The 110,305-nt window shown below is 64.0% G+C and carries 112 protein-coding genes and 1 pseudogene; 50 read left to right on the top strand and 63 right to left on the bottom strand.

What is annotated here, in order from left to right:
* The first annotated feature begins 97 nt into the window (after window positions 1-97).
* Both NYR54_RS13055 and NYR54_RS13050 read left to right on the top strand, forming a co-directional pair.
* Window positions 98-1,033 carry a bifunctional helix-turn-helix transcriptional regulator/GNAT family N-acetyltransferase gene (locus NYR54_RS13055; RefSeq protein ID WP_261516113.1) on the top strand — a complete coding sequence of 312 codons (936 nt, stop codon included), beginning with the start codon at window positions 98-100 and terminating at the stop codon, window positions 1,031-1,033.
* A 168-nt stretch (window positions 1,034-1,201) separates the two neighbouring features.
* Window positions 1,202-3,214, top strand: coding sequence for an elongation factor G (locus NYR54_RS13050; RefSeq protein WP_261516112.1), 2,013 nt, complete (start codon window positions 1,202-1,204; stop codon window positions 3,212-3,214).
* A gap of 392 nt (window positions 3,215-3,606) precedes the next feature.
* Here the strand turns inward: NYR54_RS13050 and NYR54_RS13045 are convergent, their stop codons facing one another.
* Together NYR54_RS13045 and trxB are read right to left on the bottom strand one after the other, a co-directional pair.
* The gene (locus NYR54_RS13045) at window positions 3,607-4,497 is read right to left on the bottom strand and encodes a LysR family transcriptional regulator (RefSeq protein ID WP_261516111.1); all 891 of its coding nucleotides are present in this window, start codon (window positions 4,495-4,497) and stop codon (window positions 3,607-3,609) included.
* A 41-nt stretch (window positions 4,498-4,538) separates the two neighbouring features.
* Window positions 4,539-5,513: a thioredoxin-disulfide reductase gene (trxB, locus tag NYR54_RS13040; RefSeq protein ID WP_261516110.1), complete on the bottom strand. Its 975-nt coding sequence runs from the start codon at window positions 5,511-5,513 to the stop codon at window positions 4,539-4,541.
* Between the two features lie 238 nt (window positions 5,514-5,751).
* Between trxB and NYR54_RS13035 the strand changes: the two genes are divergently transcribed.
* Window positions 5,752-6,225 (top strand): Lrp/AsnC family transcriptional regulator, encoded by a 474-nt coding sequence (locus tag NYR54_RS13035; protein ID WP_261516109.1) that lies wholly within the window; start codon window positions 5,752-5,754, stop codon window positions 6,223-6,225.
* Between the two features lie 19 nt (window positions 6,226-6,244).
* Here NYR54_RS13035 and NYR54_RS13030 read toward each other — a convergent pair whose 3' ends face one another.
* The 3 genes from NYR54_RS13030 to greA are packed head-to-tail and all read right to left on the bottom strand — an operon-like array spanning window position 6,245 to window position 8,746.
* On the bottom strand, window positions 6,245-7,195 hold the full coding sequence (locus NYR54_RS13030) for a glycosyltransferase (RefSeq protein ID WP_261516108.1): 951 nt from the start codon (window positions 7,193-7,195) through the stop codon (window positions 6,245-6,247).
* Entirely contained in the window at window positions 7,164-8,231 is a 1,068-nt protein-coding gene (locus NYR54_RS13025) for a glycosyltransferase family 4 protein (RefSeq protein WP_261516187.1), read from the bottom strand. Before NYR54_RS13025 ends, NYR54_RS13030 begins: the two co-directional genes overlap by 32 nt.
* Before the next feature lie 41 nt (window positions 8,232-8,272).
* Window positions 8,273-8,746 (bottom strand): transcription elongation factor GreA, encoded by a 474-nt coding sequence (greA, locus tag NYR54_RS13020; RefSeq protein WP_261516106.1) that lies wholly within the window; start codon window positions 8,744-8,746, stop codon window positions 8,273-8,275.
* A gap of 290 nt (window positions 8,747-9,036) precedes the next feature.
* On the opposite strand from greA, the gene NYR54_RS13015 reads away from it, so the two are divergent.
* The 3 genes from NYR54_RS13015 to NYR54_RS13005 all read left to right on the top strand — a co-directional run bounded on the left by NYR54_RS13015 (window position 9,037) and on the right by NYR54_RS13005 (window position 12,447).
* On the top strand, window positions 9,037-10,161 hold the full coding sequence (locus NYR54_RS13015; RefSeq protein WP_261516105.1) for a PQQ-dependent sugar dehydrogenase: 1,125 nt from the start codon (window positions 9,037-9,039) through the stop codon (window positions 10,159-10,161).
* 113 nt (window positions 10,162-10,274) lie between these two features.
* Entirely contained in the window at window positions 10,275-11,069 is a 795-nt protein-coding gene (locus NYR54_RS13010; RefSeq protein ID WP_261516104.1) for an extensin-like domain-containing protein, read from the top strand.
* A gap of 73 nt (window positions 11,070-11,142) precedes the next feature.
* On the top strand, window positions 11,143-12,447 hold the full coding sequence (locus NYR54_RS13005) for a hemolysin family protein (protein WP_261516103.1): 1,305 nt from the start codon (window positions 11,143-11,145) through the stop codon (window positions 12,445-12,447).
* Between the two features lie 155 nt (window positions 12,448-12,602).
* Here the strand turns inward: NYR54_RS13005 and NYR54_RS13000 are convergent, their stop codons facing one another.
* Window positions 12,603-13,208, bottom strand: a complete 606-nt coding sequence (locus NYR54_RS13000; RefSeq protein ID WP_261516102.1) for an NADPH-dependent FMN reductase — start codon at window positions 13,206-13,208, stop codon at window positions 12,603-12,605.
* A gap of 97 nt (window positions 13,209-13,305) precedes the next feature.
* Between NYR54_RS13000 and NYR54_RS12995 the strand changes: the two genes are divergently transcribed.
* Window positions 13,306-13,698 carry a winged helix-turn-helix transcriptional regulator gene (locus tag NYR54_RS12995; RefSeq protein ID WP_261516101.1) on the top strand — a complete coding sequence of 131 codons (393 nt, stop codon included), beginning with the start codon at window positions 13,306-13,308 and terminating at the stop codon, window positions 13,696-13,698.
* A gap of 27 nt (window positions 13,699-13,725) precedes the next feature.
* Here the strand turns inward: NYR54_RS12995 and NYR54_RS12990 are convergent, their stop codons facing one another.
* The 4 genes from NYR54_RS12990 to NYR54_RS12975 form a co-directional block, all read right to left on the bottom strand.
* Entirely contained in the window at window positions 13,726-14,118 is a 393-nt protein-coding gene (locus NYR54_RS12990) for an acyl-CoA thioesterase (protein ID WP_261516100.1), read from the bottom strand.
* A 94-nt stretch (window positions 14,119-14,212) separates the two neighbouring features.
* Window positions 14,213-15,097, bottom strand: coding sequence for an NAD-dependent epimerase/dehydratase family protein (locus NYR54_RS12985; RefSeq protein ID WP_261516099.1), 885 nt, complete (start codon window positions 15,095-15,097; stop codon window positions 14,213-14,215).
* Window positions 15,094-15,903 (bottom strand): glycosyltransferase, encoded by an 810-nt coding sequence (locus NYR54_RS12980; RefSeq protein ID WP_261516098.1) that lies wholly within the window; start codon window positions 15,901-15,903, stop codon window positions 15,094-15,096. Before NYR54_RS12980 ends, NYR54_RS12985 begins: the two co-directional genes overlap by 4 nt.
* A 3-nt stretch (window positions 15,904-15,906) precedes the next feature.
* Complete coding sequence (locus NYR54_RS12975; RefSeq protein ID WP_261516096.1) at window positions 15,907-17,127, bottom strand: NAD-dependent epimerase/dehydratase family protein; 1,221 nt, start codon at window positions 17,125-17,127, stop codon at window positions 15,907-15,909.
* 342 nt (window positions 17,128-17,469) lie between these two features.
* Between NYR54_RS12975 and NYR54_RS12970 the strand changes: the two genes are divergently transcribed.
* Entirely contained in the window at window positions 17,470-17,685 is a 216-nt protein-coding gene (locus NYR54_RS12970; RefSeq protein WP_261516095.1) for a hypothetical protein, read from the top strand.
* 191 nt (window positions 17,686-17,876) lie between these two features.
* Window positions 17,877-18,182 (top strand): ATP-dependent Clp protease adapter ClpS, encoded by a 306-nt coding sequence (gene clpS, locus NYR54_RS12965; protein ID WP_261516094.1) that lies wholly within the window; start codon window positions 17,877-17,879, stop codon window positions 18,180-18,182.
* Window positions 18,183-19,060: 878 nt separating this feature from the next.
* On the opposite strand, the gene uvrB is transcribed toward clpS, so the two are convergent.
* The 3 genes from uvrB to NYR54_RS12950 all read right to left on the bottom strand — a co-directional run bounded on the left by uvrB (window position 19,061) and on the right by NYR54_RS12950 (window position 23,310).
* Window positions 19,061-21,934 (bottom strand): excinuclease ABC subunit UvrB, encoded by a 2,874-nt coding sequence (uvrB, locus tag NYR54_RS12960; protein ID WP_279327529.1) that lies wholly within the window; start codon window positions 21,932-21,934, stop codon window positions 19,061-19,063.
* Between the two features lie 126 nt (window positions 21,935-22,060).
* Complete coding sequence (locus tag NYR54_RS12955; protein WP_261516093.1) at window positions 22,061-22,780, bottom strand: response regulator; 720 nt, start codon at window positions 22,778-22,780, stop codon at window positions 22,061-22,063.
* Window positions 22,777-23,310 (bottom strand): MarR family winged helix-turn-helix transcriptional regulator, encoded by a 534-nt coding sequence (locus tag NYR54_RS12950; protein ID WP_261516092.1) that lies wholly within the window; start codon window positions 23,308-23,310, stop codon window positions 22,777-22,779. Before NYR54_RS12950 ends, NYR54_RS12955 begins: the two co-directional genes overlap by 4 nt.
* A 236-nt stretch (window positions 23,311-23,546) precedes the next feature.
* On the opposite strand from NYR54_RS12950, the gene NYR54_RS12945 reads away from it, so the two are divergent.
* The 3 genes from NYR54_RS12945 (at window position 23,547) to NYR54_RS12935 (ending at window position 25,618) form a co-directional block, all read left to right on the top strand.
* Window positions 23,547-24,440 (top strand): branched-chain amino acid aminotransferase, encoded by an 894-nt coding sequence (locus tag NYR54_RS12945; protein WP_261516090.1) that lies wholly within the window; start codon window positions 23,547-23,549, stop codon window positions 24,438-24,440.
* A gap of 118 nt (window positions 24,441-24,558) precedes the next feature.
* Window positions 24,559-24,831 (top strand): hypothetical protein, encoded by a 273-nt coding sequence (locus NYR54_RS12940; protein WP_261516089.1) that lies wholly within the window; start codon window positions 24,559-24,561, stop codon window positions 24,829-24,831.
* Between the two features lie 145 nt (window positions 24,832-24,976).
* Window positions 24,977-25,618: an MBL fold metallo-hydrolase gene (locus tag NYR54_RS12935; protein WP_261516088.1), complete on the top strand. Its 642-nt coding sequence runs from the start codon at window positions 24,977-24,979 to the stop codon at window positions 25,616-25,618.
* A gap of 172 nt (window positions 25,619-25,790) precedes the next feature.
* Here the strand turns inward: NYR54_RS12935 and NYR54_RS12930 are convergent, their stop codons facing one another.
* The 6 genes from NYR54_RS12930 to NYR54_RS12905 form a co-directional block, all read right to left on the bottom strand.
* Complete coding sequence (locus NYR54_RS12930) at window positions 25,791-26,192, bottom strand: BA14K family protein (protein ID WP_261516087.1); 402 nt, start codon at window positions 26,190-26,192, stop codon at window positions 25,791-25,793.
* Between the two features lie 299 nt (window positions 26,193-26,491).
* Entirely contained in the window at window positions 26,492-26,704 is a 213-nt protein-coding gene (locus NYR54_RS12925; RefSeq protein WP_261516085.1) for a cold-shock protein, read from the bottom strand.
* 360 nt (window positions 26,705-27,064) lie between these two features.
* Entirely contained in the window at window positions 27,065-27,277 is a 213-nt protein-coding gene (locus NYR54_RS12920) for a cold-shock protein (protein WP_261516084.1), read from the bottom strand.
* 301 nt (window positions 27,278-27,578) lie between these two features.
* The gene (locus NYR54_RS12915; RefSeq protein WP_261516083.1) at window positions 27,579-27,899 is read right to left on the bottom strand and encodes a DUF982 domain-containing protein; all 321 of its coding nucleotides are present in this window, start codon (window positions 27,897-27,899) and stop codon (window positions 27,579-27,581) included.
* Between the two features lie 69 nt (window positions 27,900-27,968).
* Entirely contained in the window at window positions 27,969-28,334 is a 366-nt protein-coding gene (locus NYR54_RS12910; protein ID WP_261516082.1) for an SPW repeat protein, read from the bottom strand.
* Window positions 28,335-28,418: 84 nt separating this feature from the next.
* On the bottom strand, window positions 28,419-28,886 hold the full coding sequence (locus NYR54_RS12905) for an Hsp20 family protein (RefSeq protein ID WP_261516081.1): 468 nt from the start codon (window positions 28,884-28,886) through the stop codon (window positions 28,419-28,421).
* 326 nt (window positions 28,887-29,212) lie between these two features.
* Here NYR54_RS12905 and NYR54_RS12900 point away from each other — a divergent pair, with 326 nt between their 5' ends.
* Complete coding sequence (locus NYR54_RS12900) at window positions 29,213-30,583, top strand: ATP-binding protein (RefSeq protein WP_261516185.1); 1,371 nt, start codon at window positions 29,213-29,215, stop codon at window positions 30,581-30,583.
* Between the two features lie 75 nt (window positions 30,584-30,658).
* Here NYR54_RS12900 and NYR54_RS12895 read toward each other — a convergent pair whose 3' ends face one another.
* The 3 genes from NYR54_RS12895 to NYR54_RS12885 all read right to left on the bottom strand — a co-directional run bounded on the left by NYR54_RS12895 (window position 30,659) and on the right by NYR54_RS12885 (window position 32,158).
* A complete protein-coding gene (locus NYR54_RS12895; RefSeq protein WP_261516079.1) occupies window positions 30,659-31,009 on the bottom strand; it encodes a tRNA-binding protein in 351 nt (116 codons plus the stop codon).
* Between the two features lie 8 nt (window positions 31,010-31,017).
* Entirely contained in the window at window positions 31,018-31,518 is a 501-nt protein-coding gene (locus NYR54_RS12890; RefSeq protein ID WP_261516078.1) for a type III secretion system chaperone family protein, read from the bottom strand.
* A 337-nt stretch (window positions 31,519-31,855) separates the two neighbouring features.
* Window positions 31,856-32,158, bottom strand: a complete 303-nt coding sequence (locus NYR54_RS12885) for an accessory factor UbiK family protein (RefSeq protein WP_261516076.1) — start codon at window positions 32,156-32,158, stop codon at window positions 31,856-31,858.
* Window positions 32,159-32,318: 160 nt separating this feature from the next.
* On the opposite strand from NYR54_RS12885, the gene lgt reads away from it, so the two are divergent.
* The 11 genes from lgt (at window position 32,319) to NYR54_RS12830 (ending at window position 41,664) form a co-directional block, all read left to right on the top strand.
* Window positions 32,319-33,149 (top strand): prolipoprotein diacylglyceryl transferase, encoded by an 831-nt coding sequence (gene lgt / locus NYR54_RS12880; RefSeq protein ID WP_423738613.1) that lies wholly within the window; start codon window positions 32,319-32,321, stop codon window positions 33,147-33,149.
* Window positions 33,146-34,234 carry a class I SAM-dependent methyltransferase gene (locus tag NYR54_RS12875; protein ID WP_261516074.1) on the top strand — a complete coding sequence of 363 codons (1,089 nt, stop codon included), beginning with the start codon at window positions 33,146-33,148 and terminating at the stop codon, window positions 34,232-34,234. Before lgt ends, NYR54_RS12875 begins: the two co-directional genes overlap by 4 nt.
* A 56-nt stretch (window positions 34,235-34,290) precedes the next feature.
* Window positions 34,291-35,085, top strand: a complete 795-nt coding sequence (gene pgeF / locus NYR54_RS12870; RefSeq protein ID WP_261516073.1) for a peptidoglycan editing factor PgeF — start codon at window positions 34,291-34,293, stop codon at window positions 35,083-35,085.
* Window positions 35,085-36,236 (top strand): M24 family metallopeptidase, encoded by a 1,152-nt coding sequence (locus NYR54_RS12865; RefSeq protein WP_261516072.1) that lies wholly within the window; start codon window positions 35,085-35,087, stop codon window positions 36,234-36,236. The genes pgeF and NYR54_RS12865 overlap by 1 nt, the downstream gene beginning before the upstream one ends.
* A 52-nt stretch (window positions 36,237-36,288) precedes the next feature.
* Window positions 36,289-36,822, top strand: coding sequence for a hypothetical protein (locus tag NYR54_RS12860; protein WP_261516071.1), 534 nt, complete (start codon window positions 36,289-36,291; stop codon window positions 36,820-36,822).
* Window positions 36,823-36,956: 134 nt separating this feature from the next.
* Window positions 36,957-37,889: a ribose-phosphate pyrophosphokinase gene (locus tag NYR54_RS12855; protein WP_261516069.1), complete on the top strand. Its 933-nt coding sequence runs from the start codon at window positions 36,957-36,959 to the stop codon at window positions 37,887-37,889.
* 237 nt (window positions 37,890-38,126) lie between these two features.
* Entirely contained in the window at window positions 38,127-38,771 is a 645-nt protein-coding gene (locus tag NYR54_RS12850) for a 50S ribosomal protein L25/general stress protein Ctc (protein WP_261516067.1), read from the top strand.
* 24 nt (window positions 38,772-38,795) lie between these two features.
* Window positions 38,796-39,509, top strand: a complete 714-nt coding sequence (pth, locus tag NYR54_RS12845) for an aminoacyl-tRNA hydrolase (protein ID WP_261516065.1) — start codon at window positions 38,796-38,798, stop codon at window positions 39,507-39,509.
* A gap of 110 nt (window positions 39,510-39,619) precedes the next feature.
* A complete protein-coding gene (gene ychF / locus NYR54_RS12840) occupies window positions 39,620-40,723 on the top strand; it encodes a redox-regulated ATPase YchF (RefSeq protein WP_261516064.1) in 1,104 nt (367 codons plus the stop codon).
* A gap of 12 nt (window positions 40,724-40,735) precedes the next feature.
* Window positions 40,736-41,200 (top strand): MaoC family dehydratase, encoded by a 465-nt coding sequence (locus NYR54_RS12835; RefSeq protein ID WP_261516057.1) that lies wholly within the window; start codon window positions 40,736-40,738, stop codon window positions 41,198-41,200.
* Window positions 41,197-41,664, top strand: coding sequence for a MaoC family dehydratase (locus tag NYR54_RS12830; RefSeq protein WP_261516056.1), 468 nt, complete (start codon window positions 41,197-41,199; stop codon window positions 41,662-41,664). The genes NYR54_RS12835 and NYR54_RS12830 overlap by 4 nt, the downstream gene beginning before the upstream one ends.
* Window positions 41,665-41,668: 4 nt before the next feature.
* On the opposite strand, the gene NYR54_RS12825 is transcribed toward NYR54_RS12830, so the two are convergent.
* The 8 genes from NYR54_RS12825 to NYR54_RS12790 form a co-directional block, all read right to left on the bottom strand.
* A complete protein-coding gene (locus NYR54_RS12825; RefSeq protein ID WP_261516055.1) occupies window positions 41,669-42,214 on the bottom strand; it encodes an adenine phosphoribosyltransferase in 546 nt (181 codons plus the stop codon).
* A 91-nt stretch (window positions 42,215-42,305) separates the two neighbouring features.
* Window positions 42,306-43,148, bottom strand: a complete 843-nt coding sequence (locus NYR54_RS12820) for a cytochrome c1 (protein ID WP_261516054.1) — start codon at window positions 43,146-43,148, stop codon at window positions 42,306-42,308.
* 24 nt (window positions 43,149-43,172) lie between these two features.
* Window positions 43,173-44,453, bottom strand: a complete 1,281-nt coding sequence (locus NYR54_RS12815) for a cytochrome b (protein WP_261516053.1) — start codon at window positions 44,451-44,453, stop codon at window positions 43,173-43,175.
* 17 nt (window positions 44,454-44,470) lie between these two features.
* A complete protein-coding gene (petA, locus tag NYR54_RS12810) occupies window positions 44,471-45,019 on the bottom strand; it encodes a ubiquinol-cytochrome c reductase iron-sulfur subunit (protein ID WP_261516184.1) in 549 nt (182 codons plus the stop codon).
* A 203-nt stretch (window positions 45,020-45,222) separates the two neighbouring features.
* A complete protein-coding gene (locus tag NYR54_RS12805) occupies window positions 45,223-45,531 on the bottom strand; it encodes a DUF6665 family protein (RefSeq protein ID WP_261516052.1) in 309 nt (102 codons plus the stop codon).
* Between the two features lie 124 nt (window positions 45,532-45,655).
* Window positions 45,656-46,075 carry a YciI family protein gene (locus tag NYR54_RS12800; protein WP_261516051.1) on the bottom strand — a complete coding sequence of 140 codons (420 nt, stop codon included), beginning with the start codon at window positions 46,073-46,075 and terminating at the stop codon, window positions 45,656-45,658.
* 177 nt (window positions 46,076-46,252) lie between these two features.
* On the bottom strand, window positions 46,253-46,804 hold the full coding sequence (locus NYR54_RS12795; protein ID WP_261516050.1) for a dihydrofolate reductase family protein: 552 nt from the start codon (window positions 46,802-46,804) through the stop codon (window positions 46,253-46,255).
* A gap of 87 nt (window positions 46,805-46,891) precedes the next feature.
* Window positions 46,892-47,422, bottom strand: a complete 531-nt coding sequence (locus NYR54_RS12790; RefSeq protein WP_261516049.1) for a dihydrofolate reductase family protein — start codon at window positions 47,420-47,422, stop codon at window positions 46,892-46,894.
* Between the two features lie 134 nt (window positions 47,423-47,556).
* On the opposite strand from NYR54_RS12790, the gene NYR54_RS12785 reads away from it, so the two are divergent.
* On the top strand, window positions 47,557-48,096 hold the full coding sequence (locus NYR54_RS12785) for a winged helix-turn-helix transcriptional regulator (protein WP_423738612.1): 540 nt from the start codon (window positions 47,557-47,559) through the stop codon (window positions 48,094-48,096).
* A gap of 25 nt (window positions 48,097-48,121) precedes the next feature.
* Here the strand turns inward: NYR54_RS12785 and NYR54_RS12780 are convergent, their stop codons facing one another.
* Complete coding sequence (locus NYR54_RS12780) at window positions 48,122-48,715, bottom strand: glutathione binding-like protein (RefSeq protein ID WP_261516047.1); 594 nt, start codon at window positions 48,713-48,715, stop codon at window positions 48,122-48,124.
* Between the two features lie 505 nt (window positions 48,716-49,220).
* On the opposite strand from NYR54_RS12780, the gene leuA reads away from it, so the two are divergent.
* Window positions 49,221-50,888, top strand: a complete 1,668-nt coding sequence (gene leuA, locus NYR54_RS12775; RefSeq protein WP_261516183.1) for a 2-isopropylmalate synthase — start codon at window positions 49,221-49,223, stop codon at window positions 50,886-50,888.
* Between the two features lie 150 nt (window positions 50,889-51,038).
* Complete coding sequence (locus NYR54_RS12770) at window positions 51,039-51,665, top strand: hypothetical protein (RefSeq protein ID WP_261516046.1); 627 nt, start codon at window positions 51,039-51,041, stop codon at window positions 51,663-51,665.
* A gap of 31 nt (window positions 51,666-51,696) precedes the next feature.
* On the opposite strand, the gene NYR54_RS12765 is transcribed toward NYR54_RS12770, so the two are convergent.
* Complete coding sequence (locus tag NYR54_RS12765; protein ID WP_261516045.1) at window positions 51,697-52,620, bottom strand: metallophosphoesterase family protein; 924 nt, start codon at window positions 52,618-52,620, stop codon at window positions 51,697-51,699.
* A gap of 53 nt (window positions 52,621-52,673) precedes the next feature.
* Here NYR54_RS12765 and NYR54_RS12760 point away from each other — a divergent pair, with 53 nt between their 5' ends.
* Complete coding sequence (locus NYR54_RS12760; protein WP_261516044.1) at window positions 52,674-53,174, top strand: NUDIX domain-containing protein; 501 nt, start codon at window positions 52,674-52,676, stop codon at window positions 53,172-53,174.
* 5 nt (window positions 53,175-53,179) lie between these two features.
* Here NYR54_RS12760 and NYR54_RS12755 read toward each other — a convergent pair whose 3' ends face one another.
* Window positions 53,180-54,172, bottom strand: coding sequence for a glutathione S-transferase family protein (locus NYR54_RS12755; RefSeq protein ID WP_261516043.1), 993 nt, complete (start codon window positions 54,170-54,172; stop codon window positions 53,180-53,182).
* 279 nt (window positions 54,173-54,451) lie between these two features.
* Here NYR54_RS12755 and NYR54_RS12750 point away from each other — a divergent pair, with 279 nt between their 5' ends.
* Window positions 54,452-55,009: a GNAT family N-acetyltransferase gene (locus NYR54_RS12750; protein WP_261516042.1), complete on the top strand. Its 558-nt coding sequence runs from the start codon at window positions 54,452-54,454 to the stop codon at window positions 55,007-55,009.
* A 66-nt stretch (window positions 55,010-55,075) separates the two neighbouring features.
* Here the strand turns inward: NYR54_RS12750 and NYR54_RS12745 are convergent, their stop codons facing one another.
* The 4 genes from NYR54_RS12745 to NYR54_RS12730 are packed head-to-tail and all read right to left on the bottom strand — an operon-like array spanning window position 55,076 to window position 61,919.
* Window positions 55,076-57,148: a hypothetical protein gene (locus NYR54_RS12745; protein ID WP_261516041.1), complete on the bottom strand. Its 2,073-nt coding sequence runs from the start codon at window positions 57,146-57,148 to the stop codon at window positions 55,076-55,078.
* Window position 57,149: 1 nt separating this feature from the next.
* Window positions 57,150-59,975 carry a DUF4159 domain-containing protein gene (locus tag NYR54_RS12740; RefSeq protein WP_261516039.1) on the bottom strand — a complete coding sequence of 942 codons (2,826 nt, stop codon included), beginning with the start codon at window positions 59,973-59,975 and terminating at the stop codon, window positions 57,150-57,152.
* Entirely contained in the window at window positions 59,972-60,877 is a 906-nt protein-coding gene (locus tag NYR54_RS12735) for a DUF58 domain-containing protein (protein ID WP_261516038.1), read from the bottom strand. Before NYR54_RS12735 ends, NYR54_RS12740 begins: the two co-directional genes overlap by 4 nt.
* A 19-nt stretch (window positions 60,878-60,896) precedes the next feature.
* Window positions 60,897-61,919, bottom strand: a complete 1,023-nt coding sequence (locus NYR54_RS12730; RefSeq protein ID WP_261516037.1) for an AAA family ATPase — start codon at window positions 61,917-61,919, stop codon at window positions 60,897-60,899.
* A 151-nt stretch (window positions 61,920-62,070) separates the two neighbouring features.
* On the opposite strand from NYR54_RS12730, the gene NYR54_RS12725 reads away from it, so the two are divergent.
* Genes NYR54_RS12725 through NYR54_RS12715 form a run of 3 tightly spaced genes read left to right on the top strand, consistent with a single transcriptional unit; the run spans window position 62,071 to window position 64,618 of the window.
* Window positions 62,071-62,709, top strand: a complete 639-nt coding sequence (locus NYR54_RS12725; RefSeq protein ID WP_261516182.1) for a DUF1285 domain-containing protein — start codon at window positions 62,071-62,073, stop codon at window positions 62,707-62,709.
* Entirely contained in the window at window positions 62,706-63,347 is a 642-nt protein-coding gene (locus NYR54_RS12720; protein WP_261516036.1) for a CoA pyrophosphatase, read from the top strand. Before NYR54_RS12725 ends, NYR54_RS12720 begins: the two co-directional genes overlap by 4 nt.
* Complete coding sequence (locus NYR54_RS12715) at window positions 63,344-64,618, top strand: CCA tRNA nucleotidyltransferase (protein ID WP_261516035.1); 1,275 nt, start codon at window positions 63,344-63,346, stop codon at window positions 64,616-64,618. The genes NYR54_RS12720 and NYR54_RS12715 overlap by 4 nt, the downstream gene beginning before the upstream one ends.
* Before the next feature lie 58 nt (window positions 64,619-64,676).
* Here the strand turns inward: NYR54_RS12715 and NYR54_RS12710 are convergent, their stop codons facing one another.
* The 4 genes from NYR54_RS12710 to NYR54_RS12695 all read right to left on the bottom strand — a co-directional run bounded on the left by NYR54_RS12710 (window position 64,677) and on the right by NYR54_RS12695 (window position 69,958).
* A complete protein-coding gene (locus NYR54_RS12710; RefSeq protein ID WP_261516181.1) occupies window positions 64,677-64,862 on the bottom strand; it encodes a DUF1059 domain-containing protein in 186 nt (61 codons plus the stop codon).
* Between the two features lie 82 nt (window positions 64,863-64,944).
* Window positions 64,945-65,844, bottom strand: a complete 900-nt coding sequence (locus NYR54_RS12705) for a LysR substrate-binding domain-containing protein (protein WP_261516034.1) — start codon at window positions 65,842-65,844, stop codon at window positions 64,945-64,947.
* 371 nt (window positions 65,845-66,215) lie between these two features.
* Window positions 66,216-68,111: an ABC transporter ATP-binding protein gene (locus NYR54_RS12700; protein WP_261516033.1), complete on the bottom strand. Its 1,896-nt coding sequence runs from the start codon at window positions 68,109-68,111 to the stop codon at window positions 66,216-66,218.
* On the bottom strand, window positions 68,108-69,958 hold the full coding sequence (locus tag NYR54_RS12695) for an ABC transporter ATP-binding protein (protein WP_261516032.1): 1,851 nt from the start codon (window positions 69,956-69,958) through the stop codon (window positions 68,108-68,110). The genes NYR54_RS12700 and NYR54_RS12695 overlap by 4 nt, the downstream gene beginning before the upstream one ends.
* A gap of 572 nt (window positions 69,959-70,530) precedes the next feature.
* Between NYR54_RS12695 and NYR54_RS12690 the strand changes: the two genes are divergently transcribed.
* The gene (locus tag NYR54_RS12690; RefSeq protein WP_261516031.1) at window positions 70,531-70,992 is read left to right on the top strand and encodes a tRNA (cytidine(34)-2'-O)-methyltransferase; all 462 of its coding nucleotides are present in this window, start codon (window positions 70,531-70,533) and stop codon (window positions 70,990-70,992) included.
* Window positions 70,993-71,123: 131 nt separating this feature from the next.
* On the opposite strand, the gene NYR54_RS12685 is transcribed toward NYR54_RS12690, so the two are convergent.
* On the bottom strand, window positions 71,124-71,384 hold the full coding sequence (locus tag NYR54_RS12685; protein ID WP_261516030.1) for a hypothetical protein: 261 nt from the start codon (window positions 71,382-71,384) through the stop codon (window positions 71,124-71,126).
* 122 nt (window positions 71,385-71,506) lie between these two features.
* Here NYR54_RS12685 and hemF point away from each other — a divergent pair, with 122 nt between their 5' ends.
* Window positions 71,507-72,421, top strand: a complete 915-nt coding sequence (gene hemF, locus NYR54_RS12680) for an oxygen-dependent coproporphyrinogen oxidase (RefSeq protein WP_261516029.1) — start codon at window positions 71,507-71,509, stop codon at window positions 72,419-72,421.
* A gap of 213 nt (window positions 72,422-72,634) precedes the next feature.
* Here the strand turns inward: hemF and NYR54_RS19415 are convergent.
* From NYR54_RS19415 to NYR54_RS12655, 4 genes and pseudogenes are all read right to left on the bottom strand, one after another.
* Window positions 72,635-72,769: pseudogene (locus tag NYR54_RS19415) on the bottom strand (SDR family NAD(P)-dependent oxidoreductase); the annotation flags it as partial.
* Between the two features lie 186 nt (window positions 72,770-72,955).
* Window positions 72,956-73,876, bottom strand: coding sequence for a cation diffusion facilitator family transporter (locus NYR54_RS12665; RefSeq protein ID WP_261516027.1), 921 nt, complete (start codon window positions 73,874-73,876; stop codon window positions 72,956-72,958).
* A 108-nt stretch (window positions 73,877-73,984) separates the two neighbouring features.
* Entirely contained in the window at window positions 73,985-76,174 is a 2,190-nt protein-coding gene (locus NYR54_RS12660; protein ID WP_261516026.1) for an anthranilate synthase, read from the bottom strand.
* A gap of 200 nt (window positions 76,175-76,374) precedes the next feature.
* A complete protein-coding gene (locus NYR54_RS12655) occupies window positions 76,375-77,088 on the bottom strand; it encodes a phosphatase PAP2 family protein (RefSeq protein WP_261516025.1) in 714 nt (237 codons plus the stop codon).
* Between the two features lie 180 nt (window positions 77,089-77,268).
* On the opposite strand from NYR54_RS12655, the gene NYR54_RS12650 reads away from it, so the two are divergent.
* Window positions 77,269-78,399 (top strand): site-2 protease family protein, encoded by a 1,131-nt coding sequence (locus tag NYR54_RS12650; RefSeq protein ID WP_261516024.1) that lies wholly within the window; start codon window positions 77,269-77,271, stop codon window positions 78,397-78,399.
* A gap of 239 nt (window positions 78,400-78,638) precedes the next feature.
* Window positions 78,639-79,049, top strand: a complete 411-nt coding sequence (gene rnk / locus NYR54_RS12645; protein ID WP_261516023.1) for a nucleoside diphosphate kinase regulator — start codon at window positions 78,639-78,641, stop codon at window positions 79,047-79,049.
* Between the two features lie 102 nt (window positions 79,050-79,151).
* Here rnk and NYR54_RS12640 read toward each other — a convergent pair whose 3' ends face one another.
* From NYR54_RS12640 to NYR54_RS12630, 3 genes are all read right to left on the bottom strand, one after another.
* Window positions 79,152-80,831, bottom strand: a complete 1,680-nt coding sequence (locus tag NYR54_RS12640) for a formate--tetrahydrofolate ligase (RefSeq protein WP_261516022.1) — start codon at window positions 80,829-80,831, stop codon at window positions 79,152-79,154.
* A 218-nt stretch (window positions 80,832-81,049) separates the two neighbouring features.
* Window positions 81,050-81,460: an AAA family ATPase gene (locus NYR54_RS12635; protein ID WP_341484305.1), complete on the bottom strand. Its 411-nt coding sequence runs from the start codon at window positions 81,458-81,460 to the stop codon at window positions 81,050-81,052.
* Between the two features lie 180 nt (window positions 81,461-81,640).
* Entirely contained in the window at window positions 81,641-82,765 is a 1,125-nt protein-coding gene (locus NYR54_RS12630) for a DUF2333 family protein (protein ID WP_261516021.1), read from the bottom strand.
* 267 nt (window positions 82,766-83,032) lie between these two features.
* Between NYR54_RS12630 and NYR54_RS12625 the strand changes: the two genes are divergently transcribed.
* The 3 genes from NYR54_RS12625 (at window position 83,033) to choV (ending at window position 86,186) form a co-directional block, all read left to right on the top strand.
* Window positions 83,033-83,998: a choline ABC transporter substrate-binding protein gene (locus tag NYR54_RS12625; RefSeq protein ID WP_261516020.1), complete on the top strand. Its 966-nt coding sequence runs from the start codon at window positions 83,033-83,035 to the stop codon at window positions 83,996-83,998.
* A gap of 152 nt (window positions 83,999-84,150) precedes the next feature.
* Window positions 84,151-85,005: a choline ABC transporter permease subunit gene (choW, locus tag NYR54_RS12620; RefSeq protein ID WP_261516019.1), complete on the top strand. Its 855-nt coding sequence runs from the start codon at window positions 84,151-84,153 to the stop codon at window positions 85,003-85,005.
* Window positions 85,002-86,186, top strand: a complete 1,185-nt coding sequence (gene choV, locus NYR54_RS12615; protein WP_261516018.1) for a choline ABC transporter ATP-binding protein — start codon at window positions 85,002-85,004, stop codon at window positions 86,184-86,186. The genes choW and choV overlap by 4 nt, the downstream gene beginning before the upstream one ends.
* On the opposite strand, the gene NYR54_RS12610 is transcribed toward choV, so the two are convergent.
* Window positions 86,164-86,391 (bottom strand): AAA family ATPase, encoded by a 228-nt coding sequence (locus NYR54_RS12610; protein ID WP_423738611.1) that lies wholly within the window; start codon window positions 86,389-86,391, stop codon window positions 86,164-86,166. The two genes, choV and NYR54_RS12610, sit on opposite strands and share 23 nt — an antisense overlap.
* A gap of 56 nt (window positions 86,392-86,447) precedes the next feature.
* Between NYR54_RS12610 and NYR54_RS12605 the strand changes: the two genes are divergently transcribed.
* The gene (locus NYR54_RS12605; protein ID WP_261516017.1) at window positions 86,448-87,197 is read left to right on the top strand and encodes a HugZ family pyridoxamine 5'-phosphate oxidase; all 750 of its coding nucleotides are present in this window, start codon (window positions 86,448-86,450) and stop codon (window positions 87,195-87,197) included.
* A 4-nt stretch (window positions 87,198-87,201) separates the two neighbouring features.
* Window positions 87,202-88,014, top strand: a complete 813-nt coding sequence (locus NYR54_RS12600; protein WP_261516016.1) for a TrmH family RNA methyltransferase — start codon at window positions 87,202-87,204, stop codon at window positions 88,012-88,014.
* Window positions 88,015-88,038: 24 nt separating this feature from the next.
* On the opposite strand, the gene NYR54_RS12595 is transcribed toward NYR54_RS12600, so the two are convergent.
* The gene (locus NYR54_RS12595; protein WP_261516015.1) at window positions 88,039-89,265 is read right to left on the bottom strand and encodes a coiled-coil domain-containing protein; all 1,227 of its coding nucleotides are present in this window, start codon (window positions 89,263-89,265) and stop codon (window positions 88,039-88,041) included.
* Window positions 89,266-89,363: 98 nt separating this feature from the next.
* On the bottom strand, window positions 89,364-89,951 hold the full coding sequence (locus tag NYR54_RS12590; RefSeq protein ID WP_261516179.1) for a DUF1134 domain-containing protein: 588 nt from the start codon (window positions 89,949-89,951) through the stop codon (window positions 89,364-89,366).
* A 319-nt stretch (window positions 89,952-90,270) separates the two neighbouring features.
* On the opposite strand from NYR54_RS12590, the gene chpT reads away from it, so the two are divergent.
* Entirely contained in the window at window positions 90,271-90,909 is a 639-nt protein-coding gene (chpT, locus tag NYR54_RS12585) for a histidine phosphotransferase ChpT (protein WP_261516014.1), read from the top strand.
* Between the two features lie 87 nt (window positions 90,910-90,996).
* Window positions 90,997-91,371 carry a response regulator gene (locus NYR54_RS12580; RefSeq protein WP_261516013.1) on the top strand — a complete coding sequence of 125 codons (375 nt, stop codon included), beginning with the start codon at window positions 90,997-90,999 and terminating at the stop codon, window positions 91,369-91,371.
* Between the two features lie 51 nt (window positions 91,372-91,422).
* Here the strand turns inward: NYR54_RS12580 and ctrA are convergent, their stop codons facing one another.
* Window positions 91,423-92,118, bottom strand: coding sequence for a response regulator transcription factor CtrA (gene ctrA, locus NYR54_RS12575; protein WP_261516012.1), 696 nt, complete (start codon window positions 92,116-92,118; stop codon window positions 91,423-91,425).
* Window positions 92,119-92,546: 428 nt separating this feature from the next.
* Between ctrA and NYR54_RS12570 the strand changes: the two genes are divergently transcribed.
* Window positions 92,547-92,915 carry a flagellar export protein FliJ gene (locus NYR54_RS12570; RefSeq protein ID WP_261516011.1) on the top strand — a complete coding sequence of 123 codons (369 nt, stop codon included), beginning with the start codon at window positions 92,547-92,549 and terminating at the stop codon, window positions 92,913-92,915.
* Window positions 92,916-93,044: 129 nt separating this feature from the next.
* On the opposite strand, the gene nagA is transcribed toward NYR54_RS12570, so the two are convergent.
* Together nagA and NYR54_RS12560 are read right to left on the bottom strand one after the other, a co-directional pair.
* On the bottom strand, window positions 93,045-94,190 hold the full coding sequence (gene nagA / locus NYR54_RS12565) for an N-acetylglucosamine-6-phosphate deacetylase (RefSeq protein WP_261516009.1): 1,146 nt from the start codon (window positions 94,188-94,190) through the stop codon (window positions 93,045-93,047).
* Window positions 94,187-95,212 carry an SIS domain-containing protein gene (locus NYR54_RS12560; RefSeq protein WP_261516008.1) on the bottom strand — a complete coding sequence of 342 codons (1,026 nt, stop codon included), beginning with the start codon at window positions 95,210-95,212 and terminating at the stop codon, window positions 94,187-94,189. Before NYR54_RS12560 ends, nagA begins: the two co-directional genes overlap by 4 nt.
* A 139-nt stretch (window positions 95,213-95,351) precedes the next feature.
* On the opposite strand from NYR54_RS12560, the gene NYR54_RS12555 reads away from it, so the two are divergent.
* The 6 genes from NYR54_RS12555 to NYR54_RS12530 all read left to right on the top strand — a co-directional run bounded on the left by NYR54_RS12555 (window position 95,352) and on the right by NYR54_RS12530 (window position 100,877).
* On the top strand, window positions 95,352-96,632 hold the full coding sequence (locus NYR54_RS12555; RefSeq protein WP_261516007.1) for an extracellular solute-binding protein: 1,281 nt from the start codon (window positions 95,352-95,354) through the stop codon (window positions 96,630-96,632).
* Window positions 96,633-96,696: 64 nt separating this feature from the next.
* Window positions 96,697-97,587 carry a carbohydrate ABC transporter permease gene (locus NYR54_RS12550; protein ID WP_261516006.1) on the top strand — a complete coding sequence of 297 codons (891 nt, stop codon included), beginning with the start codon at window positions 96,697-96,699 and terminating at the stop codon, window positions 97,585-97,587.
* 1 nt (window position 97,588) lies between these two features.
* Entirely contained in the window at window positions 97,589-98,449 is an 861-nt protein-coding gene (locus NYR54_RS12545) for a carbohydrate ABC transporter permease (RefSeq protein ID WP_261516005.1), read from the top strand.
* The gene (locus NYR54_RS12540) at window positions 98,446-99,315 is read left to right on the top strand and encodes an ROK family protein (protein WP_261516004.1); all 870 of its coding nucleotides are present in this window, start codon (window positions 98,446-98,448) and stop codon (window positions 99,313-99,315) included. The genes NYR54_RS12545 and NYR54_RS12540 overlap by 4 nt, the downstream gene beginning before the upstream one ends.
* On the top strand, window positions 99,312-100,052 hold the full coding sequence (locus NYR54_RS12535; RefSeq protein WP_261516003.1) for a GntR family transcriptional regulator: 741 nt from the start codon (window positions 99,312-99,314) through the stop codon (window positions 100,050-100,052). Before NYR54_RS12540 ends, NYR54_RS12535 begins: the two co-directional genes overlap by 4 nt.
* Window positions 100,053-100,085: 33 nt before the next feature.
* Window positions 100,086-100,877 (top strand): sugar isomerase domain-containing protein, encoded by a 792-nt coding sequence (locus NYR54_RS12530; protein WP_261516002.1) that lies wholly within the window; start codon window positions 100,086-100,088, stop codon window positions 100,875-100,877.
* A gap of 9 nt (window positions 100,878-100,886) precedes the next feature.
* Here the strand turns inward: NYR54_RS12530 and NYR54_RS12525 are convergent, their stop codons facing one another.
* The 8 genes from NYR54_RS12525 to NYR54_RS12490 all read right to left on the bottom strand — a co-directional run bounded on the left by NYR54_RS12525 (window position 100,887) and on the right by NYR54_RS12490 (window position 110,068).
* Entirely contained in the window at window positions 100,887-102,467 is a 1,581-nt protein-coding gene (locus tag NYR54_RS12525) for an FGGY-family carbohydrate kinase (protein ID WP_261516001.1), read from the bottom strand.
* On the bottom strand, window positions 102,467-103,150 hold the full coding sequence (locus NYR54_RS12520) for an HAD family hydrolase (protein WP_261516000.1): 684 nt from the start codon (window positions 103,148-103,150) through the stop codon (window positions 102,467-102,469). Before NYR54_RS12520 ends, NYR54_RS12525 begins: the two co-directional genes overlap by 1 nt.
* Window positions 103,137-104,657, bottom strand: coding sequence for a mannitol dehydrogenase family protein (locus tag NYR54_RS12515; protein WP_261515999.1), 1,521 nt, complete (start codon window positions 104,655-104,657; stop codon window positions 103,137-103,139). Before NYR54_RS12515 ends, NYR54_RS12520 begins: the two co-directional genes overlap by 14 nt.
* An 87-nt stretch (window positions 104,658-104,744) precedes the next feature.
* A complete protein-coding gene (locus tag NYR54_RS12510) occupies window positions 104,745-105,743 on the bottom strand; it encodes an ABC transporter ATP-binding protein (RefSeq protein WP_261515998.1) in 999 nt (332 codons plus the stop codon).
* A gap of 12 nt (window positions 105,744-105,755) precedes the next feature.
* Window positions 105,756-106,586: a carbohydrate ABC transporter permease gene (locus NYR54_RS12505; protein ID WP_261515997.1), complete on the bottom strand. Its 831-nt coding sequence runs from the start codon at window positions 106,584-106,586 to the stop codon at window positions 105,756-105,758.
* 11 nt (window positions 106,587-106,597) lie between these two features.
* Window positions 106,598-107,470 carry a carbohydrate ABC transporter permease gene (locus NYR54_RS12500; RefSeq protein ID WP_261515995.1) on the bottom strand — a complete coding sequence of 291 codons (873 nt, stop codon included), beginning with the start codon at window positions 107,468-107,470 and terminating at the stop codon, window positions 106,598-106,600.
* Window positions 107,471-107,549: 79 nt separating this feature from the next.
* Window positions 107,550-108,866, bottom strand: a complete 1,317-nt coding sequence (locus NYR54_RS12495; RefSeq protein ID WP_261515994.1) for an ABC transporter substrate-binding protein — start codon at window positions 108,864-108,866, stop codon at window positions 107,550-107,552.
* Between the two features lie 257 nt (window positions 108,867-109,123).
* Window positions 109,124-110,068, bottom strand: coding sequence for a sugar-binding transcriptional regulator (locus tag NYR54_RS12490; protein WP_261515993.1), 945 nt, complete (start codon window positions 110,066-110,068; stop codon window positions 109,124-109,126).
* Window positions 110,069-110,305: the final 237 nt, after the last annotated feature.

Raw genomic sequence — 110,305 nt, 5'->3', positions numbered from 1 at the left:
GAACCAGCCGCTCCGGCGTCGCCGGGGCGGCTTGGTTTTTGCTCTATTAATTGACTTAAGCAAGTATATAGTTGATATTGGCAACAGGAGAATTGCCATGAACCTCATTCAATCACCATCGGAACAGCAGATCGACGCTGTAAGGCGTTTCAACCGCTTTTACACTCGTCAGATCGGCGTGCTGGAAGACGGATTGTACAGGAGCGAATTTTCCCTGACGGAAGCGCGCGTACTCTTCGAGCTGGCGCACAGGGATGGGCTGACGGCCAGCGCACTCGCCGGCGACCTCGGCCTGGATGAGGGCTATCTGAGCCGCATGCTGAAGAAGTTCGAGCGGCGCGGCCTCATCGAACGCCGGCCAGCGGCCGACGACGGACGGCGCTTCCATCTTGGACTGACCGAGGCCGGACGCCGGGCGTTCGAGCCCCTCAACCGGGCCGCCCGCGACCTCGTGGCCGATCTGCTTGCCCGCCTTTCGCCCGACGAGCGGGAGAAGCTGACGGCGGCGATGGGCACCATTCAGCGGCTGCTCGGCCCGGCACCGGATACGGGGCCGGCCTATATCCTCCGTCCGCTGCGGGCCGGCGATCTGGGCTGGATCGTGCACCGGCAGGGGCTCATCTACCATCATGAATATGGCTGGGACGAAACCTACGAGGCGCTGGCAGCACAAATCCTGAGCGATTTCGTGCGGCAATTCGATCCCCGCCGCGAAGCCTCCTGGATCGCGGAGCGCGATGGCGAGGTGGTGGGGTCTGTCTTTCTCGTCCGGGAATCCGACACCGTAGCGAAGCTCCGGCTGCTCTATGTGGAGCCTGCCGCACGGGGACTCGGCATCGGACGGCGGCTTGTCGACGAGTGCATCGGCTTCGCGCGGGCGAAGGGCTACAAGGCGATCACGCTCTGGACCAATGACATTCTCGTCTCCGCACGCCGCATCTACCAGGCCGCCGGATTCAAGCTCGTGAAGGAGGAACCGCACCACTCCTTCGGGAAGGACCTCGTAGGTCAGACCTGGATGCTGGATCTCTAGCCAGCCACCCTCATCACAATCTCGCCCTTCCCCCCTTGCCCGCAAGCGCAAGGCGTGTGACCATGCTCCCTGATGGCGGAATGCTCGGAGGAGAGGCATACGCCTGCGCGACGGCCGTGGGGGCCGGCCGCCGCTCATGGGGTGGAGACATGAGAGGAGGTCGGCATCATGGGCAATCGAGCCGGGGAGAGACACAAAGGACCGAAATGCATAGCCATTCTCGGTCCCCTGGCAAGCGGCAAGACCACGCTCTTTGAAGCGATACTGGCGCGCACGGGCGCCATTGCACGACAGACAAGCCATGGCAACAGCGCAGGCGAGCATGCCATGAGCGTGGAGGCGAGCTTCGCCACGACGCGCTTCATGGATGAAAGCATCACCTTCGTGGACTGCCCCGGGTCGATTGAATTCGCGCATGAGGCCGAACCGATCCTCGCCGCGGCCGATGCGGCGGTGGTGGTGGTCGATGCGGAGGACAGCAAGCTGCCGATGCTGCAGCTCGTCCTGCGTCGGCTGGAGCAGCTGAAGCTGCCGAGGATGGTCTTCCTCAACAAGATCGACAAGAGCACGGCGGGCGTGCGCGACATGCTGAAAACGCTGCAGCCCGCGAGCGCGACACCGCTGCTGTTACGTCAGATCCCCCTGCGGAAGGACGGCATCGTGATCGGCTCCATCGATCTTGCGCTGGAGCGCGCCTACATCTACCGCGAACATGCCGAAAGCGAGATTGCGCCCATTCCCGACGACGAGAAGGCGCGGGAACTCGAGGCGCGCTTTTCCATGCTCGAAACGTTGGCCGACCATGACGATGCGCTCATGGAGCAGGTTCTGGAGGAGATCGAGCCTCCGCGCGACGCCGTCTTTGACGATCTTGCCGCGGACGTGCGCGACGGGGCCGTGATTCCGGTTCTGATCGGCTCGGCAGAGAAGGGCAATGGCGTTCTGCGCCTGTTGAAGGCGGTGCGCCACGATGTGCCGGGCGTTGCCCGGACGCGAGATCGCCTGGGCCTGAAGGAGGCCGACGGTACCGCGCTTCAGGTCATGAAGACGGTGCATACGGGCCATGGCGGAAAGATTTCCATCGCGCGCGTCCTGTCAGGCTCGATCGCCGACGGCGCGGAACTACCGGAGGCGGGACGCGTCTCGGGCCTCTATAGAATGGTGGGCCGCGAGCAGAGCAAGATCGCGTCGGCGGAAGAAGGCGAGACGGTGGCGCTCGGCAAGCTCGACAAGGCGGAGACCGGCGGCACGCTCACCACGGGCAAGACGGCGGCGCCCCGGCTTGTCACGCTTTCCGCGCCGCCGCCGGTTTTCTCCATTGTCATCAGCCCGCGTGACCGCAAGGACGAGGTGAAACTCTCGGCGGCACTGCAGAAGCTTCTGCAGGAGGATCCATCGCTCGTTCTGGAACAGAACCGTGATTCGAACGAGACCGTTCTCGGTGGCCAGGGCGAGATGCATCTACGGATTGCGCGGGAGCGGCTGGAAGGGAAGTACCAGATTGCAGTCGAGACACGCCCGCCGTCGGTCCCCTACCGCGAGACGATCCGCAAGGCCGTCACCCAGCGCGGGCGCCACAAGAAGCAGTCGGGCGGCCACGGCCAGTTCGGCGATGTCCTGCTAGAAATTAAGCCGCTTCCGCGCGGCAGCGGCTTCGAGTTCACCGAGTCGATCACCGGCGGGGTGGTGCCGAAGCAATACATCCCCTCGGTCGAAACCGGTGTCCGGGATGCGCTTCAGCAGGGGCCTCTGGGTTTCCCCGTCGTGGATATCGCGGTGAACCTCGCGGACGGCTCCTATCACACGGTGGATTCGTCCGACATGGCCTTCCAGCTCGCCGCGCGGCTCGCCATGAAGGAAGGGCTTGCAGCTGCAAGCCCCGTGCTGCTCGAGCCGATCCTCAAGGTGGAGGTGGATACGCCGTCCGACGCCACCGCGAAGATCACGGCGATCCTGTCGCAAAGGCGCGGGCAGATTCTGGGCTTCGAAACACGTACCGACCAACCGGGGTGGGATATTGTGGAAGCCCTGCTTCCCGAAGCGGAGATGGACAATCTCATCATCGAGTTGCGCTCGGCAACGGCCGGCGTGGCCACCTACCGTGCACGCTTCGACCATATGGCCGAACTCACCGGCCGACTCGCCGACGATGCATTGAGCAGCAGGGGCAAAGCGGCCTGAACTAACGATCTTCCGGATACGCCTCGCCCGGGCGGCAAGGCCGACTCTCCGCCCTCAGACAGATGGTCTGCGCTCATGCATACCGAAGATGCACAATTTAAGAACGGCCCGCAAAGCATTGTGAACGACAAGCCAAACACGGAAAGGCGCTTCGACAGAAACGCCGGGATCTGATTTGGAAGCCACAAAAAAAAGAGCCGGATCGGGAAGATCCGGCCCAGTTATGGAAGTGCCATTAAGGCGAAACCTCCAGAGGGGAACACTCGCCGGGGGCTAATGGGAGGAGAACGCGCCCCGGGAGTGACCTCGATATGGGCATGGACTGCCTAAATAACAACCATGGTAATTTGCAACACAGCCATGCATATTTGCATGGCTCGCGCATTTGCAGTTCAGTAGGACCAGCTTCGCGACTTCGAGATGAGAAAATCGCGGAAAACCTGCAACTTGGCCTGGTTCTTCATCGCGTCAGGATAGCAGAAATAGGTGTCGAATGAGGGCACCGCCGTCTCCGGCATGAGCTGCACGAGGCCGCTGTCGTCCCCGACAAAATAGTCGGGCAGCATGGCGATGCCCGCCCCGCGCTGCACAGCGATCTTGATGGCCAGGATATTGTTGATCTGCAGCGCGGCAGCGCGCTTTGTGCCGTCGGCGCAGCCCGCCGTTTCCAGCCAGTTCATATCGCTCAGATGCGCCGGCACCGCCTCGCCGAAGGTGACAATCCGGTGCCGGTCGAGATCGGCGATGGACGTGGGCTTGCCGTGCCGGTTGATATAGGCGGGCGAGGCATAAAGGTGGAAATGGACGGTGAACAGCTTGCGCTGGATGAGGTCGGGCTGCTGTGGCTGGCGCATGCGGATGGCACAGTCGGCCTGACGCATGGTCAGATCCAGCTCCTCATTGTCGAGGATGAGCTGAAGCTGGATGTCCGGGTAGAGATCGCCGAATTCGGGCAGGCGCTCCGTCAGCCACCCGGTCCCTAGCCCGACGGTGGTGGACACCCGTAGCAGGCCCGACGGGCGATCCTTGGTCTCGGCCAGCCGCACCTTCACGCTTTCGAGTTTCATCAGCACCTCGTGCGCGGTGCGGTAAAGCATCTCGCCCTGTTCGGTGAGCACCAGGCCGCGTGCATGCCGGTGGAACAGCGGTACGCCAATCTCCTGTTCCAGCGCGCTCACCTGGCGCGAGATCGCCGATTGCGAAAGGTGCAGGGTGTCGGCCGCATGCGTGAATGATCCCGCCGCCGCAGCAGCGTGAAATACACGTAGCTTGTCCCAATCCAACGCCTGTTCCCCCTTATGTTATGGGCGCCGCGATCGATCTCCTATTCCGCCGCCTCCCGGTGCGTCTCCAGTTCGGCCAGATATTTTTCCGCTTCAAGTGCCGCCATACAGCCGAGGCCGGCCGCAGTCACCGCTTGACGGTAGACGTCGTCGGTGACGTCACCTGCCGCAAACACGCCCGGCACATCCGTACGCGTGGAGTGAGGCTCGGTCCACAGATATCCGTTCGGCTTCTGCTTCAGTTTGCCCTCAAACAGCTCCACCGCCGGCGCGTGACCGATGGCAATGAACACGCCGTCCACCGGAAGCTCGCTGACCTCGCCGGTGAGGACATTCTGCACGCGGACCCCCGTGACGGACGGCGGTGCGGGCGGGCGGGCAGGCTCACCCAGCACCTCGTCCACCACCGTGTTCCACATCATCTCCACATTAGCCTTGGCAAAAAGCCGCTCCTGCAGGATGCGTTCAGCACGCAGTTCGCCGCGCCGGTGAATGAGCGTCACCTTTCGCGCGAGATTGGACAGATAAAGCGCCTCCTCCACCGCCGTGTTGCCGCCGCCGACCACCGCGACATCCTTGCCGCGATAGAAGAAGCCGTCGCAGGTGGCGCACGCCGATACGCCAAAGCCCATGAAGGCCTGCTCCGACGGCAGGCCGAGCCACTTGGCCTTGGCGCCTGTCGCTATGATGAGTGCATCGCAGGTGTAAACAGTGCCGGAATCGCCCGTAAGCCTGAACGGCCGCGACTTGATGTCCGCCTCCACGATTAGGTCGGAGACGATCTCTGCGCCCACATTCTCCGCCTGCAGCCGCATCTGCTCCATCAGCCACGGCCCCTGCACCGGTTCGGCGAAGCCCGGATAGTTCTCCACCTCCGTGGTGATCATGAGCTGCCCGCCCTGCTCCAGACCCGCCACCAGCAGCGGCCTGAGCATGGCGCGCGCCGCATAGATGGCGGCGGTGTATCCGGCCGGTCCCGATCCGATGATGAGCACGGGCGCGTGGCGGCTGGTCATGGCTCGACGATCCTTTCAAACAGATGACAGGCCGCCGTGCGGACCGGCAGCCGGGCCTTGATCTAAGTATTGCATCCCGTGATTTGCAAGGCGAGGAAAGGTTTTCCAACAGTTTGCCGGCGCGCGGCGCCGCTGGCCCGGCGGCGGACTTGGCGCAGCCTGATACTTGCCTTAACTTCACCGCGCATGCATGACCGGATTCGTGCGACTCACGCGCGAGGGGGCAAAAGGATACCGCATGCCGCTTAAGGCCGATCTCGACGCCATTGACTGGAAAATCCTCCGCGAACTCCAGGCCAACGGGCGGATCACCAATGTGGAGCTTTCGCGGCGCGTCGGCATCTCGGCGCCGCCCTGCCTGCGCCGGGTCAAGCGCCTGGAGGAAACCGGCGTCATCAAGGGCTACCGCGCCTTGCTCAACAGCCCGATGCTGGGTTTCGACGTGGTGGCGTTCTGCCTGGTGGGGCTGCACCACCAGTCGGAAGCCGAGCTCAAGAGCTTCGCCGAGCGGGCGCGCAACTGGCCGATCGTGCGCCGGGCCTGGATGGTCTCGGGCGATTCGGATTTCCTCCTGCACTGCGTGGCCACCGATCTCGCCACATTCCAGACTTTCGTCATCGAGGAACTGACCTCGACGCCGAATGTGGACACGGTGCGCACGGCGCTCACGATCAGGCAGGTAAAGGACGAGGGGCTGGTGGCGATCGGGTGAGATCCGCCCCGTCAGCGACCTAACTCGGTTCTACAGAGATCGCCTCCAGGAGATTGCGGATTCGAGGCCCAAAGCCTCTGGAATTTTCCAGAAATTTTCTCCGCGCGGCCTCTCCCATCCGCCGACAATACGTTTGATCCCATGTGAGGACGTCGGTGATTGCCTTTTCCAGAGCAGCCTTGTTTACGAAGAAATTCACTCCCAAATGCCGCTGTTCATTTCGCACGGCAGGAACGAGCAGCCCGGTCTCCCGATCGATGTGCTCGTTCATAGGCGGTCCGTCCGTAGTTATCGTCACGGCTGCGCAGGACATCGCTTCCAGAATGTAGTGTCCCCAACCTTCCGAGCGCGATGGACACAGGTGGATGCCGCATTCGTTCTGCAGACACTTGAGTTCCTCATCCGGAATATAGCCCGAAAAAAGGCGGACATTGCGGGGAACGGATTTCGGAGCATTCTTGGTCTTCTGCACGAGGACAAGCTCCGGCCATTCGGGATGACGGATCCACAAATCGAGGATGTCTTCCGTACCCTTGAGCGTGCTGCCGCCAGCCAGATGAAAAAACCGCCGCCAGCTTTTCTCCACTTCTGGCATATGGCGGTCCGGGGAGGCAAAGCCGCAATATTCCGTTGGGACTCCCAGCGCCGAGAAGATTTCCTCCGCATGGCGGGTCTTGGTCCATACGCGATCCGCCTTGCGGAGAAGCTTCAGGTGTCTGCGAGGAAAACGCTCCTGATTGGGTACCAATATGTTTTCAGGCGCGGCCGACAGCCAGGCAGGAAATATGCGTTCAAGATGGAAGACGATATCCGCCTGTCTGCGCTTAAGAAGCCTGTCCAGAATCCCGCGGTCCCGCACGCGGGCCGTCGTTACCTTCAGCCCTGCTGCCTCGAGCGCAGCCTTCAGGATCAGGGAATCTCGGGTCAGGCCGTAAGCGTTATCTCGCGCTACAATGAGCGCCTGACCCATCGTCATGTCTCCATAGACTCTCGTAAACCTCCTCAAGCGCCGCCGCCTCCCGCTCAAGCGGAAAATTCGCCTCGGCATGCTTGCGCCCTGCTCTGCCCTGGCGCTCCGCCATGGCGGGATCCGCCATATAGGCCTCGATCGCGGCCGTGAGAGCTGCGCCGTCGCCTGCGGGGACGACCGCTCCTACTGCGGACGTGATCATCTCCGCATAGGCGCCAGCGTCGCTTGCCACCACCGGTGTTCCCGAGGCCATCGCCTCCAGAGGGGTGAGGCCAAAGCCCTCGTTGCGCGAAGGCGCCACATAAAGCGAGATGCGCCGATACCACGGCCGCACGTCCCTTACCTCGCCGAGGAAGCGGATGCGGTCGGCCAGCCCCGCCTCGCGGACGCGGCGCTCAAGCCCGTCGGCAAAGGCGCTGTGCTCGGCCGTCACGCGGCCCAGCACCACCGCCGTCCAGTCCGGATGACGCGGCAAGAGCTCGATCATGGCATCGACGAAGAGGTCCGTCCCCTTCTGATGGCGTATACGGCCGAAACAGCCGATGCCATAGCGGCCCGGCAGGCCGGTGGCCGCCCAATCGTCCTCACCGTCGTGCGGCGGATGAAAACGCTCCGTGTCCACGCCGTGCATCACCACGCGGTGCGGCACCTCGAGGAAGGAGCCGGAACGCGCGCTGGTGGCCACCACCGCATCCATGCGGCGGATGAGCCAGCGCGTGAATGGCTTGTGGCGGCGCTGTGCCGCAGAAGTGAAAACAAGCTTCAGGGGGGCGCGCAGGACGTGCTTCAGAACCACGCCCGCCAGCATCTCCACATTGCGGCGCGCATGCCAGATGCGCACCGGGCTGCCCTCCGGCCGGCGCAGCAGCGCCGGCACCTGCCACCAGCACATTCGCGGCAAATCTGGCGGCAGGCCCGGCCCGAGCGTTACGATGGGAATCTGCCGTGCCTGGACAGGCACGAGCTGAATGATCGTGCTCGTGACACCGGAAAGCCGGCGCTTGAAGTTCGGCGCGATCACCTTCACCCGGCGCATGTCGGGCGGCGGGTGCAAGCCGGCCGGCATCAGCGGGCTGCTCAGCCGTACTGGACCTTCAGCACCTCATAGCCGCGGGCACCGCCCGGCGCGTTCACCTCCACCGTGTCGCCCACGGCCTTGCCGATCAGCGCCCGTGCGATCGGTGAGGAGATGGAAATGCGGCCGGACTTCACGTCCGCTTCCTGATCGCCCACGATCTGGTAGGTCTTCTCCTCTTCCGTGTCCTCATCGATCAGAACGACGGTGGCTCCGAACTTCACCGTGTCGCCCGAGAGCTTGCTCACGTCGATCACTTCGGCGCGCGCGATGAGGTCTTCCAACTCGCTTATACGGCCCTCATTAAGGCTCTGCGCCTCCTTGGCCGCATGGTATTCGGCATTTTCCGACAAGTCCCCGTGCGCGCGTGCCTCGGCGATCGCATCTATGATGCGCGGACGCTCCTCCTGCTGACGCCAGCGCAGCTCTTCCTTCAGCGCATTGTAACCGGCCAGGGTCATCGGGACCTTGTTCATCTGAGACACCTTCCTGACTCGACGTGCCGCCGCGGCCTTGCCGGCGCACGTGCGGCACAAAAAGAAAACGGTCCGGCAGCCGGGGCCACGGAACCGCTTCGTTCGATTTCCAGCCAAATATAGCAAGCATTACGGCATTTTCACGCGAAATCTTCGCGGGCGGGATTCACCCACGAGAAAATTCGCTCTCGCGAACGTGACCGGGTGCCGCACGGACTGCGGCTTGGCTCCGGGCGGCGCTGGCATATGCTTAAAGGGAGACGGGTATCCCGCTAAAGGGGGAAGAGACCATGAATCGAGCCGTTCTGGCCGGGCTTCTTGCAGCAGCTGCCGCTACGCCGGCGGGCGCCCAGCTTTTCCCAGCCGAAGGCATGACCCTCCGCGCCGAAATCCTTGCCGACGGACTGGAGCATCCCTGGGGAATCGACTTCCTGCCCGACGGCGCGGCCCTCATCACCGAGCGGCCGGGACGCCTGCGCATTTTCGAGAAAGGCGCGCTGTCGGAGCCGGTCGCGGGCGTGCCCGAAGTGGCGGTTATGGGCCAAGGCGGACTGCTCGACGTTCTCGCCTCCAGCGACTTCGCAACCTCCGGCACGATCTTCCTCACCTTCTCCGAAGCGGGACCGGGCGGCGCTGGAACGGCGGTCGCGAGCGCGCAGCTCGTGCGCGAGGACGGCTCAGCACGGCTTGAGGATTTCACGACGCTCTTTTCGCTGGAGCCCAAGACGGAGGTCGGGCACCATTTCGGCTCGCGCATCGTCGAGGCGCCGGACGGCACGCTCTTCTTCTCCATCGGCGACCGCGGCGAGATGGACCGCGCCCAGGACATCGCGGACCCCGCGGGCTCCGTACTGAGGATCAACCGCGACGGCAGCATCCCGCAGGACAATCCCTTCGTGGGACGGGAGGATGCAGCGCCCGAAATCTGGTCGATCGGCCACCGTAACATCCAGGGTGCGGTGTTCGACCCGCTGACCAAGGCGCTCTGGACGGTGGAGCATGGCGCGCGTGGCGGCGACGAGGTGAACAGGCCCGAGGCGGGAAAGAACTACGGCTGGCCGGTTATCGCCTATGGCCGGCACTATTCCGGCATGCAGATCGGGCGCGGCACGCAGGCGCCCGGCTACGAGCAGCCGCTCTATTACTGGGACCCCTCGATCGCCCCCTCCGGCATGACTGTCTATGAAGGCAGCATGTTCCCCGAATGGCAGGGCGACCTGCTCGTCGCCGCTCTCAAATTCGAGCTTCTTGCGCGGCTTGAACGCGACAGCTCGGGCGAGATACTCCGGGAGGACCGGCTGTTCGAGGGAGTGTTCGGGCGGCTGCGCGACGTGGAGGTGGCGCCCGATGGCGCCGTCTGGCTGCTCACCGACGCGCCCGACGGCAAGATCATCCGCGTCTCGCGGGCCAAGTAGCCGTGGCGGACGCTCTCATTCCCGCCACAAGTCTGAACGCGGCTGCTGAGCATTCATTTACCCTCACACGCTAACTCTGCTGCGGATCGGGAATCCGAAGTGGGGTTGCAAGCGTGTTCGAGTACGAGTGGCTGCGCCGGCGAACTTTTCGCCTGCCCAGATTCGCGGGCGGTGTTCTGGCGCTCGGCGCGCTCGCGGCCCTTTATGCCTGTTCGGCCGAATCGGTGCTTCGCCCGGATGTGGATGTCGGCGTGCAGACCGGAGCGGTGCAGGGCGCCGGATTGCAGAACATCGTGCCCGCCGCCCCGATAGCGATGAGCTATCCCCGGCTCCTGCCGGAGACGAGCCCGTCAACCTTCATGCCCGCCGAAGAGATCGCCTGCCGGCGCGAGCTTCAGCGGCTCGGCGTCTCCTACCGCGACCTGGCTCCGATCGATGACGGCGGCGAGTGCCGCATCGACCATCCCGTGGAGGTGAGCGGGTTTTCGGGCGGCATCAAGCTTTCTCCGCCCGCCACGCTGACCTGCGCCATGGCCGTCGCCGTCGCCCGCTGGACGAAGAACGAACTCGCGCCCGCCGCACGCATGCGCTACCTCTCCGGCGTGAACACGATCCGGCAGGGGTCCAGCTATTCCTGCCGCCGCATCCGCGGCACAAGCGTGGCTTCGGAGCACTCCAAAGGTAACGCGCTCGACATCATGAGCATCAAACTGGACAACGGCCGGGAGATCGACGTGCGCCGTCCGGGCTTTTTCGCCTTTCGCCAGAGGGGCCTGCTCAACACGGTGCGCGCGGAAGGCTGCGACTATTTCACGACAGTCCTGGGTCCCGGCTACGACGCCGACCACAAGGACCATTTCCACTTCGACATCAAGAACCGCAGAAACGGCTACCGCGCCTGCCGGTAGCCGCGCACGCGCCTGCGCTTTATGGTGAAGTGCCGGCGGCGCTTGCCGCCCGCGCACACCGACAGGATACCCAATGCTCGTTCTCGAGATCATCATCCTATTGCTGCTCATCCTCTTCAACGGCTTCATGGCCATGTCGGAGCTTGCGGTCGTCTCCGCCCGCCCGGCCCGGCTGAAGGCGCTGCGCGACAAGGGATCCCGGAAGGCAGGGCGCGCCCTGGAGCTCTGGGCCGATCCCGGCCGCTTCCTTTCCACGGTGCAGATCGGAATCACGCTGGTGGGCGTCCTTTCAGGTGCCTTCTCGGGCGCAACGCTCGGCGTGCGCCTTTCCGCCTGGCTCGCAGGGCTTGGCGTGCCCTCCGGGGTGGCGGACCCGCTGGGCGTCGGGATCGTGGTCGCCCTGATCACCTATGTCTCGCTGGTGGTAGGCGAGCTCGTTCCCAAGCAGCTTGCGCTCAGGAATGCCGAGGCGATCGCTGTCGGTGTCGCCCCGTTCATGATCGCGCTTTCGCGTATAGCCCTGCCTCTCGTGTGGCTGCTGGACATCTCCGGACGCGGCCTGCTCCTCCTGTTCGGTCAAAGCTCGGAGCGCGCTCCGCGCGTGACGGACGAGGAAATCCGCACGCTGATCGCGGAAGCCGAACGGACGGGCACGATCGAGACAGCCGAACGCCGCATGATCGCTGGCGTGATGCGTCTCGCCGACCGCAAGGCTCGCGCGCTCATGACCCCGCGCCGTGAAGTGGACTGGCTCGACCTGACGGCGGATACGGCGGAGATCAAGAAGGCCCTGCAGGAGAGCGTCCACACGAGACTGCCTGCGGGTGAAGGCTCGCTGGACCAGCTTATCGGCGTCATCAACACGCGCGAACTGCTCAATGCGCAGATCGCGGGCAAGCCGATCAACCTGCAGGATTACGTGCAGCAGGCGCCGATCGTGCACGATTTCACCGACGCGCTCGATGTCGTCAAGGTGCTGCGCGAGGCGCAGGTTCCGGTAGCTCTCGTGCATGACGAATACGGGGCCTTCGAGGGCATCATCACGCCGGCCGACATCCTCGAGGCAATCGCGGGCGTGTTCCGCTCCGACCTGGAGGAAGGGGAAATCGACGTGGTTCGGCGCGAGGACGGCTCGTGGCTGCTGCCCGGGCTGATGCCGGCTGACGAAATGGCGGAACTTCTGGGGCTGCGCCTGCCGGAAAAGCGCAACTACACGACGCTTGCGGGTTTTCTCCTGTCCTATACGCAGGAGCTGCCGAGAACGGGCGCCATTGTGGAAGCCATGGGCTGGCGCTTCGAGATTGTCGATCTGGACGGCCGCAGGATCGACCGCGTCCTGGCCCGTAGGGTCGGAGCGCCGGACGCGCAAGAGGCGTGACCCCCCGCGTGTCCGGCCGGTTCATGTGGCACCAGGTTTTTTGCTGGTAGAGAGCGGGCGGCCTTATGTTCAGGAGCTCGGGCAACACCACGGTTCGTAAGGCCGTCTGGCTGCGCTTCTGGAAAGCGGCCTCAGACGCTGCGGGAAAATCCCCCTCAGGCCGCCTTCTGTTGGGCGTCCGCAGTGTTGTCGCGCGCGGCCTTCAGCGCCTTTACCCACCAGGTGAACTGATCGAGCATGGCGTTTGCGCCCTGGTTCAGATGCTCGATTTCATCGAGCTTTTTCTCACCGCCTTTAACGGCCAGAAAGTCGGGCAGCAGAATATGAACCGCGGTCCGGATGGGCGCCATCTGCAACTCCACCGCATGGAGACGCAACTGCTCGACGGCGCGCGAGGCCCCTACCCCGCCATAGCCGACAAAGGCGATGGGTTTGTTGTTCCACTCGTTGTATGCATAGTCGAGTGCGTTCTTCAGCACCGCTGTCGGGCCGCGATTGTACTCGGCCACCGTCACGATATAGCCGTCGAGCGAGCTGACCTTCTCCTGCCAGGCCAGAACATGCCGGTTGGGCTGCTCCGGGCGATAGGCGGGTGACGTCGCATCCTCGAAAAACGGCATCGGGTAATCCCTGAGATCGACCAACTCTACCTCGAACTCCGGGCGCTTGCCGGCGAGGTCGTAAATCCACTTGGCTGGCGTATCCGCAAAACGGCCCGGCCGGGTGGAACCGATGATGATGCCGATCTTCAATTTCGCCATTTGTCGCGTCCTTCCGTACGTCGTATAGTCTGGTAGTGCAGATTGGTAACCGGCGCTATATTGGATACCGTACGGAACTGCACAAGGAGGCACTTTTTTGAAACCGAGTCACCTGAACAGCACCGCCGGGGCCTCCCACGATCACGAGGCCTGCCGGCCGATTCACGAGATCCTCAATCTCGTCGGCGACAAGTGGTCGGTGCAGGTGGTGCGTCTTCTGGGCCAGGGGACGATGCGCTTCAACGAGCTGCGGCATGCGATCGAGGGCATCTCGCAGAAGATGCTGACGACGACATTGCGCAATCTCGAGCGCAACGGCTTTGTCACGCGCACCGTCTACCCGACCATACCGCCCAAGGTGGAATACACGCTCACCGATCTCGGCAGCGAGCTTCTGGTGCCGGTGACGGCGCTTGCCAAATGGGTCGACGCGAACCGCGACCGCATCGATGAGGCGCGTGCCCGCTTCGACGCGCAAAATGCCGGATGAGGGCGGCGAGAGCCGCCAATCTCCTAGTTAGCTCTCAGGCGGCACCGGTGTCGGCCTGCCGGTTGCATCCAGAGCGACCATCACGAAATCGGCGCTGGTGACCATCTCCATCTCATGGGAGAGATAGCGTTGCGCCCATGCTTCCACCTTCAGCGTGATGGATGTGCGCCCGACCTTTTCGATCCGCGTGTAGACGCAGAGCGTGTCGCCGATCTTCACCGGCTTCTCGAAAGACATCTCCTTGACGGCGGCGGTCACGACACGGCCGCGTGCCCTCTCGGCTGCGCGCAGGCCGCTCGCCAGGTCCATCTGCGCCATGACCCAGCCGCCGAAAATATCGCCCGCGGCATTGGCATCGCACGGCATCGCCTGGGTGCGAAGGGTCAGATCACCCTGCGGAACAGTCTGGCTTTCGGACATGGCAACCTCATGAGACGCTTTAATTTACAACAGCTTGGAGCCGCATGCGGAATCAATCTGGGAACGCGTTGATTCAAATTCTCAAGATGACCGGTCACTTTCTCAAGAGCATGGATATGGTCTCTTGAAGCAGTTTCTCGCTGCCCGGCCTCCAGCCAAGCGCCCTCAGCCGCTCCGTGCGCATGGGATTGACCGAGAGGCGGTCGGCTGCCGGCGGCAGCGGGTTTGCGGCGCCGTACGCCCTTCGAACCATGTCGAGCAGATCGCGCCGGTCAACGATAAGATCGGAGACATTGAGAATCGGCCCTATGGGCCCGGCGGTCTCCAGCACCAGCCGTACTGCCGAAGCCACGTCGCATCCGTGCACCTCGGTGCCCACGCGCGGCTCGATGCTGCGGCCGGCGAGATAGTCCGCGAAAAGGCCCGCCCATTTGTGCTTGCGGCCCAGACCTGCCGGTCCGTACACGCCGGTCACGCGCAGACTGATGCCCTCGAAGCCCTGGCCGGTGAGGCCGCTAAGCGCGCGTTCGGCAGCGAGCTTGACCTCGCCATAAAGCGTGTCCGGCCGCGGTTCGTCGGCCTCGTCCAGCCATTCGCCGCGTGAACGCGGACCATAGACGGCGCGGCTCGAAAGGAAGACGGCGCGGCGAACACCGGCGGCCTTCGCAGCCTCGAAGAGGGCGACGCTGCCGTCCAGATTGCGGCGACGGAAATTTTCCGGATCGTCCCCCTCCCCACCGCGATATTTTCCCGGAACGTGATCGAAAGCGGCGTGGACGAGATAATCGGCCTCCACCGGCGGGACGGAGCGCGAAGCAAGCGAGAACGGCACGAAGCGCACGGGGCGCGAAAAGAAACCGTCCGTCGGCGGGCTGCGGCCGATGACGGCCACCTCGTGGCCCGCCGCAAGCAACTCCTCCACAATGAAGCGGCCGACATAGCCCGTGCCTCCGGTGACGAGGCTGCGCGGCGCACTCATGGTACAGACGGGTTCTCAAGCATGTCGGGATCGGGAATACCCTCTCCCGAATGGTACGCGCGCCAGAGGGCGATCAGCGGCGCAAGCTGGCCCGCCTTTGGATGTCCGGTCTCCCACGGTTTTTCATACTGGTAGTGGATCACCGACACCGACTTCCAGTCCCAGAGTGCCGGCAGGTTGAACCAGACATATTGCAGGAGGTTGAAGAAGACCGGCAGGCCGTGCCAGTTGGGGAAGAAGCTTTGCAGGAAGGTCTGGTCCGTTCGCGGCCAGAAGGCATCCGGCCTGTCGAGCGCGGCCAGCATCGCCTCAAAGGTCTTTTCGGAAGGGCGGGCGACGAATACGCCCGAATTCAGCCGGTGAAAATCGGTGAGGCTTTCATAGACGTTCGGAGCGGCCGAAAACTCCGGATAGGAGAACAGCCGGTCGATGTTGCGGATGACGATCGCATCGGCATCGATGAAGACCACACGCTCATATTGCGTGAGCTGCCAGAGGCGCAGCTTGACGAAATTGTCGAGCGGCGTGTGAAAGGCAGGCTTGTTGCCCTTGGTGAAAGGGGCCTGCGCGTGAAGCCGCGCGCGCTGGTGCCGCTCGTTGAAGGCTGGCGACGTGGGCAGAAGCTCGGCCGGAACGAGCTGCGCGCCAAGGGCGGCAAGCGGCACGAGCTGCGAGGCTGCGACGCCGCCGGTGTGCATCACCACGATGTCAGCGGCCGTACCCGTCATCTTCAGAGAGCGCACCAGCGCCAGCGCTCCCTTGGCATAGTCGGCATTCGTGACCAGCGTCACATAGGCGTGGCGCAAGGCTCACCCCACGCTTTTCAACCGCTTGCCCTCCGGGTCGCGCTCGATCATAGGCGCGATGTCCTTGGTCCAGGCGGAGACGGACGGGATGCGGCTGCGATCCACGCGGTAGGCGAATTTGCGCGCCACATCGACCACTTCGGCCAGAAGCCCCTCCTCCAGCGTGGTGGGGTTGAGGCCGAGGGCGAGGAACTGCTCGTTCCGCACCACCAGATCGTTCTCGGGCGCCTCCTTGCGCGGGTTCGGCAGATAGGCGATCCGCGCCCCGGTCATGCGCGCCACCAGCTCGGCCAGATCGCGCACCCGGTGCGTCTCCGTCATCTGGTTGTAGATCTTCACACGTTCGCCGCGCTTGGGCGGGTTTTCCAGCGCCAGTTCGATGCAGCGCACCGAATCCCGGATGTGGATGAAGGCGCGCGTCTGGCCGCCCGTGCCGTGAACGGTGAGCGGGTAGCCGATCGCCGCCTGTATGAGGAAGCGGTTCAGAACCGTGCCGTAGTCGCCGTCATAGTCGAAGCGGTTGATGAGCTGCGGATGCAGCATCGTCTCGGGCGTGTGCGTGCCCCAGACGATGCCCTGGTGCAGATCGGTGATCCTCAAGCCGTCGTTCTTGGCATAGAACTGGAACAGGAGCTGATCGAGGCACTTGGTCATATGATAGATCGAGCCCGGATTGGCCGGGTAGAGGATCTCCTGCCTGACGGTGCCGCCTTCCAGCGTCTCCACCTCCACGGGCAGATAGCCCTCCGGGATGGCAGCGCCGACGGTGGAATAGCCGTAGACGCCCATGGTGCCCAGATGCACCAGATGCGCGTCGAGATCGATCTCCACCATCGCATTGAGCAGATTGTGCGTGGCGTTGACGTTGTTGTTGACCGTGTAGTTCTTGTGACGGTCGCTCTTCATGGAATAGGGCGCTGCCCGCTGCTCGGCGAAATGGATGATGGCGTCCGGCCGGTGCTCGGCAAGCCAGGCTTTCAGGATCTCGTAGTCGCGGGCGAGGTCGATCAGGTGAAAGCGGATGCGCCGCCCCGTCTCCTGATGCCAGATGCGGGTCCGCTCCTGAATTGAATCCATCGGAGTCAAAGATTGAACGCCGAGCTCCGTGTCGATCCACCGGCGCGACAGGTTGTCGATAATGTGGACCTCGTGGCCCCGGGCGGAAAGATGCAGGGATGTCGGCCAGCCGACAAAACCGTCACCGCCTAGAACAGCAATCTTCATCGAATCGACCCCTCATCGCGAACGGAAGGTACCGTTTATCCGGCAATTGTGACCATCATTCTATGCTTGCGGAAGACATAAAGAAAAGCGTGCCGGAAAGAGCGGCGATCACAAAAGAAAAGGCGCGCCGCCGTGCCCCACCCAGCATATTCCCGGGGATGTCAGGACTTTAGGCTTGACAGAAGCTGAAACACGTCTCTCGCGAATCAAAAAAGGACTTCATAAGTCGGCGACAATCGTGCATTATTCCAGCTTCACGGAAGGGAGGCGGCGCGGACCGAGGAGCGCCGGCTTGTGCCGGACGATGGGCCGGGGCGCGCCAGAAATGCTAAGGAGGCGGAGATGCTTCCGTCCGGACTTGCCGATGCGGGCGTCTATGACGCGAAGGATATGGCAGCCATTCGCAGCGCAGTGGAGGCTGTCTGCGCAGAGCTCGGGATCGATCGCGAGGACAGCGAGGGCCGCGAGCGCATCGCCATGCATGTGATGCGCTCCTGGGCGCTGGGGCGGCGCACGCCGCTGGGGCTCGTTCAGGCCGGGCTCGACGGCGCAGCCTAGATATTCTGTCTTTCGCGGAAACGCAGAGGGATAGAGGTTGTTGTCCCGCACAATTGCGGACGGGAAACCGGTATCCGCCTATCCCGGAATTGCGCCGGGACGCTGCGGCCCCTCGCCTGAAGCCCTGAAGATCTGGTATGTCCGCTCGCTGAGCGGGGAAGGCGCCTGCCTGCCCGCAGCATGAGGCGGCGATGAGCGACACCAGTACCAGACCGCGCACCAGAACGAAACCCAAGACCGAGCGGCCGAAGCTGCACAAGGTCATCCTCGTCAATGACGACTACACGCCGCGCGAATTCGTGGTGCGCGTGCTGAAGGCGGAATTCCGCATGAGCGAGGACCAGGCCTACCGCGTGATGATCACGGCGCACCGGCGCGGGACCTGCGTGGTGGCGGTCTATCCGCGCGACGTGGCCGAGACCAAGGCCACCCGCGCCACGGACGCCGGGCGCAGGGCTGGCTTCCCGCTGCTTTTTACCACCGAGCCGGAAGAATAGGGCGCCCGCTGAATCCGAGCGATTTACAGCCGCGCGGCATCCCCGCCACCGCCCGGTTTTTTCCAAACCGGCTGGCTTCTGATCAGGTGGAAAGCGGGGCCGTGGTCCGGCCTCTCTATTCATTTAATGTGGCGCGTTCCACGCGCCCCGCCGGAGCTTTGTCCGCCGTCGGCCGATCACTCGGGCCATGCTTCCTCTCGGCTGCACCCGATGAGGGGATGGTCTTTGCCGGGCCGAAGAAAAGCCCTAGCGGCTTTTCCGCGGTTTCCGCAGCGCAGCCTCTGACCCTGCGCCCGGCACCGCGGGCCTGTCGCGGACGCTTCGAACCCCCAAGTACCGGATCCCCGGAGGAGCGAGTCTCCGCCGCCCTCCCGAATATCCGATGCGCATCCGGTTCCCGCGAGGGCGATGGCAGGCATAATTGGCGCTCGGAAAGGCGGGGATTAACGGAGCTGAAGGTGGGAATCTGTCTACGAAATCGGGGTGCTTGTGACCCCATGAGTTCTAGAACCCATTCAGTGACCATTCGGTACACTTCGGGAGGTGTCCGAATTGTACTCCTCGCGGTTTGGAATGATAAGGAAGCGGTCTTGCAAGGGATATTCATCTACGCGCATGTTTTCTTTCTGCTGTCGTCGTCGGCTAGTTGTGTTAAATTTGTGCCAACAGCGTCGCTCAAGCCGAAAGAATGCCTTCTCGCTCGCGGCCGGAGGCTAACGAAGGAGCTTGCATCCTAAGCGCTTAAAGCAAGAAATTAAAAGCACAGTTGAGATTCCCCTCCGCAATTTCTAACACTTAGCTTTCTAACTTAGCTTCGGTAAGGTGTTGAGCCTATTTCCTCCCCGCTCCTTCAGCAAGCCTTAGGGAGAGATAGGCCCCTACTGCCCCGGCCGTCCCGTTTTCTTCGGCCGGCGTGTGCGGCGGCGTTCGTCCACCGGGTCCTCGTAGGAGCCGGCACCGGGTTTGTAGCGCTTCAGGATCGCGTCGTCGGGCGGTGCCGCGGGCGGTGTCTTGCCCAGAGGCTTTTCCGTGCGGCGGACGGTCATCTCGTCCAGCGAGTTCTTGCGGAAGAGGCTGCCGCGCGCCGGAACCGCGTGGGCGCCGGAGGTGCCCATCTCGTCCAGGTCCGGCTTGCGGAATAGAGATTGCCCGGAGGCGGCTTGCCCCTTCGCACCCCCCTCTGCCCTGCCGGGCATCTCCTTCTCGAGGGGAGAGACCGGACGGCCGACCGAACCGCGCCCACGACGCCCCTCCCCCTGAGCCTGTCGAAGGGTGCCCTTGCGCGCGGCCTCGCGGCGCTTCTCCTGCGTGTTCTCCACGCCCGCATCGCGGGAGAGCGGGTCGTCCATGATGGCAAGCTCGGTCTCGCGCAGGCGCTTGATCTCGTCGCGCAGCCGTGCGGCCTCCTCGAAGTCGAGATCGGCGGCGGCGTCGCGCATGGCCTTTTCGAGATATTCGAGATGGGCCTGGAGATTGTTGCCGACGAGGTTGTTGAGGTCGTCGCCCTTGGCGCCAACGATGTCGGCGCGCACATGGTCACGCTCGTAGACCGAGCCCAGGATGTCGCCGATGTTCTTCTTGACCGACTCCGGCGTGATGCCGTTGGCCTTGTTGTATTCGAGCTGCTTCTCGCGGCGGCGGTTGGTCTCGGCGATCGCCCGCTCCATGGAGCCGGTGATCGTGTCGGCATAGAGGATGACGCGGCCGTCCACATTGCGCGCGGCGCGGCCGATGGTCTGGATGAGCGAGGTCTCGGAGCGCAGGAACCCTTCCTTGTCCGCGTCGAGGATGGCGACCAGGCCGCATTCGGGAATGTCGAGGCCCTCGCGCAGGAGGTTGATGCCTACCAGGCAGTCGAAGGCACCGAGGCGGAGGTCGCGGATGATCTCGATGCGCTCCAGCGTGTCGATGTCGGAGTGCATGTAGCGCACGCGCACGCCCTGCTCGTGCAGATATTCGGTGAGATCCTCCGCCATACGCTTGGTGAGCACGGTGACGAGCGTGCGGTAGCCGGCACGCGTGGTCTCGCGGATCTCGCCCAGCACGTCGTCCACCTGGGTCTTGGCCGGGCGGACATCGACGGGGGGGTCGATGAGGCCGGTGGGGCGGATGACCTGCTCCGCGAAGACGCCGCCCGCCTGCTCCATCTCCCAGGCGCCGGGGGTGGCGGAGACGCAGATCGTCTGCGGGCGCATCGCGTCCCACTCCTCGAAGCGCAGCGGCCGGTTATCCATGCAGCTTGGCAGGCGGAAACCGTATTCGGCGAGCGTCGCCTTGCGGCGGAAGTCGCCCCGGTACATGGCGCCGATCTGCGGGATCGTCTGGTGGCTCTCGTCCACGAAGACGATGGCGTTGTCGGGCACGTATTCGAACAGCGTGGGCGGCGGCTCGCCGGGAGCGCGGCCGGTGAGGTAGCGCGAATAGTTCTCGATGCCAGCGCAGGAGCCGGTCGCCTCCAGCATTTCTAGGTCAAAGCGGGTGCGCTGCTCCAGACGCTGCGCCTCGAGCAGGCGGCCGGCGCGGGTCAACTCGTCCAGCCGGTACTTCAGTTCCTCCTTGATGGCCTTGATGGCCTGGTTGAGCGTGGGGCGCGGCGTGACATAGTGCGAATTGGCGTAGATCTTGACCGACTTCAGGTCGTCCGTCTTCTTGCCGGTGAGCGGGTCGAACTCGGTGATGGCCTCGATCTCGTCGCCGAAGAGCGAGATGCGCCAGGCCCGGTCCTCAAGGTGCGCCGGGAAGATCTCGATCGTGTCGCCACGCACCCGGAAGGAGCCGCGGGCAAAGTCCGCGTCGCGGCGCTTGTACTGCTGCTCCACGAGGTCGGCGAGCAACTGGCGCTGGTCGAGCCGGTCGCCAACCTGCATCTGGAAGGTCATGGCGGTGTAGGTCTCGACCGAGCCGATACCGTAGATGCAGGAGACGGAGGCGACGATGATCACGTCGTCACGTTCAAGCAGCGCCCGCGTGGCGGCGTGGCGCATGCGGTCGATCTGCTCGTTGATCGAGGATTCCTTCTCGATATAGGTGTCCGAGCGCGGGACGTAGGCCTCCGGCTGGTAGTAGTCGTAATAGGAGACGAAATACTCGACCGCGTTATTTGGGAAGAAGGACTTGAACTCGCCGTAAAGCTGCGCGGCGAGCGTCTTGTTGTGTGCGAGGATGAGCGCGGGGCGCTGCGTCTCCTCGATCACCTTGGCCATGGTGAAGGTCTTGCCCGAGCCCGTAACGCCCAGCAGAACCTGCGTCCGGTCCCCCCGCTCGATGCCTTCGACCAGATCGCGGATGGCCGTGGGCTGGTCGCCCGAAGGCTGATAATCCGTGACCATCTTGAAGGGGATGCCGCCCTCGGTCTTCTCCGGGCGCGGCGGGCGGTGCGGCACCCAGTTGGATTTCAAGTTCGGATCGCCCCCCTCGATGAGCTTCGTAAGGGCCGCGACCGTGGCCGTCACACCGCCGGGGGCAATCTCCTCCGCCTCCTCCAGCGTGACGTCGAGCCCGGCGACGGGCATGAGACCTGCGGCCGCGCGCTCGCGCGCGGAGGCCGCGCCGCCCATGGAGGTGCCGCGCGCGGTCCTGCCCGGGGCGGCGGTGCGCTCGGGGATCTTCTTCTTCGGCTTCACGGCCTTCTCCACTTCCCGCGTGATCTGCTCCGCCCATTCGGACACGGAGCCGGTCAGGGGCGTGCCCGACAACGGGGGCTGCGGCTGCTCGGCAAAACCGCGGTTCGTCTTTCTGGAGGAATTGGCCATGAGCCGAATATGGAGAATTGCGCGCGCTATTGGAAGGGGCGCGACGGTTGAGCGCGCGGCCGGATGCAGGCTCCTGACAGCGCGCTGTCAGGAATGGACGGCAGTTCCGAGCCGGATGCCCCCGGCCTACTCCACACTCAGCCGGTAGCCGATGCCTCGCACGGTCTGCAGCCAGACGGGGTTCGACGGATCGCGCTCAATCTTGCGCCGCAGACGGTTGATCTGGACGTCGATGGTGCGCTCGCCCACTTCCGATTCGTTGCTGACCAGCTCGTGGCGCGGGATGGTTTCGCCGGCACGTTCGGCGAAGATGGCCATGATCTCGCGCTCTCGGTCCGTGAGCTTCATTACCTGGCCGGCTTTTTTCAGCTCGCGCCGCGTGATTTGGAACGTGTAGGGGCCGAAGACCACCTGCTCCAGCTTCGGCGTGGCGGGCTGGCCGCCCCGGCGCAGGATGTTGTTGACGCGCAGCACCAGCTCGCGTGGATCGAAGGGTTTCGGCAGATAGTCGTCGGCGCCGGCCTCGAGCCCAGTGACCCGGCTTTCCGTTTCCGACAGCGCAGTGAGCATCAAGATAGGCACCTCACGCTGCTCGCGCAGGCTCTTGGTCAGCGCCACGCCGTCCTCGCCCGGCATCATGATGTCGAGCACGATCAGGTCGAAATCAAGCCCCGCCAGCTTGCGCCGCGCCTCGGCGGCATTGCCCGCGACGCTGACACGAAAGCCTTCCTCGGTGAGGAAACGCCTGAGCAATGTGCGAATGCGCGTGTCATCGTCAACGACGAGCAGATGCGGCGCGTCGTCATCCGGCGCGCGGCGGCCGTTGATTGCGTCCTGGCGAATCATTCCCTCGCCTCTCCCTCGATCCGAGCCCCTTCCCTTGCGGGCGCGCGATCAACCTGCGCCCGCAGCTCGGGGTTCACCATCGCTCTCAAGAAGCGCTCGATAACGGCGCGATCCTTCACGCCGGCCTCCTCAAGTGCCGCACGGATGCGGCGGGACTGTGGCAGCGCCAGAGCGAGCGCAAGCGCGTGCCCCTTCTTCGTCACATACAGCTCGCGCTGGCGACGGTCGCGCGGCCCCTGCACCTGCACGATATATCCCGTATCGATGAGCTGCTTCAACACCCTGGCGAGACTCTGCTTCGTTATCCGCAGCACGTCCAGAAGCTCGGCCACCCGCAATCCCGGCCGGCGGTTGACGAAGTGGATCACCCGGTGATGCGCACGCCCGAACCCATATTGCGAAAGGATGGCGTCGGGATCGGAGGTGAAATCCCGATAGGCGAAGAACAGCAGCTCGATGAGCGTGAACTCGATCTCATCGGCTTTCACAGCCGTTCCGGGCTCCTCGCTCTGTGTGGTGGACGTGTTCATGAACTCTCGCTTCCGTTCCGATAATTATGTCAGCCATGTTGACATAATTGGGTTCGCCTGATAATTTTCGACAAGCTTTTTCGCGTTATAGCGAATAAAAGACGTGTTGAGGCCGTTTTTCCGGAATTTCCCTTTAAAGCGGGTTTGCGTCGACCCGTCCGGTTCCGGCATAATCGGTGTTTGCCCAGGATTGCCGGCTTCCGGCCGGCCCCCAGATCCCTCAGGAGAGGCTTAAAATGGCATCTGTTCCCTTCGATCAGCTTGACGGCTTTATCTGGTTCAACGGCGAATTCGTCAAATGGGCCGATGCCAAGATTCACGTACTCACCCACGGTCTGCATTACGCGAGCGCCGTGTTCGAAGGGGAACGCGCCTATGGGGGCGAGATCTTCAAGCTGACGGAGCATACCGAACGGCTGCATGAATCGGCACGCATTCTGGGTTTCCGCATCCCCTACAGCGTGGCGGAGATCGACGACGCCTGCCGGCAGCTTCTTGCCAAGCAGGGGCTCAAGGACGCCTATGTGCGCCCGATCGCCTGGCGCGGCAGCGAGATGATGGGCGTTTCGGCCCAGAAGAACCGGATTAACGTCGCCATCGCCATCTGGGAGTGGCCGAGCTATTTCGATCCGGAGCAGCGGCTGAAGGGCATTCGGCTCGACATCGCCGAGTATCGCAGGCCCGACCCGCGCACCGCCCCGTCGAAGTCCAAAGCCGCCGGCCTTTACATGATCTGCACGATTTCCAAGCATGCCGCCGAGGCCAAGGGCTATTCCGACGCGCTGATGCTCGACTGGCGCGGACAGGTGGCCGAGGCGACAGGCGCCAACATCTTCTTCGTGAAGGACGGTGTGCTGCACACGCCCAAGCCCGACTGCTTCCTGGATGGAATCACCCGACGCACAGTGATTGATCTTGCTCGCCGTCGCGGCATCGAAGTGGTCGAGCGGGCCATCATGCCCGAGGAGCTCGAAGGCTTCGAACAGTGCTTCCTGACGGGTACGGCGGCGGAGGTCACGCCGGTGTCCGAGATCGGCCCCTACAACTTCCAAGTGGGTGAAATCGCTCGACTTTTGATGGAAGACTACGCCGAGGAAGTGCAGCCGCGCCAGCGGATGGCGGCCGAGTAGCAGGCGCCCAAGCCGCCCCTGCTTCCACCTCACAGGACCCGCCTCGTTTGACTTTAGTCGAATTCGGGGTTTCATGGTTATGCCGGCTGAGGGAGCCGGTGTTCGAGGAGGGAAGCACATGGAAGCGCTTGTTCCCATTATCGTGCAGGCTATAGCGGGGATCGTCGGCGGCGAGGCGGTCGGCGCAGCCTTCAAGAAAGCAGCCATGGGGCACCTGCCCATGATCATCAGCGGCATCGTTGGTGGCGTGGGCGGCGGCGCGCTGCTTTCGAGCATGGGCGACGGCGGCGCGCTTGGCGGCATTCTCGGTGACATCGTCGGCGGTGGCGTCGGCGGCGCCGTGCTGACGGCCGTGGTTGGCGCAGTAATGAGTTCCATGAAGAAAGCCTGAGGGCGTTTCGACACAGGCTTTGGAACGGGCGGCACATGCCGCCCGTTCGCTTTCAGAACCCTGTGGCGCCAAGCGGAAACGGATCAAATATCCGCCGCCTTTATGTCCCCGCCACTTGACGAGATGCGTCAACGAAACACATGCAATGACCATGCTCAAAGCCGCGATCATTCCCGTCACCCCCTTCCAGCAGAACTGCACGATCCTGTTTGACGATGGGGAAAAGCGTGGCGTGGTGATAGATCCGGGCGGGGAAGTCGAGCGTATCCGGGCCGCGATCGAGAAGGCGGGAATAAAGGCCGAAGCGATCTGGTTGACACACGGCCATATCGACCATGCCGGCGGAGCCATGGACCTCAAGGACGCGCTCGGCGTCGAAATCCTGGGGCCGCATGAGGGCGACCGCGAAATGCTGCTTCACCTGACGGATCAGGCCCAGATGTTCGGCCTGGCGGACACGGTGCGCAATGTCGTGCCGGACCGCTTCTTAAACGAAGGCGATGTGGTCTCCTTCGCCGGCCATGAATTCGAGGTTCTGCACTGCCCGGGGCACGCGCCGGGGCATGTCGTCTTCTATAATGCGAACGCGAAATTCGCCTATGTGGGCGACGTGCTTTTCAACGGTTCGATCGGCCGGACGGATCTGCCGGGCGGCGACCATGGCGCGCTCATCCGTTCCATAAAGGACAAGCTTCTTCCGCTAGGCGACGATGTCGGCTTTCTGTGCGGCCACGGGCCGGGAGGCAGATTCGGCGACGAACGCCGCAACAATCCATTTCTGATCTGACGTCTCGAAATCGTTCGAAAGGTCCGCGGCGTGCCGGAGCGCGCAGTCACGCGGGTTTATCTCGGGTTCTGCCCGGCCCTATAGAGGATAGCTGCTCTGTACCCGCAATGGGCACGGCCGCGGTCTGCGGGATCGCAGGTGCGCTCTCCCGCAGCCGCTCAGCCGTTGCTTTCTACCTGATCTCGCAGAAATGGCGATGGCCGTCATAGCCGAGATACGTGCCGGACCGCGGATCAAAGCTGCGATAGCGGATGCTGCAGGCCCGGTACCACTCGGGGGACCATGGCTCGGCCCGGTAATAGGTCACGGGGCCGCTATAGGCCGGGGCCGGCCCGTAATACCGGTAACGCGGAGCCGGCGGATCGATATAGACTCGGCCGCTCGGCTGCGAGAGGATTCCGCCGACGATGGCGCCGAACGCAAGGCCCGCAAGACCCGCGGCGAGCTCACCGCCCCTGTCGTGATGGCGGTGATGATGGCGGTGCCAGCGGTGGTCCGCCTGCGCTGGAATTGCCGAAAGCGTGGTTGCCGCCACCGCCAGGCCAAGCACGGCTGTTTTGAATATGCGTCTCATCTCGGTTCTCCAATACGTCGCGCGGCTCACCCGTCCTAGATTGCGCCGGATGTTACCGCGGCGTAGCTGAACGGTAACTGAACGGTAAACGCGGCAATATGGGGGCGTGGTTCCGAGAGATCGTGACGCATCTGTCTAAGGCCCTTTCCGTGTTTCCGGGAAAGAGTATAACTTATTGTTTATTTTACGTAATTCCGGACGAAAACCGGTATCCACTTTCCTGGCATTGCCCAAATGCAAAACGCCGGCCTGGCGGCCGGCGTTGGAAATCGCGCCAAACGAGGCGGCCGGCTGCGGAATCAACCGAGCGTGAGGTTGACCGCCTTCGGTCCCTTGCCGCGCTTGTCCGGCTCGGTGTCGAAGGTCACCTTCTGCCCGTCCTCGAGCCCCGGCAGGCCGGAGGCCTGCACCGCCGAGATGTGGACGAAGACGTCCTTATCGCCGACGTCCGGCGTAATGAAGCCGAATCCCTTGGCGTGGTTGAAGAACTTGACGGTACCAGTCTGGGGCATGGAGCGAATCCTTTTCTCCCGTTACTTCCAATCAAGCGGGCCGACTTCAGCAAACCCGCGGGGTGTCCTGGTCATTACTGGGGGAGAAGAAACAGTCAGCTCACGCGCGACCCTGTCGGATTTCTGCGGCGTGGTATCCCGGGAGCCTTTCTCAGTGTCGTATGCCGGGGCATGCTATTCCAGTCTCCGGGCCGGCAAATGCCCGAACGGGTCAAGTGTCCCTCATTTTGCCGAATCCGGCAAGCGAAACTTTTGTGTCAGCTTTTTAGACGGCGCACATACGCGCACAGAGGCATGTGAAAAAGGCGCAAGATTTCTCTCGCGCCTTCCATAAAAATCGTACGTCGAACGCGCCCGGATTCAGGCGGACGCGAGATTGACAGCCTTGGGACCCTTGCCCATGCGGTCGGGCTCGACGTCGAAGGAAACCTTCTGCCCGTCAACGAGCGAGCGCATGCCGGAAGCCTCTACCGCGGAGATGTGCACGAAGACGTCCTTCGCGCCATCGTCCGGCGTGATGAAGCCGAAGCCTTTGGTTGCGTTGAAAAATTTTACGGTGCCTGTCTGGGCCATGGGGAAGCTCCTTTCCCGTTGGAGTAACGGCGTCCACGCGACATGCGTGGCTTCGCCACCGCCAAGAAGTTACGAAGTCGGGGAAAGGGTCGTCCAAAAACGCTTCCAGTCTCCGGGTCTGCAACCACCCGAGCGTCTTGGCACCTTCTCACGGGATCGTGGTGAAAGCAAGGCGGAACTTCCAAGCGGCGGAACATGCTCCTGCCTTGCCGATCTCTACCGCCGGCACCCGCCCGAAAATCGACGGCGGACCGTGCCGGCAACAAATGCAATGAAAATAAGGTATTGTTCCGACGTGGCGTCATCCGCCGCGCTGGGCGGATGCGGACATGCTCGGCGCCAGAGCCGCCCTCGCATTTGCTGCGATCACGGCATCGGGGGCGGGCGTGAGAATGCCGCTGCGCTTGGCGAAACGGACGAAGGCGTCCCGCGCGGCAGCGGCATCCACCTCGCCTCGAAGGGCGGCACGGCAGGCCCGCATAGCTGCCTGGCACGCCGGATCACGCGAGCCCTGCGGCCACTCTGCAAGTACCGCATAGGCGTCCTCCACACTCTCCACATCCGCGGGATAGCCAAGCCCTATCGTGATCGAAACCGGTTCCTCGAAGAGGTTGCGCTCCATACTTTCCTCCAGACGCAAACGATCACACCCGGCCGCGCGGCGGCCGGGCTGACTGACTCTGACGGCCGATCAGGCTGTGGAGGGCCGCTTGCTCACATACCAAAGATCCAGCCCCGCCAGGACGGCCACGATCAGGCCGGCGATCATGTGGACCCACATCGCCGCGCTGACGGCGGCAAAGCCCAGAATCCAGGGGGACAGGACCGCCCAGATGCCAAGCACGAGGTTGGCCCACTCTTCCCAGGCAGCGAAGGCGAACAGCGCGCCAGCGGCAATCAGCGCGATGAGCGCGCCGACCACCCAAGCATTCCAGGCGGCGGCCTGCTCGGCCGAAAAGCCAAGCACCCAGGGCGAGAGCACCAGCGCTAGGCCGATCACAACGTTCACGATGTCGAGGGCTTTCTCCTCTATCTTGCGCTCAATCGTGTTAGCCATCGATGATCACTCCTTCCCTTGCTCACCGAAAATGGAAACAGACGGCCCGCACGGGGTGCGGGCCAGCATTCTGCCTCGCGGCACTCAGGCAGCCTTTTTCTGCTGCTCGATCGCGCGCGGAGCCGGCGCCTCGGTCTGGATGTCGATCCGGCGCGGCTTCAGCGCCTCCGGCACCTCGCGGCGCAGATCGATCACCAGCATGCCGTTCTCGAGCCGAGCACCCAGGACCTTCACATGGTCAGCAAGCTCGAAGCGGCTGGAGAAAGAACGGGTTGCGATGCCGCGGTGCAGATATTCGACACCCTCATCGTCCTGCCTCTTGTCGCCTTTGACGACAAGCAGGTGTTCTTCCTGCGTCACCTCAAGCTCCTCCGGCGTGAAGCCGGGAACAGCCATGGTGATGCGGTAATCATCCTCGCCTGTCTTGGCGATATCGTAGGAAGGCCCGTCGTCGACGGCCTGCAACCCTGTAGCGTTCTCAAGAAGATTGAAGATCCGGTCAAAGCCGATGCTCGACCGGTAGAAGGGGGAAAGGTCGATACTCGTTCTCATAGCCACATCCTCCATTCGAGCAACATGGATACGAGAGACGCCTGGAGCCGAACTCCTTCGGCGTTCGGCCGGTCCCTTCAGGCAACCGGCCGCCAAAGATATGGGAACGGGCGCAATTCGTTTCAAGAAGATCACCGTCCGCAGCCTGAAGGACCAAAGCAGGGCCAACGGGCCTCGATGCGTGCCTTTGCATCAACACCTTATAGGGCGGCATCGGGCCGCTGTGGCGGAATGGTTCAATCTGGCCATGATTGGCTCTACACTGGCGCCGGAAAATGGAAGGAACCATGGCGGGATACGAGCAATACCGGGCCGAAGGGAGCGTGATGCTGGCGCGCATCGTGCGTGCGGGCCGGCTGGCACGCGCGGCCTGGCGCCGGTTCTGGCGCTCGATCTCGTACTACATGCCCAAGGGACTCTACGCGCGCTCGCTGATCATCGTGATCGCGCCCATGATCCTGCTTCAGTCCGTCATCGCCTTCGTTTTCATGGAGCGCCACTGGCAGACGGTGACGCAACGCCTGTCCCAGGCCGTCACCCGCGACATCGCGGCGATCATCGATGTGATCGAAACCTATCCGCAGGATTCGGATTACGCGCAGATCATCCGTATCGCGCAGGAGCGCCTGGCGCTTCAGATCAGCATCGACCCGCCGGAGCCGCTGCCCCCGCCGGGGCCGAAACCTTTCTTCTCGCTTCTCGACCGGACGCTCTCGGAAGAAATCACGCGCCAGATCAACCGCCCCTTCTGGCTGGATACGGTGGGCAACTCGAACATTATCGAAATCCGCGTCCAGCTCGACGGCAAAGTGCTGCGCGTCTTCGCGCGCCGCAGCCAGGCCTACGCCTCCAACACGCATATCTTCCTTCTGTGGATGGTGGGCACCTCGCTGGTGCTGCTTACGATCGCGATCGCCTTCCTACGCAACCAGATACGGCCGATCCTGCAGCTTGCCGAGGCTGCCGAGAGCTTCGGCAAGGGGCGCCCGACCGACGACTTCCAGCCGCGCGGCGCCGAGGAGGTGCGCCGGGCGGGCACGGCATTCCTGCAGATGCGCGAGCGCATCGAGCGGCAGATCGAGCAGCGCACAGCCATGCTGACGGGGGTGAGCCACGACCTGCGGACGATCCTCACCCGCTTCAAGCTTCAGCTTGCCGTGGCGCGCAGCCGTGCCGACATAGCGGCGCTCGACCAGGATATCGAGGAAATGCGCACGATGCTGGAGGGCTATCTCGACTTTGCCCGGGGGGAAGCGTCCGAGGAGGCCGGCAAATTCGATCTCTCCGCATTTCTGAGCAAGACGGAGGAGGAAGCGCGTCTACGCGGGCGCGCCTTTTCCTCAACGCTTTCGGGCGCGAACGAGGTGCTGGTGCGCCCCAATGCTTTCGCACGCCTTCTCGATAACGTGATCGGCAACGCCTTCCGCTACGCCTCGACCGTTTCCCTCAACGCCAGACATGGCGGGGGCATGCTCACCATCACCATAGACGACGACGGCCCCGGCATTCCGGAGGAAAAGCGCGAGGAAGTGTTCAAGCCGTTCGTGCGGCTCGACACGGCGCGGAACCAGGACGAGAGCGGCACGGGGCTGGGCCTTTCCATCGCCCGCGACATCGCACGAAGCCATGGCGGCGACATCGCGCTGCAGGACAGCCCCATGGGCGGATTGCGTGTGCTGATCCGCGTGCCCGCATGATGGAGGCGCGGCTGTAGCGGATGCGGGAAGCCGCCGCCATACTGCGGCGGTTCATCCCTGACGGTGAGCGCCGCGTCAGTGCAGCCTGCTGCCGTTCGGTACGGGCTTGTCCACCGTGGCGAGCACCACCGCGCCCTGCTCGTCCGCAAAACCGAGCGTGAGCACTTCCGACATGAACTTGCCAATCTGGCGCGGCGGAAAGTTGGTGACGGCCATCACCTGACGGCCGACAAGCGCCTCGGGCGTGTAGTGGACTGTGATCTGGGCCGAGGACTTCTTGATGCCGATCTCCGGTCCGAAATCGATCTTCAGCTTGATCGCGGGCTTGCGCGCCTCCGGATAGGGCTCGGCCTCCACGACGGTGCCGATCCGAATTTCGACCTTCTCGAAATCGGCATAGGTGATCTGAGGCGGCCGGTCGCTCATTCGCAGCCTCAAGCCCTGCCGAATGTCTCGAACAGAACGCTGTTGAGCGCGTCCTGGGCGGTGGCCCCGGACCAGATCACGTATTGGAAGGCCTGATAGTAGCACTCGCAGGCCTCCAGTGCGCTGTTGAGCATGACCTCGACCTGCTGCCCCGTGGGCTCCAGCCCGCCGGCAAGCACCAGCGACTGGCGGAACATGATCACGCCCTCCCGCTCCCAAAGGTCGAAATGGCCGAACAGCATCTGCTCGTTGATGAGCGAGACAAGGCGCATCACCTCCGTCGCGCGCTGCTCGGGCACCTTCAGATCGAAGGCGCAAGCGACGTGCAGCGCCTCGAACTCCTCCATCCAGGAGAATGAGACGTGATAGTCCGTCCAGGTACCGGCGACCGAGATGGCGATTTCGTCATCGCCATTGCGCTCGAAACTCCAGTCGTTGGAGTGAGCGACATGCTCGATCACATCCACCGGATGAGCGCCACGCGTCACGTCGAATTGAAGGAGGCTCATAAATCCCTTTCCCGTTCCCTTAGCGGCAGACAAAGCACCGCCGTTGGCACATGCGGTTCCAAGCACGCGACCCGAATACGTTTGACACTCAAGTGGAGCGAGGAAGTACAGGTGAATGACGGGCCCGCCCCTACCCGGCCGATGATCCGCTACGAATCATTAAGCAATTTCAGTCTATTGATAGCAGGACGGCTGACCAGCCCTTTTTTAGGGGATGAGGCTGGACCATGTGGATAGCCGCTTGCGCGCTCACCCAGCCAAGCGGCGTAACTGACTCACATGCCAGCGTTTTTTCTGCCCGGGTACCGGCAGAAACACACGGAAAAATTTTATTGAATTATTTCCTTGAGCGCCCGCCAGCGGGCTTCTCGGCCGTCCCTGCGGCCTCACGGGCGGCAAGCCTGGCCTCAAGGGCCTCGATTCGCCTCGCCAGTTCGACGTTCTCCTCGCGCGCCTTGATGGCCATTTCGCGCACGGCTTCGAAGTCCTCCCGCTGGACGAGGTCCATGGAATGAAGCAGGCGTTCCGTCTGCGAGCGGAAGAGATTCTCGAACTCGCGCCGCACACCCTGCGCAGCGCCGGCTGCATCCGTTACCATCCTGGCGAATTCGTCGAGGATCCGGTTCGTCCCGTCGGTCATGGCGATGCCTCCTGATGAGCTTATGGAGGTAAGGCGCTGGGGCGGTGAATGCAAGCGGCTCCTTGCGCTTCGCGGGCTTGACCTTGCCGCAATCGTCTCGCATAGCTCCGCGCGGACGCAAAAGGAGGCGCGCTTGACGGATTATCTTCTCCTCCTGCCCATGTCCGCCCTGCCGTTCCCGAACATCGATCCGGTCATCTTTGAGATCGGCCCTGTTGCCGTTCACTGGTACGGGCTCGGCTATGTGGTGGGCATCCTGTTTGCATGGTGGTACGCCAAGCGGCTCGTCACCACCCCTCACCTGTGGGCGAACGATACCCCGCCCATGAAGCCGCAGGATCTGGACGACTTCGTGGTCTGGGCGGCGGCGGGCGTGGTTCTGGGCGGCAGGGCCGGCTATGTGCTGTTCTACGACCTGCCGCGCTATATTGAGAACCCACTAGACATCATCGCCGTCTGGCAGGGCGGCATGTCCTTCCACGGCGGCATGCTGGGCACCATCCTCGCGATGGTTCTGTTCGCGCGTTCGCGCGGCATCAATCCCTGGAGCCTGCTCGATACGGTTGCCGCCGGCACGCCGGTAGGGCTCGGCCTCGTGAGGCTTGCCAATTTCATAAATTCCGAGCTGTGGGGGCGGCCGACCGACATGCCGTGGGGCGTGATCTTCCCCGATGGCGGGCCACTGCCGCGCCATCCGAGCCAGATCTATGAAGCGGCACTCGAAGGCCTTGTGCTTTTTTGCGTGCTTCGCCTGCTGACGCATCGGCGGCTGAGCCTGAAAACGCCGCGATTCGTCGGCGGCGCCTTCGTCTGCGGCTACGGGCTCTCGCGCATTTTCGTCGAGTTCTTCCGCATGCCCGATGCGCATATCGGCTATCTCATGGGCGGATGGCTGACCATGGGCATGGTGCTCTCCCTGCCGATGGTGGCGGCCGGATTGTGGGCGATGCTGACGGCGCGCAAACCTGCGCCGGCAGGCCAGGAGACATGAGCAAGCTTGCGCAAAAGATAAGCTGCCTCATCGAAGCCACAGGTCCGATGAGCGTGGCCGATTACATGGCGCTCTGCCTCTTCGATCCGGAGCATGGCTACTACACGACGCGCGATCCCTTCGGCGCCGAGGGCGACTTCACGACCGCGCCGGAGATAAGCCAGATGTTCGGCGAGCTGGTTGCGGTATGGCTCTACGCGGCCTGGCAGGCCTGCGGCGCCCCAAGGCCAGCCATCGTTGCCGAGATCGGCCCGGGCCGCGGCACGATGATGAAGGACATGCTGCGCACCTTCGCCAAGCTCGACCCGGACTTTGCCGCCGGCAACCGCTTCGCACTCATCGAGGCAAGCCCGCGGCTTGCCGCCGTTCAGAAACAGACGCTTGCGGCATCGCCCGCTCCGCTGGAATGGCACAGCCACGTGGACGCGCTGCCCGAAGGCCCGCTCTTCATCGCCGGCAACGAGCTTTTCGATGCGGTGCCGGTGAGGCAGTACGTCAAGACGCAGGCGGGCTGGCGCGAGCGGGTCGTGGGACTCGCCGAAGACGGAACCCTCACCCTGATGGCCGGTCCCGGCGCGCCGGATCCTGTGCTCCTGCCGCCTGAGGCCAGAGCGGCGCCGCAGGGCGCGATCCTGGAGATTGCGCCCGCCCGCGAAGCGCTAATGGAGACGATCAGCGAGAGGCTGGCGAAACAGGGTGGAGCCGGGCTTTTCATCGACTACGGCTACGAGGGGCCGGCACTTGGCGACACGCTGCAGGCCGTGCGCGGTCATGCCTATGCGGAGGTGCTGGCCGACCCCGGCGAGGCGGACCTTACCGCCCATGTGGATTTTGCGGCTCTGGCAAGGATCGCGCGCGGCCACGGGCTTTCCGTGCATCTGATGCCGCAGGGGGAATTCCTCCTTGGACTCGGGCTTCTTGAACGCGCCGGACGGCTGGGCGCGGGCAGGAGTGCCGAAGAGCAGGAGCGCATTCGCGATGAGGTGGAGCGGCTTGCCGGACCGGAGCAGATGGGCACGCTGTTCAAGGTTCTGGCGGTGCTGCCGGACAACGTGACGGTGCCGCCGTTCGACGCGCCGCATTGACACACACCTTCCCCTGCCTCACGATCCGCGGCCGACCAACAGACCGGAAGATGCGTATGCTGGACATGACGAGACCGGAACCTGTCCGGTCGCCGCTGCTCGAAACCGCGCGGGCCAACGGCATCAGGCACGGTTTCTTCACCCGGGCCGGTGGCGTGTCCGAAGGTATTTTCCGCGGCCTGAATGTGGGGCTGGGCTCTAGCGATTCGGCGGAGGCCGTCGCCGAAAACCGCCGCCGCGCTGCAGCCTGGATGAATGTGGCGACCGATCGGCTGATAACCCTACACCAATGCCATTCGGCCGACGTGGTGATCGTGGAAGCGCCGTTCCCCGGCACGCGCCCGCGTGCCGACGCCATGGTGACGCGCCTGCCTGGCCTGGCGCTTGGCGTGCTGACGGCGGACTGCGGCCCCGTGCTCTTTGCCGATGCCGAGGCGCGCGTGATCGGGGCAGCGCATGCAGGCTGGAGGGGTGCGTTTTCAGGCGTGCTTGAAAACACGATCGCCGCCATGGAGCGTCTGGGCGCCGCGCGCGAACGGATCGTCGCGGTGCTCGGCCCATCCATCAGCGGGGAGAACTACGAAGTGGGTCCGGAATTCGTCGAGCGGTTCACCGCGACCGATAGGGAGAACGCCCGCTACTTCAGACCGTCGGCAAGGCCGGATCATGCGATGTTCGACCTTCCCGCCTATACGCTCGACAGGCTCGCCCGGGCAGGGGTGCGGGCTGCGTCCACAGGCCACTGCACCTATGCGGATACGGAAAACTTCTATTCCTATCGCCGCGCAACGCACCGTGGAGAGCCCGATTACGGGCGGCAGATTTCGGCGATCTCACTGGAGGAATTCTGATGGCCCTTCACTTCGACCGAGCCGAGTTCGACGCCCGCAGGGACCGTCTCGTCATCGAAATGTCGGAGCGCAAGCTGGACGCGCTGCTCCTGTTCGCGCAGGAAAGCATGTACTGGCTGACCGGCTACGATACCTTCGGCTTCTGCTTCTTCCAGTGCCTGGTGGTGAAGGCGGACGGCTCGATGGTGCTTCTAACGCGATCGGCCGACCTGCGCCAGGCGCGCCACACCTCGATCATTGAAGACATCGTGGTGTGGAACGACCGCCATGGCGCCAATCCGGCGGCCGATCTGCGCAATCTCCTGAACGATCTCGACCTGCTCGGCTGCCGCATCGGCGTGGAATATGACACGCACGGCCTAACTGCCAAAAACGGCATGCTGCTGGACGAACAGCTCAAGACCTTCGGGAAAACCGAAGATGCCTCCGATCTCGTGGCGCGGTTGAGGCTGCTCAAGAGCCCGGCCGAGATCGAGAAGGTGAGACGCGCGGCAAGCCTCGCCGACGACGCACTGGATGCCGCCCTGCCACTCATCAAACAGGGTGGAGACGAGGCGGCCATACTGGCGGCCATGCAGGGCGCGGTGCTTGCGGGCGGAGGCGATTATCCGGCCAACGAATTCATTATCGGCTCGGGCCCGGATGCGCTCTTGTGCCGGTACAAGGCCGGAAGGCGGAAGCTCTCCAAGAATGACCAGCTCACGCTCGAATGGGCGGGCGTCTATCATCACTACCACGCGGCGATGATGCGCACGGTGCTGACGGGAAAGGTCTCCCGGCGGCATCAGGAGCTGTACGAAGCCGCGCGGGATGCGCTGATGGCCGTGGAAAAGGCCATGGTGCCGGGCAACACCTTCGGCGACGTCTTCGACGCACATGCCCGCGTCATGGAAGCGCGCGGGCTGACGAGGCACCGGCTGAACGCCTGCGGCTATTCGCTCGGCGCGCGTTTCTCTCCTTCGTGGATGGACCAGCCCATGTTCTATTCCGGAAACCCGGAAGCGATCGCACCGCATATGACGCTGTTCGCCCACATGATCATCATGGATTCGGACTCCGGTTCGGCCATGACGCTCGGCCGCACCTATCTGACCACCGAGTCGGCGCCCGAGCCGCTTTCTCGCCACGAACTCGATTTGATCATAAGATAGGCGAACCTTAAGGTTTGCGGGGTTTCCTTCGGGTCAACGCGGGGAATAGGGCATGAAGCGCTTGAAAACGGCGGCATTGCTTCTCATGGCAGCGGCAGTTTCCGGGTGCGCTGGCGTGGATTCGGCCGGCCTTTCGCCCCGGGATGGCGCGAACGCGCAGAGCACCGCGACCGCGCAAAACAGGACGCGCGGTACGGCAACCGCTGCCCTGCCCTCCGTCACCTCCGCGCGCGTGCAGTTCGCGCCGGTGATCGGCGCGCCGACGGAAGCGGTGCAGCCGCTGTCCGCCCGGCTTTCCTCAAGCGCCGGCGAGCGGGGCCTGACGATCACGCGCGAGGCCGAAGGCGCAACCCTTCTGGTGAAGGGTTATTTCTCGACCATCTCCGAAAACGGCTACACCAGCGTCATCTATGTCTGGGACGTGCTCGACCCGGCGGGCAACCGTCTGCACCGGATTCAGGGGCAGATGGAGGAGAGCAGCCGAGCCGGAGAAGGCTGGTCCGCAGTCACACCCGCCACGATGGAGGCCATCGCCGAACGGACGATCGACGCACTGGTGACATGGCTTTCCGCCAGCCCGGCCTGAAGGTCATTTAACAGCCCGAAAGGTGACTTCAGGTTGAGGATGAAGGGCAATTTTCTTTCGGGCAACGCTTGCAATAGCGGTCAGGACCGCTAAAAGCCCGGGTGTCAAGTCGGGCCTTCCGCCGAGGACAGTTCATGAAGCTCTTTGCGGGCAACTCAAACCGGGTATTGGCCGATGCCGTTGCCCGATACCTAAACCTCTCCCTTGGAAAGGCACTGGTGCGCCGCTTCGCGGACCAGGAAATCTTCGTCGAGATCCAGGAGAACGTGCGCGGCGAGGACGTGTTCGTTCTGCAGTCGACTTCATATCCGGCGAACGATCACCTGATGGAACTACTCATCATGATCGACGCCTTCCGCCGTTCATCTGCCCGGCGGATCACGGCGGTGCTGCCCTATTTCGGCTATGCGCGGCAGGACAGGCGAACCGCAGGGCGCACCCCCATCTCGGCCAAGCTGGTGGCGAATCTGATTACGCGGGCGGGGGCTGACCGGGTGCTGACGCTCGACCTGCATGCCGCGCAGATCCAAGGCTTTTTCGACATCCCCACGGACAACCTCTTCGCCGCGCCCGTGATGGCGCGCGACGTGAAGGCGCATTACAAGCTCGAAAACGTGATGGTCGTCTCGCCCGATGTGGGCGGCGTGGCGCGCGCACGCTCGCTTGCCAAGCGCATCGATGCGCCGCTCGCCATTATCGACAAGCGGCGCGACCGGCCGGGGGAATCGGAGGTGATGAACATCATCGGCGATGTGCGCGGCCGCGACTGCCTCATTGTCGATGACATAGTGGACTCGGGCGGAACGCTGTGCAACGCGGCCGAGGCTCTGCTTGAAGGCGGCGCAACGAGCGTGACCGCCTATATCACCCATGGAGTGCTTTCCGGCGGGGCGGCGGCCCGCATAGCGGGTTCGAAGCTCAAGGAGCTGGTGATCACCGATTCGATCCAGCCCACCTCGGCCGTGGAAGCGGCCCGAAACATCCGCGTGATCACGATTGCCGACCTGATCGGCGAAGCGATCTCGCGCACCGCATCCGAGGAATCGGTCTCCAGCCTGTTCAATTAGCCGGCGGCGTGCCGAACATGTCCCTCCCGCGAAGCGGATCGCATGGGCGCGATTCGCCGCGGGATCGCGCCTTGCGCCCTACCCTCCCATCCGCTATAGACCGCGCGTCCGCGCAGACACCCTTGGAGGCAACGCGGACGGAAGCCGGCCGCAGGCGTAAAACGCCGCTGGCGGCTTTCTCGTTTCGGGCGGCCCGCGCCTTCCGAAACAGCTCCGAAAACGTGAAAGGATAAGCCCATGAGCCATGAGGCCTATGAACTGAAGGCCGAGGCGCGCGAACGGGTCGGCAAGGGGGCCGCCCGGGCTCTTCGGCGCAACGGCAAGGTTCCCGCCGTCATCTACGGCGAAAAGCAGCCCCCTCTTTCGATCGCGCTTCCCTACAAGGACGTCTTTCAACGCATTCACGCCGGTGGCTTCATGACCACACTGGCGAACATCGATGTGGATGGCAAGAAGCTGCAGGTGCTGCCGCGCGAGTATCAGCTTGATCCGGTGCGCGGTTTCCTGATGCATGTGGACTTCCTGCGCGTCGGCAGGGATACCGTCGTGACGGTGATGGTGCCCGCGCACTTCATCAACGAGGACAAGGCGCCCGGCATTCGGCGCGGAGGCGTCCTGAACGTGGTGCGCCACGAGATCGAGTTCACCTGCCCGGCCAACGCCATTCCGGACGCCATCGAAGTGGATCTCGAGGGCCTAGACATCGGCGATTCGGTGCATATCTCGGCCGTGAAGCTGCCGGAAGGCGTGACGCCCACGATCACCGATCGCGACTTCACCATTGCCACTATCGCCGCCCCTGCTGGCCTGAAGCTCGAGCAAGAGGAGGCCGAGTCTGGCGAGGGCGCCGAAGGCGGGGCTGCAGGCGAGAGCCAGGAATAAACTCATACCGTGGGGCCCTGTCCCATGCTTATCATCGCAGGGCTTGGCAATCCCGGCCGGCAATATGCCGGCCACCGCCACAATGTCGGCTTCATGGCGGCGGATGCGATCGCCCGCCGCCATTCCTTTTCGCCCTGGACGAAGAAATTCAACGCCCTCGTCTGCGAGGGCCGGCTCGGGGCCGAGAAGGTGCTTCTCATGAAGCCCCAGACCTATATGAACCTTTCCGGCCAGGCGGTCGGCGAGGCGATGCGTTTCTATAAGCTCGAGCCCGAAAACCTGATCGTGCTCTATGACGAGCTCGACCTTGCGCCCGGCAAGCTGCGCGTCAAGAAAGGGGGTGGCGCTGGCGGGCACAACGGGATCAAGTCGATCGACGCGCATTGCGGCAAGGACTACCGCCGAGTGCGCATCGGCATCGGGCATCCGGGCGACAAGGGGCGGGTCAATGCCCACGTTCTATCGGACTTCGCCAAGGCCGACCATGAATGGCTCGAACCGATGCTCGACGCGGTGGCAGAACATATCGCCCTTCTGGCGGAAGGCGACGATTCCGGCTTCATGAACAAGGTGAGCCTTGCTATAAAAGCCCGCGAGAACAAATCGGAATCGCCGGAGGGAAAGGCGGGACCCAAGGGGCAGAGCCATATCCCTCAGGCAAGGCCGAAGGTACCGGCGAAAATGCCGGAAGGCGGCCCCATGGCCGCCATGCTGAAGAAGCTTCTCGGCCGGCAGTGAGCTTCCCGCGCGCGCCTTACGCTTCATACCCGGACGAGGGCTTGACGATCCTCGGCACCTTCGCCCATAGCCCTGCAAGCATTTTCTGACCGCCTACAGGACGAGAATTCATGGGTTTCAAATGCGGCATCGTCGGACTGCCTAATGTCGGCAAATCGACGCTCTTCAATGCCCTGACGCGGACGGCCGCCGCACAGGCGGCAAACTATCCCTTCTGTACCATCGAGCCGAACACGGGCGAGGTGGCGGTGCCGGACGCGCGGCTCACGAAAATCGCGGAAATCGCAGGATCGAAGGAAATCGTGCCGACGCGCATTTCCTTCGTGGACATCGCCGGGCTGGTGCGCGGTGCGTCCAAGGGCGAAGGGCTCGGCAACCAGTTCCTCGCCAACATCCGCGAGGTGGACGCAATCGTCCATGTGCTGCGCTGCTTCGAGGACGACGACATCACCCATGTGGAGGGCCGGGTGGACCCGGTGGCGGACGCCGCCACGGTGGACACCGAGCTGATGCTGGCCGACCTTGAAAGCCTCGAGCGGCGCATCGTGCAGATGCGCAAGCGCGCCACGGGCAAGGACAAGGAAGCGATGGCCGTGCTTCCCGTGATGGAGCGGGCGCTGGCACTGCTTCAGGAAGGAAAGCCGGTGCGGCTCATGGTTCCGGAACTTGACGAGGAAGGCAGGCGCATCCTGCGCTCACTCAACCTGCTGACCTCGAAGCCGGTGCTCTATGTCTGCAATGTCGCTGAAGAGGATGCGGCCAGCGGCAATGAGCATACGGCCGCCGTGGAAAAGATGGCCGCCGAACAGGGTGCGAAAACCGTCGTGATCTCCGCAGCGATCGAGGCGGAGGTAGCCCAGCTTCCCGACGAGGAGGCGCGGGAATATCTGGAAGCCATGGGGCTGGAAGAACCCGGGCTCAACCGGCTGATCCATGCCGGATATGCCCTGCTCGACCTCATCACCTTCTTCACCGCCGGGCCGAAAGAGGCGCGCGCCTGGACCGTGAAGAGAGGCGCGAAGGCGCCGCAGGCGGCGGGTGAAATCCATACGGATTTCGAGCGCGGCTTCATCCGCGCCCAGACTATCGCCTATGATGACTATGTGCGCCTGGGCGGCGAGACGGCCGCGCGCGAGGCGGGCAAGGCGCGCGACGAGGGCAAGGACTATGTCGTGCAGGACGGCGATGTGATGCTGTTCAAGTTCAATGTCTGACGGCAGGAGGCGATGACCGCGCGCAAACTGGCCTTCGAGGAACTGCAGGAGGGACGGGTCTTCCACCTGCCCGAAACGCGCGTGACCGCGGAGGAGATCGCCGCCTTCTCCAGCCAATTCGACCCTGAACCCTCGCACCCTGACGAGGAAGCGGAACCTGGAAACGCGCTGAGCGCCGCCGGCTCCGGCTGGCATGCAGGCGCCCTTTTCATGCGCATGTTCTGCGAAGCGATCCTGCTCGACTCGACTTCGCAAGGCTCGCCGGGGATTACCGAGATGCGGTGGAATGCGCCGGTGCGGGCGGGAGACACGCTTTCGGGGCACATAACCGTGCTTTCGCGCCGTATCCTGAAATCGCGGCCGGGGCTTGGCCTCGTGATCTTCCGCCACGTGGTGAAGAACCAGCGCGGCGAGACCGTCATGGAATGCGACAATCCCGTCTTCTTCGGCCTGCGCCACCCGAGAGATGACGCATGAGCCTCGATGCCTTTCTCAAGCTGAGCGAGACGGTGACCCTCGGCCGTCACACCTTCACGGCGGAGGAAATCAAGCGCTTTGCGGCGAAATACGACCCGCAGCCCTTCCATCTCGACGAGGAAGCCGCGAGGCAAAGCATATTCGGCGGGCTGTGCGCGTCCGGCTGGCAGAGCTGCGCCATGTGGATGCGCTACAATCTTCAGAGCATTAGGCAGTCTCTGGAAGACTGGGACGGCCCGGGCTCGCGGCCGGAATTCGGCCCACCCACCGGCTTCTCCAATCTCAAATGGCTGAAGCCCGTCTATGCAGGCGACACCATCACCTTCACGCGCACCAATCTTTCCCTTGAGCCCATCGCCTCCCGCCCGGGCTGGCGGCTCCTTTCCTCAAAGGCGGAAGCCTTCAACGACAAAGGCGAACGGGTGCTGGAGTTCGAGGGCCGCGTGCCGGTGAAGGCCGAGTAGCCCTTTACTCGCCTTCGAAGGCGATCAGCGTGCGCACCTCCACGCCCAGCGCCTCCAGCCGCGCCCGGCCGCCGAGGTCCGGCAGATCGATGACGAAGCAGGCGGCCACGATTTCGGCGCCCATCTGGCGCAGGAGCCGCACCGCTGCTTCCGCCGTCCCGCCGGTGGCGATCAAATCATCCACCAAGATGACCTTCTCGCCAGCGGAGACCGCATCGACGTGCATCTCCATCTCGTCGAGGCCGTATTCGAGGCTGTAGGCGACACGCACCGTCTCGTGCGGTAGCTTGCCTTTCTTGCGAATGGGGATGAAGCCGGCGGAGAGCTGGTGCGCCACGGCCCCGCCGAGAATGAAGCCCCGCGCCTCGATGCCGGCGATCTTGTCGATCTTGGAGCCGGCATATGGATGGACAAGCTCGTCCACCGCGCGTCGGAAGGCGCGCGCATTGCCAAGCAACGTCGTGATATCGCGAAAGAGTATCCCCGGCCTCGGATAGTCCGGGATCGTGCGTATGGCAGCGAGAAGCGCTTCTTCGAGTGCGGATGTCATCAAAAATGCCCCCGCCCTTTTTGCCCGTTATCAACGCCAATGAAAAGGGCGCCTGCGAGGCGCCCTTACAGAAATCCCGGCTGAATTGCGCCTAGTGCACCTCGGCCCAGACCTTGCGCTTGGTGAGGTAGACGAGCGCACCGAACAGGACCAGGAAGATCATCACGGTGAACCCGGTCTGCTTGCGGGCTTCAAGATGAGGTTCCGCAGCCCACATCAGGAACGCCGCCACGTCGCGCGCATACTGATCGACCGTCTCGGGCGTCCCGTCCTCATAGCTGACCAGGCCGTCGGACAGCGGCGGGGCCATCGCGAGCGAGGGGGCGTTCAAGAAATAGGGGTTGTAATAGGTGCCCTCGGGGATCTCCACGCCTTCCGGCGGATCCTCATAGCCGGTCAGCAGGGAGTAGATGTAATCCACCCCGCCTTCCGCATATTGCGTGAAGATATCGACGATAAAGGTCGGGAAGCCCCGATGTGCGCCGCGCGCCTTGGCGATGAGCGAGAAGTCCGGCGGAACCGCACCGTTGTTGGAAGCGGCCGCCTGCTCGGGATTGGCGAAGGGCGAGGGGAAGTGATCGGACGGCGTGGCGGGCCGGGTGAACATGTCGCCATTGTCGTCCGGACCGTCCTCAACCTCGTATTCGGCCGCGATCGCCCTCACCTGCTCCTCGGTGTAGCCGAGGCCTTCGAGCGTGCGGAATGCCACCATGTTCATCGAATGGCAGGACGAGCAAACCTCGCGGTAGATCTTGAAGCCGCGCTGAAGCTGCGCCTTGTCGTAGGTGCCGAAGGGTCCGCTGAAAGACCACTCCTGCTCCACAGGCTTCCTGATCGGATAGTGGGCGGTCTCCCCTTCCTCCTGGGCCGCCGCGGAAGCGGCGAAGGCGAGCCCAAGGCCGAGCGCGGCGAGGCCACGGAAAAACATTTTCATCGGCATAGTCCCTTTGCGCATCGCTCAGCTTTCGACGGTCCGGACCTCGGCCGCCGTCCCCTTCTTCTCGAGTACCGCCTCGGTGATCGAGTTCGGCAGCCGCCGAGGCGTCTCGAAGAAGCCGAGCAGCGGCATGATGATCAGGAAGAAGGCGAAGTAGTAGGCCGTCGCCGCCTGCGCCATGGCGACATAGATTCCCTCGGCAGGATTGGAACCCAGCCAGCCCAGGAAGATGGCATCGGCCACGAAGAGCCAGAAGAACACCTTGTACCAGGGCCGGTAGACTGCCGAGCGCACTTTCGAGGTGTCCAGCCACGGCACGACGAACAGCACCGCGATCGAACCGAACATGGCCAGCACGCCGCCCAGCTTCGAGTCGATCGGGCCGATGTTGAAGGTGATGGCGCGCAGGATCGCGTAGAAGGGCAGGAAGTACCATTCAGGCACGATGTGTGGCGGCGTCTGAAGCGGGTTGGCCTCGGTGTAGTTGTCCGGATGGCCCAGATAGTTCGGGATGTAGAAGATGAAGTAGGCGAAGACCAAGAGGAAGACGACCATCGCGAACGCGTCCTTGACAGTCGCGTAGGGCGTGAAGGCCACGGTGTCGGTCTTGTGCTTCACCTCGATGCCCGTGGGGTTTGTCTGGCCCGTCACGTGCAGAGCCCAGATGTGCAGCACGACGACGCCCGCAATCATGAAGGGCAGCAGATAGTGCAGCGAGAAGAAGCGATTGAGCGTGGGGTTGTCCACCGCGAAGCCGCCCAGAAGAAGCTGCTGGATCCAGTCTCCCACCAGCGGGATCGCGGTGAAGAAGCCCGTGATCACCGTGGCACCCCAGAAGCTCATCTGTCCCCAGGGAAGCACGTAGCCCATGAAGGCTGTGGCCATCATGAGGAGGTAGATGATGCAGCCGAGGATCCACAGAAGCTCGCGCGGGGCCTTGTAGGAGCCGTAGTAAAGGCCGCGGAAGATGTGGACATAGACCGCGATGAAGAAGAACGAGGCGCCGTTGGCGTGCATGTAGCGCAACAGCCAGCCGGAGTTGACGTCGCGCATGATCTTTTCCACCGAGGCGAAGGCGATCTCGGTGTTGGCCGCATAGTGCATGGCCAGCACCACGCCGGTCAGGATCTGCACCGCCAGCATCAGGGTGAGGATGCCGCCGAAGGTGTAGGCGTAATTCAGGTTGCGCGGCACCGGGTAGGCGACAAAGGAGTCATAGATGAGCCGCGGCAGCGGCAGGCGCGCATCCATCCAGCGCCCGAGGCCGGTTTTTGGCGTATAGGTCGAGTGTCCACCGCTCATGGAAAGTCTGCTCCTGCCTAGCCGATCTGGATGACCGTGTCGGAGATGAATTCAAATGTCGGAATGGCCATGTTCTCCGGCGCGGGTCCTTTGCGAATGCGGCCGGCCGTGTCGTAGTGCGAGCCATGGCAGGGGCAGAACCATCCGCCGAAATCACCCTGCTGGCCGAGCGGCACGCAGCCCAGATGGGTGCAGATGCCGATCATGACGAGCCAGTTCTCCCTGCCCTCGCCCGCGGAGCGCGAGAGGTCGGTGGCGGGCGCGTCCGCATTCAGATTCGCGTTGCGGGCCACAGGGTCCTTAAGCTCGGACAGCGGCACTTGACGGGCGGCCTCGATCTCCGCCTCCGTGCGGTTGCGGATGAAGACAGGCTGGCCGCGCCACTTCACCGTGAGCGACATGCCCGGTTCAACGCCCGATACATCAACCTGAATGGAAGCCAGTGCGCGGGTGGACGCATCCGGACGCATCTGGTCGATGAAGGGCCAGAGGGCAGCAGCAGCGCCGACGGCTCCGGCAGCGCCGGTAGCCACATAGAGGAAGTCACGGCGGGTGTGTTCCGGCATCTGGGTCGAATCGATATCGCTCACGGGGCTCTCGGTCCTTTCACCTCATGCCTTCCGGAAGAAGCTGTGCATCGATTCCGCCCGCCCGACTCGCCGTGCGGGCCGGTACTTCCCCCGGCAATCGGCGATGGTTTCTATGCGCCACGGTCGCACTTGTCCAGACGCCCCGGTGGCACAGGGCAGATTGTCGCGGGGAATGAGCCTCAGCGCGCGCCGAGGCGGGCAAGCACCGCGCGCGGAATGGCGAGGCTGCGCACGACGTCGTCGTGACGCTTGAAGCCGCACAGCTCGCGCTGGATGAAATAGGCGTAGACGGCATCCGCCGCCTCACGAACAAGCCGCGCGCGTTCTTCTTCCGCACCCTGATGGGCCGAAAGCCGCCCGAGGCATTCCTCAGCGCGACGGCCCGCGTTGCCCAGGGCGACCGCCATTTCCTCCGCCAGCTCGTGGTCGAGCACAGCTATGCCGGTGCGCGGAAGGTGCGAGCCCGAGGAGCCCGGAGGACGCAGCATAAGGTTCTCCATCGCGAGTCACAGGCCTCGCTGGCGAGGCCGCTCTTCATATGGTGCATGCTGCCGCGTCCCCCATCAAGAGCGGCGATGGTGCACCGCTCTCGGGCCGTGGGGCAGAAGACCGTTAAGCCTTCTGCCCGTGCTGCATATCCACAAATTCCTCGGCAATTTTGCGGACCTCGCCGGAGAACTCATCCATCTCCATGATCTTTCGGATCTCGATGGTCTCGTTCGGCCCGCCCGGGCACTTCTTGGCCCATTCGATCGCCTCTTCGCGCGAGGCGACGTCGATGATCCAGAAGCCGCCAACCACTTCCTTGACCTCGGCAAACGGGCCGTCGGTGACCACCGGCTCACCGGAGGCGAAGGAGACACGGGCGCCCATGGAGGGCGGATGCAGACCCTCGGCAGCGACCAGCACGCCGGCCTTCTGCAGGGCTTCGTTGTATTTCATCATGGCGGAAACCGCCTCGATATCCTCCGGCATGGTCCCCGGGGGAGCCTTTTCATAGCCGGCGGGGATCATCAGCATCATGTAGCGCATGGGAATCTCCTATCTGACGAGACTTGGCCTGAAGGCGCCGGAATTTTTCTTACCCCGTTCCGGCACCTTCCGGGCTACCCCAAGGACGAAGGAGGAGGGCGCCATCCGACAGTGGCAGAATCAAGCCGGACAGGAGCGTCGCGTCCGGTCACGCTTCCGTGGCATCACGGCAAAAGGCTATCCATTCATGCGGTAGGTGAGAACCACGCCGCCCGTCTTGAGCGGGCGAGTGCTTTCGAGGCGCATCCTCAGCTCACTCTCCCGCGGCTTGAACAGCGGGCTGCCACCGCCCAGCACCACCGGCGCGAGACAGATGCGGTATTCATCGACGAGCCCGGCGGTAAGCAGCGAATCGAGCAGATTGGCGCTGCCGAATACGAAAATGTCCTTGCCGTCCTCGGCCTTCAGCGCCCTGACCGCTTCGACGGCCTCACCCTTGAGAAGCCGGGTGTTGTTCCACGTCGCCTCATCGAGCGTGCGGGTCGCCACCGCCTTGTCGATCGAATTCATCATGTCGGCGATGTCACCGGTCGCCTTGGTCCAGTAATCGGCCATGCCCTCATAGGTGCGCCGGCCGAAAAGCAACGTGCCGGCCTCCCTGCCCTGTTCCAGGGAGAAGTCGTGCAACTCGTCTCCCCAGACAGTCTCGTGAAAGTCGAGGGCCCACAGGGTCTTGCCCTCGAAATAGCCGTCGAGGGTCATCAGGTTCCAGGCAACCAAACGTCTCATCTTTGTCTTTCCTTCTGACAAGTCTGCGTTGTTCCTTCTCCGGTCAGCCGGAGCTGCCGGTGAATTCGGACGATCCGGAGGGGCCGGTCAGGCAGGCACGTAGGTCAGCCTGACAATGTCCTCGCCGATCAGGTCGCGCGCTTCGAGGCGCAGCTTCGGGCGCGCTCCGTCGAAGAAGGGCTGGCCGCCGCCGAGCACGACGGGGTGGAAGTAGAGGCGGTATTCGTCGATCAGGCCGAGGTTCGCGAGGCTTCCTGCGAGCCTGGCCCCGGCGATGGCGATTTCGCCTGAATGCTGGTCCTTGAGGTCCCGTATCGCCGCCTCGACATCTTCGCCGATGAGGGTGGCGTTCGGGCCGACCGACTGCAGCGTGCGCGAAGCGACCCATTTCGGCTGGCGCCGCCATGCTTCGGCGAACTCGCGCTCATCCTCCGTCCATTCGGGACGCTCCTCGTCCCAATAACTCATGATCTCGTACATGCGGCGGCCATACACGGAGCCGGCAATGCTGCGCTCATAGTCGATCCAGTGACGGAAAAGCTGCGGCCCCGGTGCGAAGTGCTCGTGATCGATATAGCCGTCCAGCGACAGGTTCATTGCGAAGACAAGCTTGGCCATTGCGCTCTCCTCATGCGGTTCCCGGCGCGATCGTTCGATTCTCTCGGGGGTGTCAGCCGCCTCAATGTGATTGCATTTTGCAACTGGTTGCACGGTAGATGAACTGATCTTATTTTGCAACCGGTTTCTGGAGAATGGGATTGGCGGGAAAATTGGAGAACGCGGAGGCTCACCGCTCGGGCTGCCCGATCAACCTCACCCTTGAGGTGCTGGGAGACAAATGGTCCCTCATCGTGGTGCGCGACATGATGTTCGGGAACCGGCGGCATTTTCGCGAACTGCTTTCGCTGAACGAGGAAGGCATCGCGTCCAATATCCTCGCAGACCGCCTGCGCCGCCTGGTGGCCGAAGGCGTCATCTCGAAAAGGGACGATCCGAGCCACAAGCAGAAGGCGATCTACAGCCTGACGGAAAAGGGCATCGAGCTTCTGCCCGTCTTTGCGATGATCGGCGCCTGGGGCCGCAAATGGCTGCCGGTGACCGAGGCGCTGTCCATCCGCGCGCAGCTCTTGGAGGAAGGCGGGCCGCCGCTCTGGGAGGAGTTCATGGAAGAGCTGCGCGAGGAGCATCTCGGCATCCCGCCCGCAAAACCGAAAACCGGCCCCGGTGTGCGCGAAAGGTTGCAGGCGGCTTTTGAAGAGGTGATGGCGCGGAGCACCGCCGCCACTTCATAGGCAGCGGCGCATAAGCCGGGATGATTCAGGCGGCCTTGGCGAGCCCTTCTTCCTCAAGGACCGCCTTGACCGCGGGCCGCGCTTCCATCCGCTCGTAATAGGCCTCCAGCGGCGCCGGAAATTCGACACCGAGGCGCTTCGCCCAGCGAAGCATGACGTAAAGATAGGCGTCGGCGGTGCTGAATTCGGAGCCGAGCAGATAATCGCTCTTCAGCCCATCGGCGAGGAATTTCAGACGTCTTGTGATCTGTGCCTTAAGCGCGGCCTTGTCCTCCTCGTTCTGTGCAAACATCAGCCGGCCAAAGGGCTTGTGCACTTCGGTACTGATGAAGGCGAGCATTTCAATGAGGCGCGTGCGCGCCATCGTGTCCTGCGGCTTCAGATGCGGCGCCTGCTCGGCAATCCAGGAGAGGATGGCCACGTTTTCCGTAAGAAGCGTGCCGTCTTTGAAAACCAGTGCCGGCACGTAGCCCTTGGGATTCACCCGGTTGAAATCCTCGCCGGCTTCCGTCGTCTTCGCGCGCAAGTCCACCCGGACGGTCTCGAAGTCGAGGCCGGCTTCACGCAGCGCGATGTGGTCGGCAAGACTGCAGGCACCAGGCGAAAAATACAGCTTCATTCACTTCGCTCCTTTCGGCTGCATTTCACTGGAATAGATCGGGCGGCAGGCTGTCCGGCTTCCCGGTCAGCCGTCCCCTTCCTCGCGGGGAGCATCTGGGAAGGAGAAAATTTGGATGCAAGATCAAGCTGGTCCTGTCGAGTATCCGGATGCCGGACACAGTATGCATCGATAACGGCTTGCAACACGCCCACCTCTTCGCTATCAAGCCGCCATGATCACGAGAGCACGCTGCGTCGGCTATGCTTCCACCGCCCGCCCCTGCGCGGCGGCGCACGCGCTTGCTTCCGGCCTCCTTCTTCTCGGCCTTATCGGCGATCGCCGGGTCCGTTGAAGGAGCACCCGGCGATCGATGTCGCCGCGAGCACCGGCCCGCTCCTTCCCGCACCGATCTAAGAGAATTCTTGACAGGCAGACGGTTGCTTCGCCGCAGCCGGAAGCCGCCCGGGAGTGACATATGGACAACGAAAGTCAAGCCGCACAGCAGCGCACGGGTGCCAAGGGCATGCCGGCAGCCTCGCGCAAATACCAGCCCTATCCGCAGGTCGATCTACCGGACCGCACCTGGCCGTCAAAACGCATCGAAAAAGCCCCGATCTGGTGTTCGGTGGACCTGCGCGACGGCAACCAGGCCCTCATCGACCCGATGGGGCAGGAGCGGAAGGCGCGCATGCTCGCCCTTCTGCTCGACATGGGCTTCAAGGAAATCGAAATCGGCTTTCCCTCCGCATCCCAGACGGATTTCGACTTCACCCGTTGGGCGATCGAACAGGGCAATGTGCCCGACGACGTTTCGCTTCAGGTGCTGGTACAGTGCCGGCCGGAGCTGATCGAGCGCACTTTCGAGGCGCTGGAGGGTGCGAAGCGGCCCATCGTGCACTTCTACAACTCCACCAGCGAGCTGCAGCGCCGCGTCGTCTTCGGCAAGGACGTGGCAGGCATCAAGCAGATCGCGACCGACGCCGCCAAGATGATCACCGACATGGCGGCCAAGGCCGGCGGTGGCTACCGCTTTCAGTATTCGCCGGAAAGCTTCACCGGCACGGAACTGGAAGTGGCGCTCGAAATCTGCAACGCGGTGATCGAGATCGTTGACCCGACGCCCGAGAACAAGCTCATCATCAACCTGCCCTCCACGGTGGAAATGTCCACGCCCAACATCTATGCCGACCAGATCGAATGGATGTGCCGGAACCTCGACCGCCGGGAGAGCCTCATAGTCTCGCTCCATCCTCACAACGATCGCGGCACGGCCATCGCCGCCACCGAGCTCGGCCTCATGGCGGGCGCGGACCGCGTGGAAGGCACGCTGTTCGGCAATGGCGAGCGGACGGGCAATGTGGACGTCGTCACGCTGGCGCTCAACATGTACACCCAGGGCGTCGACCCGATGCTGGACTGCTCCGACATCAACCGCATCAAGGATGTCTACGAGTATTCCAACGAGCTGCGCATTCCGGAGCGCCACCCTTATGTGGGCGAACTCGTCTACACGGCCTTTTCCGGCTCCCACCAGGACGCCATCAACAAGGGCATGAAGGCCTATCGCCAGTCAAACAAGGAGCTGTGGGAGGTGCCCTATCTGCCTATCGACCCGCAGGACGTGGGGCGCACCTATGAGGCGATCATCCGCATCAACTCGCAGTCCGGCAAGGGCGGAATCGCCTACATCATGCAGGCCGACTATGGCCTGAACCTGCCGCGCAACCTGCAGATCGAGTTCCGCGAGGATATCCAGGCAATTGCCGATGCGGAAGGCCGGGAACTGCCCTCAAAAAAAATCCATGAGCGCTTCCAGGAACTCTATGTGGAGCAGCCGGAAGCGCGCCTGAAATTCGTCGATCATCAGACCGTCCCCGATCCGGAAGTCAAAGGCCGGCGCATCGTGGAGGCCACCATCCTAGATAACGGCCGGGAGATCGTGATCCGCGGCAAGGGTACGGGCCCCATCGACGGATTTGTCGATGCCCTGTCCAAGCATATCGGCGTCGAGATGTCGGTGTTCGACTATTCCGAACACTCGCTGCGCCGCGGCACCGATGCGGCGGCCGTCGCCTATGTGGAGATGGAGCATCCGGGCGGCAGGCTGTTCGGCGTGGGCATCAACACCAACATCGTCACCGCCTCGCTCGAAGCGGTGGTCTCGGCCACCAATCGGATCCTGAGGCAGTAAACGCGCCGGAAAGACCAGGCTGAAGGCAGGCAGGCAATTCTGCCTGCTTCGCTTTTCCCGGGTTTCCCGCCTTTCCCCTTCACTCACAGGATGATTTTCCTTCCGCGACGTGTTAACGATACGTTAGCTACAGTCTCTGGAGGACCGCCCATGAGCGAAGCCGGTCAGAGCGCGGCGAGCGTGGGCAATGTACGCCGGCTCGCCGACGTCGTACGGGAAGTGAAGACGGCCGCCGCCGACCGCGAGGACGTGGTTGTGGAAATGCGCGAGGCCAGCCGCACGCGTCTGGAACTTCTCGCACAGGAGCTTCAGCCCGTCTTTGCCGAGGTGCCGGAAGACGATCCCATCTTCGATTTTGCGGTCTCCTCGGGCCAGCAGCCGCGCCTCTGGATCGATGCCGTGGCGCATGTGACGCTGGGGCACGACCGGCGCACCTACCGTTTTCTGCGGGACACCCGGCTTGGCCGGGTGGTGCTTGCCGAATCCACCGAAATCAAGCCCATCGCCGATCAGGTCACCCGCTACATCGCGGAGCGGCTAGTGGAGCGCCAGCGCATGGTGGAGGGCGAGGTGGTGGCGCTGCCCCGCGGGCCGAAGGCGCATTCGGAGGACGGGCAGGAAAAGGCCGCGCCAGCGGAGGGGCGCCCCAGCGTGTGGAAGGCCTTCCTCGGAGCGATCGTCTTGGTGCTGGCGGGCGGTGTCGTCGGCGTGGCGAGCGTTCTTTTCTTCCTGTCCGACCGCTTTCCGGAACTGCAGCGGCTGCTGGAGCTTCAGTAGACCTTGCCCGGTTCCGTCCGCATGAGTCCCCTCATGCGGGGGTGCGATCGGTCGAGACCAGCCATTGTGTGGAGAGTTCGACCACCGGCCCGCCCGGTTCGGCGGGCCCTCGCCTCTTGAGCTGCACCTGCCAAGCGCCGGGCGAACCCACGATCTCCAGCAGATTGTAGTGCGCGGGCGTCTTTCCGCCGTCATGGGACTGACCGGCCGCAGCCACGCCGACCACAGGCACAGTCGCGCCGCCATAACCCTCGATGCGATGCACGGTCGCCAGATGCGTATGCCCGTGCAGCACCAGCTCGGCACCGTGCCGCCGCACCATATCCTGGAAACGCCCGATGCCGAGGAGGCGCTTGTGGGTTCCCGTGGCGCCGCGGACAGGCGGATGGTGGATGAGAATGATGCGGAAAAGGCCGCGCTTGCCCGTCTCTTCCAGAAGTTCGGCCGTCTTCCTTTCCTGCATTCTGGTGAAATAGCCGCTGGCGAGGAAGGGGGCGGTGGCACGCGCCGAGGACACACCGATGAGCGCCACCGGTCCGCGCAGTCTCAGATAGGGGAAATGATGGCGCGTGGCGGGGCTGGCTGTGTCGTCGCCCGTCATATAGGCGCCCCAGGCGGCGCATATCTTTTCGATCGCGCCAGGCACGTAGGCATCGTGATTGCCCGGCACCACGGAAATATCGGAGGGCTTTCCGAGGCCTTCCAGCCACAGGCGCGCCATCTCGATCTCCTTATCTAGGGCGAGATTCACCAGGTCGCCGGTGAGCGCGATATGATCGGGCGCGGCCCTGAGCAGGTCATCGCTCAGCTGGTCGATGATGCCGTTGTCGAGGCTCACCCGCCGGTGGCGGTGCCAGTTGATGAAACCGGTGATCCGCTTCGACAGAAGGTCACGATAGGTTATGTCGGGGAGCGGCCCCAAATGGATGTCGGAGAAATGCGCCAGCCGAAACATGATCCGTCTGTAGTGCAGGTGCGCCTGCCTTTCCAGCCCTCGGACTACCGCTCATGAGCGGGGACGAGCATATCATGCCTGCCGCAGCGAACCGGCCTACACGCCTCAGGGTGCGGCTTTTCCACCTTTACCACCTGCTGCGGCGCCCCATGACGCTGGGCGTGCGCGGGGTTGTCTTCGATGCCGAACGCCGCGCGGTGCTGCTCGTTCGCCACACCTATGTGGACGGGTGGCACCTCCCCGGCGGGGGCGTGGAGCCGGGCGAGACGATGGAAACTTCACTTTCCCGCGAGCTGGCCGAGGAAGGCAACATCCAGCTCACCGGCGCGCCGGAGCTGCGGTCCATTCACCTCAATCGCCAAGCAAGCCGGCGCGATCACGTCGCCGTCTATCTGGTGACGCGCTTCCGCCAGGATGGACAGCGCCAGCCGGACAGGGAGATCGCCGAATCGCACTTCTTCATGCTTGCCGACCTGCCGAAAGGAATAACGGCGGGCACGCGGCGGCGGCTCGCCGAAATATTCGAGGGCGCGCCCGTCAGCACGGAGTGGTAGCGTGGCTACATCTCCGCTTTCGCCAGCAGGTCGCGATTGTGCGGCGCCATATAGTCGATCTCGGGGCCGAGCGGAACGATCCGGGTCGGGTTGATGGTGGCGTGGCTGCCATAATAATGGGCCTTGATGTGATGCAGGTTCACTGTCTCGGCCACGCCCTTCACCTGGTAAAGCTCGCGCAGATAGTTTGACAGGTTCGGATAGTCGGCAATGCGGCGCAGATTGCACTTGAAATGGCCCACATAGACCGGATCGAACCGCACCAACGTGGTGAAAAGGCGCCAGTCGGCTTCCGTCAGGCGGCCGCCGGCGAGATATCGCTGACGACCCAGCCGCTTCTCCAGCTCGTCCAGCGTGTCGAACAGAGCCCGGAAGGCCTCCTCGTAGGCTTCCTGCGTGGTTGCGAAGCCCGCGCGATAGACGCCGTTGTTGACATTCTCATAGACGAGCTCGTTGATCGCATCGATTTCGGCGCGCAGTTCGGCAGGATAGAAATCGACTGACGCGTCGCCCCACTCGTCGAACGCCTCGTTGAACATGCGAATGATCTCGGAGGATTCGTTGTTGACGATCGTCTCCGTCTTCTTGTCCCAGAGAACAGGAACCGTCACCCGCCCCGAATAATGGGGATCGGCCTTGGTGTAGATCTGGTGGAGATAGTCGAAGCCGTAGAGGCCGTCTCCCGTAGCGCCGTCCTCCTTCAGGAAGGTCCAGCCGCTCTCGCCCATAAAATGGTGCACCACCGAGACCGAGATGACGTCCTCCAGCCTTTTGAGCTTGCGGAAGATAAGCGTGCGGTGGGCCCAGGGACAGGCGTAGGAGACGTAAAGGTGATAGCGCCCGGGTTCGGCCTTGAAGCCGCGCTCGCGCCCTTCGGCGGGGCGGCCGTCCTTCGTCACGAAATCCCTGAACTGCGACCTGGACCGCTCAAAGCGCCCGCCTGTCCGGGAGGTGTCATACCATTCGTCATGCCATTTGCCGTCAACAAGCAGGCCCATCGTGATACTCCTTCTGTTGCAGACACATCTAGGACGGGGCGGATCCATTCCCAAGGGCGCGAACCTGAACGCATCGTCAACAATTCCGGTTCGGGCTCAATTCGCATCAAACTGGTGGACGGCGGGCGCATTTGGTGCTAGCGGGGCGCGACTGCGGAGCAACGACGCGATGATGCTTTTCCGGGTGGAGCGACGACGAAAGGGCTGACGCGCCAGTGGCGCGGCTATCGCGGCGACATGCCGCCTTCCTGTCCTTTTCAGACCACCGGACCGTTTGCCATGCTTCTTTCCGACGTCGTATTCCAGCCGGAGGACCCGGCGCACGACCCTGAAATCGAGGAGATCAACGCCGAGGCGTTCGGGCCAGCCCGCTTCACCCGCGCAGCACATTGCATTCGCGAGGGCGGCCCGCACGAGCGCGCGCTTTCCTTCGTGGCGCTGCACAGGAGCAAGGTGGTGGCGTCCGTGCGACTGACGCGGATCATAGCAGGTGAAGGCCGCGGCCTCCTGCTCGGTCCCCTCGCCGTCCGCCCGGACTACAAGAACCGGGGCATCGGGAAAAACCTGGTTCGAATTTCGGTGGAGGCCGCGCGCGAAGCGGGATGGGGCGTGGTGCTTCTGGTGGGCGACGAGCCTTATTACGGACCGCTTGGCTTCAAGCAGGTGCCGCCGGGGCAACTGCTGATGCCGCGCCCAGTCAACCCCAAAAGGCTGCTCGCCTGCGAGCTGACCGAGGGGGCGCTTTCGGCTCTGCAAGGCATGGTGATGCACGCAGCCGCCGCGGAACGCATCGACGAAGCCCCTGCCCTGACAGCTGCGCCGGAGAAGATTTCCTGAGCCGGTTAGGTTAAGAGGCGCGCGGCGTTTAATTCAAACGGCCCGAACGGAAGACCGCATGGATGTCTACCGTCCTTCGCGGTACCACATCGAGCCGAGGGCGAGCAGAAGCAGGCCCAGCCCCAGGAAACCAGCGAAGAGGGGCACGCGGCGCACGGACTTCAGCACGCTGTCATTGGTGGTGCGGAGCCCGATCCAATCGCGGCCGGCCGCGGACGAGGCGTTCGGTCGCACCGACACGATGTTGGGCAGGTTCGGCCCGCCCAGGCGTGACGCCAGCCGGCGCACGCTGCCGCCGCTTTCCTCCGCAACGGGCCGCAGCTTCTCTTCGGTCGAAACCGTGTCCGCGAATTCGGGCGCGTTGACCGGCCCCACATGGGCAAGCGCCGAAAGGTCGCCATTTTCGACCTGGTAGAGCCCGATCTCATCGACCTGAAGCGTTCCGTGGAAAAGACCGGGATCCTCAGCCTCCAGCTGCACTTCGCGGGTCTGGCCGGACGGCGAGGTGACGAGGGCGGGAGCGGCCTCATCCGCCATGGTCTGGCGGACGATCTCAAGCGTCATGCCGCGACCCTGAGCCGTCAGCCGCTCTTCCTCCAGTTCCGGCTCCTTCATGAGCCAATGAGCGATGCGGCGGTAGAGCGGCACATAAGGGCCGCCGCCCTCGAAGCCGCGCGCCCAGAGCCAGCCCTGGTCGGACAAGAACATGCCGACACGACCTTCGCCCTCGCGTGCCAGAAGCAGCAGCGGCATGCCGTTGGGCCCCTCCATGACCACTTGGCCCTCCGGACGGTCGATGCCAATGGCGCGGAACCAGCGGCTCCAGTCCGGCGGGTCGGATGCCGAGCCGTCCAGAGCCCGCGTAACGGGGTGGCGCTTGCCCGTCTCGCTCAGGCGGGGATAGAAGCCCGCCTCCACCACCTGCCCGTTAGGAAGAGCAGGCAGGGCCGCGATCAGCGGCGTGCGCGCGATCGACTGCTCGCCCGCGAATTCCGGACCGGCGGCGATCAGCAGCGCGCCGCCGTTCTCCACATATTCGGCGATGTAGTCGTAGTAGAGGATCGGCAGCACATCCCGGTGCTGATAGCGGTCGAAGATGATCAGGTCGAAATCATTGATCTTCTCCACGAACAGCTCGCGCGTCGGGAAGGCGATCAGCGACAGTTCGTTGATGGGCGTGCCGTCCTGCTTTTCCGGCGGGCGCAGGATGGTGAAGTGGACGAGGTCAACCGCCGCGTCGGATTTCAGCAGGTTGCGCCAGGTGCGCTCCCCCGAATGCGGTTCGCCCGAGACCAGCAGCACGCGAAGGTTTTCGCGTATTCCGTCAATCAGGGCGACGGCGCGGTTGTTCGTCTGCGTCAGTTCCCCCTCCTCCGTCGGGATTCTGAGCTCGACAATATTCCTGCCGGCATTGGGAACGGTTATTTCGACCGGCATTTCGCGGCCGATCGTGGCACGCTCCATGGCGGCCAGCTCGCCGTTGACGAAAACCTCCACATCGATCGGACCGCTTTCCTCCTCCGTGGAAAGAACGCGATAGGTAAGCTCCACGGGTGAGTCCACAATGGCGAAGCGCGGCGCGCGCTCGAAACGGATGCGCCGGTCGCGCTCGCCTTCCTCGCCGGTGATAAGGGCGTGCAACGGACCGGCAAACCCGCTGGCATCGGCCGGCGTATCGTGCACCTGCCCGTCGGTGATCATGATGGCGCCGCCCACGCGCGAGGGCGGCACGTCGCGCAACGCAGCCTCGAGCGCGCCAAAGAGGCGCGTCTCGGTGCGTTCGTCGGCGGCGCCGTCTCGGCCCGCCTCGACCACCCGTACCTCGAATTCATCCAGGCGGGAAAGCTGCTGCACTAGCGCCTCCGCCGCCTCCCGCGTCTCCGCCGCGCGCTCGCCGATATCCTGGCTCTGGCTTTCATCGACGACGACGGCGACGACGCTCTTGAGCGGCTCGCGCTGCTCATCGAGGAGGACCGGATTGAAAAGCGCCAGCGCAAGGACGGCAAGGGCGGCGAGCCGGAGCAGAGCCCCGCGCCGCCCCAGAAACAGGCTGACAGCCATCAGCAGGGCGAGCGGAACAAGGAGCGCCGCCAGGACAGGCCAGGAAAAGAGCGGCTCGAAGCTCAGCGACCAGGTCATCCTACTGCCCAAGTCTTTCGAGAATGGCCGGCACGTGCACCTGGTCCGACTTGTAGTTGCCGGTCAGCATGTACATCATGATGTTGACGCCCGCGCGGTAGGCATAGACCCGCTGCATCGGATCGGACGGAACGGTGGGAAGCAGCGGCTCCCCGCTGTTGTCGATCGCCCAGGCTCCGGCCAGATCGTTGCCTGTGATCATGATCGGTGTGACGCCGTCACCGGTCCGCACCGGCCTGTCGGCCCGGCTTTCGGCCGTGATCGAGGCCTCGACCCACAGAGGCGCGCCCCGGTAGCGGCCGGGAAACTCATCGAGGATGTAAAAGGCCTTGGTGAGCACATGGTCCTCCGGCACCGGTTCCAGCGGGGGCACGTTGAGCCCGGAGAGGATGTCGCGCAGGCGCTGCGTCTCGGGGCTTACCGCCCCCTGGGCGCCGAAGCCGGCGGAGTACTGGTCCCGCGTGTCGAAGAGCACCGTGCCGCCCTGCTGCATATAGGCGTCGATGCGGGCAATCGCCTGCTCGGAGGGCATCGGCGCGCCGGCGTCGATGGGCCAGTAGATCAGGGGATAGAAGGAAAGCTCGTCGGTGGCGATGTCGACACCGGCCGGCTCGCCGGGCTCCAGCGCCGTCTTTTCCGCCAGAAACTGCGACAGGCCGCGGATACCGGCGCGGCTGACGGCATCGAGGGAGGAGACGCCGGTAATCACATAGGCTATCCGCGTAACCGAGGTCGCTGCGATCGCCTCGGCATCGCCGGGCTGCGGCTCATCCGACTGCGCAAGCGCCCGGTCCGGCACCATAAGGGGCAGCAGCAAAACGGCGGCGAGAACAGAAGCCGCAGTTGCCGCCCGCCGGAGCCGGCGCCGCCGCAGCTGCCCGCCGAGCCACAGGACGGCCAGAGTGTCGAGGGCAAGAAGAGCGAGCGCGGCAAGTATCAGCGGACCCTTGAGCGGGCGCGATTCATCAAAGGCGTAGGCCGCCTCGGCCACCGGCACCGGAATTTCTGGGCGCGCAAGCGGCGCCAATTCCACGTCAGGCTCCAGAAGATTGTGCGCCACCACGCCCTCCTCCGAGCCGTAATACCCGGGCGGGTTTGCAAGCGTCACCGGCGCGTCGTCCGAGGGGGTGAGCGGCTCCGCCTCCGGCCCCGGCGGCACCAGCGTTCCGGTGGCGGAAATCATACGATAAGGCGCAAGCCGCTGGGCCGAATCCTGCGCTTCCGCGGCGAGATTGCCCTGGTTTCGCGAAAGCTGCACGATGCGCCGCAGCATTTCCACGAAAGTGCCGGAGATCGGCAGGGTGGACCATGTCGCCTCCGGAGTGACGTGGAACAGGATCACCCTGCCCTCGCCGCGCGGCGCGCCTGTGACGAGGGGGGTTCCGTCCGCGAGACTGGCCCAGGTCCGCTCCACGATGTCTGCGGAAGGCTCCGCCAGCACCTGTCGGCTGACGGTCACCTCGCGCGGAGGCGAAAGATCAGAGAAGGGGCCGTTCGGGGGAAAATCCGTCACCGGCTGCGGTTCGGACCAGGAGAGCGCACCGCCCAGCGAGCGCTCGCCGCCGCGCAGGCGGACGGGCATCAGCTCCTCGTCATGCTCCGCAGCCGCCATGCGCGGCCCGGCAAAGCGAATAAGCGTTCCGCCCGCGTGCATCCATTCCACAAGGGAATCGCGAACGGAGTCGGGCAGCGTGCCGACATCCGCCATGACGATCGCCGCGGGCTTCTGCTCCAGAAGTTCCGGAATGGCTTCCGTCAGCTCCGGATGCGAGGGTTCGACAAGGTCGGCATAGGGACCCAGCGCGCGCCGGATATAGTAGAGCGGCGAGAGAAGCGGCTGCGCCCCGTCCGCCTCGGACTGGGCTATCAATCCAACACGCCGCCGGCGCGCATTCTCATCGAGCAGCCTCAGGGCGCCGGCATGGCTTTCACCGTCGATGCCGATGGAGGCGAAGTCGTTGCGCAGCTCGAAGGGCACCTGCATCCGTCCGGTGGCGCGCGCTTCGCCCGGCCCGAAGCTGATCACCGTTTCGGCAATGCGCCGCCCCTGCTCGTCGGATGCGTAGGCGACTACCTGGCGCGGTGCGTTCTGCCCCTCAGGGCGGACGGCGGTAACGGTGAAACGCTCGGGCTCGTTCGCGCTGTCGGCCAGCGCCACGAAGGAGAGAGAGTCCGGCTCGATCCACAAGACTTCGGAGAGGTTCTGGCCGAGAAGTTCGGCAAAGGCGGCCTCGTCGCCGGGCGCGGCAAGCCCGTCCGTCAAAATCGCCAGCGAGGCACCGGGCAACTCGACGAGCGCATCTGCGACGCGAGCATAGATCGCGGGCCGGTCGGTCGGCACAGGGCGCGGCTCGGCCGCGTTCAGCCGCTGAAGCGCACTATCGGCATCGAACGGTCCGATCTCCTGCGCCGGCCGCTCGGCGGTCAGGGCCAGGATGACCGGCTGGCCGTTTTCACGGGCGTCTTCGATGAGCCGTTCCGCGGTCGCCACGCGGCGGTCCCAGTCGGGCGCGCTCGACCATCCGTTGTCGAGAACGATGGCGAGCCCTTCGCCGGAGACCGCTACCCTCTCGCGCGGATTGACGACGGGATCGGCCAGCGCAAGGATGACGAGTGCGGCAAGCACCAGCCTCAAGAGGGTCAGCCACCAGGGGCTCTTGTGCGGTGTTTCCTCGCGCCGGACGATGCGCGCCAGGATCGCAAGCGGCGGGAAGGTTTCCTGCTGCGGCCGGGGCGGCGTGAGCCTCAGAAGCCACCAGATTACCGGCAGGGCGATCAGACCCCAAAGCACCATCGGTGCGCCGAAGGAGAGCGGAAGAAAGTTCATCGGCCCGTATCCAGCTCCGCCGTCATCGCGGTGTGCACGCGGATCAGCGCTTCGGAAGCAAGCCGGTCGGTATGATTGACCGTGTAGCTCCAGCCGAGTTTCTTGCACCAGCGGGCAAGCGTCTCCCGCCGGGCGAGATAGAGCCGGCGATAGTCCTCGCCGAAGGTCTCCGCGCGGCCGGCCGTCAGCCGTTCCCCGGTTTCGGGGTCGTGGAATTCGGTGCGGCCCGAATAGGGGAAGGTCTCCTCGGCCGGGTCCGCCACCTCGATCAGATGAGCGCGCGCCCCGATGCGCACCAATCGGTCGAGCCAGGCCATGGTTTCCTCCGGCTCGTCCAGGAAGTCGCTTGCAATCACGACGTCCGAAAAGCGGCGCACTGGCGCAAGGTCCGGACGCGCGGGCACCTTTTCGGCATGGGCGACATACTGGGCCAACCGCTCGGCCCCGTTGCGGGCGGCAAAGGGATCGGAAAGGCCGGGCCAGGCGATGCGCTCGCCGCTGCGCGAAAGCAGTTCGGCCAGAGCGAGAACGAGCACCAGCGCACGCGATTCCTTCGACACCTCCGCCAAGGAGGAGCGGAAGAGCATGGAGGGCGACCGGTCGGCCCATAGCCAAACCGTGTGCGCGGCCTCCCATTCCCGATCACGTACGTAGATATGATCGTCGCGCGCGGAGCGCCGCCAGTCGATGCGGGCGACGGCCTCGCCTTCCACATAGGGCCGAAACTGCCAGAAATTCTCGCCGATGCCGCGCCTGCGGCGGCCATGCCACCCGGCGATAACATTGTTGACGACGCGGCGCGCCTCCACCAAGAGGTCGGGCACAAAGGAGGCGCGCGTGCGCGCGCGGACCAATGCGTCCTGCACTTCTACGGGAGCGGTGGCCTCACCTATGCGCGCCATAGGCCTCGCTTTCGCACGATCATTCCAGCGCCTCGACCAGCCGGGCAATCACGCCGCGCACACTCATCCCCTCCGCGCGTGCGGCGAAGGTGAGCGCCATGCGGTGCTGCAGAACCGGCTCCGCAAGCGCGCGTACATCATCCACCGACGGGGCCAGCCTGCCGTCGTAAAGCGCCCGCGCCCTGGCGCACAGGGTGAGCGCCTGGCTAGCCCGTGGCCCCGGCCCCCAGCCCACGTGCCGGTCGGTATCGGCATGGCCGAAACCAGGACGGGCCGAGCGGACAAGCTTCAGGATCGCCTCGACCACGCTTTCGGGAACGGGCATGCGCCGGATCAGCATCTGGATCTCCTTCAGCCGCTCCGCCGCAAGCACGTTTGCCGGGCGCGCTTCCTCCACGCCCGTGGTTTCCAGAAGAATGCGCCGCTCCGCGTCCAGTTCGGGGTAGGAGACGTCGATCTGCATCAGGAAGCGGTCGAGCTGCGCTTCTGGCAGCGGATAGGTGCCTTCCTGCTCGAGCGGGTTTTGCGTGGCGAGCACATGGAAAGGCGACGGTAGGTCGTAGCGCTTGCCCGCGACGGTGACATGATATTCCTGCATGGACTGCAGAAGCGCCGACTGCGTGCGCGGGCTTGCCCGGTTGATCTCGTCGGCCATCAGAAGCTGGGCGAAAATCGGACCCGGGATAAAGCGGAAGGAGCGGCGTCCCTTCTCGTCCTGCTCCATGACCTCCGAGCCCAGGATGTCGGATGGCATGAGGTCCGGCGTGAACTGGATACGCCCGGTGTCGAGGCCGAGGACGATGCCGAGCGTTTCCACGAGCTTGGTCTTGGCAAGCCCTGGCACGCCGACCAGCAGCGCATGCCCGCCGGCGAGAAGGGCGACCAGGGCGCGCTCGACCACGGCCTCCTGACCGAAGATCACGCGCCCCACACCTTCGCGCACGCGCGCGATGTCGGCCAGGGCAGCTTCGGCCGCGGCCACCATCTCCTTCTCGTCGAGGCGCCGGGCGCCGGTGTCATGTTCCCTGGCGATAATGCTCATGCGGCTTGTCCCTTGCGCTTTGCCGAAGCGGCTGCCGTTGCGATACAGGAATCGCTAAGTTCTACCTGATTATCGCTATGTCTCACCTGATTGGAAAATTAGATGAGATCATAAGGCTGACAAGCCGAACAACAGTGACTATTTCGTGACCATGGGCCGACAGGAGGCAGGGATTCAGGAAGGAACGGACACGCTTTTGCGAGCTGGCGATGCCGCCGGGCTTTCCGCCCTGATCGCCAGGGCTGCGCGCGCCGGCAAGGGAGCGCCGCCCGTGGAGCGCTGGAATCCGCCCTTCTGCGGCGACATCGACATGGAGATCAAGGCCGACGGCACCTGGTTCTACCAGGGCACACCGATCATCCGCCAGGCTCTCGTCGAGCTGTTTTCCTCGGTGCTGCGCAAGGACGAGGACGGCCGGACCTATCTCGTCACACCGGTGGAAAAAGCGGGCATTCGCGTCGAGGACGCGCCCTTCATCGCGGTCGAGATGGCCGTGACGGGTCAGGGCGAGGAGCAGGTCATCACCTTCCGCACCAATGTCGGCGACGTGGTGGAGGCAGGCCCCGATCACCCGATCCGCTTTACGGAGGAGGAAAAGACGGCCGGAACGAAGCCTTACGTGCTCGTGCGCGGGCGGCTGGAGGCGCTCCTGGCGCGGCCGGTCACCTATGAGCTGATGAATCTCGGCGAGGAGGTGGAACTGGAGGGCCGGCGCATGTTTGCCGTGCGTTCACGCGGGGCGGTTTTCCCAATTATGCCGGTGGACGTGCTGGAGGCCGCCACGCGATGACCACCGAGGCCGCAACCGGATCGCTCTTTTCCGCCGCGGAGTTCCGCCGTCGCGCCGCCGCGCAGAACCCGCACTTCGCGCCGGACGATTACGGCGACCACAGGCTGAACCCGGACCTGAAGGACCTCATCCTGCAGGCGCGCCTGCGCGATGCCGCCGTGCTTGTGCCTGTGGTGGACCGCGGCGACAAGGCCACTGTCATACTGACCCAGCGCACGACGAGCCTGCGCAGCCATTCCGGCCAGATCGCGTTTCCGGGCGGGCGCATCGACCCGACGGACCTCTCGCCCGAGCATGCGGCCCTGCGCGAGGCGGAAGAGGAGATTGGTCTTGACCGCTCGCTGGTCGAGGTGGTGGGGCGTATGCCCGACTATGTGACCGGGAGTGGCTATCGCATCCGGCCGGTGCTTTCCGTCGTCCGGCCCGACTTCTTGCCGGTGCTCAATGCCGACGAAGTGGAGGACATCTTCGAAGTGCCGCTTTCCTTCCTTATGGATCCGGCCAACCACATACGGGAAAGCCGCATCTGGAAGGAGCGGGAACGATTCTACTATACAATGCCTTATGGCGAGCGCTTCATTTGGGGCATTACCGCCGGAATTCTCCACATGCTCTATGAAAGGCTGTATGCCCGATGACCGATGCTTCGCCCGAGGAAGCCAGCATCGCCGCCGCACCCTGGCTTCGTGAAGGCGGGTTGCAGAAGCTTCTCGCGGCCCTCAACGAAGACGGCGAGGAGGCGCGCATCGCCGGAGGCGCGGTGCGCAACGCGCTTCTGGGCCAGGCGGTGTCGGATATCGACATCGCCACGACGACATTACCGGACGAAACCATAAGGCGGGCGCAGGGGGCGGGGTTCAAGGCCGTTCCCACCGGCTACGAGCATGGAACCATCACGGTGGTAGCGAAAGGCAAGGCCTATGAGGTGACGACGCTAAGGGCCGATGTGGAAACCTTCGGCCGCCGCGCCCGGGTTGTCTTCGGCCGCGACTGGAAGGCGGACGCCGAGCGGCGCGACTTCACCATCAACGCGCTTTACGCGGAAGCGGACGGGCGCGTCATCGATCTCGTGGGCGGACTGCCCGATCTGCAGTCGCGCACGCTGCGCTTCATCGGCGTTGCGGAAGAGCGGATTCGGGAGGACTATCTGCGCATCCTGCGCTTCTTCCGCTTCTTCGCCTGGTACGGTTGCGGGCGGCCGGACGCGGAAGGGCTGAAGGCCTGCGCCCGGCTCAAGGACGGACTCGCCAACCTTTCGGCCGAGCGCGTGTGGAACGAACTGAAAAAGCTCTTCAGCGCGCCCGATCCCTCCCGCGCGCTGCTGTGGATGCGGCAGACGGGCGTTCTGGCGGCGGTGCTGCCGGAAGGGGACAAATGGGGCATCGACGCCATTCACGGGCTGGTCCGGGCCGAACGGGATCTCGGCTGGGAGGTGGACCCGCTGCTCAGGCTCGCGGCCATTCTGCCGCCGGACGCGGAGCGCGCGGCGGCGCTTGCACGGCGGCTTCGCTTCTCACGAGCCGAAGCCGAGGCGTTGACGGGCTGGGCGGAGGCGCCTGCGCCCTCCCCCGCGCTCGAGGAGGCCGAGTTTGAAAGGCTGCTTTACCGGGCGGGAGGCGACGGAATCGAGCGGCGCCTCAAGCTCGCTCTGGCCGCCGCGCGCGCTCAGGCCGCCCAGAACGATGACGCGCTCATGGCGGCGGCCGGCTATCAGCGGCTGCTCGACATCCTGGGCCGATGGCAACGGCCCGTCTTCCCCTTGCGCGGCAAAGACCTGCTTGCCCATGGCTTGGCGCCCGGCGAAGCCATGGGTGCCACGCTCAACCGGCTGGAAGAGGCCTGGATCGCATCCGGCTTCAAGCTTGGACGCGAGGAACTTTTGAACATACTTGACGAAGAGCGGCGTTAATCTGGCACCGCTGCACGACGCCCCGGCGCTCCTCCTCGCCATCTTGGGCGGGCGCCGGTCAGGCGGCGTCCCTTGCCTCCACAATGCGCGAACGGATCGCCTCTATCATGCTTTCGCGGATGATGGTCTCGCCATGGGCCTGGCGCATATGCTCAACCGCCCTGCGGATCACCTCCGCCTCCTCCTCGGCGCGCGTATGCCAGTCGCACCCGGGAACGAGCGAACCGCAATGAAATTCTTTCATCATCCGTTCCTCCTCTCTTTCGCAGCAGGTTTACCATAGCACGGATATGTGGAGCCATGTCGTGCCAAGACAAGGCGGGCGCTCACGATTTGTACTTCGCGGCAGTGGCGGCGATCTCCTGCCTCAACCAGTCCTTGAAGTCCCTCACCCGCTTGGGTTCCGGGCGGTTTTGCGACGTCACCAGCCAATAACTGTCTCCGGTGCGCGCGATCTCCTCGAACGGTCGCACGAGGAGACCGGTGGAAAGGGCATAGTCCGCAAGAAACGGCCAGGCGAGCAGCACGCCCTGCCCGGCGATCGCCGCATCGAGCGCCAGCGCGGCATCGGTGAAACTGTCACCGGCAGGCAGGTCCTTCTCGCTGAGCCCGAAAGGAGAAAGCCATACGTCCCAGCTTATTGTGGAGTTGGCGTCTCGGACGATGGGTGCCGACAGAAGATCGCGCGGCGTCCTGAGCCGTCCGGCGAGCGCCGGCGTGCAGACGGGAAAGACCTCTAGAGGCAGTACGAACTCCGCCTTGACCCCCGACCACCCACCCTCGCCGACGCGGATCGCAAGATCGATGTCGGACGTGTCCGGGTTGACGAGGCCGACCGAGGCGTCGAGCCTCAGGCGCAACTCGGGATGCCGCGCGGAGAATTGGGCGAGCCGCGGCACCAGCCACTTGGCCGCGAAGACCGGTGCGACGGAAATGGTAAGCAGCGTGTCGGCGTGCCGGCGCGACAGGGCGACGGCCTGTTCCAATCTGGAAAAGCCTTCGTACAGCAAGCCGGCAATCTCCCGCCCAAAGGCGGTGGGCGCCAGCCCACGGGACGTGCGCTCGAAAAGGCTGCGACCAAGCTGCTGCTCACAGCGGATGATGTGCTGGCTCACCGCTCCGGGAGTGACGCCGAGCTCATCAGCCGCCGCCGAAAGCGACCCGAGTCGCAGTACCGCTTCGACCGCGCGAAGAGCATTGAGATGGACACGGTTGAGACTCTGCATATAGTTTTTCTAAAACAATCGCCATTCATTCTCCATTGTAAAAACCAGGGATTGGCTGAGAATTCTTCGGGTCGAACGCTCGGAGGATGCTCACCATGATACACATTTTCTTGCGTACCTTGAGATATATGCGCGGACTCGCGGGCACGCGGCGGGCCTCTGAGGATCATGCCGAGGAAGAGAAAAGATGGCGTTGCGATCCGCTCTCCCATCCTGCCTTGCGGCACATGAACGAGCGGCAGCTGGCGGATTTGCCTATCGGTCCGGCACGGGGGGGATGCCGGTGACAGTGGGGTTGACTTGCAGGCGAAAGGACGGCAGCAGCCATAATTGTCCGCTGCAAGCAGCGTGAAGGGTAGGCCGACAGCCGCCTATTCCGCCGCGAGCCTTTTCTCCAGAAAGCCGCCGGACTGGCGTTTCCACAGATCGGCGTAAAGGCCGCCGCGGCGCGTCAGCTCCTCATGCGTACCTTCCTCGACGATGCGGCCGCGGTCGAGCACGATCACGCGATCAAGCGCAGCGATGGTGGAGAGGCGATGGGCGATGGCTATCACCGTCTTGCCTTCCATCATCTTGGCAAGGTTCTCCTGAATCGCCGCCTCGATCTCCGAATCCAGCGAAGAGGTCGCTTCGTCCAGGATGAGGATGGGCGCGTCCTTCAGCATCATGCGGGCGATCGCGATGCGCTGGCGCTGGCCGCCCGAGAGCTTGACCCCGCGCTCGCCCACATGCGCATCGTAGCCCGTGCGGCCTTTCGGGTCCCTCACCTCAAGGATGAAATCATGCGCGGAGGCACGCTTGGCCGCGGCGATGATCTCCTCCTCGCTCGCACCGGGCTTTCCGTAGGCGATGTTGTCGCGGATGGAGCGGTGCATCAGCATCGGCTCCTGGCTGACGACGCCGAACTGGGCGCGCAGCGACGCCTGGGTCACCTCGCGAATGTCGTGCCCGTCGAAGAGGATGCGGCCCTCCTCCACATCGAACAGCCGGAGCATGAGATTGACGATCGTGGTCTTGCCCGCACCGGAGGGGCCGACAAGCGCCACCCGTTCGCCCGGCCTGATGTGCAGGCTGAGATTTTCGATGATGCCGCCTTCACGGCCGTAGTGGAACGAGACGTTCTCGAATCGGATGTCGCCCCTGCCCTTCTCCAGCACGCGCGCGTCCGGCGCGTCCCGAATGGCCGGCCTGCGCGAGATCACGCCCGTGGCGTCCTGTACGGTGGCATAGGCCCGTATCAGACCGTTGACGGAGAACATGATGTATCCGGACGACTGGTTGAGGCGGAAGACGAGCCCCAACGCGGCGGCGATCTCGCCGGTTGTGGCGGTTCCGTTCATCCAGCTCATCACAGCGAGGGTGCCGACGGCCGTCATCATGATGCCGTTCAGAATGAAGACCGTGGCGCGCACGCGGGTGATGGCGCGCGCGAGATTGCGCACCGCTGCGAGCAGCCGGGCCATGCCCTCGCGCACATAGGCGTGCTCGCGCTTGCCGCTGTCGTAAAGCTTCACGGCCATGATGTTGGTGAAGGCGTCCACCATGCGGCCGTTGAGGATCGAGCGTTCGTCCGCGCGGCGCCGACCCGCCTCGCGTAGCGGCGGCAGAAGATAGCGCGCAGCCACCACAAACGCGGCGAACCAGAGGGCGAGCACCAGCCCGAGCAGCGGATCGAGCGCGGTGAGGATCGTGCCCGTAAGCAGCAGGAAGGTGAGAAAGCTCCACATCGTCTGGAGCGCCGAGACGATGAAATCGCCCGTCGCCTCGCCTCCCTGCATGATCTTGGTGGCTATGCGGCCGGCAAAATCGTTCTGATAGAACTCGTAGGGCTGGTCCATCACGCGGCGGAAGGACTGCCACCGCACGCGCTGATAAAAGGATGGAGCGATGACCTGCTCCTCAAGCACCGTATTGGCGAGCATAACCGCCGCCCGCGCGAAGAGCACGAGGAAGGCAAGGCCCGCGAGCATCGGCCAGTGATCCTCAAGGAGGGTGGCGGGGGTGGATGCATCGAGAATGTCGATCAGTTTGCCCAGCCCCCAATAGAGCCCGGCATCCACCAGGCCGGCCAGACCGCCGATGACGAGCAGAAGGATGAAGGGTCCTTTCGCCTGCCGCGCGAAGAAGAGGATGAACCTGAAGGCCTCCGTCGGCAGCACCTCCCGCTCGGTGTCGCCGAAGGGGTCGATGACGCCTTCGGCACGCCGCCACAGGCGCTCGCCGATGCTCAGCCTGATGTCATCCCCCTCTTTGACCGCATTCTTCACTCGGCAGCCTCCGCTGTATGCTCCACGTCCAGGAAGCCGCCCGACTGGCGCTGCCAGAGCTGCGCATAAAGCCCGCCTCTGGCGATGAGCTCGTCGTGAGTGCCTTCCTCGACGATGCGGCCCTGATCCATCACCACCAGCCGGTCCATGGCGGCGATGGTCGACAGGCGGTGGGCGATGGCGATCACTGTCTTGCCCTCCATGAGGCGGTACAGGTTCTCCTGAATGGCCGCTTCCACTTCCGAATCGAGCGCCGAAGTCGCCTCGTCGAGGATCAGGATCGGCGCGTCCTTCAGCATGACACGGGCGATCGCGATACGCTGCCTCTGGCCACCGGACAGCTTCACGCCGCGTTCGCCCACATGCGCGTCGAGGCCTCTGCGTCCCTTTATGTCGTGCAGGTCCTTGATGAAGTCCAGAGCCTCGGCGCGCCGAGCCGCCTCGATCACCATATCGTCGGTCGCATCCGGCCGCCCGTAAAGGATGTTGTCACGGACGGAGCGGTGAAGGAGCGAGGTGTCCTGCGTGACCATGCCGATCTGGGCGCGCAGGCTGTCCTGCTGCACGTCGGCGATGTCAGTGCCGTCGATGAGGATGCGCCCGCCCTCGAGGTCGTAGAAGCGCAGAAGCAGGTTGACGAGCGTGGACTTGCCCGCACCCGAGCGGCCGACGAGTCCCACCTTCTCGCCGGGCTTGATCACGAGCGAAAGATCCTCGATCACACCGCCCTTCTTACCGTAGTGGAAGCGGATGCGGTCGAAGACGATCTCGCCCTTCGTAACGGTGAGTTCCCTGGCATTGGGCTTGTCCTCGACAAGCCGCGGCAGGGAGATGGAGCCGATGCCGTCCTGAACGGTGCCGATGTTCTCGAACAGCATCGTCATCTCCCACATGATCCACTGCGACATGCCCCACAGCCTTAGCACCAGGCCGAGCACCACGGCGACGGCGCCGACACTGACGGCCTCGCCGAGCCACAGCCATATGGAGACGGCGCCCACCGTGAACAGGCAGAGCGAATTGAGCAGGTAGAGCATGCCGTTCAGGCCCGTGATCAGCCGCATCTGCCGGTAGACGGTGCCAAGGAAGCCGACCATGCTCTCCCGCGCGAATGCGCTCTCGCGGCGGGCATGGGAGAAAAGCTTCACCGTCTGGATGTTGGTATAGCTGTCGACCACGCGGCCGGTCATGACGGAGCGCGCATCCGCCTGCTCCTGCGAAACGCGCCCGAGACGCGGAATGAAGTAGCGCAGAAGGCAGATGTAGCCCACCAGCCATGCGATGAGGGGCGCGGCCAGGCGCATATCCGCCGAGCTTGCGATCACCAGCACGCCGATGAAATAGACGATGACATAGTTCAGGACGTCTACGAGCTTCAGCACGACCTCCCGCACGGCAAGCGCGGTCTGCATCAGCTTGGTGGCGATGCGGCCGGCGAACTCGTCCTGATAGAAGCTCATCGACTGCTTGAGCAGGTAGCGGTGGACCTGCCAGCGGATGCGCATGGGATAGTTGCCCATGAGCACCTGGTCCATCACCAGCGAATGGAAGAGCACCGCGCCCGGCAGAAGCACCAGGATGACGAAGGCCATGCCGGCAAGCCGCCAGCCCTCCTCCTGAAGGAAGGTCGCGCGGTCCTTGTCGGCCAGCCAATCGACGATGTTGCCGAGGAAGGAGAACAGCCACACCTCGAGCACGGCCACCACCGCCGCGGAGCATGCGGCGACAGCGATATACGGCCATGCGCCGCGCGTGAAATGGAGGCAGAACGCCACCAGCGTTTTCGGCGGCTCCACGGGCTCCTCCGCCGGAAACGGCGGCAGTCTTCTTTCAAACCAGCTAAACATCATCAGTCCTCAAGAATCCGATTCAGCGATGTCCCTTGTGCGGCGCCGCTGGGCGCCCGGGCGCGGTTCTTCATGCGGAGAGCCAGCGGCTCCGCGCCCGGCGGCCTCGTGCCGGCCGCATCTTTCCGAAGTAAATCTCCCGGATGACCCGGTTGCGGTCTTGCGCCAAGCGCGGCGGCGAAAGCTTGCCGCATGGCCGTGGCAGCCTTGTCAGCCGGCAGCCGAAGCGCGGTTTTGGCAGAAACGCCTGTAACGGAGGCGACGCGCCCCTTTGGGAACCTGGCAGACATCGAGCGAATCCTCGCAGAATTCCGGAAAATGGTTCCGGCGGATTCGCTCGGCTCGTCGTTTACTGGGAAAAGAGAGGCTTCGGAACGAAAACCGCCGTCATGCCATGAGCCCGGCCGCAAGCCAGGGCCGCACAATGGAAACGAACACTGGATTATCCATGTCGCTCTCCGGCGGTTACAGTTGAAGACGCGCGCGTTATATCCATATTGGCCTCGTCTGACCAGAGGCTTTGTCCGCGTTTCCGATGGCGCCGTTTCCGTAACGTCACAGTAAGAGGCAGGATGAGAAAGCACCGGCTCCGCATCGCGCTTTACCAACCCGACATCCCGGGCAATACGGGCGCGATCCTGCGGCTGGCCGCCTGTCTCGGCGTAGACGTCGATCTCATCGAGCCGGCCGGCTTCGACCTGTCCGACAGGGCGCTGAAACGGGCGGGCATGGACTATATCGAACGGGCCGCGCTGCACCGCCACGCGTCTTGGGAGGATTTCGAGCGCTGGCGACGCGAGGAGGAGCGCCGGGTCATCCTGTTCACGACGGCCGCTTCCGTGCCCTACACGGCCTTCAACTTCCGCGAGGGCGACATCCTGCTTTTCGGCCGCGAGTCGGCCGGCGTGCCGGAACACGTGCACAATGCCGCCGACTACCGGCTTGTGATCCCCATGCGGGAGGAGGCACGCAGCCTCAACGTCTCGCTGACGGCCGCCATGGCCTGCGGCGAAGCGCTGCGGCAGCTGGGCTGAGACGGTGGAGGAAAAACCATCCGTGCCGAGGATCATGGCGCACCCTTCTGTTGGAAGGCAAGCGGCTACATCCTCAAGCTAAGTTGAGGTCAAGAGGGAAACGGCGCTGTTGGCTCAATAGGCGGCAGCGGTCAGTCCGCGCTGGGCAGGCGGCGCATGGTGAACTCGATGACATCGCCGGGGCGTTCGGCCCAGCTTTCGATCTCGGTCCAGTAGGCCTGCTTGGGCCAGCGCTCCAGCCATTCGCGCGCCTTGGCGCGGGCCTGTTCGCGCGGCAGCGAGAAGGTTTCGCGCACAAAACCGTCGCGCGGCAGGCGCTCGCCGTCTCTGGCGCGCCTTTTCTCCAGGCTGCGCTTCAGCGCTTCCAGTGGTGGTTTGGCGGGCACACGCACAAAAGAACTCCTTGACCCGACAGACAAGGAGATTAGGGATCGCGGGGGAAAATTGCGAGTCCTATGTCCTTAAGCAAAGTTTGGCGCACTCGCCACAACCGGAGTTCAAACTGCAGGAAGTCATGGAGCGACCCGACATACCGGCCGGCCTGCCGGAGGATATCGAGGCGAAGAAGGAAAAGGCGCGAATCTGGTTCGAAACGCTGCGCGACCGCATCTGCGCCGCCTTCGAACAGCTCGAGGATGAACTTTCCGGGCCGCTTTCAGACCGCCAGCCCGGCCGTTTCGAGCGAACGCCCTGGCAGCGCGAGGGGGGCGCGGGCGGCGGGGGCGTGATGTCGATTATGCACGGCCGCGTTTTCGAGAAGGTGGGCGTGCATACGTCCACCGTGTTCGGTGAGTTCTCGCCGGATTTCCGCAAACAGATTCCGGGCGGGGAGGAAGACCCGCGTTTCTGGGCTTCCGGCATCTCATTGATCGCCCATCCGCAGAACCCGAACGTCCCCGCCGTCCACATGAACACGCGCATGGTGGTGACGACGCGGCAGTGGTTTGGTGGCGGCGCGGACCTGACGCCGGTGCTTGACCGGCGTCGCACCCAGGATGATGCGGACACTATCGCCTTCCACAAGGCGATGCGCTTCGTGTGCGAAAAGCATGCTGCGGTGGCCGATTACGAGAAATTCAAACGCTGGTGCGACGAATATTTCTTCCTGCCGCACCGCGGAGAGCCGCGCGGCATCGGCGGCATCTTCTATGACTGGCTAAAGAGCCCCGAGGAGAAGGGCGGCTGGGACGCGGATTTCGCGTTCACGCAGGACGTCGGACGCGGCTTCCTGGTGGTCTACCAGCATCTCGTACGGAAGAACTTCAACACGAACTGGACGGAGGCGGACCGCGAGGAGCAGCTCGTGCGGCGCGGCCGCTACGTGGAGTTCAACCTGCTCTACGATCGGGGCACGGTGTTCGGGCTGAAGACCGGAGGCAACGTCGCCTCCATCCTTTCCAGCCTGCCTCCGGTGGTGAAGTGGCCGTGAGCGGCTTGGCGGGCAGCGGGATAATGGTCCTCTCAAAGCGCGTGACCGCCAGCGACCTGTATGACTTGCACCGTAATCCACGATGAGGCGTCGCTCAACAGAAACAACACGGCATCGGCTATGTCCTCCGGGCCCTCCAAGCCGGCGTATATGTTCGGCAACCTCAGCGGCCGCCTCCTCACCAAGAACAGTATGTGCCGCTCCGGACGGTTTGGCGGAAGCATGAAGATAATGGACGGCAACGTTGGCACCCTGCTCGGCGAGTGCCATCGCAATCGCCCGGCCGATACCTGAATTTGCGCCAGTGACGAGATAGCTTCTGCCGGTCAGGCCGAAATGAAGTTTCATGACATGCTTTCAGGTAAATACACCGCAAAGAACCGCCGGGCTTTTGCGCCGGGTGGCCCGGTTCCAAAACGCTCTCAGCGTCGATCAAATGCCGGACTGGTCAGCCATGTTCACTCCAGAACAGCCGAAACCTTGTAGCCTCGTGCTCTTAGGGTTTCAACCGGTGGCACCTTCGCAACCGGATCTCTAAACAGGACGTCCAACCCCGTTTCCGTTCTTCGCGGCTCCGTTTTTGGCCTTGTGCGCGGGTTCCACGTGAATGGTCACGCGCGCGCCGGGAATCTCCTTCGCCAGCGCATGCTCGATACGGTCGCAGATCCTGTGCGAGTGCTCGACCGTCATCTGCGACGGCAGCACCAGATGGAACTCTATGAAGCGGACGCGGCCCGCCTCCCGGGTCTTCAGGTCGTGAAACTCCAGCGCTTCTTCGCTGTTGGTGGCGATGACGCGCTCGATTTCCGCCAGGTCCACGGGATCGACGGCGGCATCCATCAGCCCCTGCACGGAAGAACGCACCAGATGCCAGCCGTGCCAGAGGACGCTGAGGGCGACCAGCATCGCCAGAAGCGGATCGAGCCATAGCCAGCCGGTGGCCAGCGCAAGCAAAAGCCCCGCGATCACGCCGGCGGAGGTAACCACATCGCTCCATAGGTGCCGCCCGTCCGCAACCAGAGCAGGCGAGCGCGCCCGGCGGCCCTCGCGGATCAGCACGGCGGCCCAGGCGCCGTTGGCAACGGCGGCGAGCGCGGTGACGGCTAACCCCGGGCCGGGAGCGGATATGGCGCGCGGGACGAGAAATGCCAGCGCGGCCTCATGCAGGATCAGAAGCGCGGCCACGACGATCAGCACGCCTTCAAGGACCGCGGAGAAATATTCCGCCTTGTGGTGACCAAAGGGGTGGCCCGCATCAGCAGGCTTGGCCGAAAGCCGGATGGCGTACCAGGCGATGCCCGAGGCGACGATGTTGACGATGGATTCCATCGCATCCGAGAACAGCGCCACCGAGCCCGTTAGCCACCAGGCGATGAATTTCAGCGCGAGGATGGCCACGCCGACAATGATGGACCAGAAGGACAGGCGCCGGACGCGGGCAGTGGTAGAAGGCATGAGTTTCGAGCCTACCCGGCTTTACTATCAGTTAAGTTCAGGCCGACTGAAGACGCGCCGACCCTCCCCCGGCCCACGCGCCGGGGGCAATGTTGCCGCAAGTGGCCGTCACGCCGCCTTCACCCTGGCTTTGCGCGGCAGATGCGCCACCACGTTCTCGATCATGCGCATGCCGGCATTCTGGCCCAGCGTCATGATGGACTCGGGGTGGAACTGCACGGCGGCGATCGGCTCGCTTTCGTGCTCGATCGCCATGATCACCCCGTCATCGGTCTCGGCAGTGACGGTGAAGGATGCAGGCAGGCTCGCCGGGTCGGCGAAGATCGAATGGTAGCGCCCGACGGTCACCTCGCGCGGCAGGCCGGCAAAGACTAGGCTGTTGCCGGAGATGCGGATGCGGGAGGGTTTGCCGTGCATGGGCTCGCGCAGATGGCGCAGCTCGCCACCATAGGCGACCACCAGCGCCTGCAGCCCGAGGCACACGCCGAAGATGGGCAGATCGCGCGCTCTCGACTTACGGATGGTGGCCGTGCAGTTGAAGTCATCCGGCGTGCCGGGCCCGGGAGAAAGCACCACAAGGTCCGGGTTGACGCGGTCAAAGATCTGGTCGGCGACGGGAGCGCGCACGGTCGTCACATGCGCGCCCGTCTGGCGGAAATAGTTCGCCAGCGTGTGCACGAAAGAATCCTCGTGGTCCACCAGCAGGATGCGGGTCCCCTCGCCCACTCTCGCCGCGGCCCTTACCTCGTCCGCCATATCCGTCTTCCCTGCTTCGCGAATGGCCGCCAGCATCGCGGAGGCCTTCAGCTCCGTTTCGGCTTCCTCTTCCTCGCCATTGGAGTCAAAGAGAAGGGTAGCACCGGCGCGCACCTCCGCAATGCCATCCTTGATGCGGATGGTGCGGAGCGTGAGGCCGGTGTTCATGTCGCCGTTGAAATGCACCATGCCCACAGCGCCGCCATACCAGGCGCGGGGGCTTTTTTCATTCTCCTCGATGAAGCGCATGGCCCAGAGCTTCGGCGCGCCTGTGACCGTGACCGCCCAAGCGTGGGACAGGAAGGCGTCGAAGGCGTCCATACCTTCGCGCAAGCGGCCCTCGATGTGATCCACGGTGTGGATGAGGCGCGAATACATCTCGATCTGCCGGCGACCGATGACGCGCACGGAGCCCGGCTCGCACACGCGGCTCTTGTCGTTCCGGTCCACGTCGGAGCACATGGTGAGCTCCGATTCATCTTTCTTGGAGTTGAGCAGCTTCAGGATCTGCTCTGAATCCGAGATGGCGTCGTCGCCGCGCTTGATGGTGCCAGAGATGGGGCAGGTCTCGACCCGCCGTCCCGAGACGCGCACGAACATCTCCGGCGAGGCGCCGATCAGATATTCCTGGCTGCCGAGATTGATGAAGAAGGAATAGGGAGAGGGATTGATCCGCTTCAGCCGGCGGCAGATTTCCGACGGTCGGCTCTGGCAGCGCTCGAAGAACATCTGTCCGGGCACCACCTCGAACAGGTCGCCGCGCCGGAAGCTTTCCTTCGCTTTCTCGACCAGCCTTGCATATTCGCCAGGCTCATGGTCGCTGCGCGGCGGAACCTGCGTGCCGGGCGTGAAGGGTTCCACACGGCCTTCGCGGGGGAGATCGGCGGTGGAAAAGCCAGGGCCGGCATAGTCGTAGCGGTCGTGCCAGGCCTTTGCGGCGTAATGATCGACGACGAGTATCTCGTCCGGTAGGTAAAGCACGAGATCGCGCTGGCTCTGCGGCCTTTCCAGCCTCAGCTTCACCGGATCGAACTGGAAGGCGAGATCATAGCCGAACGCGCCGTAAAGGCCGAGATTGCTGTCCTCCTGTGTATGAAAGAGATGCGTGACGGCCCTGAGCACCGTGAAGACCGAAGGCACGCGCGAACGCTCTTCCTCGGTGGCGATCTCCGTGGGTTCCGCCACCTGAAGCTCCAGAAGGCGCGCGGCACGGCCGGTGATGGTGACCTCGGCAAGGGGCTCAATCGCCGCCGCGATCGCCGGCAGCATCACCTCCCCGCGCTTGTTGAGCGCCTCGATCCGCATGGCGCGGCCGCGCGCGGAAATGGCGACGGGAGGATCGACGATGGCCGTGTCCCAGCGCGTGTAGCGGCCGGGATATTCGTAGTTGGAGGAGAAAACGGCGCCACGGCGCCCGTCCAAGGCATCGATATAGGCGTCGATGGCACCCTGATACGCCGTCTCGCTGCGGGTGCGGGTTATTGCGATTCCACCCGCCGTGACGAAGCGTTCGGCTCCGCTTTCCAGGACTTCCACGCTCATGCTGTGCTCCCTCTCAAGGCGCCGCCGGGAAGCCCGCACAAAAATGGCCGCCCGGCTGTCACCTGCGGCCATTCATCAAGTTTCAAGCGCAAACGCTCCGACTGGCCGCTGTCAGCGGGCCCACCACCAAAGCTTTGCGACAAGAACCGTTCTCATGCCGCCTCCATACCGCCGATCGGGCGGAAGCGCAACCGCATTCGTCACGGTCCGCTCGCCCTTGAGCGCCAGAACTGAAGTGCGGCCACGGCAAGCCAGGTAACGCAGGCCCAGGCGATGCCGAGCGCCCAGCCGGCTGCGACGTCGCTCGGCCAGTGGACCCCGAGATAGACTCGGCTAAGGCCGACGAGAACGGCGATGAAAAGGGCCACGCAGACCACATAGATGCGCACCCTGAGGTCATCAAAGAAGCGGACGACAAGCGCCGCAAGCGTGAGATAGGCGACCGTGGTGATCATGGCGTGGCCGCTCGGGAAACTGGCCGTGTGAACGGTATCCAGATGGTCGACCAGATCGGGCCGCGGGCGCGCGTAATACTGCTTGAACCCATGCGACACCAGCGCCCCGAGCGCGACCGAAAGGACCGCATAGAGCGCAGGCCCGTAGCGGCGCGTGACGACAAGCAGACCCGTCAGCACGCCAAGCGCCAGAATGATAAGCGCGTAGCCGCCGAGCGCCGTGATCTCCAGCGCCGTCTCCTGCAGCCAGGGCGGCCCCAGCGGACGGGAGGGATCGGCCGGATCGCGCAGAAGGAGAAAAAGCTGACTGTCGAGCGCCCGGATCTCTCCCTCGGCAACCTCATCGGCAATGGCCAGGAAAGCGCTGACGCCCAGCGCCAGGATGGCCAGGATGGCGGCCGGCCCCACGGCGCGGCGGCGCGTTTTCATGCCTTCCACCAGCCCCGTCAAGCCTTTCACTACCGGTCGGTCCTTCAATGGCATTTCGACGTCACTTACCTGCAGAAGCTTGAAAATGGAACCGGCGCGACAAATGTCTCTCATAGAATACGCCGCCCTTCATTGCACGGGCCCGCGCCGCAGCAATGAACCGGCAAAGCGTTCGCGTCTTTTTTGATCCGATGGGGAGCAGGTTTTGCCATGACGTGGTCATTCAGTATCGGGAAATTCGCCGGGACCGTGGTGCGCATCCATGTGACCTTTTTCCTGCTGCTTATCTGGATCTGGTTCATGCACTACCGCATCGGCGGCGCGGCGGCGGCGTGGGAAGGCGTCGCCTTCATCCTGGCCATCTTCGCCTGCGTGGTGCTGCACGAGTTCGGCCATGCGCTGGCCGCGCGCCGCTACGGCATCAAGACGCCGGACATCACGCTGCTGCCGATCGGCGGCCTTGCGCGGTTGGAGCGGATGCCGGAAGAGCCCGGTCAGGAATTCGTCATCGCCGTGGCGGGGCCGATGGTCAATGTGGTAATCGCGGCGATCATCTTCATCGGGCTGGGCGGCTGGGCCGGCATCGAGGAGATGATGCAGGTGGAGAATCCGCGCGCCGACTTTCTGGTGCGCCTTGCCGGCGTGAACGTGTTTCTGGTTCTGTTCAACATGATCCCCGCTTTCCCGATGGACGGCGGGCGCGTGCTGCGGGCGCTGCTGGCCACCCGGCTGAGCTGGGCAAGGGCGACCCAGATCGCGGCCAATATCGGCCAGGGCCTCGCCTTCCTGTTCGGGTTTCTCGGCCTGTTCTACAATCCGCTGCTGATCTTCATCGCCATTTTCGTCTATCTGGCGGCGGCAGCGGAGGCGCAGACCGCGCAAATCCGCGACATATCCAACAGCCTGCTGACCGGCGACGTGATGGTGACAGAGTTCGCCGCGCTCGACCGGTCCTCCACGATCGCGGAAGCCATAGACCGGCTGCTGGCCACGACGCAGAGCGAGTTTCCGGTGCTTGATCCCTACGGGCGTCTCGAAGGGCTTCTGACACGCAACGACATGATCGTGGCGCTGAAGGAGACCGGACCGAACGCGCCGGTGGTGGGCGCGATGCGCACGGACATTCCCGTGATTCACCGGCGCCAGAGCCTGATAGAGGGTTTCCGGCTGATGCAGGAAAAGGCCGTACCGGCGGTGGCGGTAGTGGACAGCGACGGGCGGCTCGTCGGCCTGCTCACCCATGAGACGATCGGGGAGATGATGATGGTGCGCGCGGCCATGCCGGACGCCTTCCGCATCCGCCGCCCGGGAGGGCGGATGCCTTTCGTGCACCGTTCTTGACATCGGCGGCAACCTGCACCACTTTTCTACCATGGTACGGCAGGAGAACCCCACCACGCGTCCGCTGCGGATGTGTCCAGCCACGGGACACTGACCCCGGGGTTCGGTGCCGTGCGCCTCCGGACCACGGGGCGCTCATCAGGCCGCTACAGTTCAGTTCGCGGCTTTCCCAGGCGCAAATCCCAAATTCTCAGAAACAACGAAAACCGGCGTTGGCCGGATACAACGGGACTGAAGCCATGCAGAAGAAGACAGGACGCAAGCCTGCGATCACACTATCCCAAACCGATCACGACCGGCTGCTTGGACTGGCGGAAGCGATGGAGGAGCGTGACCCGGTCTTTGCGGAAACGATGATTGCCGAGCTCGAACGGGCGCGCGTCGTGGAAGACGCCGCGCTGCCGAAGACAGTGGCACGCATGGGATCGACCGTCACCTATACGACCGAAGACGGAACGTCCCACACCGTCACCCTCGTCTTCCCGGCCGAGGCCGACATCACCCAAGGAAAGGTTTCGGTGACGACGCCGGTGGGCACGGCGCTGATCGGCCTTTCGGCTGGCCAGTCGATCGACTGGACCGCGCGCGACGGACGTACGCACCGGCTGACCGTGACGGAAATCCGCGATCCCGCGAACGGCGCGGAATAGGCGCGTTCAGGAACGTTCTCAGATCTGCAGTCGTGCTGAAACGGGGCCGAAGATTTGACGGCCCCTTTTTTGAATCCATTTGTGAAGAGGCTGAATCTCCTCTTAAGAAAGCCCCTCTATGTATCCCTGTTCATTGAGGAAGATTGATTGGGCCGCCGGCACCCGCGGCAGGCCCGGCATGGTCATGATCTCGCCGCAGATGGCCACCACGAAGCCCGCCCCGGCGGAAAGGCGAACCTCCCTTACCGGCACGGCGTGATCGACCGGCGCGCCACGCAGGTTCGGGTCGGTTGAGAACGAATACTGCGTCTTGGCCATGCAGACGGGCAGATGGCCGTAACCCTGCTCCTCCCACTGCTTGAGCTGAGCGCGGACCGACTTGTCCGCAATGGCGCCTGAGCCCCGGTAGATGCGCTTGACGATGGTGTCGATCTTCTCGAACAGCGGCATGTCATCGCGATAAAGAGGCGCGAATTGCGAGGCGCGGCTTTCGGCGAGCTCCACCACCTTGTGCGCCAGTTCTTCGGTACCGGCCGAACCCAGCGCCCAGTGACGGCAGACCACGGCTTCCTCGCCCTGGGCGGCCACATAGCGCTTCACCGCCTCGATCTCGGCGGGCGTGTCGGTGTGGAAGTGGTTGATGGCGACGATGGCCGGCACGCCGAACTGCTTCACGTTCTCAATGTGGCGGCCGAGATTGGCGCAGCCCGCTTCCAGCGCGGCGACATTCTCGATGCCGAGGTCCTCCTTCTTCACGCCACCATTCATCTTCAGTGCGCGCACGGTTGCCACGATGACCGCGGCGGCGGGCTTGAGCCCCGCCTTGCGGCACTTGATGTCGAAGAACTTTTCCGCGCCGAGATCGGCGCCGAAACCGGCTTCCGTGACCACATAGTCCGCGAGCTTGAGCGCGGTGGTCGTCGCCATGACCGAGTTGCAGCCGTGGGCGATGTTGGCGAAGGGCCCGCCATGCACGAAGGCGGGGTTGTTCTCCAGCGTCTGCACGAGGTTGGGCTGAAGCGCATCCTTGAGAAGAACCGCCATGGCCCCGTCGGCCTTGAGATCGCGGGCGAAGACCGGGCTCTTGTCGCGGCGGTAGCCGATGATGATGTCGCCCAGGCGTTTTTGCAGGTCGCGCAGATCGGTGGCCAGGCACAGGATCGCCATCACCTCCGAGGCAACCGTGATGTCGAATCCGGCCTCGCGCGGGAAGCCGTTGGCCACGCCGCCGAGCGAAGTGACGATCTGGCGCAGCGCCCGGTCGTTCATGTCCATGACGCGCCGCCAGGTGATACGGCGGGTATCGATGCCCAGCTCGTTGCCCCAATAGATGTGATTGTCGATGAGGGCCGAAAGCAGGTTGTGGGCCGACGTGATGGCGTGGAAATCGCCGGTGAAATGCAGGTTGATGTCTTCCATGGGAACGACCTGCGCGTAGCCGCCGCCGGCGGCACCGCCCTTCATCCCGAAGCAGGGACCGAGCGAGGCTTCGCGGATGCAAACGATGGCCTTCTTGCCGATGCGATTGAGCCCGTCGCCCAAGCCCACCGTGGTGGTGGTCTTGCCCTCACCGGCCGGCGTCGGATTGATGGCGGTGACGAGGATCAGCTTGCCGTCCGGCCTCTTCCGCGCCTCGGCGATGAATTCCGCCGAGACCTTCGCCTTGTCATGACCGTAAGGAAGCAGATGCTCCGGTGGAATACCGATCTTTGCGCCGATCTCCTGGATCGGCTTCTTTTTTGCCGCACGCGCAATTTCGATATCGGACTTCACTTCGGCCATAATCTCCTCCGGCTCCGGAAAAGGGGTGCCCTTAACGAACCCCCGCCGCACAAGAAGCATCCGCCCGTGCGGCTCCGCTGTTTCGAATCTGCCGCCTAATGCACCAATTGCGACAGCGCCACGCCAATATGTCCGCCTGCGCCGTGCGCAGCAATGGGCTTGGCTCTGAGATCAGGGTCGCACGCGGCTGGCCGATCATTATCATCCGAGCGACAGTTTCAGCGGGACGGCCACGCCCATCGCGGCCGCGGATGGTCATCGAGGACGACCGTTTCCCCGAGCTCCTTGGCGAGGGTGAAGGATATCGCATCCCGATCTGCCGCCAACGCCTCGGCCAGCGCCTGCGAATGGGTGATCACGATCAGCTGCGATTGTTCCGCCGCGCGTCCGATCAGCCGCCCGAGCGGCGCGATCAGAGACGGATGCAGGCTCGTCTCGGGCTCGTTCAGCACCAGAAGCGACGGCGGTCGCGGCGAAAGAAGCGCCGCCACCAGCAGCAGGTAGCGCAGCGTGCCGTCGGAAAACTCCGCCGCCGTCAGCGGCCTGAGCAGCCCCGGCTTGCCGCATCTGCACCTCGAAAAACCCGCTGTCGCTGATGCCGATGACGACGCTGCTGCCCGGAAAGGCATCCTCGATCGTCGCGAGAAGGCGGATGACCTTGTATAGGCTCGACTTGCCGCTGCCATTCGCGCCGGACACGACGTTCAGCCGGTCGAGCGGCAGCACGAGATCGCGCAGCGAGCGATGGCCGGAAACGGCGAGCGTCAAAAGCATTCGCGCCTCTCTGATACCCGCCGGCGCCCGACGGTCTACCGGTCGAGCACCTGCCTGAGCTCCACCAGATTCGACCGCGCACGCAGGATGTAGAAACCCATGGTGGCCAGATGCGTCGGCATGATCCAGCCATCCTCGCGGCCGTTGGAGACGATCGCCGGTGTGATGTCAAGGGCAGCGCGGAACTGTTCCTCCGTCGCATCCCACAGCGAGCCCAGCGACCGCTGTGTGACGACCTCGGAAAAGTCCGCGCGCGCGGCATGCAGCAGGCCATAATAGCCATAGAGCTGGCCATAGGCGAACCAGAAGCGGTCATCGGCGCGAGTATCGAACCAGCCGCCGTTGAAGTTCTCGGACCGCTCACGCAGGATTGCTGAAGTGGATCCCAGATCGCTGGCGATGCGGCCGAGGAACTGGATCAGGTTGTCGGCCCGCGCGTCGAACACGGCTTCGCAGCGCTCCAGCCGGTCGTTGAAGGCACGCAGCGAGGTGATCGCCGTTCGGTAGAAGCTGGGTGTAGGCGTCTTGGGGCCGAAAGGCGAAAGGCCGAAATACCAGGCATCCTCGGAGAACTGGATGCTTTCGCGCGCCTTCTGAAGGTCGCGGTCGATCTGGGACGTGCCGCGGACGCGACCGAGCGCATCGACCAGTTCCACCGCCGTGCGGCGCACGGCCTGATTAACGCCGCGCTGGAAGGAGGCCTTGTTGTCGAAGAAGGGCGTATCGTCCCAGGACAGGCCGAAAAAGCCGAGCTTGTAGAGCAGCATGGACGAGATCCATGCGTTCTGGTTGACGTTGAAGTCCGTCAGGTCGGCGGCCACGTCGGCAATGGCCGAGCGGTTGCACACAGGCGCGCCCGCGCCCTGCCCGGTTGCGGCCATCTGGCTGCCTGCCGAGACGTCGCGGCCCTCTACGCGGTAGGCCTGCACGTAGTCCGGATTGAAACCTGTCCAGAGCTGGGTCTGCCAAAAGAAATAGGCATAGAGCCCGAGAACGAGAAGAATGATCCCCCCGACGACGCAGCGCGCGATCCAGCCGCGGCGCATCAGCCAACGGCCGAGCGCTGCGAACGGCCAGGCCAGCCAAACGGCGAGCCAGCCGATACCCCGTCCGATCGTCCCGAATATGCGGGTGAAGACATCGACAATGGAATTGAGCACCTTGCGCTTCCCTCAGCGGAACGACCGGCGCGCAGCCCTGCGCCTGCAATGACATAGGTTACCGGCGGGATGGGCACAACTGTTGCTGTGAGCGGGGCAAGTTTCGAGGCGCGGGAAGCATCGCCTGTGGAAGAGCCGACGCAATCAGCCGCACCCGCCTTCGCTTTCCGCTTGCGGAGACCCTCGATTGGTGCTTGCCTTTGAAAAAGGCTTTGAACCGGATAAGAAAGACCTGACAGCAGGCACGAGAACAACAGGGGAGAATGCATGAACAAGGGAGCACGCACGCCGCTCATCAGAAGCATCGGCGCTGGTGCCAGCCTGGCCGCGATGCTTGCCGCAAGTGCGGCGGTGGCTGCCGAGCCCGAATCCTGCCGCTCGGTAACCTTTTCGGATGTCGGCTGGACCGACATCACCGCCACGACCGCGACCGCGACGGTCCTGCTGGAAGGGCTCGGCTACAGCCCCGAGGTGCAGGTGCTTTCGGTGCCGGTCACCTACGCCTCGCTCAAGAACAAGGATATCGACATCTTTCTCGGCAACTGGATGCCGACCATGGAGGCCGATATCGCACCGTACCGCGAGAACGGCTCGGTGGAGACCATCGTCACCAATCTGGAGGGCGCGAAATACACGCTCGCCGTGCCGCAATACACCTATGACGCCGGGCTGCAGAGCTTTCAGGACATTGCGAAGTTCCGCGACGAGCTGGGCGGCAAGATCTATGGTATCGAGCCCGGAAACGACGGCAACCGGCTGATTCTCGACATGATCGAGAACGACATGTTCGGCCTGGGGGATTTCGAGCTCGTGGAAAGCTCCGAAGCGGGTATGCTCTCCCAGGTGCGCCGCGCGGTGCAGGGCGAGCAGCATATCGTTTTCCTCGGCTGGGAGCCGCACCCCATGAACGCCAATATCGACATGGCGTACCTTTCGGGCGGCGATGAGGTTTTCGGCCCGAATTACGGCGGCGCGACCGTTCACACAAATGTGTGGGCGGGCTTCACCGAGGAATGCGGCAATCTCGGCCAGTTCCTGAAGAATCTCGTCTTCTCCCTCGAAATGGAGAACGAGATCATGGGCGCCATTCTGGATGAGGGGCAGGACCCGCAGGCCGCGGCAACCGCCTGGATCAAGGAGAACCCCGAAGTGCTTGAAGGCTGGCTCGCGAACGTCACCACCTTCGACGGTGAGGACGGGCTGGCGGCCGTGAAAGCGCATCTGGGGCTTTAGACCGAGTCCACAAAGTGCGGCGCGGTATTCCGGCATGTCTGCTGCGGCGTTCCCTCTCCGCCCGGTTCCGGCCAGGCAAAGAGTTTCCCTAGCCGGGTTCCCGGAAAGCAGCTTTCCCAAGCTTTGAACCTCCACTTTCAAGCATCGACCTCATGGACTTTCTCACCGAATGGATCGCCGCCCGGAAAATCCCCATAGGTCAGTGGGGCCGCGCATTCTTTGATTTTCTGACCACGGATTTCGCGCTTTTCTTCAACACTTTGGCGGACAGCCTTGCCGCGGCTCTCGACGGCATGGTGGATCTCCTGCTCTGGCTGCCGCCGACCATCGTCATCCTCGCGCTGGCGGCGCTCGCCTACGCGCTCCAGCGATCCTGGAAGCTGGCGGTGCTTGTCGTTGTGGGATTGGCCTTCATCGTCAATCAGGGCCTGTGGCGGGAGACGATCGAGACTCTGGTGCTGGTGGTGGCATCAACGGCGGTATCCATGGCCATCGGCGTGCCGGTCGGCATATGGGCGGCGCATAACGCGCGGGTCTATCAGGTGCTGCGGCCGGTTCTCGACCTGATGCAGACTCTGCCGACCTTCGTCTATCTGATTCCGGTGCTTATCCTTTTCGGGCTCGGGGCGGCGCCCGGAATGATCGTCACCGTTATCTTCGCCTCGCCCGCGCCCATAAGGCTGACCTATCTGGGCGTCACCTCCGTGCCGAAGCCCATGCTGGAGGCGGGCCTGGCCTTCGGGGCCACTAAGTTTCAGCTCCTGCGGAAGGTGGAACTGCCAGCCGCCCTGCCCTCCATCATGGCGGGGCTCACCCAGTGCATCATGCTTTCGCTATCCATGGTGGTGATCGCGGCTTTGATCGGTGCCGATGGCCTCGGCAAGCCCGTGGTTCGCGCGCTCAATACGGTGAACATCCCGCTTGGGCTCGAAGCGGGGCTTGCAATCGTCGTGCTTGCCATCATTCTCGACCGCATGGCCCGTATCGGCCGGGAGCAGGATCGATGAAGCCGGCGATCGAGTTCAGGAACGTCGATATCATCTTCGGCTCCGCCAAGGAGACGGCCGAGGCGCTCAAGATGGTGGATGCGGGCGCGAGCCGGGCCGAAATCCTTGAGCGCACGGGTGCGGTGATCGGCTGTGCGGGCGCAAACCTCACCGTGGAGAAGGGCGAAATCTCCGTCCTGATGGGACTTTCAGGCTCGGGCAAATCGACGCTGCTGCGCGCGGTCAACCGGCTCAATCGCGTGGCGCGCGGAGACGTCATCGTGCGCGACGGCGATTGGGAGGCGAGCGTCGTCAACTGCTCCGACAGCGAATTGCGGAAGATCCGCCGCGAGTGCGTGGCCATGGTCTTTCAGCAATTCGCGCTCCTGCCCTGGCGCACGGTGGCGGAGAATGTCGGATTCGGGCTCGAGCTTGCAGGCGTGCCGCCGAAGGAGCGGCATGAGCGCGTGATGACGCAGCTCCAGCTCGTGCATCTGCAGGACTGGGTGGACAAATACGCCCATGAGCTTTCCGGCGGCATGCAGCAGCGGGTGGGTCTTGCCCGCGCCTTCGCCACCGAAGCGCCCATCCTGCTCATGGACGAGCCGTTCTCGGCCCTCGATCCGCTCATCCGCACCAAGCTGCAGGACGAGCTTCTGGAGCTTCAGGCACGCCTCAAGAAGACCATCCTTTTTGTCAGCCACGACCTCGAGGAGGCGCTGAAGATCGGCAACCGCATCTCCATCATGGAGGGCGGGCGGATCGTGCAGACCGGGGCGCCGGAAGACATCGTTCTGAAGCCTGAAAACGACTATGTGCGGGACTTCATCGCCAATGTGAATCCCATGTCGGTTCTGACGGCGTGGAACGTGATGCGGGATGCGCGCGACCTGGAGCCGGCAGGCGAAGGCTGGCTGTGGCTCGACCGCAGGCGCACCACCCGGTTCAAGTTCGACGAGAACATGCTGGTGATCAGCGCGGAGCGCAACGGCAAGCCGGCGGTCTGGGTCTCCTGCGACGACCTCGGCGCACCCGACGATCCGTCGATCGTCTACTGGGCGCGGGCCGGCACGCCGCTGAGAACCGTCATGCACGCGATGCACCAGTCGCAGACGGCGCCCGTGGCGCTGTTCGACGAGGCGTCCCGCTTCGTCGGCTCCATCGGCGTGCGCGACGTGCTCAAGGCGGTGGTGCGGCGCTGAGGCTGGACGCCCACCTCGTTCTGCCGCCGGCGGCCGGAAGATAGGGCAGGATCACGCCCTTGACGATGAAGCGCCAGAAATCGTCGGCGTGAAGATGGACCGCTGGGCATTCCGAAAAGGTCGCAAGGGATTTCGCAACCGTCGTCTTTCCCGCGCCGGGCGACCCGGTCAGGATGAGAATATGCCTTGGCAGGTTGAGCGTCATGGCGCCATCTTCTATGCGAAGGGCGAAGCAGGTGAAAAGAGGCCTTTACGCTGCCCATGGCGAAAACCGACCCCTTTCTCGAGCCTGACGCCGAGGCAATCCGGCTGGCAAGAACCCTCTTGCGCACGGCCCGGTTCGGCGCGCTGGCGACGCTCGATCCCGCCGATGGCGCGCCTCTTGCCACCCGCGTGGCGGTGGCGACTGACATGGATGGCACGCCCGTCATTCTCGTCTCGGCCCTCTCGCTCCACCGGCAGGCGCTCGAAGCCGACCCGCGCTGCGCGCTGCTGGTCGGAGAGCCCGGAAGGGGCGATCCACTCGCCCATCCGCGTCTGACGGTAAAGGCTCGGGCGGAGAAGATCGAGCGTGGCACCGAAACCCATGCCCACGCCGAGCGGCGCTATCTCAACCGCCATCCCAAGGCGAAGCTTTATGCCGGCTTCGCGGACTTCGCCTTTTTCCGGCTGGAAGCTCAGGGGGGGCTGCTCAACGGCGGCTTCGCGCGTGCCTATCGGCTGAAGAGCAGCGATCTCATCATCGAGGAGCCGCTCGATTCCTTCCTCGAAACGGAGCAGCACGCGATCGACCACATGAACGCGGACCACGCGGACGCGGTGGAAAACTACGCCGTCCATCTGGTCCGCGCCGCGCCCGGCAAATGGCGGCTCACCGGCATCGATCCGGAAGGCATCGACCTTGCCAATGGCGACGAGGTGCGCAGGGTGCTTTTCGACTCCCCTCTGAAAGAGGCCTCCGAACTTCGCCCTACCCTGATCGCCATGGCGAAAAAGGCGCGCGGCGGCTGAAGACATGCCACACACGCTGATCCGCATCGACGACCTCGAAGACCCACGGATCGCCGCCTATCGTGACATTCGCGAACGCGATCTGGTCGGGCGGAAAGGCCGCTTCGTGGCCGAGGGCAAGGTGGTTCTGAACGTGCTGTTTTCCACGGCACGCTTTGCCGCCGAATCGGTGCTGCTGCGGGAAAACCGGGTGCCGGGAATGACACACATCATCGACCGCATCCCGCCCGAGGTGCCGGTCTATGTGGCAAGCGGCGATCTGATGGATGCCATCGCGGGCTTTCCCATGCACCGCGGCGTGCTGGCGATCGGCCTGCGCAGCGAGGAAGAGCCGGCCGAGGCGCTGCTTGCCCGCCTGCCCTCGGAGGCGCTGGTGGTCGCGCTGGCGGGCATCAGCGATCACGACAATATGGGCGCGATCTTCCGCAATGCCGCCGCCTTCGGAGCCGACGCCGTCATCATGGACCGAACCTGCTGCGATCCGCTCTATCGCAAGGCGATCCGCGTTTCGGTCGGCGCGGCGCTGAAGGTGCCTTTCGCCCGCGGCGGCAGCGCCGATGCGGTTGCGGACACGCTGGAAGCGCAGGGCTTTCAGGTGCTGGCGCTGAGCCCGTCGGGCAAACAGGCAATCGAAGATGTGGAGCGGGCGCCCCGGTGCGCACTTCTATTGGGCGCGGAGGGCCCGGGCCTTCCGGAAGCTCTTCTGTCCCGGCTGCCGTCCGTGCGCATTCCGATGCGTGCAGATTTCGACAGTCTCAACGTGGCGACCGCCGCCGCCATCGCCTTGCACCGCCTGTGGCGGCCGCCGACACTTTGAACCGATTACCGCGTCTGACGGCAATCAACGTTCCGCTTCGACGGACGCCTTTCTGAGAGCACGCACGCGCTCGGCAAGGCTCATGCGGCGGTCCTTGCCTTTGCCGCCGGTTTCTGCCGGCGGGCCGGCGAGCGCCTTCTCGATGGGAGAGTCCGGCCCCTGCAGCGCCGCAGCCATGCTGACCACCTCCGCGGCTAGATTGGAGATCCGCTCGCGCAGCATCTCGTCGCCCGCCTCCTGCTGGGCCGCGGCACTTGCCGCAAGCTCGGCGCGTAGCTTCTTGTTCTCCCGCAGGAGCGCGGCGAGCCGCGCCTGCAGCCGCTCCATCTCCGGCTTGCGCAGGGCGGACGCCTCGTCCTTCGGGGCTGTCGCATCGCCGCCGGCAAGAAGCGTGGAAAGCTTCTGGGAAAGCTCGGCGACCTGCGCCTCCAGCCGCACGCGCTCCTCATCCGCGTCGGGCTCCCGGCCCTTTCGCCTGCCGGCCGACTCCCTGAGCTTCTGCTTGAGCCGTGTGATCTCCGATTCCTGCCGCTCCAGCCGGTCCTCGCGCGTGGACAAATCCGTCATCAGACGCTCCACCTTGTGCGCCAGTTCCTCCACCCGCTCGCGCTCCAGCTGAAGCGCCTTGTCGGCCTGAACCTTCTCGGAGACCGCCTCGCGCATCATCCGGTCGGCTTCCTTGCGCTGGCTGCGCAATATGCCAAGCATCTCGTTGAGATTGTCAATTTCGGATTCGCGCGCCACAAGCTCGATCTGCCGGCTGCTCGCGGTGAGACTGGCTTCCTCATAGCGCCGCGACAGCTCCTCCACCTCGCGCTCGCGCTCGGCAAGCTTTTCCTCGACTTCCCTGAGCCGAGCGGTCTGCTCCCTGAGCTCCAACTCCGCGTCCTTTAGACGGGCCAAAAGATCGGCCCGCTCGGCGTTGAGCCCGGCGAGCGCTTCGTCGCTTTCAGCGCAGCGCATTTCAAGGGAATGGACCTGCTCCCGCAGGAGATTGATCTCGACCAGATCCTGCGCCGCCTTTTTCTTTACGGCCTCGGCCTTCATCTCCAGCCGCCGCATCGCCATGGCGTATTCGGCGCGCACAGCATCGATTTCGGCCTGCAGTTCCTCCCGCGAAAGCGGCATGGAGGCCTCGATGCGCTTTCGCTCATGCCTGCCGGCTCGCCGCCACAGCGCGGGCGCCGCCATCAGCGCCAGCGCGGCGGCAACCAGAAAACCCAGAGCGAAAACCAGCACACTTTGAATCACAGGGGGCACATCCGTTGACGGTTTCACTGTGCCACGGCAGGCGGCAACAAATCCAGAGGCCTGCTACCCTGCTCTTTGCCGGCTGATGGACCGCGCGGTCAGAAGGGGTTCCAGGTGGGCCGCGGCGTCACCTTCAGATAGCCGACATTGACGCCGAGACGCGCGCCCACGCCGGTGCGGATCGGCACGATGAGCACGGGTCCGTTTTTCAGGACATTGAAGCCAAGCCCCGCAACGACATAGGCCGAGCCCGCCACGCCCGCATAGCGGCGATAAAGGCTGTTTACGCTGTCGAGATTGTAGACCAAGATCATGACCCGCGAGCCCTGCGCGCCGAAATCCCAGCCGAGCGAAGGACCCTGCCAGTAGGCGGCGTGGTCGCCAGCGTTCTTGGTGTACAGGGTGCCCTCGCCATAGGTGAGCCCGCCGACGATCGCGCCGGAGCCCTCCTGGCCCAGCACGTAGCCATTCGGCAGGCCGTAGGAGGAAAAGATCTTCTCCACCACCTGGGCCAGCCCACCGGTGGTGGCACCGAAGAAATTGCTCCCGGCCTCGATGATCTCGTCCATGGTGTAGCCGTCCTGCGCGCGGGCGGAAGGCGTCGGCAAGACTGCTGCGGCACACAGCACCGCCAGGCTGAGGACGAAAAGACACGCACGCGCGCGACTGAAGAAGCTCGATAGCATCGGTCCCGTCTCCTTGGTAAGCGGCCCCGCCTTGCGCCCGGCGGCCCCGCTCCCCGACATCATGATGATTTGAGATTAAAGCGTAATCGTTTTTCAACCATTAACCTTATGGACCCGTTAAGCCTATCGAACGCTGCATTCCCCGTCCGCGGACTTCCGCCGTCTCGCATGGCCGCGTTTTGTTGCCCCATCGGTCTTCATGTGCAACCAAGAAAGCCGTGGCAGGGGACTGCGATTCGCGAGCCTTCCGCGGGCGAAGCGATACGCGTTCATTTCGCTCTGCTTGTCTGGATTGACCTATGTGGGGACGGTTCAAAACATGACGGACATTTTCTCGCTCAGCGCGCCCGACCTGGCAGCACTTCTTTGCAGCCGCGTGTGCCACGATATCATCTCTCCGGTAGGCGCGATCAATAACGGGCTTGAGCTGTTGGACGAGGGAGGCGCCGACGAAGACGCGATGCGGCTGATCCGTGCCAGCGCGGCCAATGCCTCGGCAAGGCTGCAGTTCGCCCGTATCGCTTTCGGCGCGGCGGGTTCCGCCGGGATGCAGATCGACACGGGGGACGCCGAAGCGGTGGCGTGCGCCTTCATGCGCAACGAGAAGCCGGAATTCGAATGGCAGGGCGGACGCGCGCTCCTGCCTAAGAACCAGGTGAAGCTGCTGCTGAACCTGATACTGGTGGCCAACGCCGCCATTCCGCGCGGAGGACGGCTCACGGTGGCGCTCAGCGATCTGGAGACGGCCGCCAAATTCACGATCACCGCGCATGGCCCCATGGTCCGGGTGCCGCCCGCATTCCTTCAGCTGCATGCCGGACAGCCCCTGGACGGGCCGGTCGACGCCCATTCGGTGCAGTTCTACTACACGCTTCTGCTCGCCCGCGAAGCGGGCATGACGATCTCGATCCGCGGCACGGCGGAAGAAATCGTGCTCACCGCCACCGGCACCGCTTAGGAGAAGGTTTACCACGGCTGTTTGCCAACCGTTTACCAGCCTTCATTACCATTTGGGCGATATCTCGGCAGAAAGGAAGCGGGGGCGATGAAGCGCTGCCTGATCGTTGACGACTCGAGCGTGATACGAAAGATCGCGAGGCGGATACTCGCCGGACCGACGATGCTGGTGGCGGAGGCTGAAAGCGCTGCCGAGGCGATCGATATCTGCACGCACGAAATGCCGGAAATCGTCGTCGTCGATTACCGCCTGCCGGACATGGATTCAATCGAGCTGATCGGCCGGCTGGCGAAGCTCGACCCGCAGAGGAAGCCCGACATCATCTTCTGCGTGTGCGAGTTCGAGGTGAGCCTTCTGACGCGCGCAAAGCGTGCGGGCGCGAGCGGCTATCTGATGAAGCCGTTCACGCGCCTGCAGCTTCTGGAAAGCTTCCGGGAACTGGACGCCAGGGCGGCAGCATAACGCCGGCCGCATACGGGCCGGCGTGCATAACGTGGACCTGCCTGCCAGCGTTTACGCGCTTTCGCGGATTTCCTCCGGCTCGCGCAGTACATAGCCGCGGCCCCACACCGTCTCGATGTAGTTCTGGCCGCCGGACGCAAGATCGAGCTTCTTGCGCAGCTTGCAGATAAACACGTCGATAATCTTCAGCTCCGGCTCGTCCATGCCGCCGTAGAGATGGTTGAGGAACATCTCCTTGGTGAGCGTGGTCCCCTTCCGCAGCGAAAGGAGCTCCAGCATCTGGTACTCCTTGCCGGTCAGGTGCACCCTCTGGCCCGCCACCTCGACCGTCTTGGTGTCGAGATTCACCACCAGGTCGCCAGTCGTGATGATCGACTGAGCGTGGCCCTTGGAGCGGCGGACGATGGCATGAATGCGCGCGATCAGCTCGTCCTTGTGGAAGGGCTTGGTCATGTAGTCGTCGGCACCGAAGCCGAGCCCCCTCACCTTGTCCTCGATCCCGGCCATGCCGGAGAGGATGAGGATCGGCGTCTTGACCTTGGAGAGGCGCAGGGTCCTCAGAACCTCGTAGCCGGACATGTCCGGCAGGTTCAGGTCGAGGAGAATGATATCGTAGTCGTACAGCTTCCCGAGATCGACGCCCTCTTCGCCGAGATCGGTCGTATAGACGTTGAAGCTTTCGGACTTCAGCATCAACTCGATGCTCTGTGCGGTCGCACTGTCGTCTTCTATCAGCAGAACGCGCATCTTATTCCCCTTTCCGCCGACGAGCCGCATCTGACGGGCATTCCGGCCGTGGCAGTGTCCACCTGAATCGGAAGCTGCCAGCTAATGGTTAACAAATCCTGATTCGCCCTTGCAAGCGCTAAGATCGCTTTTCAGCTTCTCTTGATACATCGTTGAATCCAAAAATTGATTCATTTCCCGTGACTCCCAGCCTGCGGCCCGATTTCCGCTTCCGGAACCGGGCCTTAAGGCCCGTGACCGTCAGGAAATCTTTACCGTGCCTTAAGTCATCGGTCTTATGATTAACAATGCCCGTAAACGAATGGTTACCGCCCGGATGGGGACTTAGGATTTTGTTTTCCAAATCCGGGCATATGGCGTGCATGGCGCGAAGGGGGACATTGATACAGGGCTGGAGTTTCGCGTCCGCGTCTTGTGGGAGTTGGAGCATGAAAGCACGAGAGAATATGGTCCGGCTGAAACAGTTTCAGGTGAACGAGAAGCGCCGCCGGATCGTTCAACTCGATGCCATGATCAACGAGTTCGACCGCATGGCCGCCGAACTGGAGGCCCAAATCGCCGCCGAAGAGGCAAAGTCAGGCATCACCGACCAGAACCATTTCGCCTATCCGACCTTCGCCAAGGCCGCCAGGCTGCGCCGCGACAATCTCAGAACCTCCAAGGCCGAGCTCCTTCAGCAGAAGGAACAGGTGAAGACCGAGCTTGCCGAGGCGGAGGCCGAACTGCGCAAGGCCGAAGCCCTCGAATCCCGGGACGCGAAGCGCGAGAGCGTCTCCGCCCGGGCGATGACCGGCTGACCTCTCGCCTCGAAACCCGAGCGACCGTCGGACGCGGCGGAAACCGAGTTCACAGCATAATCGAATCCCCCTTTCGCCCACGGCGAAAGGGTTTTTTCTGCGGGGGAACACGGCGAGGCGGCGTGTCCGCTACGCCTCTCCGCGTGAAACAGCAAGCACCGTGCCCGTTTCCGAAAGATGCACGTAGTCGGCGCAGGCACCGGGAACGAAGCGGCCGCGCAGGTGCCCTACTCCCAGGAAATCAGCCGGATCGGCCGTCGCGCGGCGCAGGGCGTCTTCCAACGGTACGCCCGCCCATTCAGTCAGGAACCGCACCGACAAGGCCATGTTCGTGTCGGAGCCGGCAAGCGTTCCGTCCTCCAGCGTGAGTTTCGGACAATAGCCGGTGCGATCGCGCCGCACCACGCGCCCGTTGAGAAGGAACGTATTTGAATCGCTGCCCACCAGAGCCATCGCGTCGGACACGAGGAAAAGCCGGCCCGGCCCCTGCTTGGCATTGAGCGCGATCTTCAGTGCGCGCACATCGACATGGTGGCCATCCGCGATGAAGCCGCCCCACACATCGCCGCGCGACAATGCCGCGCCGACCAGCCCCGGCTCGCGATGCGTAAGCCCGCTCATCGCATTGAAGAGATGCGTGACGCCGTGCGCGCCTGCATCGAACAGCGCGTCAGCCTCCTCAGCGGTGCAGTTCGCGTGTCCGATCGACACGATCACGCCAGCCTCGGTCAGCCTGCGCACAGCTTCCGGCCGTGCGTTCGCCGGCGCGACGGTCAAAAGCAGAATGCCCAGCCGCTCCTTCGCCTCGATGTAAAGCGCGACGTCGTCATCCCCGAGCGGCCGCATGAGATCGGCCCGATGGGCGCCCTTGCGGGCGGGATCGAGATGCGGCCCCTCCAGATGGAGACCGATCACGCCGGCAACGGAAGAGCCCGCCACTGCCTCGATTGCTGCTAGGAGACGTTCCTTCGTATCCGTGATGAGCGTGGGCAGCAGTGCCGTCGTCCCATGCGGCCGGTGAGCGCTGGCTATGCGGGCGAGGCCACCAGGAGATGGGTCGTCGTTGAGCAGGATGCCCCCGCCGCCATTGACCTGCACGTCGATGAAGCCCGGAGCCAGAATGCCGCCCTCGAGGTGGCGGACCGGCATTCCCGCCTCGGGCTCCCCCGGCTTTACGGCAACGACCCGGCCGTCCTCGATGACGAGATGGTGACCGTCCCGAAACGCAGTGCCGTCGAAAAGGCGCGCGCCGCAGATCGCCAGCCGGCTCATCATATCGTCTCCGTCACTTTCCTCAGGTTGGCCGGGCGGTCGGGATCGAGCCCCTTGAGACGCGCCGCCAGTTCCACCGCGCGATACCATGCCAGAACGGCCACCAGCCCATCCGTGAAGGCGTGGCCGGTCGAGGGTATGCGCAAGCCGCCTGCGAGATCGAGCGTCGAGATCGGCGTTACCCTGCCGCCGAGATCCCGCAGCCGGTCGATGGCAGCAAGCGTGCTCTGGCGCGAGGCATCATCGGAAACAAAGGCCACGACGGGAAAGCCGCCTTTCACAAGTTGCAGCGGCCCGTGCATCAGCTCCGCAACCGAAAAGGCTTCGGCGTGGACGCCGGCCGTTTCCTTCGTCTTGAGCGCGGCCTCGAGCGCAATACCGAAGGCCGGTCCCCTTCCCGTGACGTAGAGCGATCCGGCGCGGGAAATCGCGTCCGCCAGTTCGTCCTCGATGCCCGGCGGCAGCGCTTCGAGGGCAGACGGAAGCTGCGACAGCCCCGCAAGCAGCCCTTCATCCTGAGCCGCCCGGGCCACGATGGCGAACAAGGCGGCGCAGGATGCGATATAGCTCTTGGTGGCCGCCACGCTCTTTTCCTCGCCCACATGCAGCGGCACAACAATATCGGCGCCGCGGGCGAGCGGGCTGTCAGCCACGTTGACGACGGCGATGGTCGTCGCGCCGCCACGCGCCGCCGCAGCCTGAAGGGCGACGATGTCCGGGCTTGCGCCCGATTGCGACACCGTCAGATGCACGCCGCCATCAAGCCTGAGCCTGGCCTGATAGACGGAGGCGACGGACGGGCCGACCGAGGCGACCGGGCGGCCTAGCAGGATCTCGCAGGCATATTTGAAAGCGGTGACGGCATGGTCCGAAGAGCCGCGCGCCGCGCTTGTGATCGGGCCAGCCGCCTGGGCGATCAACTCCGCAACGCGACCGATGGTACCCTGCTCGCGCTCCAGCAGCCGGGCGACGGCAGACGCCGCTTCCCCGGCTTCGCGGCGCATATGCGTTTCCTTCACTGTCATTTCCTCGCCTGTGGCACAACCGGCCCGAAAATTCCATTCCCACAGACCGGCGATTTACATCGAATAGATTATGTTGTTATAACCTATTTGGGAACACTCGAGCACCACCGCCAGGTACGATTTTCCAGGGAGAACTATCATGAACGCAATTTCCAGAGTCTGGATCGCCGCTGCGGCCACGATGATGCCGCTGACCGCCTACGCGCAGGATGTGCAGCTTACTTATTTGACGCATTGGGCGCCCGATACGGTGGCACTGCTCGAAGAGGCCGCGAGCGCCTACAGCGCGGAGCATCCCGGCGTGACGATCTCGGTGCGTGCGGTGCCCTTCGGCGACCTGCTCACCACGATCCGCTCGGGCGGCACGGACGGGACGACGATCGCCAGCATCTACGATCTGTGGCTGCCGGCGCTGGTGAAGGATGGCCTCGTGGCGCCGGCTCCGGAGAATGTTGCGAAGGAAGTTTCCGACAACTGGCCGGCCGGCATCGCCGCTGCCGCCAGCGTGGATGGAGCGATCTACGGCATTCCGAACGAGGTCAATGTCTATGCTCTGAACTACAACAAGGCGCTCTTCGAGGAAGCGGGCATCGCCGCGCCACCCAAGACCTGGGATGAGCTGAAAGACGCCGCCGCGAAGCTGACCGACTTATCGGCCGGCCAGCAAGGTTTTGGCATGATCAATTCCTGGGCCGCGGGTGTCGTCCACCCATTTGCCTCGCTGCTCGTCTCCAACGGCGGTCAGCTCATTGCCGATGGCAAACCTCTACTGGACAGCAAAGAGGCGCTCGAAACATTCCAGCTCTACGAGACGATGATCAAGGAAGGCTATTCCGTCGCGGCGATGGGTACCGCCGACGCCAATACCACCGGCCCTTACCTGGACAATTTCGTTTCCGGCAAGACGGGCATGATCATCATGGCCAACTGGTGGGAAAGCGCGCTCAAGGGCGGCATGGGGGATGACTTCGACAATATCGGCACCGCACCGATACCGGTGGGTCCGAGCGGGGATGCGCCGCGCTCCATCTCCTATTCCTGGCAGACCGTGGTGAATGCGGGGGCTACCCCGGCCGAGCAGGAAGCGGCCTGGGATTTTCTGGTTTGGCTCAATGGGCCGGAATCCGGCAAGAACGGCGCGTCCGCGATGGCCGACATCCTACAGTCGATGGGTATCCTGCCGTCGCGCAACTCGGATATCGAGGCCTATAGCGACGCTCTCAACCGGCCGTTCCTCGAAGGCTACGTGTCGACGCTCGCCGACGCGCAGGCTTTCCCCATCGTGCTTGGCGGCCAGGAATTTTCCGAGGCACTGCAGCAGGTGATCGAACAGCTCCAGTACGGCCAGATCACCGCCGAGGAAGCCCAGGCGAACGCGCAGGCAGACGCCGTCTCCATCCTCGAGCGCGCGGCGCAGTAGCGATGCAGTGCGGGGCGCGCCTCGCCTCTTGCAGGCGCGCCTTAAGTCCCCCGGCCCTGAACCAATGAGACGCTCTCATTTCGGCTCGCCCTGGCTGATGCTCACACCCGCGATCTCCTTGATCTCGGTGTTCATCCTCGTGCCCATCGTTCTGACTGTCTGGCTGTCGTTCCACGACTGGTCCACCCAGACCGGTTTCGGGGCCGCGCGTTTCGTCGGACTTCGCAACTACGAGGATCTGTTCGGACCAATCTCCGTCGGCCGCGACTTCAGGCGTGCCTTCCTCAACACGGCCGTCTACACCGTGCTGTCCGTCGTGATCATCCTGCCGCTGTCGGTCCTGTTCGGACTGCTTGTCCACCAGACGCGGGTTGCCGGTGGCCAGGTGCTGCGGACAATTCTTTTCTCGACCTACATGGTCCCGATGATCGCGGTGGCGTTGGTCTGGTCGAAGCTCTACTCGCCGACCGAGGGTCCGATAAACCAGATCCTGTCCTGGATCGGCATCGGTCCACAGCCATGGCTTTCATCGCCGGATACGGCCCTGTTCTCGCTCGTCATCCTCAACGTCTGGCAGCAGATAGGCTATTTCACGGTGCTGGTGATTGCCGGCCTGACCCAAATTCCCCTCTCCCTGTACGAGGCGGCGCGCATCGACGGGGCCAACCGCATGCAGGAATTCTTTGGCATCACGCTTCCCCTGCTGCGCCGCACGCTGCTGTTCAGCTCCGTCATAGCCGTCATCAACGCCGTTCAGGTGTTCGAGCCGGTGGTGCTTATTACGCAAGGCGGGCCGGCCAACTCCACAAATGTGCTGACGTTTCACATTCGCCGTGTCGGCATCGAGCGCGCGCAGGGCGGCCTGGGCTCTGCGATGGCGGTCATGCTGATGCTCTCGCTGATCGTGATCATCGTGCTGATATTCGCGATGGCACGGCAGAAGGAGGAGCGCTGACATGCGGGACGGCTCCACCCTTTTCCGCGGACCGAACCCGCGCGCGGCAGATGGGCTGATCCTGCTGCTGATCATCGCGATTGCAGTGATTGCGGCGTTTCCGCTGGTGTGGATGGTGCTTTCGAGCCTGAAAACCCCGGCCGAAAGCATGCAGACACCGCCGGTCTGGTTCCCCGCCACGCCAAATCTTTCCGCCTATCGCGAGGTGGCCGAAGTAATCGATGCGCAGCGGTCGTTCTGGAATTCGTTCCTCATAGCAACGACGACGACGGCCGGTATCCTCGTGACCTCGCTCATGGCCGGCTATGCTTTCGCCAAATACCAGTTCCGCGGACGGGACACGCTGTTTGCGGTGATGATCGCCACCATGTTCCTGCCGCCAATCGTCACGCTGATCCCGCTCTACCGGCTCGTCACCTATATGGGCTTCAATGCCAGCCTGATCGGCGTGATCGTGCCGAATCTGGCCAATGCCTTCGGCATCTTCCTGATGCGCCAGTTCATTGCCGGTGTTCCGGACGAGCTGATCGATGCGGCGCGGGTCGATGGCGCATCCGAGCTTCGCATCGTGTTTTCCGTGGTGGCCCCGGCCGTGGTGCCGGCGATTGCCGCGCTGGCGCTGTTCGCCTTCGTCTATCACTGGAACACCTATCTGTGGCCGCTCACGGTGCTTCAGGGCAATAGCGCGGACTATCCCATCGTGCTCAGCCTGGGGCGGCTGCTTTCCTACAATCGCGGGGCGATGAACACGGGACTGGTGATGGCCGGCGCCACGCTCGCGGTGCTGCCGCCGCTGGTGCTCTTCGTCTTCCTGCAGCGTTTCTTCGTGGACAGCATCGTCAGTTCCGGAGTGAAGGGATGAGGGTGCTTGCGATCGATCTCGGCGGAACCAATATGCGCGCCGGCCTCGTAGACGGCGATGCGCTGGAACCCTCCCCTGTCGGCCATTGGAAGGCGCCGGCGACACTCGAGGAATTTCGCGACAGGGTCGAAACGTTGCTCCGCGAGCATGAGGCGACGAAGCTGGGAGTGGCGATTCCAGGCCTGGCACGCGGAACCGTCAGCACGTGGGTACCGAACCTGCCTTACCTCGACGGCGTCGATTTCGCCGCGCTGTTTCCCGATGTCCACCTGACATTGGGCAATGATGCCCATTTCTCCCTGCTTGCCGAGGCCGCCGGCGGAGCCGCGAGCCAGGCGGAGAACGCCATTCTGCTTGCGATCGGAACCGGCATCGGCTCGGCGGTGCTGGCGGATGGCCGCGTTGTGCGGGGCCAGGGAGGCGCAGCCACATCGTTTGGCTGGGCCTGCGCCGACCCGTCCGATGGCGGACATCCGGCGCACGGCTGGCTGGAGCGAATGGCTTCAGGAACCGCACTCGACCGGCTAGCGGCACGCCATGGCTTGCCGGACGGAGCAGCCCTTGTCTCCCGTGCGCGCAGCGGTGACGGCAATGCGCGCACGGCACTGGAAGCTCCGATGACGGCACTGGGCACCACACTTGCGGGAGCGGTGGCGCTTACAGGAGCTTCTTTGGTCATTTTCACGGGCGGCGTCGCTGACAGTTTCGAGGTGCTTGAACCGCTCTTGCGACCTGCCTTGACCAGACATCTCCCGCCGCATCTGCGCGACGTCAGGCTTGCGCCAGGGCATTTCGGGCCGCGCGCCGCTCTCACGGGTGCGGGACTTGCCGCGCGCGGTCATCCAATCTGGCGGGGTAACCCATGACGATCAACATAAGGCCCGTAGACCGCTCGCGACCCGAACCGCTCTGGCACCAGGCGGAACAGACCCTGCGCTCGCTCATAGCCAATGGCACCTGGCCTGACGGGACTCAGCTTCCCAACGAAGGCAGGCTTTGCGGGCTGCTGGGAGTCAGCCGCATCACCATACGCCACGCACTGCGCAATCTCGAGGAAGCCGGCCTGCTCAGGCGGGAGCACGGCCGCGGCACGTTCGTTCGGACTTCGACCGTGACAGCCGGCATCCGCGGGCTGACCAGCTTCACGCAGGAGATGGCTGAGCGGGGCCTCGTCGTCGGCTCCAGGGTTCTCGAACTCGCGGAGTTTCCCGCTTCCCCGGATGTGGCCAGCGCCCTCGAGATTGCCGAGGGCGAACCGGTTATAAAGATACGAAGGTTACGTGCAGGCAACAATCAGCCGATGGGCATACAGACAGCCTTCCTGCCAACGGCACGCGTTCCGGGCTTTCTCGATATTGGGGAACCCATTCTTTCGCTCTACGAGACACTGAAGACGCGCTTTGGAATTTCGCCGCGGGTGGCGCGGGAAATCTATCGCGTTGGAACCGTGTCCGCCGAAGATGCGCCGCTGCTGGAAGTGGAGCCGGGCAGCCCAGCCTTCATCGTGCAGCGCATAACATCGGATGCGCGCGGACCGTTCGAGTACACGGTCTCAACCATGCGCGGCGATCGCTATGAAATCCGCTCGCGGCTTCAACTCTAGCCTCCCCAACACCAACGAAAAAGGTAATCGGAAATGTCCTCTCTCTATATCAGCCGTCTTTTGAAACTCGCCGAGCGGGCCGCCGCCGAAAACGAGGAGGCCTTCGACAAGGCCGCTACCACCCTTGCGGAAACCCTCCGCAACGAAGGCCTCATCCATCTCTACGGGTCGGGCCACTCGGTGCTGCCCGCACAGGAGACTTTTCCCCGTTACGGCAGCTATGTGGGCTTCAATCCGCTGACCGATCCCCGCGTCATGTGGCACAATGTGCTGGGCGCAGGCGGCGTGCGCGAGCTTCTTTGGCTGGAGCGCACCGAGCGCTATGCGGAAAAGTTTCTCGACCACCAGCCGCTCAACCCGGGCGACAGCATCGTGATCTTCGGCCACAGCGGCCGCAATGCTTCGGGTATCGATACGGCGCTCTATGCCAGGAAGCGCGGCATCACGGTGGTGGCGATCACGGCCAAAGCCAATCTCGACAAGCCCGCGACGCATTCTTCCGGTCTTAGGTTGGCGGACGCAGCCGATATCGTGATCGATACCTGTGCGCCGATCGAGGACGCCATCGTGCCAGTCCAGGGCTGGTCGCGCCCGGTGGCGGGTTCCTCAACGGTGCTTGCCATGATGATGATGCACGAGCTTGTTGCCCGGACCGCACACAAGCTTAGCGAGATGGGGATCGAACTGCCCACTTTCGCCTCGCCCACGATCGCCGGCGTGACGCTGCACGATACCGACCAGATCTACGGTGTCTATCGCGAGCGCATGATCAAGGCTCAGGAGAAACACCTCAACTTCTTCAAGCAGCGCATGAGCGGCGAGTGACCGCATAGGCTACGGCGCCTGAGTCAGTTCCCGCAGTTCGCGGCGGTGTTCGAGCATTTTCAGGAAGATGCGATACTCGCGATCGTAGCCTTCCTTGAGTGCAGGATTGGGCAGGCGCTCCCGCGTGGCGGGGCGCATGGCGCGGCAGGCGGATGCGAGGTCCGGGAAGAGCCCCGCCGCGCTTGCCGCCGCCATGGCGGTGCCCAAAAGCATGGCATCGCCAGTCGCCTCATTGACCTGGCAGCCGAGCGCATCGGCGTAAAGCTCCATGAGAAGCGGGTTGTTGAGGTGCCCGCCGGTCACCTGCAGCGTGTCGATGCGGTAGCCGTTTGCGTTGAGATGGTCGAGGATGTGGCGCAGGCCGAGCGCGATGCCCACCGCCGTGCGGAAGTACAGGCGGCACAGGCCGTCGAAGGAGGCGTCGAGCGACAGGCCGCTGACGACGCCGCGTGCGTGCGGATCGGCAAGCGGCGAGCGATTGCCATGAAAATCGGGCAGGACGTGAAGACCGGCGGCGAAGGCGGCGCCCTCGGCTTCCCGCAGGGCGAAGATGCGCCGGGTGATCTTCCGGTGCATCGCGGCGTCCGGCTCGCCGCCCGCAGCATGGACGCGCACGATGTGATCCAGCAGGGCGCCGGTGGCGGACTGTCCGCCCTCATACATCCAGAGGCCGGTGAGACCGGCCCCGAAATAGGGGCCCCAGATACCACTCACATAGCGCGGCTTGCCGGACAGCCCCATGAGGCAGCTCGACGTGCCGGCAATCAGCGCCACCCGGCGCTCAATGTCGTCCTGCGCATAGCCGCCGATGAGGCCGATCGCGCCGGCGAACGCATCGATGAGGCCGACGCCCACGCGGCAGCCGCTGTCCAGGCCCAGGGCGTGCGCCGCCTCGGGCGTCAGCGGTCCGAGATCGGCGCCGACGGGGCTCGCGACCTGCGGAAGACCGCCGCGAACCAGCATGTCATCCAGCCCGACCCGGGCGAAGAAATCCGGCTGCCAGCCACCCTCATGGGCGAGATAGGTCCACTTGGCCGTCACCGTGCATTGCGAACGGGCGGTCGAGCCGCTCGCCTTCCAGGTGAGATAGTCGGCGAGGTCGAAAAAAAGGTGCGCCGCCGCCCAGCTTTCCGGCCGGTTGCGCTTGAGCCACATGAGCTTGGGCGTCTGCATCTCAGGCGACATGACGCCGCCCACATGGTCGAGCACGCGATGGCCGGTGGCGGTGCACTCGTCCGCCTCCGCAAGGGCGCGGTGATCGAGCCAGACGATGGTGTCCCAGCGCGGCTCACCGGTGACCGAGACGCTGACCTGCTCGCCCGCTCTGCCGCGGACGACGAGCGAGCACGTGGCATCGAAGCTGATGCCGGCGACAGCGTCGGGGGCCACGCCGGCCGTCTCCCGCGCCTCGCGCACCGCCTCGCACACGGCCTGCCAGATCTGCTCGGAATCGTGCTCCGCGTGGTCGGCCAGCGGGCGGTGCATCGCGATGGGCCGGTCGGCGCGTGCGACGAGCTGGCCGGTCCGGTCGAAGATGCCGGCGCGCGCACTGCCGGTTCCAACATCCACAGCACAGACGAGCTCGCGCATCAGTGCCCCGTTGCATTGTCCAGGGACGCAATGAGGGCAGGCAGCTGCGCCATGTCGTCAAAAATGCAGTCGGGGCCGAGTGCCGCGACCGTCTCGCGCAGATTGCAGAGCGGCGCGTGCGAAGCGCCCGTATAGGCGAAGACGCGCATGCCCGCCCGCCGCGCCGCCTCGATGCCGGCCGCGCTGTCTTCGATCACCACGCAATCGGCCGGCCGGAAGCCCATGGAGCGCGCAGCATGCAGGAACAGATCGGGAGCCGGCTTACCCTTATCCACCATGCTCGCACTGTATATGTGCGGCTCGAACCTTTCCAGTAGGCCGGACAGCGAAAGCGCAAGCCGGATGCGCTCAGGCTGGCTGGAGGACGCGACACAATAGGGCAATGCAAGGGCGTCCAGCGCCGCGAAAATGCCTGCCGTCGGCTTCAGGTCGCGGCGGAAGCTCTCATAGAGCCGCGCACGTGCCTTGGCCAGGTGCCGGTCCTTCACGGCCAAGCCGAACTCCTCCTCCAGCATCGCCGCCACAGAGGCCATGGAGCGGCCGAGAAAGCGGCGGTAGCCCACCTCCTCGTCAATGTTCACACCCGCCTCGGCAACCACCTCTAGCAGCACGCGGATGGAGATCGGCTCGCTGTCGACCAGAACGCCGTCGCAATCGAAGATGACGAGCCTAGCTCTGGCCATTGCCCGGGGTGCCGGGAGCTTCGACATAACGGCGCAGCACGGCCTCCGTACCGTCCCGCCACAGCGCCTTCAGCGCTTCGGCAAAGGCGGCCCGGAAAACGTTCGAACGCCCGACTTCGCCGAAAATGTCCTCCATGGCGAGCCATGCCATGGGATCAGCGCGCGCCGCCCGCGCCGCCGCCTGCAAGCGCCCCCAGTTCGGATCGTTGGGCGCGATCGCCGCACCGCTTTCCGTGACGCCAAAGCAATAGCGGCACCAGAGAGCGACCTCCAGGGCCAGGCCCGCGATGGGACGGCCTTCCCGCAGCCTGTCCGCCACCGTCGGCAGGATGAACTTGGGTTGCCTGTTGGAGCCGTCGAGGCAAAGGCGGCGAACCGTGTCGCCGATCTTGGGATTTGCGAAGCGCTCGACAACCCGGCGGTAGTAGGCGTGAAGATCGACCCCGGGCACCGGCGGCACGACGGGGATGATCTCCTCGCGCTCGATCCTATCGAGGAAGGCGGCGATCAGCGGATTGGCCATCGCCTCGTGGACGAAGTGGATGTCGAGGAGACCGGACGGATAGGCGATGACGGCATGGCCGCCGTTAAGTATGCGGATCTTCATCGCCTCATAGGGGGAAACATCCGCCACGAACTCGACGCCAACCCGCTCCAGCGCCGGGCGGCCTGCGGGGAAGTTGTCCTCCAGCACCCATTGGCGGAAATCCTCGCAGAAGACGGGCCAAGCATCCTCGATGCCGAAGCTTTCGGCGAGAACCCTTCGCTCGCGCTCGCCGGTGGCCGGGGTGATGCGGTCGACCATGCCGTTGGGAAAGGCCACCGCCTCAATGATCCAATCGGCAAAGGCGGGGTCCGAGAGCCGGGCAAGCCCCGCCACCGCCTCGCGCGTGACATGGCCGTTATGGGGAAGGTTGTCGCAAGACATGACGGTAAAGGGGGCGATGCCGCGCGCGCGGCGCTGCTTCAAGCCCGCCAGGATGAGGCCGAACACGGTTTTCGGCGCCTGCGGCTGCCGCGCATCCGCGACGATCTCGGGATGGGTGGGATCGAAGCGGCCGGAGCCCGGATCGATGAAATAGCCGCCCTCTGTGATGGTCAGCGAGACGATGCGGATTGCCGGATCGGCCAGCGCATCGACGATGGCAGCCGCGTCGCCGGGGCGCAGAAAGCCCGCCATCGGGCCCGTTATGCGCGCCGTGCTCTCGCCGGCAGACTGTTTGACAACGGTGGTGAGAAAATCCTGCCCGGCGAGCGCCCGCCGCATGTCCTCGTCGGCAGGCCGCACGCCCGCGCCGAGAATGGCCCAATCGTGGTCGCGCCCACTGTTGAAGAGGTCATCCAGATAGAGCGCCTGGTGGGCGCGATGGAAATTGCCGACGCCAAAATGGAGAATGCCGGCCTTGAGCCCGGCGCGGTCGTAAGCGGGCACGGCGGCGCGGTCCGCCAGATTCTCCAGATTGGCGGCGGAAAGCCGCAGCGGCGCCATATCGGGTTTCTGTCGCATCAGTTCATCCCATTGCCGCTGTCGAGATTGGGGTTTTGAGCGAGGCTGCCACCGGCTCGAATGAAGGCCGGAATTCCTGGCGGACCGTCAAAGCGCCAGCCCCTTCTCGTCGAAGCGGTGAATCTTGCCGTCCTCTGGCGTGACATGGACCGTATCGCCCACGCGAACCGGGAACTCGCCCCCGATACGCGCGGTGAGCGGCCCGATCCCGTCCATCTCGATATGCAGGAAAGTGTCGGAGCCCAGATGCTCGGCCACATCCACCCTGCCCTTCCACAGCCCTTCGGTGGCGGAAAGCCTCAGATGCTCCGGCCGAATCCCGATCGTCGCCGCCCCCAGCTTCTTCGCCTCCGCGCCGTCGATGAAGTTCATGCGCGGCGAACCGATGAAACCGGCGACGAAGAGGTTGCGCGGGTTTCTGTAGAGTTCCAGCGGCGAGCCCACCTGTTCTATGCGGCCGCCGTTCAGAACCACGATCTTGTCGGCCATGGTCATGGCCTCGACCTGATCGTGAGTGACGTAGATCATGGTGCGCTTGAGCTTCTGGTGAAGCTGGGTGATCTCCAACCGCATGGCGACACGCAGCGCGGCATCCAGATTGGACAGCGGCTCGTCGAAAAGGAAGGCCGTGGGCTCGCGCACGATGGCCCGCCCGATGGCGACGCGCTGGCGCTGGCCGCCGGAAAGCTGGCGCGGCTTGCGGTCGAGATATTCCTCCAGATTGAGGATGCGCGCTGCATCCTTCACCTTGCGCTCGATCTCTTCGCGCCCGGCACCCGCCATCTTCAGCGGGAAGGCGATGTTGCCGCGCACGCTCATATGGGGATAGAGCGCATAGGACTGAAACACCATCGCCAGCCGGCGTCGCGCCGGCGGGGTTGTGGTCACGTCCTTGCCGTCGATCAGGATACGCCCGCCCGAAACGTCCTCAAGACCGGCGATCAGCCGCAGCAGGGTGGATTTGCCGCAGCCCGAGGGGCCGACGAAGACCACGAAGGCGCCGTCCTCAATGTCGAGATCAAGCGCGGAAATCACCTGCGCTTCGCCGAAGGATTTGGAGACGTTTTCGAGCCGTATGCTGCCCATTGCACTTTGTTCCTATTTCACGGCGCCGAAGGTAAGCCCTCGCACGAGCTGGCGCTGCGCGAACCAGCCGAGGACGAGGATCGGGGCGATGGCTAGCGTCGAGGCGGCCGAAAGCTTGGCCCAGAACAGCCCTTCCGGGCTCGAATAGGCGGCGATGAAGGCGGTCAGGGGAGCCGCGCGCGAGGCGGTGAGGTTAAGCGACCAGAAGGCCTCGTTCCACGCCAGGATGATGTTGAGCAGCATGGTGGAGGCGATGCCGGGGACTGCCATGGGCGTGAGCACATAGACGATCTCCTTGGCGAGCGAGGCGCCGTCCATGCGCGCTGCCTCGAGGATCTCGCCCGGAATCTCGCGGAAATAGGTGTACAGCATCCACACGATGATCGGCAGGTTGATCAGCGTAAGCACGGCCGTGAGCCCCGCAAGCCCGTCGAGCAGGCTCCAGTCGCGGAAGATGAGATAGATCGGAACCAGAACCCCGACGGCCGGCAGCATCTTGGTGGAGAGCATCCACAGGAGCACGTCCTTGGTGCGCTTGGTGGGCGAGAAAGCCATGGCCCAGGCCGCTGGAATGGCAACGAGAAGGCCGATCAGGGTGGACCCCACCGAAATGACGATGGAGTTCGACATGTGGCGCATGTAGTTGGACCGGTTCTGAACGGCCACGTAGTTTTCCATCGTCCAGTCGAAGAACAGGAACTGTGGCGGCGTGGCGATCGCCGTACCCTCCGTCTTGAAGGAGGTGAGAACCGTCCACAGAACGGGAAAGAAGATGAGGAAGCCGATCGTCCAGCCGAGGATGGTGAAGGTGACCTTGCGCCTCGTGGAAATAGCCCGCGCCATCGCCTCCTCCCCTAGCGGTCCAGGTTCCGGCCGATCAGCCGGATGAGAAAGATGGCGACGATGTTGGCGAGGATGACGGCGATGATGCCGCCCGCCGAGGCGCCGCCCACATCGAACTGCAGGAGCGCCTGCATGTAGACGAGATAGGTGATCGTCGTCGTCTGAACGCCCGGGCCGCCGTTGGTGGTGACCAGGATTTCGGCGAAAACCGAGAGGAGAAAGATGGTCTCGATCAGGATGACGACGGTGATGGCGCGCGCGAGGTGCGGCAGAACGATGTAGATGAAGCGCGAGGCGGCGCCCGCCCCGTCCATCTCCGCCGCCTCCTTCTGCTCTTCGTCCAGCGATTGCAGAGCCGTCAGCAGGATAAGCGTGGCGAAGGGCAGCCACTGCCAGGCGACAATGAGAATGATGGAAAAAAGCGGCAGATCGGCGAACCAGTCCACCGGCCGCAACCCGAAGAGACGCGCAAGCCAGGCGAAAAGCCCGTTTACGGGATGCATCAGCATGTTCTTCCACACCAGCGCAGAAACCGTTGGCATGACGAAGAACGGGGCGATGACGAGCAGCCGGACGAGGCCGCTGCCCCAGAAGGGCTGGTCGAGCATAAGGGCAAGAAGAAGCCCGCCGACGACGGTGATCAGAAGCACGCCGCCCACCAGAAGCAGTGTGTTGACGAGCGCGGCGGTAAAAGCGGGATCGGTGAGGAAATAGGTGTAGTTGTCGAGGCCGGTCCACTCCTCCATGCCCGGCATGAGCAGGTTGTAGCGCAGGAGCGAGAAGTAGAGCGTCATGCCGAGCGGCACGATCATCCATGCAAGCAGAAGGACGACCGCCGGAGTCATCATCAGCCTGGCGCTCGCGCGCGTATGAAGCGTAGCCATCGCCTGACCGCCCTGAAAGAAACGCCCGGCCGGGAGGCGCGGGTTCTGTCCGCGTCTCCCATCCTGTCCGGGCCGATTGCTATTTGATGTAGCCGGCGCGGGTCATTTCGCGTGTTGTGACCTGCTGGGCGTTCTGAAGCGCCTGGTCAACGCTCACCTGCCCGGCAAGGGCTGCCGAGAACTGCTGGCCGACCGAGGTGCCGATGCCCTGGAATTCGGGAATGGCCACGAACTGCACGCCGACATAGGGCACGGGATCGACCGTCGGATTGTTGGGGTCGGCCGCGTTGATGGAGTCCAGCGTGATCTGCGCGAAGGGCGCAGCCGCCTGGTATTCCGGGTTCTCGTAGAGCGAGGTGCGCGTGCCGGGCGGCACGTTGGCCCAGCCCTCCTTCTCGGCGACCAGCTCCAGATATTCCTTGCTGGTCGCCCAGCCGATGAAGCGCTCCGCGGCTTCCGCCTTCTGCGTGCCCGCGGGGATGGCGAGCGACCAGGCCCAAAGCCAGTTGCCGCGCTTGCCGAGCCCCTTGTCCGGCGCAAGCGCAAAGCCAACTTTCTCAGCCACCTGACTTTCCTTGGGATTGGTCACGAAGGAAGCGGCGACGGTGGCGTCAATCCACATGGCGCACTTGCCGGTCTGGAACAGGGCCAGATTCTCGTTGAAGCCGTTGGAGGAGGCCCCGGGCGGTCCGGCCTCGTTCATCAGGTTGATGTAGAAGTCGAGCGTCTCCTTCCATGCAGGCTGGTCGAACTGCGGACGCCACTCCTCATCGAACCAGCGTGCACCGAAGGAGTTGGCCATGGCGCTGAGAAACGCCATGTTCTCGCCCCAGCCGGCCTTGCCGCGCAGGCAGATGCCGTAGATTTCCTTGTCCTTGTCGGTGATCTTGCGGGCGGCTTCCGCGATGAAATCCCAGGTGGGTGCCTCGGGCATTTCCAGTCCGGCCTCCTCGAAAAGGTCGGTCCGGTACATGGTCATGGAACTTTCGCCATAGAACGGCGCGGCGTAAAGCTTGCCGTCCACGGTGAGACCGTTGCGGATGGGCGGAAGCAGGTCATCCACGTCGTAAGCGGCATCGGACGTCAGGCCGTCCAGCGGCAGAAGCCAGTTCTGCTTGCCCCAGATCGGCACTTCATAGGTGCCGATGGTCATGACGTCGTACTGGCCGCCCTGCGTGGCGATGTCGGTGGTGACGCGCTGGCGCAGCACGTTTTCCTCGAGGATCACCCATTCGAGCTCGATGTCCGGGTTCTCCTTCGTGAACTCCTCCGAAAGCGCCTGCATGCGGATCATGTCGCCATTGTTGACCGTGGCGATCGTGATGGTCTCGGCGCCGGCAATCCCGCCGAAAGCGAGGACGGACGCAGCGCCTAGAAGCCAGGTTCTCAATCTCATGATTTCCTCCCAATCGTGAGCAAATGCTAATTAAGTGAGCAATTACTCATTTGGCCTCACGAGTCAACATCAATCGTCGCTGCACCGCAGCACGAGCCCTGCGGTATTCAGGAGAGGCGGGAAGACGCGGGGAAAAGGAGAGCAGAGGCCCCTGCCCTGCCCCATTGCAATATTTCGAGGAGCGGTGAAATGAACCAGATTCTTGATTCGTCGCAAGGCCGGATCGGAAAACCGGCAGCCGCTTTTCCTGAAAGCGGTCAGCTTTTGCCGAGCAGCTCCGTTGCGGTAGCCTCGTCGGTGATGAGGCCGTTGATCAGCCCACCGCGGATCGCCGCCGCGATGCCGGGCAGCTTCAGCCTGCCCTTGGCGATGGCGATCACCAGCGATGTCCCGCGATCGGGAATGGGAGAGCTGGTCACACGGCCATTGGTGATGCCCTCGATCAGCCGCCCCTCGGCATCGAAAGCCCATCCCACCATCTCGCCTACCGCCCCGGCGCGCTGCAGCGCCTCCAACTCCTCGCGCGAGATGAAGCCGTCGAGATAGAGCGGCGCCTCGTCGCCAAGGTCGCCCACGCCGACGAAGGTGACATTCGCCTGGCCCGCCAGCGCCAGCGTGGAGCGGATCATCGGCTGCTGGTGCAGCGTGTCGCGCTCGGCCTGCGAGGAGGCGATCACCGGCAGCGGCATGGGGAAGGAGCGCGCGGTGACCTTGTCCGCCATGGTGAAGATCACGTTGTAGTAGGCGGCCGAGCCGTCGGGCGCGATATTGCCGGTGAGCGAGACCACCTTGTGCTGGCGGCATTCCAGGCGCGGCAGAAGCTCGATGGCGGCCTTCAGCGTGCGCCCGGTGCCGATCGCCATGACGATCGGCTGCTGCCTGCGCAGCCACCGCTCGATTTCGGCCGCCGCCGCCTGCGCCACACCGAGCGTGGTGGAAGTGGAGGCGGGGTCGGTGGGCACCACCTCGCAGTGCTTCAGGCCGAAGCGCTCCACCAGCCGCCGCGCGAGATCGAGGCATTGGGCGATCGGATGGTCGATGTGAACCTTTACCAGACCTTCCGACACCGCGAGCGAAACCAGCCGCTGCGCCGACTGCCGGGAAACGCCGAGCTTCGCAGCGATCTGATCCTGCGTGTTTCCGGCGACATAGTAGAGCCATCCGGCCCGGGCGGCGTCATCAAGCCGACTGTCGTTTGCCATTGTCCAACCATTGCCTTCGCGCGGCCCCGCGAGCGCATTGGGACGTAACCGCGCCGTCGCCGGCAACATAGTTTGGATGGCAACCCATGTCACCGGTGTGGGCGCGGCCTATGCAACCGGTGTGGACGAGGGGCGGGTGTGACCGATGCGCTGCCTCCAACGATCGGGCGAGACTGCGCCAGCTGGAGGACTTTCGACCAAAGGCGAAATGGCGCGACGTCGTCGACCGCGAACCGA

Source organism: Chelativorans petroleitrophicus, from assembly GCF_025398195.1.
In the GTDB taxonomy this organism is placed as follows: domain Bacteria; phylum Pseudomonadota; class Alphaproteobacteria; order Rhizobiales; family Rhizobiaceae; genus Chelativorans; species Chelativorans petroleitrophicus.
The sequence above is the reverse complement of the archived record's forward strand: the minus strand, read 5'-3'. Positions and strand labels throughout refer to the sequence as shown.

Excerpts from the sequence above, each read along its gene's own strand:
- NYR54_RS12650 (WP_261516024.1), top strand. The coding sequence starts at position 77,269 with ATGACGTGGTCATTCAGTATCGGGAAATTCGCCGGGACCGTGGTGCGC.
- NYR54_RS12990 (WP_261516100.1), bottom strand. The coding sequence starts at position 14,118 with ATGTCCGAAAGCCAGACTGTTCCGCAGGGTGATCTGACCCTTCGCACC.
- NYR54_RS12850 (WP_261516067.1), top strand. The coding sequence starts at position 38,127 with ATGAGCCATGAGGCCTATGAACTGAAGGCCGAGGCGCGCGAACGGGTC.
- choV (WP_261516018.1), top strand. The coding sequence starts at position 85,002 with ATGAAGCCGGCGATCGAGTTCAGGAACGTCGATATCATCTTCGGCTCC.
- hemF (WP_261516029.1), top strand. The coding sequence starts at position 71,507 with ATGGAGCGACCCGACATACCGGCCGGCCTGCCGGAGGATATCGAGGCG.
- NYR54_RS12885 (WP_261516076.1), bottom strand. The coding sequence starts at position 32,158 with ATGACCGACGGGACGAACCGGATCCTCGACGAATTCGCCAGGATGGTA.
- NYR54_RS12720 (WP_261516036.1), top strand. The coding sequence starts at position 62,706 with ATGACCACCGAGGCCGCAACCGGATCGCTCTTTTCCGCCGCGGAGTTC.
- NYR54_RS12815 (WP_261516053.1), bottom strand. The coding sequence starts at position 44,453 with ATGAGCGGTGGACACTCGACCTATACGCCAAAAACCGGCCTCGGGCGC.
- NYR54_RS12590 (WP_261516179.1), bottom strand. The coding sequence starts at position 89,951 with ATGCTATCGAGCTTCTTCAGTCGCGCGCGTGCGTGTCTTTTCGTCCTC.
- NYR54_RS12910 (WP_261516082.1), bottom strand. The coding sequence starts at position 28,334 with ATGGCTAACACGATTGAGCGCAAGATAGAGGAGAAAGCCCTCGACATC.
- NYR54_RS12875 (WP_261516074.1), top strand. The coding sequence starts at position 33,146 with ATGAGCAAGCTTGCGCAAAAGATAAGCTGCCTCATCGAAGCCACAGGT.
- NYR54_RS12830 (WP_261516056.1), top strand. The coding sequence starts at position 41,197 with ATGAGCCTCGATGCCTTTCTCAAGCTGAGCGAGACGGTGACCCTCGGC.
- NYR54_RS12755 (WP_261516043.1), bottom strand. The coding sequence starts at position 54,172 with ATGGGCCTGCTTGTTGACGGCAAATGGCATGACGAATGGTATGACACC.
- NYR54_RS12665 (WP_261516027.1), bottom strand. The coding sequence starts at position 73,876 with ATGCCTTCTACCACTGCCCGCGTCCGGCGCCTGTCCTTCTGGTCCATC.
- NYR54_RS12915 (WP_261516083.1), bottom strand. The coding sequence starts at position 27,899 with ATGGAGCGCAACCTCTTCGAGGAACCGGTTTCGATCACGATAGGGCTT.
- NYR54_RS13055 (WP_261516113.1), top strand. The coding sequence starts at position 98 with ATGAACCTCATTCAATCACCATCGGAACAGCAGATCGACGCTGTAAGG.
- NYR54_RS13030 (WP_261516108.1), bottom strand. The coding sequence starts at position 7,195 with ATGGGTCAGGCGCTCATTGTAGCGCGAGATAACGCTTACGGCCTGACC.
- NYR54_RS12505 (WP_261515997.1), bottom strand. The coding sequence starts at position 106,586 with ATGGCGCGGGCTATTTCCACGAGGCGCAAGGTCACCTTCACCATCCTC.
- NYR54_RS12940 (WP_261516089.1), top strand. The coding sequence starts at position 24,559 with ATGGAAGCGCTTGTTCCCATTATCGTGCAGGCTATAGCGGGGATCGTC.
- NYR54_RS12580 (WP_261516013.1), top strand. The coding sequence starts at position 90,997 with ATGAAGCGCTGCCTGATCGTTGACGACTCGAGCGTGATACGAAAGATC.
- NYR54_RS12780 (WP_261516047.1), bottom strand. The coding sequence starts at position 48,715 with ATGAAGCTGTATTTTTCGCCTGGTGCCTGCAGTCTTGCCGACCACATC.
- NYR54_RS12895 (WP_261516079.1), bottom strand. The coding sequence starts at position 31,009 with ATGAGCGACCGGCCGCCTCAGATCACCTATGCCGATTTCGAGAAGGTC.
- NYR54_RS12825 (WP_261516055.1), bottom strand. The coding sequence starts at position 42,214 with ATGACATCCGCACTCGAAGAAGCGCTTCTCGCTGCCATACGCACGATC.
- NYR54_RS13005 (WP_261516103.1), top strand. The coding sequence starts at position 11,143 with ATGCTCGTTCTCGAGATCATCATCCTATTGCTGCTCATCCTCTTCAAC.
- NYR54_RS12695 (WP_261516032.1), bottom strand. The coding sequence starts at position 69,958 with ATGTTTAGCTGGTTTGAAAGAAGACTGCCGCCGTTTCCGGCGGAGGAG.
- NYR54_RS12745 (WP_261516041.1), bottom strand. The coding sequence starts at position 57,148 with ATGACCTGGTCGCTGAGCTTCGAGCCGCTCTTTTCCTGGCCTGTCCTG.
- greA (WP_261516106.1), bottom strand. The coding sequence starts at position 8,746 with ATGAACAAGGTCCCGATGACCCTGGCCGGTTACAATGCGCTGAAGGAA.
- NYR54_RS12520 (WP_261516000.1), bottom strand. The coding sequence starts at position 103,150 with ATGGCCAGAGCTAGGCTCGTCATCTTCGATTGCGACGGCGTTCTGGTC.
- petA (WP_261516184.1), bottom strand. The coding sequence starts at position 45,019 with ATGCCGGAACACACCCGCCGTGACTTCCTCTATGTGGCTACCGGCGCT.
- lgt (WP_423738613.1), top strand. The coding sequence starts at position 32,319 with ATGTCCGCCCTGCCGTTCCCGAACATCGATCCGGTCATCTTTGAGATC.
- NYR54_RS12555 (WP_261516007.1), top strand. The coding sequence starts at position 95,352 with ATGAACGCAATTTCCAGAGTCTGGATCGCCGCTGCGGCCACGATGATG.
- NYR54_RS12545 (WP_261516005.1), top strand. The coding sequence starts at position 97,589 with ATGCGGGACGGCTCCACCCTTTTCCGCGGACCGAACCCGCGCGCGGCA.
- NYR54_RS12705 (WP_261516034.1), bottom strand. The coding sequence starts at position 65,844 with ATGCAGAGTCTCAACCGTGTCCATCTCAATGCTCTTCGCGCGGTCGAA.
- NYR54_RS12725 (WP_261516182.1), top strand. The coding sequence starts at position 62,071 with ATGGGCCGACAGGAGGCAGGGATTCAGGAAGGAACGGACACGCTTTTG.
- NYR54_RS12930 (WP_261516087.1), bottom strand. The coding sequence starts at position 26,192 with ATGAGACGCATATTCAAAACAGCCGTGCTTGGCCTGGCGGTGGCGGCA.
- NYR54_RS12790 (WP_261516049.1), bottom strand. The coding sequence starts at position 47,422 with ATGGCCAAGCTTGTCTTCGCAATGAACCTGTCGCTGGACGGCTATATC.
- NYR54_RS12625 (WP_261516020.1), top strand. The coding sequence starts at position 83,033 with ATGAACAAGGGAGCACGCACGCCGCTCATCAGAAGCATCGGCGCTGGT.
- clpS (WP_261516094.1), top strand. The coding sequence starts at position 17,877 with ATGAGCGACACCAGTACCAGACCGCGCACCAGAACGAAACCCAAGACC.
- nagA (WP_261516009.1), bottom strand. The coding sequence starts at position 94,190 with ATGATGAGCCGGCTGGCGATCTGCGGCGCGCGCCTTTTCGACGGCACT.
- NYR54_RS12820 (WP_261516054.1), bottom strand. The coding sequence starts at position 43,148 with ATGAAAATGTTTTTCCGTGGCCTCGCCGCGCTCGGCCTTGGGCTCGCC.
- NYR54_RS12920 (WP_261516084.1), bottom strand. The coding sequence starts at position 27,277 with ATGGCCCAGACAGGCACCGTAAAATTTTTCAACGCAACCAAAGGCTTC.
- NYR54_RS12605 (WP_261516017.1), top strand. The coding sequence starts at position 86,448 with ATGGCGAAAACCGACCCCTTTCTCGAGCCTGACGCCGAGGCAATCCGG.
- NYR54_RS12635 (WP_341484305.1), bottom strand. The coding sequence starts at position 81,460 with ATGCCTTTCCGGGCAGCAGCGTCGTCATCGGCATCAGCGACAGCGGGT.
- NYR54_RS12735 (WP_261516038.1), bottom strand. The coding sequence starts at position 60,877 with ATGGCGCGCATAGGTGAGGCCACCGCTCCCGTAGAAGTGCAGGACGCA.
- NYR54_RS12985 (WP_261516099.1), bottom strand. The coding sequence starts at position 15,097 with ATGAGTGCGCCGCGCAGCCTCGTCACCGGAGGCACGGGCTATGTCGGC.
- NYR54_RS12945 (WP_261516090.1), top strand. The coding sequence starts at position 23,547 with ATGGCATCTGTTCCCTTCGATCAGCTTGACGGCTTTATCTGGTTCAAC.
- NYR54_RS12835 (WP_261516057.1), top strand. The coding sequence starts at position 40,736 with ATGACCGCGCGCAAACTGGCCTTCGAGGAACTGCAGGAGGGACGGGTC.
- NYR54_RS12740 (WP_261516039.1), bottom strand. The coding sequence starts at position 59,975 with ATGAACTTTCTTCCGCTCTCCTTCGGCGCACCGATGGTGCTTTGGGGT.
- NYR54_RS12750 (WP_261516042.1), top strand. The coding sequence starts at position 54,452 with ATGCTTCTTTCCGACGTCGTATTCCAGCCGGAGGACCCGGCGCACGAC.
- NYR54_RS12525 (WP_261516001.1), bottom strand. The coding sequence starts at position 102,467 with ATGCGCGAGCTCGTCTGTGCTGTGGATGTTGGAACCGGCAGTGCGCGC.
- NYR54_RS12765 (WP_261516045.1), bottom strand. The coding sequence starts at position 52,620 with ATGTTTCGGCTGGCGCATTTCTCCGACATCCATTTGGGGCCGCTCCCC.
- NYR54_RS13000 (WP_261516102.1), bottom strand. The coding sequence starts at position 13,208 with ATGGCGAAATTGAAGATCGGCATCATCATCGGTTCCACCCGGCCGGGC.
- NYR54_RS12800 (WP_261516051.1), bottom strand. The coding sequence starts at position 46,075 with ATGCGCTACATGATGCTGATGATCCCCGCCGGCTATGAAAAGGCTCCC.
- NYR54_RS12570 (WP_261516011.1), top strand. The coding sequence starts at position 92,547 with ATGAAAGCACGAGAGAATATGGTCCGGCTGAAACAGTTTCAGGTGAAC.
- NYR54_RS12855 (WP_261516069.1), top strand. The coding sequence starts at position 36,957 with ATGAAGCTCTTTGCGGGCAACTCAAACCGGGTATTGGCCGATGCCGTT.
- NYR54_RS13050 (WP_261516112.1), top strand. The coding sequence starts at position 1,202 with ATGGGCAATCGAGCCGGGGAGAGACACAAAGGACCGAAATGCATAGCC.
- pgeF (WP_261516073.1), top strand. The coding sequence starts at position 34,291 with ATGCTGGACATGACGAGACCGGAACCTGTCCGGTCGCCGCTGCTCGAA.
- NYR54_RS12510 (WP_261515998.1), bottom strand. The coding sequence starts at position 105,743 with ATGGGCAGCATACGGCTCGAAAACGTCTCCAAATCCTTCGGCGAAGCG.
- NYR54_RS12690 (WP_261516031.1), top strand. The coding sequence starts at position 70,531 with ATGAGAAAGCACCGGCTCCGCATCGCGCTTTACCAACCCGACATCCCG.
- NYR54_RS12950 (WP_261516092.1), bottom strand. The coding sequence starts at position 23,310 with ATGAACACGTCCACCACACAGAGCGAGGAGCCCGGAACGGCTGTGAAA.
- choW (WP_261516019.1), top strand. The coding sequence starts at position 84,151 with ATGGACTTTCTCACCGAATGGATCGCCGCCCGGAAAATCCCCATAGGT.
- NYR54_RS12710 (WP_261516181.1), bottom strand. The coding sequence starts at position 64,862 with ATGAAAGAATTTCATTGCGGTTCGCTCGTTCCCGGGTGCGACTGGCAT.
- NYR54_RS12975 (WP_261516096.1), bottom strand. The coding sequence starts at position 17,127 with ATGAAGATTGCTGTTCTAGGCGGTGACGGTTTTGTCGGCTGGCCGACA.
- NYR54_RS12530 (WP_261516002.1), top strand. The coding sequence starts at position 100,086 with ATGTCCTCTCTCTATATCAGCCGTCTTTTGAAACTCGCCGAGCGGGCC.
- NYR54_RS12640 (WP_261516022.1), bottom strand. The coding sequence starts at position 80,831 with ATGGCCGAAGTGAAGTCCGATATCGAAATTGCGCGTGCGGCAAAAAAG.
- pth (WP_261516065.1), top strand. The coding sequence starts at position 38,796 with ATGCTTATCATCGCAGGGCTTGGCAATCCCGGCCGGCAATATGCCGGC.
- NYR54_RS12610 (WP_423738611.1), bottom strand. The coding sequence starts at position 86,391 with ATGACGCTCAACCTGCCAAGGCATATTCTCATCCTGACCGGGTCGCCC.
- NYR54_RS12935 (WP_261516088.1), top strand. The coding sequence starts at position 24,977 with ATGACCATGCTCAAAGCCGCGATCATTCCCGTCACCCCCTTCCAGCAG.
- NYR54_RS13035 (WP_261516109.1), top strand. The coding sequence starts at position 5,752 with ATGCCGCTTAAGGCCGATCTCGACGCCATTGACTGGAAAATCCTCCGC.
- NYR54_RS12560 (WP_261516008.1), bottom strand. The coding sequence starts at position 95,212 with ATGACAGTGAAGGAAACGCATATGCGCCGCGAAGCCGGGGAAGCGGCG.
- chpT (WP_261516014.1), top strand. The coding sequence starts at position 90,271 with ATGACGGACATTTTCTCGCTCAGCGCGCCCGACCTGGCAGCACTTCTT.
- NYR54_RS12490 (WP_261515993.1), bottom strand. The coding sequence starts at position 110,068 with ATGGCAAACGACAGTCGGCTTGATGACGCCGCCCGGGCCGGATGGCTC.
- NYR54_RS12905 (WP_261516081.1), bottom strand. The coding sequence starts at position 28,886 with ATGAGAACGAGTATCGACCTTTCCCCCTTCTACCGGTCGAGCATCGGC.
- ctrA (WP_261516012.1), bottom strand. The coding sequence starts at position 92,118 with ATGCGCGTTCTGCTGATAGAAGACGACAGTGCGACCGCACAGAGCATC.
- NYR54_RS12760 (WP_261516044.1), top strand. The coding sequence starts at position 52,674 with ATGAGCGGGGACGAGCATATCATGCCTGCCGCAGCGAACCGGCCTACA.
- NYR54_RS12900 (WP_261516185.1), top strand. The coding sequence starts at position 29,213 with ATGCTGGCGCGCATCGTGCGTGCGGGCCGGCTGGCACGCGCGGCCTGG.
- trxB (WP_261516110.1), bottom strand. The coding sequence starts at position 5,513 with ATGACCAGCCGCCACGCGCCCGTGCTCATCATCGGATCGGGACCGGCC.
- NYR54_RS12660 (WP_261516026.1), bottom strand. The coding sequence starts at position 76,174 with ATGAGCGTGGAAGTCCTGGAAAGCGGAGCCGAACGCTTCGTCACGGCG.
- NYR54_RS12550 (WP_261516006.1), top strand. The coding sequence starts at position 96,697 with ATGAGACGCTCTCATTTCGGCTCGCCCTGGCTGATGCTCACACCCGCG.
- NYR54_RS12770 (WP_261516046.1), top strand. The coding sequence starts at position 51,039 with ATGAGCGAAGCCGGTCAGAGCGCGGCGAGCGTGGGCAATGTACGCCGG.
- NYR54_RS12865 (WP_261516072.1), top strand. The coding sequence starts at position 35,085 with ATGGCCCTTCACTTCGACCGAGCCGAGTTCGACGCCCGCAGGGACCGT.
- NYR54_RS12535 (WP_261516003.1), top strand. The coding sequence starts at position 99,312 with ATGACGATCAACATAAGGCCCGTAGACCGCTCGCGACCCGAACCGCTC.
- uvrB (WP_279327529.1), bottom strand. The coding sequence starts at position 21,934 with ATGGCCAATTCCTCCAGAAAGACGAACCGCGGTTTTGCCGAGCAGCCG.
- NYR54_RS12730 (WP_261516037.1), bottom strand. The coding sequence starts at position 61,919 with ATGAGCATTATCGCCAGGGAACATGACACCGGCGCCCGGCGCCTCGAC.
- NYR54_RS12515 (WP_261515999.1), bottom strand. The coding sequence starts at position 104,657 with ATGCGACAGAAACCCGATATGGCGCCGCTGCGGCTTTCCGCCGCCAAT.
- NYR54_RS12785 (WP_423738612.1), top strand. The coding sequence starts at position 47,557 with ATGGGATTGGCGGGAAAATTGGAGAACGCGGAGGCTCACCGCTCGGGC.
- NYR54_RS12540 (WP_261516004.1), top strand. The coding sequence starts at position 98,446 with ATGAGGGTGCTTGCGATCGATCTCGGCGGAACCAATATGCGCGCCGGC.
- NYR54_RS12715 (WP_261516035.1), top strand. The coding sequence starts at position 63,344 with ATGACCGATGCTTCGCCCGAGGAAGCCAGCATCGCCGCCGCACCCTGG.
- NYR54_RS12600 (WP_261516016.1), top strand. The coding sequence starts at position 87,202 with ATGCCACACACGCTGATCCGCATCGACGACCTCGAAGACCCACGGATC.
- NYR54_RS13015 (WP_261516105.1), top strand. The coding sequence starts at position 9,037 with ATGAATCGAGCCGTTCTGGCCGGGCTTCTTGCAGCAGCTGCCGCTACG.
- NYR54_RS12890 (WP_261516078.1), bottom strand. The coding sequence starts at position 31,518 with ATGAGCCTCCTTCAATTCGACGTGACGCGTGGCGCTCATCCGGTGGAT.
- NYR54_RS12805 (WP_261516052.1), bottom strand. The coding sequence starts at position 45,531 with ATGCTGCGTCCTCCGGGCTCCTCGGGCTCGCACCTTCCGCGCACCGGC.
- NYR54_RS12955 (WP_261516093.1), bottom strand. The coding sequence starts at position 22,780 with ATGATTCGCCAGGACGCAATCAACGGCCGCCGCGCGCCGGATGACGAC.
- rnk (WP_261516023.1), top strand. The coding sequence starts at position 78,639 with ATGCAGAAGAAGACAGGACGCAAGCCTGCGATCACACTATCCCAAACC.
- ychF (WP_261516064.1), top strand. The coding sequence starts at position 39,620 with ATGGGTTTCAAATGCGGCATCGTCGGACTGCCTAATGTCGGCAAATCG.
- NYR54_RS12925 (WP_261516085.1), bottom strand. The coding sequence starts at position 26,704 with ATGCCCCAGACTGGTACCGTCAAGTTCTTCAACCACGCCAAGGGATTC.
- leuA (WP_261516183.1), top strand. The coding sequence starts at position 49,221 with ATGCCGGCAGCCTCGCGCAAATACCAGCCCTATCCGCAGGTCGATCTA.
- NYR54_RS13025 (WP_261516187.1), bottom strand. The coding sequence starts at position 8,231 with ATGCGCCGGGTGAAGGTGATCGCGCCGAACTTCAAGCGCCGGCTTTCC.
- NYR54_RS12860 (WP_261516071.1), top strand. The coding sequence starts at position 36,289 with ATGAAGCGCTTGAAAACGGCGGCATTGCTTCTCATGGCAGCGGCAGTT.
- NYR54_RS12495 (WP_261515994.1), bottom strand. The coding sequence starts at position 108,866 with ATGAGATTGAGAACCTGGCTTCTAGGCGCTGCGTCCGTCCTCGCTTTC.
- NYR54_RS12500 (WP_261515995.1), bottom strand. The coding sequence starts at position 107,470 with ATGGCTACGCTTCATACGCGCGCGAGCGCCAGGCTGATGATGACTCCG.
- NYR54_RS12970 (WP_261516095.1), top strand. The coding sequence starts at position 17,470 with ATGCTTCCGTCCGGACTTGCCGATGCGGGCGTCTATGACGCGAAGGAT.
- NYR54_RS12795 (WP_261516050.1), bottom strand. The coding sequence starts at position 46,804 with ATGAGACGTTTGGTTGCCTGGAACCTGATGACCCTCGACGGCTATTTC.